Source organism: Flavobacterium sp. FG19 (assembly GCF_057809475.1).
Genome location: NZ_JBMDKA010000020.1, coordinates 1 through 115343 on the forward strand (window position 1 = coordinate 1; position 115343 = coordinate 115343).

Below are 115343 nucleotides of genomic sequence, written 5' to 3' on the forward strand. Positions count from 1 at the left end.
CTCATTATTATCAAATTTAATTATAAATTCGTCTAAACTTTTGGGTGCAGTCTATATGAATGATGCGTTTTTTGTACTAACTTAAACTCTTACTTAATTACTCTTTATCTAAATCTTTTGCCGTTTTAAATCCGGTCAAAAGTCCGATTCCTGCCATTATGAAAATAATTGAAGGATAAACCGCCCCGTCATTTAGAGAAGTGTAAGTCGTAATTAATAGCGCAAGAAAAATTCCAACACCGCTTCCTATTAATAAGAAAGCCAGATTTACTACAAAGATTTTCCAGGCCGGAACTCCGTTTCCTTTTCCCTGAATAAAAATACTGGCATCTACACCTTTTTCGATAAGAGCCAGACGCTCTCTGTTTCTCGTTGAATAAACTAAATAAACGATCCCGAAGATCATTAAGAAAAAGCTGATTGGAATTAAAATTTTGTCGTCCATGATATTTAACGTTTTTAATTGATTGATATACCCCATATGACGAGAGGTTTTTAAATCAGGTTACAAGTTTTTACAAAAAAAATTCAATTTTTATCCCGAAGCTTCGGGACCAAATTCCAAAACTAACTGATTATCAACTAATTTTAGCATTACAAAACTTTGAAAAAACTATACTATTATATATGTATAGTTCAAATTCCAATTTAAATAGGAATTTGGGGATTTATTTTTTTGGAATTTATTTTTCAAATTCTTGTAACCTAAAACAACAAACTGTCGTCCTATACAACATGAGCAAAATAAATGACCAGCATTATATCGATAAAGTTCTTCAGGGCGAGACGCATTCATTTGCCGTTCTGGTAGATCGTTATAAGGATATGGTTTTTACTCTGGCTCTTAAAATGGTAAAAAACCGAGAGGAAGCCGAAGAAGTTGCTCAGGACACGTTTATTAAGATTTACAATTCGCTGAATAAATTTAAAGGTGATTCCAAATTTTCGACCTGGATTTACAAAATTGCTTACAATACGTGTCTGGACCGCTTGAAGAAAAGCAAAAAAGACGATTTGAATATTTCCATAGATGATTTCTCATCGCATTTGATTAAAACAATGGACAATGCTTTGAGTGCCCTGGAAGATCAGGAACGAAAGCTGACCATTCAGAAATGCTTAAACTTATTGCCTGGTGATGAAAATTTCCTTCTGACTTTATTTTATTTTGAGGATCAGAATTTAGAAGAAATTGGAAAAATCATGAATATCTCGGCCAATAATGCCAAAGTAAAATTGTTTAGGAGCCGACAGAAATTAGCCGTAATTTTGAGACAGCAGTTAGAACCGGAAATAATAGAATGTTATGAAATCGGCAAGATTCCAAAACAAAAACAAAATGAAGAGTGCCGATAACCTATTCCGATAAAAAACAAATAGTATCTTCATATGAAAGAGAGCGATAAAAATATAGAACAACTTATTGAAAAAATGATGGCTGATGACAAACTACAGTCACCATCATTGGATTTTACTTCTAAAATAATGGCTGAAGTTCAGGTTTTAGAAGAGAAAAAACTCAAAGCTTACAAACCTTTAATTTCTAAACCTATCTGGATTTCGATGGGCTTGGCTGTGGCGGCATTAGTGATTTATGTTTCTCTATTCTCCGTTTCTGAAACTGATTTCAAAATTGATGAAGTTGGAAAATTGTACTCTGACAGAATGTTAACCGCATTTTCAGGAATTCATTTATCTAAAAATATCCTGTACGCCATCTTAATTGTTCCTTTTATGATTTTAGTTCAGGTTGGTGTTTTGAAAAATTATTTTGATAAAAAGTATCAATTATAGATCTAAAAATGAAACATACAACTGTAATTTTTAAACATTCCCTAATGGTCAAAAAAACATACACCTGTTTTATCTTGATGATGATGTTGTTTGTTACTAATAACGTATCAGCAATTTCATCAAACTTTACTACTAAGGAAATCAAATTTGACAGTGAGGGCGTTTCTCTTGCCGGAACTCTTTTTATACCTAATAAAACAGAAGCTGCCGTTGTGATTGTTCACGGATCCGGACAAGAAAAAAGAATGACAGACTTTGCTGCTACCCTGGCCAGCAATGGAATTGCCGTTTTAACATATGATAAACGCGGAGTAGGAACATCAGCTGGCGTGTATGCCGGGCCTGAGGTAGGAACGAACAATGTTGATTGCTCCAATTTAACTCTTTTGTCTTTAGACGCAAGTGCTGCCGTAAATACCTTATCTAAATCTTTATCCAACAATAAAATACCAATAGGTTTAATAGGCGGCAGTCAGGCCGGATGGATCATTCCGTTAGCAGCAGAAAAAAATAAAAAAGTTAAATTTATGACCATATTTAGCGGAGCTCTTATAACGGTTAAAGAACAATTGAGATTTCAATTTTACACTAATGGAAATCAAAATTTTTGGGATACACACTCCGAAGAAGAAGCAAGAAAACATGTATTCAATGATCCGGATAAATATGAGTTTGTGGATACAAATCCTAACGATGCGCTTTCTAAATTATCGATTCCGGGATTCTGGATTTTTGGAGGCAGAGACATACAAGTTCCTGTAAAATTATCAATCGAATATCTTGATGCATTAAAATCTAAAGGAAAACACTATAATTATAAGTTATTTCCAGCTTTGGGACATAATACCGCTTTTTCAAATTCTGAAGAACCTATGATGGATGCGATAAACTGGATTAAAAATATAGACAGACTAAACAATCATTGATAAAAAATATCCACTTACTGTTCTTGATCTTTTAAAAAAGGAGAAAGAAAACCATTTTGTATACCTTTTTTAATTGTTCTATCACGATCTTTGTTCAAGTTGAAATTTTGAAAAATTATTTTGACAAGAAGTATCAGTTCTAAGATTGTTAAAAAAACTCATATTGCTCTTGATGAACTTATTTATTGTATTTTTGTAAGGTTCATTAAATTACAAATACAATGATACACAAAACCATTACTCCTAAGGATAAAATTGTCAATCTTTCTTTTGAGATTCCAAAACATTATGTTGGAAAATCATTGAAAGTTTCGATTGATTTTGAAAATGAAGTTGATCAAATAAAAAGTGATTTATCCAAAGAAGACTTTGTAAAGTGGATCGAGAATGCTGAAAAATCCCAAACAATGTCCTTAGAAAAGTTTAATGAGAAATGGGAAGAAAAAAAGCTGAAGATCCAAAACAATATACGTTAGATATTTCTGAAAATTACTTTCAAACCTTAGAAAACATTGTTGATTATATTGCTTTCGAAAAACATCAACCTTTAAATGCAATTAAAGTTGGTAACGGAATAAACAAAACAATGAGTAAAATCATTGAAAATCCTTTAATTTATTCCGAGTGCGAAAATCTTCCAACAAAATCTAAAATTTACAGAGAAGCAACCTACAAAACTTGGCTAATTATATTTAAAGTTAGAAACTATCACGTTACAATTCTTGGAGTTTTAAGCGGAAAAAGAAAATCTTCTTCTTTTAAAAAACTCAGATAGAAGAATCACCTGTAAATTATTCGCAATTATTTTCAAAAACCTTGCATTTTAATTCCGGAAAAACTATTTTAAGCTTTCCTGAAAAATCATTTTTAACCCATTCATTTACAGGATTTTTACTTCGAAATCGTTCCCTTTTTTTTAAGAAAATTTTGAGAACCTAAACCGTTGCAAGATTGTAACTTATAAAGTATCTTTGCACCCTAATTCGAAATTCATAAAATGAATAAACTATTGATTGTTGGAACGGTTGCTTTCGACGCAATTGAAACTCCTTTCGGAAAAACAGATAAAATATTAGGTGGTGCTGCAACCTACATTGGATTATCAGCGTCATTCTTCAACCTGCAATCGGCCATTGTTTCTGTAGTTGGCGACGATTTCCCTCAAGAACATTTAGATCTTTTAACTTCAAAGAATATTGATATCTCCGGTATCGAAATTGTAAAAGGAGGAAAGACTTTTTTCTGGAGCGGTTTATACCACAACGATTTAAATTCCAGAGACACTCTTGTAACGGAGCTGAACGTTTTAGCTGATTTTCAGCCAAAAGTTCCTCAAAACTACAAAGATGCCGATGTTGTGATGTTAGGAAACTTACACCCATTAGTACAAAGCAGTGTTTTAGACCAGATGGAGAAAAAACCAAAATTAGTGGTTTTAGATACCATGAACTTCTGGATGGACTGCGCTCTTCCGGAATTACTGGACGTTATTAAACGTGTAGATGTTATTACCATTAATGACGAAGAAGCAAGACAACTTTCAGGTGAATATTCATTAGTAAAAGCAGCAGCTAAAATCCAGGAAATGGGACCTAAATACGTGGTGATCAAAAAAGGAGAACACGGTGCGCTTTTATTCCATAACAGAGAAGTATTCTTTGCTCCTGCCTTGCCATTAGAAGAAGTTTTCGATCCAACAGGAGCCGGAGACACTTTTGCCGGCGGTTTCTCAGGATTCATTGCACAAAGCGAGAATGTTTCGTTTAGTAATATGAAAAATGCTATCATTTATGGTTCAAATCTGGCTTCGTTCTGCGTAGAGAAATTCGGAACCCAGAGGATGGAAACTTTAAGCAAAGCCGAAGTAGCGATTCGATTACAGCAGTTTAAGTCGTTAACTCAGTTTGACATAGAAATATAATGCCCAAAAGCCTCGATAAAACGGGGCTTTTTTATTACGTTAATACACACAACTTACAACAACACAAAAAAATAAAAAAACAATGAGCGACGCTTTAAAACACGAATGTGGTATAGCCTTAGTCAGACTACTTAAACCGCTTGAATATTATAAAGAAAAATACGGAACTGCTTTTTACGGAATACAAAAAATGTATCTGATGATGGAAAAGCAGCACAACCGTGGTCAGGATGGTGCCGGATTTGCCAGCATTAAACTGGATGTCGATCCGGGACAACGTTACATCAGCAGGGTGCGTTCTAATCATTCGCAGCCTATACAGGACGTTTTTAAACAAATCAATGAGCGAATCAGTGAGGAGTTAAAAGAAAATCCGGGATTAGGCGATGACATGAAAGAGCTGAAAGCAAACATTCCATATGTTGGTGAATTGTTTTTAGGACACGTTCGTTACGGTACTTTTGGAAAAAACAGCATCGAAAGTGTACACCCTTTTTTACGTCAAAGTAACTGGATGCACCGTAACCTGATTTTGGCCGGAAACTTTAATATGACCAATGTTAAAGAACTTTTCCAGAATCTGGTAGAACTTGGGCAGCATCCAAAAGAAATGGCTGACACCGTTACCGTAATGGAAAAAATAGGTCATTTTCTTGACAAAGAAGTAATGCAGCTGTATCAGGACTGTAAAGCCGAAGGATATTCTAAAAAAGATGCTTCACCTGTAATTGCCGAGCGTCTGGATATTGCTAAAATATTAGCCAGATCGGCTAAAAATTTAGACGGTGGTTATGCAATGGCCGGTTTATTAGGTCATGGTGATGCTTTTGTATTTAGGGATCCTGCCGGAATTCGTCCCGCTTATTTTTATCAGGATGACGAAGTAGTTGTTGTTGCTTCTGAAAGACCTGTAATCCAGACGGTGTTTAATGTTCCTTTCGAAAGTGTTCAGGAAATCAATCCCGGAAATGCACTGATCATTAAGAAAAACGGAAAAGTTACCATGAATCAAATCCTGGAACCAACCGTTAAAAAAGCTTGCTCTTTTGAAAGAATCTATTTTTCCAGAGGAAGTGATGCTGAGATTTATCAGGAACGCAAGGACTTAGGAAAATTAATTCTGCCTGCTGTACTTAAAGCAATTGACAGCGATACCGATAATACTGTTTTCTCTTATATTCCAAATACAGCTGAAACTTCATTTTATGGTTTAGTAGAAGCTGCACAGGATTTCTTAAACCAAAGAAAAAACAATTATATTCTGGAAAACAGAAATACACTAACAGCTGACACTCTTCAGGAACTTTTAGCAGTTAAAATACGTACCGAGAAAGTGGCTATTAAAGACGCTAAACTCAGAACCTTTATTACAGAAGACAGCAGCCGTGACGATTTAGTAGCTCACGTTTACGATGTTACTTACGGCGTAATCAAACCAGAAGATAACCTGGTTATTATCGACGATAGTATTGTTCGTGGTACTACCTTAAAAATGAGCATCATCAAAATGATGGATCGTTTGAAACCAAAGCGTATTGTAATTGTTTCATCTGCACCGCAGATTCGTTATCCGGATTGTTACGGAATTGATATGGCAAAACTAGAAGGTTTAGTTGCTTTTAGAGCGGCACTTGCCCTGTTAAAAGAAAGAAACCTATACCATATTGTCGATGAAGTATATGCAAAATGTAAAGCACAGGAAAATTTCGCAGATAAAGATGTTGTAAATTATGTAACCGAAATTTACAGCCAGTTTACAGATGGGGAAATTTCAAATAAAATTGCAGAAATGCTAAGCTCTCCGGAAATCAATGCCGAAGTGAAAATTATTTTCCAGACTGTAGAAGACCTTCATAAAGCCTGTCCTAAGAATCTAGGCGACTGGTATTTCACCGGAGACTACCCAACCCCGGGTGGAAATCGTGTTGTAAACCGTGCTTTTATGAATTTTTACGAAGGAAAAGACGCCAGAGCTTATTAAAAAAGTATTAATAAAAGGTTAATTTGTGCATTTCATCGGTTTTTTTTGCCGTTCATCCTGTTTGTTTGGTAAAAATGAAAAGCTACAATACTTTTGAGATACCATAACATTAGTAGGTTAAGTTTATGGTAGATTTGGGGCAAAAAGGGTGGAAGCAATTCCACCTTTTTTATTGGAATAAACTCAACTATTTCGATTCTAAGTCATTAGACATTCACTTCGTCGGATTTTTTTACCTTTCATCCGAAAAATTTTCTTAATAAAAATAGCTTCTCTACATTTATAAAACCATAACATTAGTAGGTTAAATTTATGGTAGATTTGGGGCAAAAAAGGTGGTATAATTCCACCTTTTTTATTTTTACATTCTAATGTTCACTTACCCCAGCCTTTATACTGACTTTAGTCGGATATATTTACTTTTCATCCGGAAAATTTTCAACATACAAACAGCTAGTCTACCTTTACAAAACCATAACATTAGTAGGTAAAGTTTATGGTAGATTTGGGGCAAAAAAGGTGGAAGTGATTCCACCTTTTTTATTTCTTTTTTTTAAGAGGAAAGAAAATAGAATATAGATTACAGAGAAAAATGTTTAGATAAAAAAAAAACGAGTAGCCAAAAGGTACTCGTCTTTTTTCTATATTCTATGCTCTATTTTCTTATTTATCTAAAGCAAATCTTCTAGCCACCTCTGTCCAGTTAATTACACTGAAGAAAGCTTCGATATAATCTGGTCTTCTGTTTTGGTAGTTTAAGTAGTAAGCGTGCTCCCAAACGTCCATTCCTAAGATTGGAGTTCCACCGTTACCAGCAACTTCCGGCATTAACGGATTGTCCTGATTTGGAGTACCTACAACCTCTAATTTTCCTCCTTTTTGAACGGTTAACCAAGCCCATCCTGAACCGAATTGTGTAGCACCTGCTTTAGCAAATTTTGCTTTAAACTCTTCGAAAGTTCCAAAAGAAGCCTCAATAGCTGCTAATAAATCTCCTGTTGGCAATCCTCCTCCGTTTGGAGACATTACAGTCCAGAACAAATTGTGGTTGTAGAAACCTCCACCATTGTTACGAACCGCAGCGTTAGATTTATCTAAGTTAATTAAGATATTTTCGATTGTTTTTCCTTCTAAATCTGTTCCGGCAATAGCTGCGTTAAGATTTGTAGTATAGGCATTGTGATGCTTTGTATGATGGATTTCCATTGTACGTGCATCAATATGTGGTTCTAATGCATCGTATGCATAAGGTAATTGTGGTAATTCAAAAGCCATGATATTCTAATTTTTATGGTTTATAATAATTTATCCCAAATTTAGACATTTAACTTTGGAATTGAAAATACTATTTCGTTATAATTGAATTAAATTCACTGATAATTTACATTTTTACAATATAAATACCTGAAAATCTTTATTTTCCATTAAACGTTGTCATCGTATTTTCTAAACCGGCCGTTCCAAAAGTTCTGATAATTTCTGCCGAAACCTCTAAACGCTCCGTTAATTTTGCCTCTTCTTCGGCATTCCATTCTCCTAAAACATAATCTACCTGCTGCCCTTTTTTGAACTGATCACTGATACCAAATCTATAACGGGTATAGTTTTGCGTATTTAAAACTAAATTGATGTTCTTAAGTCCGTTGTGACCGCCATCACTCCCTTTGGGCTTGATTCTGACAGTTCCGAATGAGAGATTTAAATCGTCTGTAATGACCAAAATATTCTCTAACGGAATGTTTTCTTTATCCATCCAGTATTTTACGGCTTTACCACTTAAATTCATGTAAGTGTTGGGTTTTAAAAGAAAAAAGGTTCTTCCTTTAAATTTATATTCAGCCAAAGCACCCAATTTTACGGTTTCAAATGAAAGCCCTTCTTTTTTAGCTAAAAAGTCCAATACTTTAAATCCGATATTATGTCTGGTATTTACATACTCAGCTCCTATATTTCCTAATCCGACGATTAAATATTTCTTCATATTGTCTTCTGTGTTCTCTTCTTTTGGTGTTGATGAAAACAGTTTTGTTATCCATTTTATCATGTTGGCAAAAGTAAGATTAATTAAAGAATGTGGCAATTGGATAATTAGATAATTTGAAAATGTGCCAATTAGATAATTGTTTGCCGCTTGTTATTTAACCGCAAAGTTCGCAAAGGTTTTACGCTAAGAACGCTAAGAAATAGTTTCTATCGAGATACACAAAGAACACAAAGAGACGCCTCTCGCAGATTTGACGGATTTGGCAGATTTTTTCTCAGCAACTTAGAATCTTATAAAAAAGTTTTTTTTCTTGTTAGCCCTGACAGAAGCGGCATCCTTTTTATCCGCTTTCTAGCGGATGAAAAGATATAGCAGATGGCAGGAACATCACGTTTTTTGAAAACAGAATATTTCTGCTCCTAAAAACTTATAATTTGATAACTAGAAGATTTGACAACTAGATAATTAGATAATCGCTTAAAAAAATTTAGTGTCTCAGAACCTCAGCATCTCAGAACCTCAAAAAAAAAAGCCCCAATCTTTCGATTGAGGCTTTTTGTATTGAGTGAAAAAAAATTATTTTTTCTTTCCTTTTGCAGGAGCTTTTGCAGCTTTTGCAGCCTCCTGAGCAGCTTTCATAGCAGCACGAGAGATTCTTACCTGACAAACAACAGTGTTGTCCGGGTGCATAATTTTGTACTCTGGTTTACCCACTTTAGTAACGTATAATTTGTTACCCATTTCAAGTGGAGTGATGTCAGCCTCAACGAAATCAGGAAGATTTGCTGGTAAAGCTTTCACTTTTAATTTACGTTGGTTCAAACGTAAAACACCTCCCGCAAGAACACCTTTAGAGGTACCAACGATTTTCACAGGAACTTCCATTGTGATTTCTTTATCATCAAATAATTGGAAGAAGTCAATGTGTAAAATTTTGTCAGTTACAGGGTGAACCTGGATATCCTGCAAAATTGCATTGAATGATTTTCCTTTTCCAAGCTCAATCACAACTGTGTGTGCGTTTGGAGTGTAAACCAAGTTTTTGAACGCTGCAGCGTCTGCTGAGAAGTGTACTGCCTGATTTCCTCCGTATAACACGCAAGGAACCGCTCCAGCATTACGTAAGGCTTTAGTTGACACTTTGCCCACGCTTTCTCTTTCTGATCCTTTAATTGTAATCGATTTCATTGTAAAAAAATATAGTTATTAATAAAAAATATTCTGTTTTGCTGTAAGCTTTAAGCACCAGGCTTTAGGCTTTTTTTTTAATTTCTAAGAGCTTACGGCTTATTGCCTAAAGCTTATAGCTTTTACATTATAAATTTTCCACTAATGGAATTGTTGTGGTGTACCATGTGCATAACTTCTGCAAAAAGAGGTGCACAACTCACTACTCTAATTTTGTCTGAATGTTTCTTTAACGGAATAGAATCAGTTACAATTAACTCTGTTAGTTTTGAATTTTCAATTTTCTCATACGCACCACCAGATAATATAGCGTGTGTACAAATTGCTCTTACACTCAGTGCTCCTTTATCGATCATTAGGTCTGCCGCTTTCGCTAAAGTCCCTCCTGTATCGATCATGTCGTCTACTAAAATTACGTTACGTCCTTTTACTTCACCAATCAGTTCCATCGTATCGATAACGTTTGCCGCTTTTCTTTGTTTGTAACAGATTACTACATCTGATTCTAAAAACTTAGAATAAGCATACGCTCTTTTTGACCCTCCCATATCCGGAGATGCAATGGTTAAATTTTCTAAATTTAAACTCTGCACGTAAGGCAAAAAGATGGTAGATGCAAATAAATGATCTACTGGTTTTTCAAAGAATCCCTGAATCTGGTCTGCATGCAGATCCATTGTCATGATTCTTGTTGCTCCGGCTGCAGTTAATAAGTTAGCTACTAACTTAGCTCCAATCGGCACTCTTGGCTTGTCTTTTCTATCCTGTCTTGCCCAGCCAAAATAAGGCATAACAGCTGTAATATGTCTTGCTGATGCGCGTTTTGCCGCATCAATCATTAACAACAATTCCATCAGATTATCTGCACTTGGAAAAGTCGAACATACGATAAATACTCGTAAACCTCTGATTGATTCTTCGTAAGACGGCTGAAATTCTCCATCACTATACGTTGACATCGTTACTTTTCCTAACGGAATCCCGTAGTCTTTTGCAATTTTTTCTGCAAGATAAACACTTTGTGAACAAGCAAAAATTTTAGCTTCTGGTTCTAGGTGCGACATTATAATGTGTTGTTTTATTCCGCTGCATTTATCAATTAAGCCAGGATTTTATGCCTTATCTTAAAGAGGTATCTGCCTCGGATGTAGTTAGTTGTGTGTGCTTCGTTTTAACGAGCTGCAAATTTATAAAATTTATCGAACACTGAAAGGAAAAATTTAAGTATTTTTAGTAGTTGGTTTAATTTTATTTTTTACATTTGCACCGTGTTAAAGGGATGAGCACATTATTATGTTCATTCTATTGCGTTAAAATAATTGTTTTGATTATTTTTTCGTCTGCTAGGCCCGGATGGCGGAATTGGTAGACGCGCTGGTCTCAAACACCTGTGGGAAACCGTGCCGGTTCGACTCCGGCTCCGGGTACAAAAAACCTCTTCTTAACGGAAGAGGTTTTTTTATTACACAAAGTTTTTACATTCTAAATCAATCCTTTGGTTTATGAATATTAGGTTTTAATTTAGGATGTTTGGGCTGATTTGGAGGTGTGACCCTTTTTCTTTTATCTGGCGTTCCATCTGGTGTTTTAGGTTTTGGACCTGGTTTAATTGCCTAGATTTGTTCCATAATAAATGTTTTAAGTTAATAATCCGAACTTACCTCTATAAGTTCATTGTAATCAAAAAGCAAATAACCGCGAAAAAACTTTTTTCCTATTATGAAAATCCATAAACTAACTATAAAATTCATTTTAAAAACAACGAAATAATAAGTCAAGTTTATTATCTCTCATATCTAAAAAACTTTAGATCATTAAGAGACAATTATTTATGACTATTTCTTTTAATTTTTAAAGCATTATATCTTTTTAAAATCAAATCATAATTTTTATTAATATTAATTAATGGCATAGTTTTTCTGTTTCTAATTTCATCATAATCTGAATATTCTGGATTATATTTTAGAAGTTCTTCTACTTTATGTTCTCTTTCTTGAAGCATTTCACGATTAACTTTTACCCCAACAATTATACTATTCAAAGAATCAACTGATAAGCTATTTATCTTTGATTCATCTAAAACATTTATTAAACTGTCATAATCTCTATTTATTTTTTCAAAAATATCTAAATCATTCAATGCAATTGACACATTAGAAGGCAGTTCTTTTTTTGTGCATGAGACAAAAACAATAAATAGTAGTAGCAATGTTTTTTTCATTTTCTTCATCAATTTTTACAACTCAAATCTACTCTTTTAAATTTTACTTATTTACGATTATCCATAATGGAGATAATTACTATAAATCAATTATATATCTAAACATCACAACTCGCCTCATGCAATACAGGAAAATTGCAGGAATTGGCAATAAAACACAATTGATTGGCTTTAAAATGCAGCTCTAAAGCCAATTCTTTTTGGGCTGAGTTTACAATTGTAACTTTTGGATGTAATTTAACCTCAACAAAACGCCCGCTGCCATCTGGATTTACTTCTAAAGTTGCTTCGGCGTTGTCTGAATATTCCAGAACTTCTATACCATTTTGGGAACAGACATATAAATACGACATCATATGACAGGAAACCAAACTGCTTAACAATAAATCTTCGGGATTGTATAATAACGGATCTCCTTTAAAAGCTTTTGCTGCTGAAATGTCTAAAACCGGTTTTCCTTCAATTTTAATTTGATGGGTTTTGCTGTAAAGTTTCTGAGATGATTCTGCTGAATTTTGCTTTAAAGTCCAGTTTAATTGGGCTTTGAATAGATGTTTGAACGCCATTTTATTCCTTAATAATTTAAATCGATTTATTTGGTATAATTTTCTTTGGCAGCCATTTATCGCCATTCTTTGTTAAAATATATTTGATTTTAAAGTTTTCGAATACCACTTTATCAAAAATGCTTTCTTCACAATATTGACCGTCAAGTAGTAATGGTTTTTGGAAACGAGCTTCTTTATCACATTCATATTCATTTTTCATATGCAATGACTCTGCTTTAAAAATCATCTTATCCTCATTTTTTTCCAAATCAAGACTTATAGTTTCACCTTTGAAATCATATGAATAACCTATAAAATGTCCGCATTCCTGATGAATCATTAAACCAATATTCCTAAGGGTTACGAATTCATCATAATAACTTATTATTTTTAATGTATCAATTTCATGTTTCTGATTTTCCATAATAAAATCACCTTTAACATGAGCCGAATCAAAAACAGTTTTTGATATTCGTTCAACATCGCAAGGTCCTTTTCTGCATGAAATTAAGCCTGTTAAAAGAAGTAAAATATAATATCTCATCAAAAAATTGATATTGAGTCTGCCATAATTTTGTATTAAAATCTAATTCCTTCTCAAATGTAAAAGAAAAAAGCAAACAAAAAACCTCGAAAGCTTATCACTTTCGAGGTTTCTTAGAGAACTAAACTAATAAACAAATTCTAAAACTATTTCTTTACTGAGAATTTAAAGGTAGTTTTAGTTTTGTATTTTTCTCCCGGGTTTAAAACCGTTGTTGGGAAGTTTTTCTGGTTTGGAGAATCCGGATAATGTTCTGTTTCTAAACAAAGTCCGGTTCTGTGTGCAAATGTTCCGCCATTTGGCATTGGTAAAGTTCCGTCAAGGAAATTTCCTGAATAAAACTGGATTCCAGGCTCATCTGTTGTCATTTCCATCACTCTTCCGCTTGCGGCATGATATACTTTTGCAATAATGGTTTTTCCTTTCTCAGGATTGGTCAGTACCCAGCAGTGATCGTATCCTTTTCCTCTTTCTAACTGCTCATTTTTAGCATTGATCTCTTTTCCGATTAATTTTGGCGTTCTAAAATCAAAAGGGGTATTGGCAACATCGTCCAATTTTCCTGTTGGGATTAACGTTGCATCAACCGGAACTAATTTATCTGCATTTAAAGTCAATTCGTGATCTAAGATTGTTTTGGTAAAATCTCCTGATAAATTGAAATAGGAATGCTGTGTTAAATTTACAACTGTCTTTTTATCTGTCTCTGCTTCATACAAAACCTCTAACTGATTATCATTTGTTAAAGTATAGGTTACGAAAACTTTCAGGTTTCCAGGGTATCCTTCTTCCATATCTTTACTTAAATACGATAATTTTAAAGAAGCTGTTTCGCCAGATTTAACCTCATCTGCTTTCCAAACCACATTAAAATAACCCTGCGGACCGCCGTGTAAAGCATTTGGCGCATTGTTTATTGCCAGCTGATAGTCTTTTCCGTCTAACGTAAATTTCCCTTTAGCAATTCGGTTTCCGTATCTTCCGATTAAAGCTCCAAAAAACGGATTTTCTTTTTCGTATTGTGCTAAAGAGCTGAATCCAATTACCACATTTTCTGAAACACCTTCTTTATTCGGCACTTTCAAATCTGTAATTCTTCCTCCAAAAGTGATGATATCTACTTCCATCCCGTTTTGGTTTTTCAGTTTGTAACTGTCCACTTTTTCTCCTTTTGCAGTGGTTCCGTAATCCGATTTTTCAATTGTTACAGCCACTTTTTCAGCTGAAGAAACTGTGTTGTTATCCATTTTTTTATCGTTTTTGCATTGAATTGAAATGAAAGCCAGACTAAACAGGCCGATTCCAAAAAAACAACGTTTTAATACATTCATAAATGATAATTTTTGGTTTGTAAAAAGTTAAATGTTAGATGTAAAATGTCAGACGTGAAATTTAATCAATTTAAAAATGTAAAAATCACCTTTTAAAGTTTTTTCACATTTTATATCTTACAAATTACATTTTACTGCCTTACAGGCCGTGCTGAAACAAATGATAATAAGCTTCGTTGGCATTAATCTTATCTTTAAAGTCTCTTATGGTCGTTTTTTCATCAATAACCAATAATTCGATTCCGGCGATATCAGCAAAATCTTCCATATATTCTGTTGTAAGCGACTGACTGTAAACTGTATGGTGTGCTCCTCCCGCCAAAATCCAGGCTGTTGCTGCAACTTCTAAATTTGGTTTACAATCCCATAAAACTCTGGCTACTGGTAATTTTGGTAATTCAGCCATTGGCTTAACCGCTTCGACTTCGTTTACAATTAAACGGAAACGGGTTCCCATATCCACCAAAGAAACATTGATTGCATCTCCGGCAGGGGAATTGAATACCAAACGAGCCGGGTCTTCTTTCCCGCCAATTCCTAAAGGATGCACTTCACAGGAAGGTTTTCCGTCTGCAATAGATGGACAGATTTCCAACATGTGCGATCCTAAAACATACGATTTTTGAGGTGTAAAATGGTAGGTATAATCTTCCATGAAAGAAGTTCCGCCTTCCAGGCCAATATTCATCACTTTTAAAGCTCTAACCATTGCCGCTGTTTTCCAGTCTCCTTCGCCGCCAAAACCATAACCATCGGCCATTAATCTTTGTGTGGCAATTCCTGGTAATTGTTTCCAGACACCAAGGTTTTCAAATGTATCCGTGAAAGCACCGAAACCTCCCTCTTCAAGGAAAGCTCTTAATCCTAATTCGATTTTAGCTGCTTCGACTAAGGAACTTCTTTGTGAGCCGCCTTCTTTTAAAGAATCTGTTAAATTGTATGATTGCTCGTAAACGGCTAATAAATCGTTTAATTCTTTTTCTGTTACTTTTTCAATATGTTTGGTAACATCTGAAGAATCGTATCCGTTTACAGACATTCCAAAACGAATTTGTGCCTCAACTTTATCGCCTTCTGTTACGGCAACTTCACGCATATTGTCTCCAATACGGGCTACTTTCAGGTTTTGAAGTTCATCCCATCCTAAAACAACTCTTGACCAGATGCCTAATTTTTTCTGAACTCTTTGGTCTTCCCAATGCCCAACAACTACTTTACGTTTTTTACGCAATCTGGACATAATGAAACCAAATTCACGGTCTCCGTGAGCTGACTGATTCAGGTTCATGAAATCCATATCAATAGATCCCCATGGAATTTCGGCATTGTATTGTGTATGTAAATGACACAATGGTTTTTTAAGGATATTTAATCCGCCAATCCACATTTTTGCTGGTGAGAAAGTATGCATCCAGGCAATAATTCCGATACAGTTTTTCTCAGAATTCGCAGCTAAACACACATCTAAAATCTGTGAAGGTGATTTCACTACATCTTTATAAACCACTTTTACTGGTATTGAAGATGATGCGTCTAATCCTTTTGCAATAATCTGTGAATGTTCCGCTACTTTTCTAAGTGTTTCTTCACCGTATAATTCCTGGCTTCCTACTACAAACCAGATTTCTTTTTGAGATATATCTACCATTTTATTTAATCGTTTATTTGTTTAATCGTCAAATCGCTTTTCCTTGTCTAAAAGTTCACGACTCACGAAAATCTTTTCTCTATATTCTATTTTCTTTAATCTAAAATCTACACTCTAAAATCAATTACTGTCCGTAATACGAATCTTTTCCGTGTTTACGATTGTAATGTTTCTTTATTAAGGAGTCTTTTAATCTTGGCGCATTAGGATTAATTTGTAAAGTCAGATAGGCCATTTCGGCTACTACTTCCAAAACTTTACTGTTGTAAACTGCTTTTGCTGCATTTTTCCCCCACGCAAATGGCCCGTGATTTCCAATCAGGATCATTTCTACTTCTTCATAAGAAAGATTTTTTTCTTTGAAACAGTCCAAAATCTGAATTCCGGTATTGTGTTCATAGTTTCCTTCGATTAAAGAATCGGCCATCGGTGGCGCACACGGAATGTCTGCCGTTAAATGATCGGCATGCGTGGTTCCGAAAATCGGAATGTCAAGCTGTGACTGTGCCCATGCTACTGAATAGGTGGCGTGTGTATGTGCTACTCCGCCAATATTTGGCCAGTGTTTGTATAAATAAGCATGCGTTTTGGTATCAGATGACGGACGCATAGTTCCTTCTATAATGTTGTTATCAAAATCGACAATAACAATATCTTCCGGTTTTAAATCTTCGTAAGGAACACCGCTTGGTTTAATGGCAAAAACACCATTTTTCCTGTCCACGGCACTTACATTTCCAAAAGTGTATACCACAAGATTTAATGCATTTAACTGCATGTTGGCTTCGTAACACTCTTGTTTTAAATCTTTATAAAGAGAGCTCATGCTGCGATATTTTAAGGTTTGGATCTGCAAAAGCGCTTAACTGTTCATAAGCTAAAAGCAGTTTATGATAAGCGGCTACTTTGTCTAACTGAGGGAAATATTCTCCGTCGAAATCGCTTCCGATTTTTTGGCTTGCTTCGATTACATTTGGATAAATTCCTGCTGCAACGGCTGCGTAAATTGCTGCACCTAAGGCCGGAGTCTGATCTGAAGCGGCAATTTTAATCGGCTTGTTTAATACGTTAGCCAATGTCTGCATGATAAAAGGCGATTTACGGGCAACACCGCCAATTCCGATTACGCTGTCAATTTTTACACCTTCTTCTTCAAAACGGTCTACAATTTTCTTGGCTCCAAAACAGATAGCGTTTACTAAAGCTTTGAAAATATGAGGCGCTTTGGTTCCTAAAGAAAGGTTGGAAATTGCACTTTTTAATTCCTGATTAGCATCCGGAGTTCTTCTTCCGTTGATCCAGTCTAAAGCAATTGGAAGGCTTTCTGAAACCGGAATTTTCTCTGCTTCTTTTGTTAATTCGACAATTAATTTATCACTGAATTCTTCTCTTAACTGCTCTTTCTGAGCATCATTTAAAAGTGAAGAAGATCCTAATAAATGTTCGGTCGGCCACATCAATAATTCTTTGTACCAGGCTAATAAATCACCAAATGCTGATTGTCCTGCTTCAAGTCCGATAAAGCCCGGAATTACTGATCCGTCAACCTGCCCGCAGATGCCGCGAACGGTTTTGGTACCCACTTCATCATAAGAACCAACAAGAATATCACAAGTTGAAGTTCCCATAACACGTACTAAAGTATTTTCCTCAATTTTAGCTCCCACTGCTCCTGAGTGTGCATCGAAAGTTCCTACTGCAATAATGGTTTCTGTTGAAAGTCCTAAACGGTCTGCCCATTCTTTACTTAGTTTTCCGGCAGCTAAATCAGACGTATAGGTTTCATCATATAAATTCCCCCGAAGCTGCGCTAAGTAAGGATGTAATTTTTCTAAAAATTCAACCGGAGGAAGTCCGTTCCAGTCGGTATGCCACATAGCTTTGTGGCCTGCTGCACAACGGCTTCTTTTAAAGGTTTTCAGGTCTTTATCTTCAATTAACAAATACGTCATTAAATCGCAGTGTTCCATCCAGGTATGCGCCGCATTTCGAACCGCTTCATCTTGTCTCGCGATGTGAAGAATTTTTGCCCAGAACCATTCTGACGAATAAATACCGCCTACATATTTGGTAACGTCTTCTCCGCCCCAGCTTACAGCCAGTTCATTAATTTCATTTGCCTCGTTGATTGCAGTATGGTCTTTCCATAATACCATCATCGCATTTGGGTTTTCTTCAAAACCTTTTGTCAAAGCCAGCGGTGTTCCATCCTTTGTAACCGGAACCGGAGAAGATCCGGTTGTGTCAATACAAATTCCTTTTACTAAAGAAGGATCTACTTTACTTTCTTTGATAACCGTCTGGATAGTAATTTCCAAACCTTCAATATGATCTAAAGGATGCTGGCGAAACTGGTTTATCGATGCATCGCAGTACTGTTTGTTTTTCCATCTTTTGTAATGAGATACATTCGATGCCAGCTCCTGCCCATTTTCTGTGTCAATAAGCACCGCCCGAACAGAATCTGTTCCATAGTCCAATCCTATTACGTAATTTTTCATTCGAAATTTATTTTAAATAATGACAAATATAATTATAAATAATTCATAAGTGTATAAAAAACACTTAATAAAATTTAACTCTTGAATTTTTACAAATTATGCATCAAAACAATAGTTTACGGTCAAAACCAGAAATAAATGTCAGTGTTACATTTATTATACTGCGATTATTTCATCTTAATTTTCAAAACCGTAACAGAGTAGGCTGGAAAATCGTATTGAACTTTGTTTCCGGCAACTTTAAAAGAGCTTTCTTTCGGGCTGATTTTAGATGGATTTTCAAAAGAATTTTCATCATTTAAACCTTCTCCTTTTAAAACCACAGCAGTCCCTTTTGAATCTAATTTTGCTCCTTTTACATCTATTGAAACATTTTGAGCCGATGCTGACGTATTTACTATTTTCAGGATTACTTCTTTTGTACCAGCATCTTTTACTGCCGATGCAAACAAATCGTTCTGACCTGTAACGGCCTTTTCTTCTTTGGTAATACTGATTAAATCGGTTCCTTTGTTATTCGAAAACAGTTTCTGAACGTAGTAATTGGGTGTTCCGTACGACTGCAGGTTGTTAAACCAGATCATGTCCGGTGTCCACTGCCAGCCGTCAACATGAGCCAGTAAAGGAGCATAAGATGTTAAGTGAACTACCTCAGCATTACGTTCCATTCCGGTCATAAAAGCAGCTTCAGAGAAGGCACATTCCCAGTTGTTTTTGTTGTCCGGACTTGCAATGGCTACACTTTGAGCCGCATATTCTCCGGCAAAAATCTTTGGTCCTTTTCTGTCATAACTGTCATAACGGGTTGCATTTTTTCTAAACCATTCCGGGTTTTTATAATAATGTTCGTCTACAATTTCTGCATTCAGTTTTTTAAGTTCGGTCATGCCGTATTCAAAGAAATCACCATCAGGAAAAGGTCCCGTTCCGGAAACAATAGTGATGTTTGGGTATTTGGCTTTAATGGCTTTTTCGAACACTTTAAAACGTTCGATATAATCTGGTCCCCACTGCTCATTTCCAACTCCAATGAATTTTAAATTGAATGGTTTTGGATGTCCCATGTCGGCCCTTACTTTTCCCCAGGCGGTTTCTGTTCCGCCGTTTGCGAACTCAATTAAATCTAAAGCATCCTGCACATACGGATCGATCTGATCCATTGGCACTAATTCGCCTGTATTAAACTGACAGGCCATTCCACAGCTTAAAATAGGAAGCGGAGAAGCCCCGATATCTTCTGAAAGCTGGAAATATTCAAAGAATCCCAAACCAAAACTCTGGAAATAATCCGGTGCAGGTCTGTGTCCAAATTCCATATTCCAACGGTTAACCGCTGTTTCTCTGTCTTCTACTTTTCCTACTGATTTTTTCCACTGGTAACGCTCTGCCAGGGTTCTTCCTTCCACAATACAGCCTCCCGGAAAACGTAAAAATCCCGGTTTTAAATCGTATAATAACTGTACTAAATCTTTACGAAGACCATTTTTTCTTCCTGCCCAGGTATCTTCCGGAAATAAGGAAATATTATCTAAATCAATGACACCGTTTCCTTCAAAAGTGATCTTTAATTTGGCTTTGGCTTCGGTTGCTGTTGAAGTTAACTGAGCGGTATAATTCTGCCAGTCTTTTGATGTTGGGGTAACTGTTGTTTCTCCTAAAACTTTGTTGTCTTTGTCTATAAACTGGAATGTAATTTTAGAAACATTTCCGGATACTTTAGCGGCTTTTAAAGACAGGTTGTATTTGAGGTCTTTTTTAATTCCCATTCCTCTGAAACCTTCATTAATAAGCTGATATCCTGAGGCATCATTAAGGGTTACCCTGCAGTAATTGTGATTGGTTCCTTTTTGCGAATACTGGATCACATTGGCGATTCCCGACTGCTGGTTTAGCTTATGACGGTCGCTGTTAGGCTCGTTCCATCCCATCATTGGAAACAGAAACTCGAATGACCTGTTTTTGATCATTTCAGCATACAATCCTCCATCGGCGGCAAAGTTGATGTCTTCAAAAAACACTCCGTACATCGTTGGCTGAATTTTGGTAATGGTTTTGGAAGCATCTACTTCAAGATTGTTTTTTTGTGCCGATGTGTACATGCTGGTCAGCAGTGCTCCGCAAAGGGTAATTTTTGTAATTAAATTGGACTTCATTTTTTATTTATTTAAATGTGTTTTTGGCACGCAGATGATACTGATTCACTATCATGAAACCGTGAATAAAAACGGATTTTTATTTTGTTTATCTTTATTTCATTACGTTAAACCGGATTGATCCCGAAGCCTCGGGACAGCCATGCAATATGAATCGTTCCTTCGGAACTTTTTAACCACGCATTATCTTGTTTCTTGCGTCTATTCTCTATGTTCTATAATCTATTCTCTATAATCCAGCCAGACCTTCATTTTTCCAACTCCGCGATTGGACCATGAATAATACGGAATGGCCCTGAATTTGGAATTTTCGATCACATTTACGCCTTGTAACAAACCGGCCTCTTTTCTCACTTTGAAAGTATCTGAAGCCGAAATATCAATTTTATCAAAATTGGTTTTATTGTCAATTTCTTCAACGGCATACACTAACGGACCATATTCTAAAGAGACTTTGTTTTTGTTGGTTTCTACTTTTGAATTTGTTTCTACTTCCTGAACTTCCATTGGGAAATTAAGCGCGATTTTGTCTCCTTTTTTCCAGTTTCTGTTTACATTGAAATAGCCATTTTCCGGCTGAATCGCCAATGTTTCTCCATTTATACTAATCGTTGGTTTCTGAACAGACGCTTTTTTATAGGTGTACAAATCGCCCGGCAAAACTTCATTTCTTGCCCAGCCCGGAACTCTGAGTTTGATAGTGAACTGGCTTTCCTTTTTCGGATTTACTGAAATGGCTACTTTTCCGTTCCATGGATAAGAAGTCTGCTGTGAAATCTGTAAATCCGTTTTTCCTACTGTAAAAGAGGCATCGTTTGAAGCATATAAATTGACATATAAATCATTCTTTGTTTTCGAATAAATCAGTCCGGGAATTGAAGGAATAAAACGAATTAAATTAGTCGGACAGCAGGAACAGTCAAACCAGGCCTGACGAGTGCAGGAACCTCTGTTTGATTTGTAAACACCATCGGACTCCAGTGCATTTGGATAGAAAAATTGTTTTCCGTCAAGCGAAATACCCGAAATTAATCCGTTGTACATCGTTCTTTCGATCACGTCAAAATATTGTGATTTTCCATATAAACTATGCAGTCTGTGGTTCCAGTACACATCACCGATAGCGGCGCAGGTTTCATTATAAGCAGTCAGATTTGGTAATTCATAATTAACCCCAAAAGCTTCTCCGTCATGTCTGGAGCCTATTCCGCCTGTGATGTACATTTTTTTGTTGACCATATTGTCCCATAGGGCATTTACGGCATTTTCATAGGCTTTGTCTTTGGTTAAAGCCACAATATCGGTCATTCCGGCATACATATACACGGCTCTTACCGCATGTCCTACGGCTTCTTTCTGCTGTGTTACGCGAATATGATCCTGTGCATATTCGCCATATAATTTATGGTTGTCCGGATTGCCGCGGTTGTCCAGATAATATTTGGCCAGTTTTAAATAATCCTGATTTCCGGTAATCTGATATAATTTCAATAATCCGGTTTCGACAATCTGATGCCCCGGAACTCCTTTTACCTGACCCGGATTATCGCCAAAAGTCCTTACAAGCATATCGGCTGCTTTTATGGCAATTTCCAGGAAATTGGTTTTTCCTGTTGCTTCGTAATGCACAATTGCTGCTTCGATCAAATGTCCCGGATTGTACAATTCGTGGCTGATCTGCAGAGATTCCCAACGCTTTCCTTCGATTACAGGAACCCATGGCGCAGGCGGTTTTGCCGGATTGATGGTTCGCCAGGTGGTAATATATCCGTCTTTTTCCTGTCCAATTTTTATAATGGCAATCATCGAATCTAAAACTCTTTCCAGTTTTGGATTTGGAGCACTGATTAAGGTGTTCGAAGCGCCTTCGATGATTTTATATACATCAGTATCATCAAAAGGCATCTGCCCTCTCACTTCTCCGGTTTTTTGCTTTCCGGCAATTAAGAAATTTTCGAAACGGCCCTCTTCATCACATTTCTGTATAGCGTATGCAATCGTAATTTCCTGTACTCTTTTGATAATAGGAAGCCAGAATGAATCGGATAATTTTACATTTTGAATGTTCACAGGTTCTATTTCGTAACCTGCTTTTAAAGCGGATGTTTTAGCCGATTGTACTGCTCCGTTTTTGGTTTCTTTACAGGAAATCAAAACGAGAAAGGTTATCAAAAGGGGCAGTAAGGTACAAGTGTATTTTTTCATTATATTCTATTTTAAAGTGGGCCATAAATTGGCGTCCCACTGTATTTCTTTTACTACTAATCTCGGAACTCCGTTGGATTTTTTTTCATAAGCATGATAAAACAGGTAGTCTTTTCCGTCAAAGGTATAAGCGCTGTTATGTCCTGCTCCAAAATAATCGGCATCGCCCTGAACAACTAAGCTCCCTCCTCCTTCATTTAATGGTTTTCCATCCTTGTCGACATAAGGACCTGTTACGGTTTTAGCTCTTCCTACTACTACTTTATAAGTGCTTTTTTCGCCACGGCAGCATAAATCCCAGGAAAGGAACTGATAATAATAGCCATTCTTTTTAAAAATAAAAGGAGCTTCCAGTGCACCATCTCCGGGATCTGAATCTACCAGTTCAAAGCTTCTTTTTCGTTTGGAAATGGTATGCCATTCCTGGGGTTCTGCTATGGATTTTAAATCAGGATTTAATTTTACCATTTTTAATCCTTCCCAAAAAGAGCCAAAAGCCAGCCAGGGTGTATTGTTTTCATCAATAATTAAATTTGGATCAATGGCATTCCACATATCCCGGTTGGGGTGGGACTGGATCACGATTCCCTGATCGACCCATTTGTAGTTTTTATCTTTAGGGTCTAAGGTGGTATTAATCGCGACTCCGATTGCCGAAGTGTTTTTGGCAAAAGCCGAAACGGAATAATAAAGATAATAAGTATTATTGTGAAATGAAACATCCGGTGCCCAGATATGGTTTTTAAAATCGGCCGCAACACCGTCTGCCCAAACCGGTTTGTCTTTGAAAACCTGTGGTTCTTTGTTCCATTTTTTTAAATCTCTGGAACTGAAAACACTGATTCCGTTACCTGTACAATACAAATAGTATGTGTCTTTTTGTTTGATAACCACCGGATCATGGGCTACAATATCCTGCGCCATGACCACGGAAGCGGTCATCATCAAAAAAACTGAAATTGTATGTTTTATGTTTTTGTAAACCATATACGTTATTTAAGAAATTTAAATCCTATTAGTGCTGTAAGTAAGTTTAAGTCTGACTGCTGAAAACTTTATTGAGCCTTATCAGTACCGTGACTGAAAACTGCGACTGAAAACTATTTACTGAATCCCTTCAGAGGTCATCAAGACCCGTTTCATTGTTCCGTCTTTGTTATAAAATAATTTATCAACACAGACTGATCTTCTAAAACTTCCGCCATCTGGTTTTGATGCTCCGTTGTGATAAATGAAATAAGATTGTCCTTTAAAATCAATTATCGATTGATGGTTAGTGTTGCTATTTCCTGCTAATTCATTTAAGATTCCTTTAAACTCCCATGGCCCTGTAATTGATTTGCTCATGGCATAAGCAATTTTTTCAGGGAATTCGTAGGCATAAGACAAATAATACCAGTTTTTATGTTTGTGAATCCAGGGTGCCTCTGTAAAATTTGGCAGTTTTACGTGATGAATTTCACCTTCTATTTCGGTCATATTCTCTTTTAACTTTGCATAATGACAGGCTGTATTTCCCCAAAACAAATAAGCCTGTCCGTCGTCATCAATATAAACCGTAGGATCAATATCGTCCCAGCTTATAGTGGTAAATTTGGTCATATCATTTGTAACGAGGGCTTTCCCTAAGGCATCTTTAAAAGGGCCTGTCGGACTGTCTGAAACTGCCACTCCAATTGATTTTCCGGGTACAGAACTGTGTTCAACCGTAACGTACCAGTAAAATTTTCCGTTTCTTTCAATTACCTGCGAAGCCCAGGCATCACTTTTGGCCCATTTAAAGTCGGTTACTTTTAAAGGTACCGGATGTGATTCCCATTTTTTCATATCTGATGAAGAATATACTACCCATTCGTTCATTTTATAAAAATGAAAATCATCAGGTGCTTCGTCATGACCTGCATACAAATAGACCTTATCCTTATAGACTAATGCCGCTGGGTCGCCAGTGTACTGATCCTTTATAGCGGGATTATTAAACTTCGACGGATCGACCTGAGCGGTCGTTTTAAACGAAACGATTAAAAACAAAACAGACAGGCTTTTAAGTACATTTTTCATTGTGATATAGTTCTTTTATTTTTTGCCGCAACTGGCACCCATTTTCCCAAATTATAATTTCTGATTCGGGCAGATTTTTTAATCTTACTGCTCTTTATACTGTGCTATTATTTAATACCTGGAATTTGGAATTTTTTAATTGATTTTTTTACCCCATACCGGCAGTCCTGCAGCCGTTAAACCGGAATAACTTAGGGTAACTTTTCGGGCAGCCGATTCCCAGTCCCAGGCATCGCTTACATTGCATTTTACACCATTTACGGTTAAGATTTTTTTGGCACTGTCATACGACCAGGTTCCGGCAGCGTCACCGCTTACTTTTTTATCTGCTGTAAGGTAAAGTGTCACTGATTTCTGCATGGTCTTGTATTGATAATTCATGGTAATCTGTTCCCAGGTACCCACAAAACTTGCTTCTGTAATCGTGGTGGCAGGAACTCCGGCATAACGCTCTGCTTCAACCACAGGCCAGCCGTCTTCTGTCCATTGAATGGCTCTTACATGACCCATCATGACCGCATTTGAAACATTGATTCCGGCCACGCCTTCAGGCAGACGTGCCTGTGAAGCATAAAACCATTGTTTGGTTGCCGGGTTTTGAAAAACAGCGCAATGTGAAAACCCAACCCAGCCGGTGTGATTTTTAAACTGATACGGATGTGTGATCATTGGGTAGCATTCGGCTCCGCTGGTAATACTGATTCCGGTATTGGTTACATAAGGACCCAGTATGTTTTTGGAACGGGCTACACGGGTGTTATACGCTACAGAAAGTTCATCATAAGCCAGGAATAAATAATAATATTGTGTTTCCGGATTATAGATAATTTCGGGACCTTCAAGAGCCTGCCAGCGGTTGGTATTAACATTTCCACGCCCGGCAATTCGAACTCCGTAATCCTCAATGGTTTTTAATTTGTCCGGTTTTCCGGTGGCAGGATTTAGTTTTAAAGCGGCAATTCCGGAATGCCAGGAACCGTAAATTAAATATTGTTCGCCTTCGGGTGTTTCGATGAAACTCGGGTCAATGGCATTAAATTTAAAATAAGCATCCCAGTCGTTTCCTCCGTTTCGGACATAACTTTTTACACCGTCCGGTTCTGAGCAGACTACCATCCCTTTGTCGACCCAATTGTTGGATGCCAAATCTGTAGTTTCGGCCAGACCAATAAAAGCACGTTCTGTCCAGGAAGTATTGGTATCTGTTCCGGTTATTGGATTGGTGACTACAATGCTGTAATACATTCTGAAAATATTCCCTACTTTTCGAACGCAGGGTGCCCAATAGCCGTAATTTGGGTTTTCTATTGGCGGAAGCGCCGGATTCATTCTGGCTCTTTTATTGTTTAAAGAGTCTTTTACCCAGGCTGGAGCCTGTGTCATCGAAGATCCCATAAATTCCCAGTTGATCAAATCTTTTGACCTTCTGTAGAAAAAATGTCCATTGCCGTCATGGGCATTTCCATAAGAAGCATCAGTTTGGTACATATAGTAGTAATCTCCTGATTTTTCTACTGACGGATCGTGTACGTTGGCTAAATTCCACTGCGATCTGCTTCCCCAGGCGGCAATAGAAGTATAGTTATCCGCATAAGCCGGCCCGGGAAATGCCGGGGTTACCACTGGCGGTGTCACCGGATCCGGGTCCGGTTCTTCTAACGCCGGATCGTCTTTGGAACAGCTGCTTACTAAAACCGCTGCTGCCAAGAATCCAATGAAAGCGAGTTTCTTTAAAATCGAATCTGAGTTTTTCATTTTATATTTTTTTATTTTCCTTCCAATACTACTACTGAGAATGGCGGAATTGTGATTTCAAGTTTTCCTTTTTTGTTTTCGAAACCTTTAAAAACGGCTGGTGCAATTTTGTTTGGTGCATCGAATGAATTATAGTCCTGCAGTTTTGCCGATGTTATTACTGTTCCTGTAAAGTTTTTAACGTTCAGGTCCTTGGTGTCGATTTCAATTTTATTTTTGTTTTTAGCATCTACATTAACCAGTGAAATGTGTACGGCTCCGCTTTTGTCTTTTGACGCTGATACGGATACAGCCGGAAGTGCTTCTCCATTAAAAGTGTATAAAGGCGACTGGAAATTTACAGGCAGTAATTTAGCGTCCTGATGCACACTGTACATTTTCATTACATGATAGGTTGGTGTTGTAATCATTCTGGCCTTATCTGTAAGGATTACAGCCTGCAGAACATTTACACACTGTGCTAAATTGGCCATACGAACACGATCAGCATGGTTATTGAAAATGTTTAAAGTAGCTCCGGCCAAAACCGCATCACGCATAGTGTTCTGCTGGTATAAAAAGCCCGGATTGGTTCCTTTTTCTACTTCGTACCATCCGCCCCATTCGTCAACAATCATGGCTACTTTTTTCTCCGGATCATATTTGTCCATAATGGCTGAATGTCTGGTAACCAGTTCTTCCATTTTTAAAGCTGACTGCATGGTTTTGAAATATCCTTCTTCGGTAAAATTTCGATCGTCTCCTTTTTTGCCCCAGTCGATTACAGCATAATGATGAACCCCAACTCCGCCTAACATATTCAACGGAATACCTTTCATTAAAACTTCTGTCCAGTTGTAATCGGCACTATTAGATCCTGATGCTATACGGGTAATGCCTCCTGTGTTTTCCCAGTCTGACATAAAAGTGGCATATTTACGATACTCTCCTGCATAATATTCTGCAGTCATATTTCCTCCGCATCCCCAGGCTTCATTTCCAATTCCCCAGTATTTTACTTTCCATGGCTCTTTTCTTCCGTTTTTTTGACGTAAATCACTCATCGGACTCTTACCGCTGAAATTGGTGTACTGAACCCAGTCGGCCAATTCCTGAACCGTTCCACTCCCCACGTTTCCAGATAAATACGGTTCTGCTCCTAAAAGCTCACACATATTCAGGAAATCGTGTGTTCCAAAACTATTGTCTTCGGTTACGCCGCCCCACCACTTATTTACTATGGTTGGTCTTTGTTCTTTTGGGCCAATTCCGTCTTTCCAGTGATAAGTATCTGCAAAACAGCCTCCCGGCCATCTTAAATTGGGAATTTTTAAGTCTTTTAAAGCGGCAATAATGTCATTTCTAACCCCTTTTGTATTAGGTATTTTTGAAGTATCCCCTACAAAAAAACCACCGTAAATGCAGCGTCCCAAATGTTCTGCAAAATGTCCGTAGATGTTTTTGTCGATCGTTGGTGTATCGCTGCTGTTTTTTATTGTTACTACTGTCGTGTTCTGAGAGAAGACTGCCTGATTACAAACAGCAATCAGAAATGAGATTAATAGTGCTTTTTTCATAATGTTTTTAATAAGTTAAACAGAGGAAAGTTTTTCAGGTCTTTCCTCTGAATAGTATTTTTTAATAAGAAAGTGTCGGCCATCCTGATGACCATGTAAAATATACAATTTCCAGTTTCGGATTTCCGTTATCGGCTCCGTCATAATAATGAACGGCTCCTTTTTGGGTTCCGGTGATTCTTGATAAATGTCCAGGCCCTATATAATTGCCTTGTGTGGCTAATACAGTAGTTCCGCCGCCGCTTTTTAAAGATACTCCGTTTTTATCTGTAAAAGGACCAAACGGACTTGTTGAACGGCCTACTACAATATAATAGGTGCTGTTTACGCCATTGCAGCAGGTACCTCTGTTTACAAACAAATAATAATAACTGCCTTCTTTAATTAAACAAGGAGCTTCCCAGGAAGCACTGCTTCCTCCGGCCACAATCGTTTTGCTTCCGGTTGTTTTTCCTGTCGACGGGTTAATCTGGATGACTCCAATTCCGGCATGCCAGGAACCATATGCCATATAAACATTACTTCCGTCAACCAGAATAGACGGATCAATAGCATTTACATCAGATGCTGAAGAGGAGGAAACCACCACTCCACGGTCTGTCCAGGTGGTTCCTGCACTTTGAGAAATGGCCGGTGCCGTAACCAAACCAATTGCAGAAGTGGCCGATCCAAACGTCGAACAGGAATAATACATATTCCAGCGATTGTTAAACCATGCCACATCAGGAGCCCAAAAGGTTTTGGTAAAACCCGGCACATATCCTGTAATCCAGCCCGGAGTTGAGGAAAACACCGAGGTTCCCCAGGTCCAGCTGGTTAAGTTTGTTGAATAAGTCATAGGGATATTGTCTCCCGTTGTAAAAACATAATAATTAACACCGCTTTTTACTATTGTACTAGGGTCGTGTGACGGAACATTCCCGCTCACCGTTTTAGCAGTCAGATTATTTGTTACCTGAGAATTTTGAGATTCTGCCGCTGCTGCCGCACTCTCATTCGAAGGGATTATAACATCTTCATTTTGACAACTTCCTAATAATATTGCGAATAAAACCAAACTTGTAATTGTTTTCATTTTTTCTAAATTTTTAAGTTACTGTTTCAATAATTAATCTTGTAATCGCATTCTTTTAAATAATACCATATGGCAGACTCTTCATCTGCCATGTGGTATTAAGTACTCTAACTAACTCAAAATAATATATTTATTAATAACTGTCGTTTTGAACGGTTCCCGGATTATTGTCCATTTCTAATTGTGGAATCGGATAATATTCTCTTCCTTTTGTATAGGAATTAAACTCGGCATCTCTTGCTTTTAACCAGGCTAATTTTGCCGCATTATCCAGCCAGCCCCAGCGGCGGATGTCATCAAAACGGTGTCCTTCAAGCGGGAACTCTAAAAATCTTTCGTGACCAATCTGTTCTCTCATCTGTTCCTGTGACATTCCCGGTTTGGTTACTGATAAATCCGGCAGGTTTACCCTGTTTCTCACCATTTGGATATACGTATAAGCTCCCGGAGTATCTCCCGTTTCATTCAGACATTCGGCATACATTAAAAGAATATCGGCATAACGCAGCAAACGCTCATTGATTCCGGAACGCCAGTCGTATTCGTCTGCGAACTGTCCGTCAGAGTTTTGGTATTTTCTACAAAACAAATCGTTTAAATCTCCCGGACTTGCGGCATAAAAAGCAGCAAAATCCCTTCCGTACAACTGCATTCCTCCTGGTTTGTTATAAAAAATAGTAGCATCTAAACGAGGATCCACTTCTCCGGTTTTTGTTTTTTCTTCCTGAAATTCATTAAACAAAGCCCAGGTTGGCTGTACGTCTGTCCATCCAAAAGCTCTTGGTGCGTAAGTGATCGCACGGGCCGATGTTTTCCCCCAGCCGGATGCAGGAGCACCACCCCAGCCTAAATCAACACCACCGGCGTCTCTGCTGAACTGTACTTCAAATAAGGATTCTGAATTGTTTTCGTTTGCTGTCGTAAAATTATCTCGGTAATTCGCCACCAGAGAATACACTCCTAAATCGATAACTTGTTTAAAAGTAATTCTGGCATTGCTGAAATCTTTAATAAATAAATACGTTTTTCCTAAATAACCCAGTGCCGCTCCTTTTGTAGCACGTCCTTTTTGCCCGCTGTCCAGACCGGAAATTCCGTCATAAGTATTTGGCAGTAAATCGGCAGCCGCTTTAAAGTCCGCAATAACCTGTGCCCAGCCTTCCTCTTGTGTTTTCTGTGGATAATACACAGCCAAATCTGTTGGAAGCGGTACATTTTTAAACATGTTTACCGCATGGAATAAATACAAGCCTCTTAAAAAATAAGCCTGTCCCAGAATCCTGTTTTTAAGAGCCTGATCTTCAAATTCAATTTCAGGCACATTCGCCAGTACCTGATTGGCACGATATACTCCCTGATAATAGGTTTCGTAAGCCCAGCCATAAATTGAAGCATCGGCTACATTGGAGTTAAAATGTCCTGCATTGTACATGGATCCCCAAGGACTATTCGTACGGGCATCATCTGCTCTGGCATCCAGAAGTAAAGGTGTACTTCTCATATACGTTCCGTCTGTTAATAAACTTCCGTAAGCGGCATTTACTCCTTCAAGTGCATCCTGATCTGTTTTCCAAAATGAGTCAACAGCATCGTTATTTGGATCAAGTTGTATCAAATCTTCGTCATCAACACAACTGGTCGTTGTAACAGCTAATGAAAAGAAAAGAACTATATAGTTAAATATTTTATATTTCATTGTAATACGTTTTAAATTGGTTATACCCTTCTTAGAAATTTACCTCAACACCCAGAGAAATTGTTCTTGGATTTGGGAAAGAACCCGCATCATATCCTCTTGAAAGAAGCCCGTCGCTATTAAAATCAGGATCATATCCTTTGTACTTGGTTATGGTTAACAGGTTTTGCCCGTTGATATAAACCTTAGCGCTTTGGATTAATTTGTCTTTTAAAGGAATATTGTATCCTAATTCCATCGTCTGCAGTCTTACATAATCCCCGCTTTCTATAAATCTGTTAGAATCTCTGGCATTTCCGTTAGGATCTCCAATAACCGGAGCCGGTACATTTGTATTCGTATTCGTTGGTGTCCAGTAATTCAGTTCGTCTGTATGATGATTGGTATACTGCCCTATCATCAAATTACGATACATGGCATTGAAAACTTTATTTCCGCCGCTGCCCTGCCAGAACATTGAGAAATCAAAATTGGCATAAGAAGCACTAAAATTCATTCCAAAACCATATTTAGGGATTGATACTCCCTGGAAAGTTCTGTCGGCATCTGTGATCATTCCGTCGCCGTTTACATCTTTAAATTTCACATCTCCGGGAGCTGCTCCTGTCTGAGTTGGCGAAGCCGCTACCTCAGCTGCATTCTGAAAAATTCCAATAGCTTCCCATGCAAAAAGTTCTCCTACAGATCTTCCTACTTCTGTTTTAGAAACCGCTCCGTAAAGAGGATTGGAGTTCACCCCAATTTTAGTCACTTCATTTTTCAACGTTCCAAAATTGGCCGAAATGTCGTATTTAAATTTATGATGGTGGTTGCTGTAAGAAGCTGTAAATTCCAGACCATTGTTTTTCATATCGCCCGCATTCGTAAAAATACTCGCCGGAAAAGCTCCTGTAGAATACGGCAGCGGTACTGTAACTAAAATATCCGTAACTTTTTTGGTAAAATATTCTGCTGAAAACTGCAGATCATTATTAAAAAAGCCTAATTCAAGCGCAATATTAGTACTTGCTGTTTTTTCCCATTTTACATTAGGATCCAGTGAACTAACTACCGTTGTACCCGGAGCCAGCTCGTTGTTAAAATCATAACCGGCAAAACTGTTTACTGTTGAAGCAAAGAAATATTGCGGAATCGTATTGTTACCCAACGTACCGTATCCTCCTCTAAGTTTGATATTACTTACCCATTCTGGCAGATGTATAAATTTCTCGTTGCTGATTTTCCATCCTCCCGAGAAAGAGTAAAAATCTGCCGCATTGTTAATTTCACTGAAAAGAGACGTTTTATCTCTTCTGTAATTGGCCTGAATTAAATAGCGGTCATCGTACGAATAATTTAACCTGCTTATATAGGAGATTCCCGTAATTGTAAATTTATATTCGGAGGCATTTCTGGAATCGGCATATTGAAGCATACTGATTTCTCCCGGTTTAAACCCAACTCCTCTTGTCGTAATACTGTGATTGTCACGTTTTTCCTGTATCCAACCTGCCAGTGCATCAATCTTATGTCTGCCAAGTGTAACTTCGTACGTTAATAAATTATTCAGGAAAGTTCTTAATTCATTACCTGTTGAAAGGTCTAAAGATGCCTCATCATTGGTTGTAATGTAATACCAGCCTAAATCACTTGGCGGAATAAATTTTCTGTTTTCCCAGTCTGTTCTGTCATAACTTACATCCAGTTTGTACTTAAGTCCTTTTACTATTTCAAGTTCTCCCCAGATATCGCCTATAAATCGGTTTCTTTTTCCGTTGTTTTCTATCAGGTTATTGTAACCAATAGGGTTCATCGAAATCGCTCTCTGTGTTAAATTATCAGTACCGCCATATCCGCCCAGTCTGTTTGCATCGTATACCGGCATGGTTGGAATAGCTCCTAATATATCGCTGATAACCGTTTGTCCGGCATTGTATTCATTAAAAATCTCTTTATCAGACTGCGTATAGGCAATTTTACCACCGTATTTAAACTTTCCTTTTTTACCCGTCAGGTTCAGATTAGTCGACAATCTCTCATAATCCTGAGGTGTCTTGATATAACTGGTGTTTTTAAAATAATCAACATTAAAACTGTATCCTAAACTTTCTGCTCCTCCTGTAAAAGTAAGCGCCTGATTTTGAACAACGCCAGTCTGCATTGCTTCTTTCTGCCAGTCTGTATTTACATTGTTGATATAAGAAGAACTGTTAGGATCATTTCCTGGCGCAATGTTTACCGCTACACCAGCTCTGATGTCACGGTTTCTTTCGGCTTCACTTGTAATTTTCTGATATCCCACACGATCCGTAACGTCCCATTTTTTAGCAACGTTCTGAAGACCTACGATCGATTTGAATTTCACATCCATTCTGCCTGCTTTTCCTTTTTTGGTAGTAATAATTACAACTCCGTTAGCACCGCGGACTCCATAAATAGCAGCCGAAGAAGCATCCTTTAATACCTGCATCGATTCAATTTCACCCGGAGCAAAATCATAGGGAGCATCTACCATAATACCGTCAATTACAAAAAGCGGATTATTATTGGTAAAAGAAGTAATTCCTCTGATTTTTACGTTTACAAATCCTCCCGGCTCTCCTGATGACTGAACGGTTACACCCGGAACCTGTCCCTGAAGCATTTTGGCCGCATCATAGGTCACGGTTTTTTTGGCCGACTCTAAGTTTACCACACTCACAGAACCTGTTAAGTCTGATTTTTTCTGGGTTCCGTACCCAATAACCACAACTTCGTTTAATTTATTAGTGTCTTCGCTTAAGCTTACATTGATTTTGGTCTGGCTTCCTACAGCCATTTCTTTATTCTGAAATCCAATAAAGGAATACACTAAAACATCCTTGGGTGATGCTTTTATTGAGTATTCTCCATCAAAGCCCGTTACAGCAACGGTCTTGGTTCCTTTTATCATAATGTTCACTCCCGGCAGCGGCAGGTTATCCTGTGCCGAGGTAACAGTTCCGCTAATCACTTTGTCCTGAGCCGACATTGGATTAACAGAGAATAACAGCAGTAATACTGCTAAAATCCATTCTTTTTTTGGCAATAGAAAATTGCAACAAAAAATTACTTTTTGTTTTGTTAACATAAGTGGTTTGTTTAAGGTTGGTTAGTAAGTAATTTTATAAGTGTTGATCTTACATTTGTAAATTTAACTAAAAAAAAAGCACCTAAACAAATTAATATCACAAAAAAACAAGCCAAAAAAAACACATATCGTAAATTAAGTGTTTAAATAACATTTAAAAATTGATGTTTTTTGCAAAAAAAAGACTGTTTTTTGCAAGTTAATTGTGTAAAAAATACACTTTTAATTAAAAAGCTCCCTTTTAAGCAAAAAAAGCCAAATCAAAAAAAATTGATAAATAAGCTGTTATTTAACTGTTTGAATTCAAAAAATAATTACTTTTGAAAGTAAAAACTTACTTAAATAATCACTTTTCTTCTTTAAGAGAACATGTTTTTTCAAAAAACCATCCTGCTGCAACCTGTTTTTGTCTTAAAAAAAACCCAAAAAAGAAAAATGAATGTTATTTTTTTGTAAAAAGTCATTTTTTTAACTCTATTTTTGAAGGGTTAATTATATAAGTGTATAATATACATTAATAAATTATTAAACAAACCAGAAAGTTTATATCTTTACCAATAAAATATTGAATATGCTAAACAGTTATAGCTCTGCCGATAAGGTCTTACTAGCGGTAGATTGTATTATTTTTGGATTCGACAATGAAGGCTTAAAAATACTTTTAATTCAGAGGGATTTTGAACCTGAAAAGGGAAAATGGTCCCTGATTGGAGGATTTTTAAAACGCGATGAAGTTTTAGACGATGCGGCTATCAGAATCCTGAATACGTATACTGGTCTTAACGATATATATATGGAGCAGTTATATGCTTACAGCGAAATTGACCGTGATCCGGTCGAAAGAACCATCTCGGTTTCTTATTTTGCTTTAATCAATATCGAAAACCACAATACAGAACTCATCAAAAATTACCATGCCGAATGGTTCCCTATTAACGATGCTCCCCATTTAATTTTTGACCACAACGAGATGGTTGAAAACGCTATTAAGAGACTTCGTTATAAAACATCGGTAAAACCAATTGGATTTGAACTGCTTCCTGAAAAATTTACCATGCGCCAGCTTTTGGAACTTTATGAAGCTATCTTAAGCAAGGAATTAGATAAGAGAAATTTTATCAGTAAAATTAATTCGCTTGAAATCCTGAACAAACTGGACGAAAAAGACATGCAGTCATCACGCAAAGGATCTTATTTGTATACTTTTAACAAAGAAAAATACGAAGAAAAGCTGCTAAACAACTTTTCATTAAACCTCTAGTTATCAAAACATAAAGCCAGATCATTTTAAATCTGACACGATGGTCCATTGTATAAAAAACAAAACCCTGAAATCCACAACTTTCAGGGTTTTTTCTTCAATAAAACTACTATTAAAAAAATAAACAAAATTTTTATCTTTTAACCTCTGCCTTAACGATCATTATGAACACTAGTCGTTAAAACATTAATAAGTGTAAAATTTACATTTGCAAATGTAAACAAAATAAACCGTTAAAAACAAAAAATTGCTTTTTTATTTTTTCTATTAATAAATAACCGATTTATTAAACAATTTGGATCTTACTTGTTATATAATCAGTCCGGATCTTAAAAAACACAAAACAAAGCGTTATAATGAGTTTCGTGGTATAAGCGACGATTTATTCTCGATTTGTTCCTTTTTTCCTTTTAAAACCATTTCAGCCAGAATTTTCCCCATAGCTTCAAAATGGGTCGAAATCGTCGTGATTCCGCTGGCTACGATTTTTTTAAGCGGCGTTTCATTGTAAGAAATAATACCAAAATCAATTCCCAGTTTTAAACTCTGGTCACGGGCTTTTTCGATTACCCGGACAAGATCACGATCATTAGGTATGATATAGAGATCGCCCAATGTAATTTCTCTGTTGGTAAACTCTGTTATAATCTCATATTGAAAATTATATTCTGTACAAAAATCTTCAAAACCTAATTTCATCCCAAGCGGTTCCCTGAAACCAGGAAAAATTAAAATCAGTTTGGTGTACTTGTTCAGTCTGTCTTTTCCCTTTTTCAGGCCTTCAAAAATATCTTTCTGGTGATTTTGATAAATTGCCGGATAAGATTTCAAATCCGGATTGGTCTGATCCAGTATAATAACATCCCCTACTGGTAGGGTTTTTATCGAAGCCGTTATATCCTGCAGATTTGTGGGCATCAAAATATATTTGGTATAATTACCATTACTGTCGTCTATCAGCTTTTGAAAAACGCGGCTGTTGAAATGATGAAAAAAAATATCAACCTGAACGTTTTTACCAATACTGTTTAAAAAGGAATTATAAATGTCTTCCTTAAAAATATTCAATTCGTCAAAAAGCAGGAATATCTTTTGTTTTATAGTGATTTCAACGCTTTTAACGTAATATCCCTTTCCGGGCATGGCATAAATAATACCTCGTTTTTTAAGCTCATCGTAAGCCAGCAGCACCGTATCACGTGATAACGAAAAAGCCAGACAGACTTTATTTACAGACGGAAGCCGATCGCCTTTTACTAATTTTTCTTCTTCAATTGCCTTTTCTATTGAGAGAATAATCTGCTTATATTTTGGCAGGCCAATGTTGTTCTGGATCGAAATAATATTCATAAAACGGACATTTTTTCTTAAATTAAATAAAAACTGGTAGGTACTGGTATGCAAAGATAGATAATGTTTTTATTTTTGAATTTCATTTTTGGCAAAAATTATATGGAAATAAAACATAAATCGCATTTTAAGGAAACTTCAAATTCTAAATCTTTTGGTTTCATGCCAAATAACGATGAAATTCTGTCTTTTGAATTGTCTAACAAAAACGGAATGAAGGTTCAGATTATCAATTATGGCGCGACTGTAACTTCTCTGCAAATTCCAACTGCGGCAGGAGAACTGGTTGATGTGGTACTCGGTTTTGATACACTTGAATCTTATTTAGAATCTTATAACCTGCCAAGCGCTCCGTATTTTGGAACCACTGTAGGCCGTTATGCCGGACGAATTCACAAAGGGGCTTTTTCATTGAACGGAAAAACCTATGAACTGGCCCAAAACAATAATGGCAATGCATTACATGGCGGAAATAACGGTTTTGGAAAAAAAATCTGGAATGTTACCCATCAAACCTCAGGAGAAAATCCTTCTGTAACCTTTTCTCTTACCAGCGAAAACGGAGATGAAAACTATCCGGGAGAATTACAGGTCGATTTGACCTATACTTTAACTGAAGCAAACGAATTAAAATTAGATTATAAAGCCGTTTCTACAGAAGATACCGTTATCAATTTAACCCATCACAGTTATTTTAATCTGGATGGCCACGACACAAGCGTGCTCGATCAGAAGGTATTTATTAATGCCGGAGAAATGCTGGAAACTAATGCGGAAAATATTCCAACCGGACAATTTACGGATCTTAACGGTCATGCATTTGATTTCAGAACCGCTAAAAACTGTCCGTCATCTATAGACAATTCTTTTGTAATTGCTCCTTCAGACACTGCTGCTGCGATTTTGTTAAGTTCTAAAAACAACTTAAAAATGAGTGTTTATACAGACCAGCCGAGTGTACATATCTATGTAGGCGGAAATTGCTTCGGCCTTCTGAAAGGAAAAAACAAAGCGGTTTACCATACCACCAGCGGAATTTGTTTTGAAACTCAAAATTTTCCTGATGCCCCAAACCAGAAGCATTTTCCAAATTCAGTTTTGAAAAAAGAAGAAGAATACCGTCAGAATACGCTCTACAAATTTGAAAATATAAACTAGAAACAACTACCAATTACACAATATAATGAACGACGTTTTAATACAAAATACAACTGCTTTTTTTGAGAAGTCTTTCGGTTCTAAGCCGGAAAAAGTGGTGCTTTCTCCGGGAAGAATTAATATTATAGGAGAACATATTGATTACAATGACGGTTATGTTTTACCGGCTGCCATAGATAAAGTGATTTGTTTTGCTTTTGAGAAAAACAATTCCAAAACCTCCAAAGTCATTGCCATTGACTTAAATGAAGAATTTGAAATTGATCTGACCCAGGAAGTACAGTTAAACGATGTGGTCTGGACCAATTACATTCGCGGTGTAATCAAACAGCTTCAGGACAACGGTTATTCTTTTGACGGTTTTAACTGTGTTTTCAGCAGTAATATTCCGGTTGGTTCCGGATTATCGTCATCGGCTGCTTTAGAATGCGGTGTGATTTTCGGTATCAAACAGCTTTTTGACCTTCAGATTGAAAAAGTTGATATAGCATTATTAGGACAAAAAGCAGAACACTGGGTAGGAATCAACTGTGGTATTATGGATCAGTTTTCCAGCGTTCACGGTCTTGACAATAAAGTAATTAAACTGGATTGTAATACGCTGGACTTTGAATATCACAATGCCGATTTTAAAGATTACTCACTGATTTTGATGGACAGTAATGTAAAACATTCTCTTTTTACTTCTGAATACAATACCAGAAGAATTGAGTGTGAACAAGGTTTAGCGATTATAAAAACGCATTTCCCTGAAGTAAAAAGTTTTAGAGACTGCACAGAAGAACAGCTTTTGAGCATTCAGGATAAAATGACCGAAACGGTTTTTAAAAGAGTACATTTTGTTGTAAAAGAAATAAACCGTGTTATTAAAGCCTGCGAAGCTCTAGACAACGGAAACATAGAACTATTAGGACAATTGCTTTTCGAGACCCATTACGGATTGTCTCAGGAATATGAAGTAAGCTGTGCTGAACTGGATATGCTGGTGGATACAGCAAAAGCAGACGATGCGATCATTGGTTCCCGCCTGATGGGAGGCGGTTTTGGAGGCTGCACAATTAATTTAATTAAAAAAGGACACGAAAATACGGTTAAAAGTAAGTTTTCAAATCTTTATTTAGATACATTTGGAATTGATTTAAAATTCTATGATGTAAAAATCTCGAATGGAACTACATTACTTTAAAACCAAAACACACAATGAAAAATTTTGACATTAACGAAGATCCTCACAGACGTTTTAATCCCCTGATTAATGAATGGGTATTAGTTTCACCTCATCGTGCAAAACGTCCATGGCAGGGACAAAATGAAGCCATTTCAACGGAATCACTTCCAAAATATGACCCTACCTGTTATTTATGTCCGGGAAACACCCGCGCCAACGGTGTAGATAATCCTGCCTACAAAAACAGTTTTGTATTCGATAATGATTTTGCCGCCCTGAAACAGGACGAAATCATTTTTGAGGAAGATATTAAATACACTTTCTTTAAGGCAAAACCGGAACAGGGAATTTCGAGAGTAGTCTGTTTTTCGCCAAGACATGATCTGACGCTTCCTGAAATGGAAGTTTCGGATATTGAAAATATTGTAAAAACCTGGCAGAAGGAATACACTGACTTAGGAAACATCAAATATATTAATCACGTACAGATTTTTGAAAACAAAGGAAGTGTTATGGGATGCAGCAACCCGCATCCGCACGGACAAATCTGGGCGCAGTCATCACTGCCAACTCAGGTCGAAAAAACACATAATAGTTTAAAGTCTTACTATGACAAAAACAAGAGAACGCTTCTGGAAGACTACGTTCAGGCCGAGTTAAAAGCAGATACCCGTATTGTAATCGAAAACGATCATTTTGTAGCACTGGTTCCGTTCTGGGCGATCTGGCCGTACGAAACAATGATTGTAAGCAAAAAAGCCATCAGCAAAATAACTGATTTTACGGCTGAAGAAGTGACGGCTTTCTCCCGAATTTTAAAACAGCTTACTATTAAATACGACAATCTCTTCAGTACTTCTTTCCCTTATTCATCCGGAATTCATCAGGCGCCAACAGATGGTTTTGATCATCCGGAATGGCATTTCCATATGCATTTTTATCCGCCATTGCTTCGTTCGGCAACAGTTAAAAAGTTCATGGTAGGTTACGAAATGATGGGAGAGTCTCAACGTGATATTACACCGGAAAAAAGTGCCGAAATTTTAAGACAGCAGTCTGAAATACATTATAAACTTGATGTAAATATCCGATAATGACCTAAACAGAAGAAGCTTCATTTAAAATTTAACAGAATTATCTTCTTATAAATGTAAATAACACATTTAAAATAGTTGTTTTTTAAGTTTTTATTTTAAATTTGGCTTTCGTTCCTGTTTTCATAAAAAAACAACAGTATAAAAACACATATTACATTTTTTAACCTCATAAACAATTAAAATCAAACTTAAACAAACAATCACCTTATACTAATTATCTAAAATACTATTAACAATGAACCAAAACCTCGCTTTCGCAGATTATGCGGTTTTTATTATTTATTTTATCGTAGTCTCTGTCTACGGTTACACGGTTTATCGCAAACGTAAACAAGACGAACAAGATGCTAAAGCTTACTTTTTGGCTGAAGGAAATTTAACATGGTGGGCAATTGGAGCTTCTCTTATTGCTTCTAATATCTCTGCAGAGCAGTTCATCGGAATGAGTGGTGAAGGTTTCTTCTTAGGAATCGCTGTTGCTGCTTACGAATGGCTTGCTGCCATTGCACTTATTATTGTGGCCGTATGGTTTATACCTGTATATCTTAAAAACAAGATTTACACGATGCCGCAATTCTTAAAAACTCGTTACAACGAATCTACTGCTTTGATTATGGCGGTTTTCTGGTTGTTTTTGTATGTTTTTGTAAACTTAACTTCTATCCTGTATTTAGGAGCGGTTGCTATTAACGGTCTCGCCGGAGGAGAATATCTTCACGCCATCATGATCGGTCTTGCTGTTTTTGCTTTATTTATTTCTCTTGGAGGAATGAAAGTAGTAGCGTATACAGACGTTATTCAGGTTGCCGTATTAATCATTGGAGGTTTAGTAACTTCTTATATTGCCCTGATAACTGTTGGAGAAAAATTAGGAATAAGCAGCAGTGCAATTGAAGGTTTCAAAGTATTAATGGCACAAGCTCCTGAACACTTTAAAATGATCATTCCAAAACCAACTGCGGCTTCTACACAGCTTGAAATCGACAAATATTTAACTTTCCCTGGATTGTTATCTTATGCTGCCGGTATCTGGATCATCAACTTAAACTACTGGGGATGTAACCAATACATTACACAAAGAGCACTTGGTGCTGACTTACAAACGGCCCGTACAGGAATTTTATTCGCTGGTATGTTAAAATTATTAATGCCGCTTATCGTAATGCTTCCAGGAATCGCTGCTTACGTTTTATACACAAATGGTCACTTACCACAATTAGTGGGAGGAAAAGACGGAGCTTACTCTGCTGTATTAACATTCCTTCCAACTGGATTAAAAGGACTTTCTGTTGCTGCTTTAACGGCTGCAATCGTAGCTTCTTTAGCCGGAAAAGTAAACAGTATCTCTACCATCTATACCTTAGATATTCATAAAAAATACATTCAAAAAGAAGCTGGCGAAAAACAACAGGTAAACATTGGTAGAATTGCCGTTTTTACTGCAATGCTTTTAGCCGTTTTATTTACATGGAATGATATTTTAGGAATTGGCGGTGTTGGTGGATTCACCTACATCCAAAAATACACCGGATTCATCAGCCCTGGAGTTTTTGCTATGTTCTTCTTAGGGATGTTCTGGAAAAGAACTACCGGAACAGCTGCAATCGTGGGTGTAATCTTAGGATTCTTATTATCTGTTTTATTCAACGAATACGCTCCGGCTTTATTTGGACACGATACACTTTTATACACAGCTTACCCTAACGGAAAAGGAGCTTTCGAAATTCCGTTCCACATCTGTATGGGATTATCATTCTTATTTACAATGCTGGCGATGATCCTGATCAGTTTCGCTGGACCAAAAGTAAACCCAAAAGCATTCGAGACAGAACCTGGAATGTTCAAAGTACAGCCGCAGACTACGGTTTTAATCGTAATTACATTACTGATTATTGTGGCTCTTTATGTTAAGTTCTGGTAATACATTATCAGTTCAATTCTCTACTTTTACAGCTGTTGTTTGTCATGAACAACAGCTGTAAATTTTTATAAACTACCTATTAAAACACTAACACATAGAAACATAGATTTAAATTTAAAAAAAGAGTTTTTAAACAAATCTAGATTTGAACACATAGACTATGTGAATTTAAAATAAATGAAATGCCTTTTTTGAGACAAAGAAAAAACTATGATTCTATGTGTTTAAAAAATATATTAGCAATAAATTATAATCAATAAATCATGCAGTTATCATTAACCCAAAAAATCATTATCGTTACAGGAGGTGCAAAAGGAATCGGATTAGGAATCGTTAAGGTTTTAGCCGAAGAAAACGCTATTCCGTTTATCGTTGGACGTAACGAAAATGACAACATCAAAGCCGTAGAAGAATTAAAAGCCATTGGAAAAGAAGCGCACCAAGTTGCTGCCGATTTAACAAAACCTGAAGACTGCAAAAAAGCCGTTGAAGCCGTAATCGCAAAATTCGGAAGAATTGACGGATTGGTAAACAATGCCGGCGTTAATGACGGTGTTGGATTAGAAAACGGAAATTATGAGGATTTCGCTGCTTCACTTCATAAAAATTTAGTGCACTATTATTTAATGGCACAGCACGCTCTTCCTTACCTTAAAGAATCTAAAGGAGCCATTGTAAACATTGGTTCTAAAACTGCCGAAACCGGACAAGGCGGAACCTCAGCTTATGCTGCTTCAAACGGAGGAAGAAATGCTTTAACGAGAGAATGGGCAGTTGAATTGCTGAAATACAGCATTCGTGTAAACGCCGTAATTGTAGCTGAATGTTACACGCCACTTTACGAAACCTGGATTAACACTTTTGAAAATAAAGAAGAAAAACTAGCCGCAATCACTAAAAATATTCCGTTAGAAAACAGAATGACAACCGCTGAAGAAATCGCGAATATGGTGGTTTTCCTTCTTTCAGAAAAATCAAGCCATACTACTGGACAGATTATTTATGTTGATGGAGGTTATACGCATTTAGACCGATCTATTTAATTTTTTTTTAGCCACGAATTCACGAATTATTTTTTGACAATCTTTGAAAATAAATTTATGAATTCGTGGCTTCATTTTTTATCTCACTTTGATTTCACAAATTTTTTAAATTATTTTAATTCGTGAATTTGTGGCTATCTCTTTTCAAACAGATTTAAATCCTTTTAATCCTTTAAATCTGTGGCAAAACTAACCTTCGCATTATTTTTAAAATCAGTCGGCGTAATTCCTTTTACTTTTTTGAAGAGTTTATTAAAATCCGATGCCGTTTTATAACCACATTCATAAGCAATCTCAGACATACTTTTATCCGTTTCCAACAACAATTTGCAGGCATTCGAAATTCGGATTTCGTGCAGATAATCCACAAAATTTTTCTTTGTTTTTACTTTGAACATTCTGCAAAAAGAAGTTCTTGTCATATTCGCTACAGCGGCAATTTCTTCTAAGGAAATATTCTTTTTATAATTTTTGTTGACATATTGAAAAACTTCGGAAAGACGATCTACTTTTGCATCCTTTTGCATCAAAGAATAAATTTCATCGTTAATGTAAATCGTATCCTGACTTTCAGAAAGAATAGACAAAATTTCAAAAAGTCCTACGATAACTTCGAAGTCTTTTTTGGAAACTAATTTATCTAGTTTTTTCGCAATCTGTTTATTGGTTTTTCCTATAATCGAAATTCCTTTTCCAGCCTGAAAAAAAAGCTCGTTGATTTTTTGGGTTTCTTTTAATTCGTAAAAAGTTGGACCAAAAATATCTTTATGAAAATATACAACAATCGAATTGGCTCTTAAATCTTCAATTCCCTGATAATATTTTTCATCATTCAGCCAAACGTGCGGAATGTCCGAACCTAAAAAGACCATATCGCCGGGCTCAAACGGCATTACCGAATTTCCAATAATCCGCTTGCCGTAACTCTCTTTCACATAAACCAATTCCAATTCCGGATGCGAATGAAACGGTGCCTGAAAAAAAGGTTCAATACGATTGAGCACCGAAACTTTGGTGTTGAGATAAGACGCTATTTTGGTTTGTTCCAATTTCATACTGCAAAGATAATAAAAGATTATATAAGGATAATATTAGACTAATTTTGAATGTCCAAAATGGCTACTTTTATTTTCGGCAAACTGTCTAATTTTTAGTGGGAATAAAGTCTTTAACTTCTTCTAAATTTAGAAAGCTGTCACACAAAAAAAGAAAAAAAACAACAACACAATGTCTGAGAATAACACAAAAAAACTGGTTGTAAAACTACATCCAGAGGATAATGTATTGGTAGCCCTAACCGATCTTCAAAAGGGAGAAACCATTCATTTTGAAAACGAAACTTATGTTTTACAAGACCTCATCAAAGCCAAACATAAATTCTACATGCAGGATATGAAGCAGGGAGAAGAAGTAAATATGTACGGTGTTTTGGTTGGAAAAGTACAAAACGATGTAGCAAAAGGAAGTTTAATGACGACCGAAAACCTGAAACACGCTGCAGATCCTTATGCCTACAGAAATGCTTCTTACGAATGGAATGCACCCGATGTTTCTAAATTTGAAAATAGAACTTTTAAAGGGTATAAAAGAAAAGACGGACGAGTTGGAACCGCCAATTACTGGCTTTTTATCCCAACTGTTTTTTGCGAAAACAGAAATTTGGACGTCATCAAAGAAGCCTTACACAAGCAATTGGGTTATGCTGTAACCGATAAATACAATCAATTTACGCACGAATTGCTTCAGGGTTATTTGAACGGAAATGACATTAACGATATCAATATTGAATTGAATCCGACTCCAAAAAACAATCGTGTTTTTGAAAATGTAGACGGAATTAAATTCTTAAATCACCAAGGTGGCTGTGGTGGAACGCGTCAGGATGCTTCTACTTTGAGTGCTTTATTGGCTTCTTATGCCAATCATCCAAACGTGGGCGGAATTACGCTTTTGAGTTTAGGATGCCAGCATTTACAAGTTCAGGATTTTGTAAATGATGTAAAAAGACAAAACCCAGATTTCGATAAACCGTTGTTTATTTTCGAACAGCAGCAGACAGAAAGCGAAGAAGTTTTAATTACAAATGCCATCAAAAAAACTTTTGAAGGTTTGATTGAAATCAACCAATACGAAAGAACCGAAGCACCTTTAAGCGATTTATGCATTGGTGTAAAATGTGGCGGAAGCGATGGTTTCAGCGGTGTTTCTGCAAATCCTGCTGTGGGTTATACTTCTGATTTAGTCGTAGCTTTAGGCGGAAAAATTCTTTTGGCTGAATTCCCGGAATTATGCGGTGCCGAACAAAATTTAATTGACAGATGCGTTACCGAAGATAAAGCTAGAAAATTCATTGATTTAATGGAATCTTATGATGAACTGGCGCATAAAGTAGGTTCCGGTTTCCACATGAATCCTTCTCCGGGAAACATCAAAGACGGATTAATTACAGATGCAATCAAAAGTGCGGGAGCAGCCAAAAAAGGCGGTACTTCTCCTGTTGTTGATGTTTTAGATTATACAGAACTAGTTACAAAACCAGGTTTAAGTTTGGTTTGTACTCCAGGAAATGACGTGGAAGCAACAACTGGAAAAGCCGCTTCCGGAGCAACTTTAATTTTATTTACTACAGGTTTGGGAACTCCGACAGGAAACCCAGTTTGTCCGGTAATTAAAGTAGCTACAAACTCTGTTTTGGCAACCAGAATGAAAGATATTATCGATATTGACTGCGGACCAATCATTAGTGGTGAAAAATCTATTGAAGAAATGGGCGAGGAAATTTTAGAATACTGCATCAAAGCGGCGAGCGGCGAAATTATTCCAAAAGCAGTACAATTAAACCAAGACGATTTTATTCCTTGGAAACGCGGTGTATCTTTGTAAAAGACTCAATTAAAAAATAACTATAAAAAAATTATATCAAATGTTTTCATTACAAAATAAAAAAGCAATTATTACTGGAGGTGGAAGCGGAATCGGAAGAGCGATTTCGGTTTTATTTGCTAAACAAGGTGCAGAAGTTCACGTTTTAGAATTAACAGAAGAAAGCGCAAAAGAAACGGTTGAAGAAATTAAATCTGCCGGAGGAAGCGTTTTTGCTCACGCTTGCGATGTTTCAAATCACGAGCAGGTAAAAGCTACTTTTGAGAAAATCGGAAATATTCATATTCTGGTAAACAATGCTGGAATTGCTCACGTTGGAAAAGTAGACACAACTGCTGAAGCTGATTTTGACCGTATCATGAATGTAAATGTAAAAGGGGTTTACAACTGTCTTCACGCTTCGATTCCTTCACTTAGAAGTTCTGGTGGAGGTGTTATCCTAAACTTGGCTTCTATTGCAAGCTGGGTTGGTATTCCGGATCGTTTTGCTTATTCTACAGCAAAAGGTGCTGTAATGGCAATGACTTTATCGGTTGCAAAAGATTATTTACACGATAAAATCAGATGTAATTCTATTTCTCCTGCGAGAGTTCACACGCCTTTCGTAGACGGATTTATCGCTAAAAATTATCCAGGAAAAGAAGAAGAAATCTTCGAAAAATTATCTCAGTCACAGCCAATCGGGCGTATGGGAAAACCGGAAGAAATCGCCACTTTAGCTTTATTCTTATGCAGTGACGAATCGTCTTTCATCACCGGTTCTGACTACCCAATTGATGGTGGATTTATCAAATTGAATAACTAAAAAAAGGAAATAGCCACGAATTCACGAATTATTTTTTGACAATCTTTGAGAATAAATTAGTGAATTCGTGGCTAAAAAAAATTAAACACATAGAAACATAGATTTTTAAATCCATAAAAGAGCAGAAAACAAATCTAGATTTGAACACATAGAAACTATGTGAATTTAGACAAATGAAATGCCTTTTTAGACAACGCAAAACTATGATTCTATGTGTTTAAAAAAAATAAAGCCACGAATTACACCAATTTCCACAAATTTTAATTCGAGAAAATTAGTGCAGTTCGTGGCAAAAAAAAAAATTTAAACACAGTTTAAAAAAATCATTTTAATCCCTTAAATCTGTGGCAAAAAACAATACACATTACTAAAAAAAATAAAATATGAAACTTATTAGATTCGGAGAAGAAGGAAAGGAAAAACCAGGAGTTTTACTAAATGAAAAAAGATACGATGTTTCGTCTATTGTAACAGATTACAACGAAGCTTTTTTTGAAAATGACGGTTTAGCAAAATTAGAAGAAGCCTTAAAAAACAATCCTTCTTTACCACAAGTAAGCGATTCAGTACGTTTAGGTTCACCAGTGGCACGTCCTTCAAAAATTATCTGCATCGGATTAAACTATGTAGATCACTGTGAAGAAACTGGCGCTGCAATTCCGGAAGAACCAATTATTTTCTTCAAATCAACCACTTCTTTATGCGGACCAAATGACAATTTGATCATCCCAAAAAACAGTGAAAAAACAGACTGGGAAGTAGAATTGGCATTTGTTGTGGGCAAAAAAGCAAGCTATGTTTCTGAAGAAGATGCACCAAACTATATCGCTGGATACTGCCTTTTGAATGATTACAGCGAAAGAGCTTTCCAAATCGAGCGCGGCGGACAATGGGCAAAAGGAAAAGGTTCTGATACCTTCGCTCCTCTTGGACCAATTATGGCAACTCCAGACGAAGTTGGAGATGTAAACAACCTAAAAATGTGGTTGACTGTAAACGGAAAAACTTTCCAAAACAGTAATACTTCAAACTTGATTTTTAAAATTCCATTTTTAGTACATTATTTAAGTCAGTTTATGACCTTGCTTCCTGGCGATGTAATTAGTACTGGAACGCCTCCGGGAGTTGGATTAGGAATTAAACCAGATCCAATTTACATTAAAGCAGGTGATGTAATCGAATTAGGAATTGAAGGTTTAGGTACAAGCAAACAAACTGCTGTAGCTTACCAGGGATAAATTTCAGATTATGGCAACACAAAAATTCTATCTGGCTTTAGATCTTAAAGATGATGCAGATTTAATTGCAGAATACAAAGAACTGCATGAAAATGTATGGCCGGAAATTAAAAAAAGTATTCAGGATTCCGGAATTGAAGTTCTGGATATTTACTGCACTGGAAACCGATTGTTCATGATCATAGAAGCTGATGCCGATTTTACTTTCGAAAAGAAAGATCAGGCTGATGCTGCAAACGAAAAAGTTCAGGAATGGGAAACTTTAATGTGGAAATTCCAACAAGCTTTACCGTGGGCAAAACCAGGACAAAAATGGATTTTAATGGATAAGATTTTCGGATTGTAATATTCTATTCTTATTTCAAATGATAAAAAAGAGGATTCTAAGCTGGAATCCTCTTTTTGTTTTTTAAACAAAACGGCAATATTATTTTAACAGGAAAAAAACTTTTTATTGATAGTTTTAACTATTTTTAATCTGTAAAACAAACCGTAATTAAACCAATAAAAAAAATGAAAAAACTAGTTTTTGCCTTGTTCCTTGTTTCAGGAATGGCCTTTGCTCAGGACATGGATGTTGTTCAGGGAAAATTTGACTTCTTAAAAGACCAGAAAGAAGTAAATGTTGTTTTTGATTATAGTGACTTCACTATGATGAAAGAAAACAAATCAGAAGCTCAATACATTGAAGAACACAAAGCCGATTTGGACAAAAAAGCAAAAGGAAACGGAAATCTTTGGGAGAAAAAATGGATTGTAGCTAAAGACCAAATCTGGACTCCTAAATTTTTAGAAATTGCCAATATCGTTTTAACGAAAGAGAAAAAAGATTTAAACTTTCAGGAAGGTTTAAATACTCCTTATACTTTAATTGTAAAAGCAGTATGGATTTACCCAGGCTGGGATGCAGGAATTATGAAACAGCCTGCAAAAGTAACAACCAATTTAAAATTTGTTGAAACGGCAAATAAATCAAATGTATTATTGGAAATTACCAGTGAGGAAGCCCCAGGAGACCAATGGGGAAGCAACTTTAGCAACGAAACCAGAATTGGAGAAGGATTTGCTAAAACGGCAAAAACAATGTCCAAGCTGATTGCTAAAAAAACGAAATAAAAACATGTTTTTAATATTCCGCTAGGAATATCTGGTCGGTAGAAAAAAAATATTGCCGTTTTGTATTATGTCCTGTAGGGACATTTGATTTATGGAAATAAAATATTGATCAAACGTTCCTACGGAACGTAATATCGCAATTCAAATCTAATTCTACCAACGAAACATTCCTACGGAATGAATAATTGTTTATTATAAAAAAAGCCCTGAAGAATCAGGGCTTTTTTCTTTTTTGTATATTCAGTAAATTATTTTCCTTTCAATAATTTTTCTAAATATTCTATTTTTTCTTTTTCAGACTGAACTAAGCGCTCATATAATTCAACTACTTTATCAAGCGGGTTAAAAGTTGGCTGATACTGAATATTTGAATTCATAGAGGCATTATCATTATTATTGATCGTATTTCCAATAATATTAAATATCGCTTCTTCTGAGAAATTCTTAATTCCTTCAACAGATACTCCTAATATTTCGGCAATAGCCTTAAGTTTTTCCTCATCAACTGTTTCGCTGTTTTCAATAGCAGAAACTGTTTGCTGGCTAATGCCTAAAGCTTGTGCCAATGCTTCCTGTTTCATGTCTTTTAGTTCACGAATACGGCTTATTTTTCGCCCGATATGATTTGGTTTTGTTACTGTACTCATAGTTCAAAGATATTAATTAAGAATAAAAAACAGAATTAGTATCCTACATCAAAAGCACCGTAAAATACTTATTGAATAGGTTTCAGCAAAAATACAACTTTTCATACATAAAAAAAGCCCTGATTATTCAGGGCTTTGATCTTTTTGCATATTCAGTAAATACGCCATATTGGCAATTACATGATCGTGTTTTTTGACAAACGAATTTTCTTCGTTCCAGACATAACCTGCTAAAACAGCACATATTTTTTCTTTTACTTCAGGATTTTCCGGCTGGTGGAAAAACAACGTCTGTAAATTTCCAGTGTACCATTCTTGTACATAAGTGGTGAAAACGGCAATACCGCGTTTCATATATTGTGTAAACTCAACTTCCCAATCAACAGGAATTCCTTGTGATTCTTTCAAATATAATTTTGCTGCCAGCATTCCGGATTCGGTTGCGAAAGCTACACCTGAAGAGAAAACCGGATCTAAGAATTCTGAACTGTTTCCTGTTAACGCAAAACCGTCTCCATACATTCTTTTTACAGCTCTTGAATAATTTTCTAATTTAACCGGCTCAAATAAAAATTCTGTTCCGGCAAATCTTTTAATATAATAATCCGATTTCTGAATGGCATTTTTCAAAGCCTCGGCATTGTCTTTATTTTCAGAAAGAGAATTGATAAAGTCTGTTGGACCAACAACACCTAAACTGGTATTTCCGTTAGAAAACGGAATTACCCAAAGCCAAACTTCAGTTTCCAGAATATCAAAAGAAATCTGAGTTCCTTCTACTCCTTCTTCTCTATTAATATCTTTAACATGTGTAAAAATAGAAGAATGCGGATCTAATTTTGATGGCGTATCCAAATCTAAAAGTCTTGGTAAAACTCTTCCGTATCCGCTTGAATCGATTATAAAATTGGCGTGAATTTCTTTTAGATTCCCATCTTTATCTTTTACGATCGTTTTTGATTTTTTCCCTTCAAAAGAAACTTCCAGAACTTCGGTTTCAAATTCCAGATCCACTCCTTTGCGAACCACTTCCTGAGCCATTGTATTGTCAAAATCAGCTCTTGGAACCTGCCAGGTCCAGTCCCAGCCTTCGCCAAATTTTTTGCTGAAATCAAAAACACAAATCTCTTCACCTCTTATAAAACGGGCGCCCAGTTTTTTTTCAAAATTCATAGCGTCAAGAGCATCGAACAATTCTGCCTCCGCAAAATGGTCCATCACTCTCGGAATTAAGCTTTCGCCCACAACCAGTCTAGGGAACTTTTGTTTTTCTACAACTTTTACTTTAACATTGTTTTTATGAAGATATGATGCCGATACGCATCCGGACGGTCCGGCGCCTATTACTAAAACATCTACAAACTCCTTTGTCATAATAAGAATATTATCAATTATTAACCTACATTTGCCATCATCAAAATAACTACATTTATTTTGATAAATAAAATTAAATTAGCACAATCAAAACCGATTTAATGAATACAATTAATGAATATTTAAGTTTAGCAGAATTCGAAGACATAATCTTTGGAAATCAAAAAGTTACAATAAGCGATGTCGTTTTAAACCGGGTAAACGAAAGCTTTAATTTCTTAAAAGAGTTCTCCGGAAACAAAGTAATTTACGGTGTTAATACCGGCTTTGGACCAATGGCTCAATACAGAATCAAAGAGTCGGATCAAATTCAGCTTCAATATAATTTAATCCGAAGTCACTCTTCAGGAACAGGAAAACCTTTAAATCCGGCTTGTGCAAAAGCAGCCATCCTGGCAAGACTCAATACCCTTTCGTTAGGAAATTCAGGCGTTCATCCGTCAGTCATCCACCTAATGTCTGAACTTATAAACAGAGACATTACTCCTTTAATATTCGAACATGGCGGTGTAGGTGCCAGCGGCGACTTAGTACAGCTGTCTCATCTGGCTTTGGTACTTATTGGCGAAGGAGAAGTTTTTTATAAAGGAGACCGAAGACCAACTGCCGAAGTATTTGAAATTGAAGGCTTAAAACCAATTCAGGTAGAAATCAGAGAAGGTCTTGCCTTAATTAACGGAACTTCGGTAATGACCGGAATTGGGGTGGTGAATGTATATCATGCTAAAAAATTATTAGACTGGTCGTTAAAATCTTCCTGCGCCATCAACGAACTGGTTCAGGCTTATGATGATCATTTTTCGGCAGAATTAAACCAGACCAAACGTCATAAAGGACAGCAGGAAATTGCGGCAAAAATGCGTCAGAACCTTTCAGACAGTACTTTAATCCGTAAAAGAGAAGACCACTTATATTCAGGAGAAAATACAGAAGAAATTTTCAAAGAAAAAGTTCAGGAGTATTATTCTTTACGATGTGTTCCTCAAATTTTGGGACCGGTTTTAGAAACTATAAATAATGTAGCTTCTATTCTGGAAGACGAATTTAACTCGGCAAACGACAACCCGATTATCGACGTAAAAAACCAGCACGTTTACCACGGAGGAAATTTCCATGGAGATTATATTTCGCTTGAAATGGACAAACTGAAAATCGTTATTACCAAATTAACGATGCTGGCCGAGCGTCAATTGAATTATTTATTGAATTCAAAAATCAACGAACTGCTTCCTCCATTTGTAAACTTAGGAACACTGGGATTTAATTTCGGAATGCAGGGTGTTCAGTTCGTAGCAACTTCAACAACGGCAGAAAGCCAGACATTATCAAATCCAATGTATGTTCACAGTATTCCAAACAACAATGACAATCAGGACATTGTAAGTATGGGAACAAATGCTGCGGTGATGACAGCAAAAGTAATTGAAAACTCATTCGAAGTTTTAGCTATCGAAATGATCACCATTGTACAGGCAATTGATTATTTAGGACAAAAAGACAAAATTTCATCGGTTACTAAAAAATGGTACGATGATATTCGAAATATAATTCCAACTTTTAAAGAAGATCAGGTTATGTATCCTTTTGTTCAAAAAGTAAAAGACCATTTGATCAACAATTAAAAATTGATTTACAAATAAGCCCCAAAGAGTTTTTAGTTTTTTAATCATTAATCATTGAATTTTAAAATCATGAAAAAGACACTTATTTTTTTGCTGCTGGTAAGTATTCAATTTGTTAATAGTCAGGAACTGGCTTTAGTTAAAAAGAATTCCAAAATTGGATATATTTCCAAAGACGGATCTTTTAAAATCGAACCCCAATACAAATCGGCCAGAAGTTTTTCTGAGGGTTTGGCCGCTGTCGAAAACGGCGGAAAATGGGGATTTATCGATACTAAAGGAAGCTGGGTAATTCCGGCAGATTTTAAAGATGCCAAAGATTTTAACAACGGAATTGCTGTTGTACAAAAAGATAAGGAATGGGTTTATATTGATAAAAAAGGAGAAATTCAAAAAGCTCCTGCTACCGAAAAAGTTTTTGATTTTAATGATGGTGTTGCTTTTATCAGACAGAACAATAAAGTGGGACTGATCAACAACAAAATGACTGTTGTTCTGGAGCCAAAATACGATCAGATCAAACCTTTTGAAAATGGTTATGCCAGAGTTGAACTCAACAAAAACTGGGGAATCATCAATACCGAAGGAAAAGAACTGGTTGAACCTGCCTATGCCGAAATTGGAAATTATTTTAAAGGCACAACGTGGGCCAGAAAAGATAAAACTTTCGGACTGGTAAGCGGAGGAAAATTTACTCCGGTTGACGGAGCCGAAAAAATCTGGGATTTTGAAACTCAGGATTTAACTTTCGCCAAAAAGAATGGCAAAATTGGCTACATCGATTTAAAAGGAAACTGGACTATTCTTCCTATATATGATAAAGGAAAAGCTTTTTCAAAAAATCTGGCACCGGTTTTGGTTGGGAAAAAATGGGGATTCATTAATTTAAAAGGAGAATTTGTTATTGAACCTACTTACAGCGATGCCGAAGTTTTTAGTACAAATGGTCTGGCTCCGGTAAAAGAAAAAAATTGGGGATTTATTAATGAATCCGGAAAACTGGTAATCCCAACACAATACGGCATTACAACAAATGCCATAATCGCCATGTTTGTTCAGCAGGACAAAGGCTTTATTGATGGTGTGGCAAGAGTAAAAAATGAAGGAAAATGGGGATTTCTTAAACCTGACGGAACTGTAGTAGGCAATCAATGGTTTGAAAATGCCGAGTTATTTTCAAAAGGCGCAGAAAAATCACAGCCGGCTTCAGCTCCTGCTCCTGCACAGGCACCAAAACAAGAAACAAAAACAACAAAAGCAGCTGCTAAACCAGCAGCGAAAAAAAAGAAATAAATTTCACTTATGAAGTGTGTATTAGTAACAGGCGGTTCGAGAGGAATTGGAAGTGCTATTTGTAAAAAATTAGCCGTAGAATCCGATTATCATATTCTGATCAACTATCATTCGAATAAAACAGCTGCCGAAGAAACCTTACAGGAAATTCAAAAATTAGGTGCAACGGGAGAAATCCTTGGTTTTGATGTTGCCGATTTTGAACAAGTACAAAACGTTCTTAATCAATGGCAGGAAGAAAATCCTGAAAAACTAGTTGAAGCAATTGTAAATAATGCCGGAATTACAAAAGACGGTCTTTTTATGTGGATGACACCGCAGGACTGGAACAGCGTAATGAATACAAGTACGAACGGTTTCTTTAATGTAACGCAGTTTTTCATTCAAAAAATGCTTCGTAACAAATACGGCCGAATTGTCAATATTGTTTCGGTTTCCGGAGTAAAAGGAACTGCAGGGCAAACTAATTATTCGGCTGCAAAAGGTGCTATTGTTGCTGCTACAAAAGCACTGGCACAAGAAGTGGCAAAACGAAATATTACGGTAAATGCTGTTGCACCGGGCTTTATCAAAACAGATATGACAAGTGAACTGGACGAAAAAGAATTGCTAAAACTTATTCCGGTAAATCGTTTTGGAGAAGCCGAAGAAGTAGCCGATTTGGTAAGCTTTTTGATTTCCAGAAAAGCAGGTTATATTACAGGAGAAATTATCAATATTAACGGCGGAATATATTCTTAAAGAATACTATGTTTGCGAAGTTTGTTTTTAAGTTTTTTATTTAACAACAAAAATACCCGCAATCCAGATAGCTATCGGGAGCAGAGTCGCAAAGTTTTATTTAATAAAGATTTTAGAAAAAAACCTTTGCGACTTGGTCCCTTTGCGACAAGATTAAAAAAACTTTGTGCCTTTGTTTTAAAAATTACACTTTAAGGATTATAAAATTACTTTGAAAGACGATGAACAGAAGAGTTGTAATTACCGGAATGGGAATTTATTCTTGTATCGGAACTTCTTTAGATGAAGTAAAAGAATCATTATATAACGGAAAATCAGGAATTCAGTTTGATGCTGAACGTAAAGATTTTGGTTTTCAATCTGCTTTGACCGGAATGGTTCCCAAGGCCGATTTAAAAAATTTACTGACCCGCAGACAGCGTATGAGCATTGGTGAAGAAACCGAATATGCTTATATGGCTACTATCGAAGCTCTAAAAAATGCCAATATCGATGATGCTTTTTTTGATGATCATGAAGTAGGCATTATGTACGGAAACGACAGTGTTTCTAAAGCTATTATTGATGCTACCGATATTGTACGCGAGAAAAAAGACACCGCCTTAATTGGTTCCGGTGCCATTTTTAAATCGATGAATTCTACTGTTACCATGAATCTTTCCACGATTTTTAAACTTCGCGGTATCAATTTAACCGTTAGTGCGGCCTGTGCGAGCGGTTCTCATTCTATTGGACTGGCTTATTTTTTAATTAAAAGTGGTTTTCAGGATATTATTATTACCGGAGGAGCGCAGGAAATTAATAAATATGCTATGAGCAGTTTTGATGGCCTGGGTGTTTTTTCTAATAGAGAAAGTGATCCCGAAAAAGCTTCAAGACCTTTTGATGCTGACCGTGACGGACTGATTCCAAGCGGCGGGGGTGCCACTTTAATTCTGGAAAGCTACGAGTCGGCAATAGCACGCGGCGCTACTATTATTGCAGAAGTTTCCGGTTACGGATTCTCTTCAAACGGAGGCCATATTTCTACTCCAAATGTCGAAGGTCCTGCCACGGCTATGCAGAGAGCTCTTGACGATGCCGGCTTAAAAGCAGCCGATATCGAATATATAAATGCACACGCTACCTCAACTCCGGTAGGCGATGCAAACGAAGCCAAAGCTATTTTTGAAGTTTTTGGTGAGAAAAATCCGCATGTAAGTTCTACAAAATCAATGACAGGCCACGAATGCTGGATGGCCGGAGCAAGCGAAATTATCTACTCTATCATTATGATGCAGAACGATTTCATTGCGCCAAACATCAATTTGGAAAACCCTGATGAAGATGCTTCAAAATTAAATTTAGTTAAAACTACGTTAAACAAAAAATTTGACATATTTTTGTCCAATTCTTTCGGTTTCGGAGGAACCAACTCGGCGTTGGTGGTTAAAAAGTTTAAATTGAACAATGAATAAAGAAGAGATTATAGCAAAAATTAATGGTTTTTTGGTTGATGAATTTGAAGTAGACAATGACGACATTGAACCAAATGCTAATTTAAAAGATACACTGGGGTTAGACAGTCTGGATTATGTTGATCTGGTTGTTTCTATAGAAGCTAACTTTGGTGTAAAACTGGTTGAAGCAGATTTTGTTGGAATTTCTGACTTCCAGAGTTTCTATGACCTTATCGAAACCAAAATAAAAGCAAAAAAAGCTTAATGAGTCAATGGGACGGCAAATCAAAAGGAACTGTTTTAGGGTATAAAATATTCGTTTTTTTGATTAAAAAAGCGGGCGTAAAAGCCGCTTATACCTTACTTTACTTTGTGGCTTCTTATTACTTTTTGTTTTTAAGAAAAAGTAATCGTGCAATTTTCTATTATTTCAAAGAGAGGCTTCAGTATTCCTATTTCCAGTCAAAAAGAATGGTTTTCAAAAGTTACTATACTTTTGGACAGACTATCATTGATAAAATTTCCATTTCGGCAGGAATGCGCAATAAATTCACGTATGAATTTGACGGAATCGAAATCCTGAAAAACCTTCTGGCCGAAAAAAAAGGCGGTGTTTTAATTAGTGCCCATATGGGTAATTTTGAAATCGCCGAACATTTTCTGGGCGATATCGACCTTAATTTTCAAATCAATCTGGTCACGACAGACTTAGAACATTCGGCCATCAAGAATTACTTAGAAAGTGTTACGCAAAAACCAACCGTAAAGTTCATTATAATTAAAGAAGATTTGTCGCATATCTTTGAGATCAATGCGGCTCTGGCCAATAATGAACTGGTTTGTTTTACCGGCGACCGTTATTTTGAAGGCACCAAATCCCTTACTGAAAATCTCTTAGGCAAAGAAGCCCATTTCCCGGCAGGCCCCTTTTTAATTGCTTCAAGATTAAAAGTTCCTGTTGTATTTGTTTATGTAATGAAAGAACCCAATCTGCACTATCATTTATACGCCAGAGAAGCTGCCGTAAAACACCGTGACGAGAAAGGTCTTCTTAAAGAATATGTAACCAGCGTAGAGAGCATTGTAAAAAAATATCCGCTGCAATGGTTTAACTATTTCGATTTTTGGAATGATCTAAAAGCTTAAAAGTTTTAGCATCAGTTTTAATCCTTTACGAAACATACAGAATACCCAGTTCTTTTCTAACCCATTTACTGGTCTCTATTTTTTGCAATTCTCAGTTTTTTGTGTTAAAACATTCTTTTTTCTATACATTCGCTGAAATTTCTGCAATTTTTGGTAAAATCCTAAATACATTAAACAGGAAAATTCGTTTAAAATAAATTTACTTACTTTTGTCCGCAACCAAAGCAAGTAAACCTCAATGAAAAATGTTCTCGTTATTTATTATTCTCAGTCAGGACAGTTAGAAACGATTGCGCAGCATATTGCCAAACCGTTTTTAAAGGATGAGAATATAAATGTAACTTTTCACGAAATCCAGCTGGACAAACCTTTTCCTTTTCCGTGGAATAAGGACTCTTTTTTTGATGCTTTTCCGGAATCTTTTTTACAGATTCCAACGGCATTACAACCAGTTCCTGATGAAATCCTAAATACAAAATTCGACCTGGTGCTTTTCCACTATCAGGTTTGGTATTTATCACCTTCAATTCCGATTAACTCGTTTTTAAAAAGCGATGCTGCTAAAAAAATCCTGAACAATACGCCTGTTGTTACCATAAGCGGTTCAAGAAATATGTGGATAATGGCACAGGAAAAAATCAAGACCTTACTAAAAGAAGCTAATGCTCAGTTAGTAGGCAATGTAGCTCTGGTGGACCGTGTTGGAAACTTAATTAGTGTGATAACAATTGTAGAATGGATGTTCTCCGGAGTTAAGAAAAAATATTTAGGTATTTTTCCGCTTCCGGGAGTTTCAGAAAAAGATATTCAGGAATCCCCAAAATTTGGTGAAATAATGCTTTCAGAATTTAACGGGAATACGTTACAGCATTTACAGCCCAAACTGGCCGCAGCCGGTGCTGTAAAAATTAGTCCGTATTTAGTGACTGTTGACAAAACAGCCAATAAAATTTTCAATAAATGGTCAAACCTCATTTATAAAAATCAAAAAAAACGAAAACAGCTTCTAAAAGTATTTAATGTTTATTTATTCCTTGCAATTTGGTTAATTTCACCAATAGTGTATATATTGCACTTGATTTCCTACCCTTTTAAGTTAAAAACCATAAAAAGCCAAACTCAATATTATCAAGGAGTTTAGAAGACTATTTTTAGATTATGTTTGAAGTATATATCACAAAAGCTGCAAAATATTTGCCAAATGAAGCTGTTTCAAATGATGAAATGGAAGCCTACTTAGGCCTTATCAATGACACTGCTTCCAAAGCAAGACGTATTATTTTGCGCAACAACAAAATTACAAGCCGTTATTACGCTGTTGATAAAACAGGTAAAAGTACACACAGCAATGCCGAATTAACACGTAACGCTATCTTACCGTTATTCGACGAAAACTTTACGCCTCAGGATTTAGAAGTACTTTCATGCGGAACCTCAACTCCGGACATTTTTCTGCCTTCGCATGCTGCGATGGTACATGGTCTGCTAAAAAATAAATCGGTAGAACTAAACTCTTCAACAGGAGTATGCTGTGCCGGAATGAACTCCTTAAAATTTGGTTTTCTTTCTGTACGATCAGGAAATTCGAACAATGCTATCTGCACAGGTTCTGAAAAAGTTTCGACCTGGCTGAATGCTCAAAAGTACAATCACGAAGCCGAAAACTTAAAGAATCTTGAAGAACAGCCTATTATTGCTTTCAAAAAAGATTTCCTGAGATGGATGCTTTCAGACGGTGCCGGTGCCTTTTTATTAGAAAATAAACCACGCGGCCCAATCTCCCTGAAAATAGAATGGATGGAAGCTTTTTCGTATGCTTACGAATTAGAAACCTGCATGTATGCCGGAGGAGATAAATTAGAAAACGGAGAAATCAAAGGCTGGAGCGATTATGCCCCGGAACAATGGTTGAACGAATCTGTTTTCTCAATCAAACAAGATGTAAAATTACTGGATGAATTTATCCTTACGAAAGGTGCGGAAAGTATGAAAGACGCGATGGATAAAAACAACATCAAATCGGAAGATATTAATTATTTCATTCCTCACGTTTCTTCTAATTTCTTTGTGGAAGGATTAAAGAAAGGACTGCACGAAAAAGGAATTGGAATGAGTGACGAAAAATGGTTCATGAATCTTTCAAGAGTAGGTAACGTAGGTTCTGCCTCTATTTATCTGGCACTGGAAGAATTGATGAATTCAGGGAAACTGAAAAAAGGGGATCATATTCTTTTATCGGTTCCTGAAAGCGGAAGGTTTTCTTTTGCTTATGCTTATTTAACAGTCTACTAATGGAAACAATGGCTGCTTTAGAAAAAGAAATGGTCGAAAATTTACTGCCGCAAAAGTTCCCTTTTGTAATGGTCGATGCTATGTATTCTTATACTGAAACTTCTTTGGTTTCTGGTTTAAAAATTCAGCAGGATAATATTTTCGTAAACAATGAACTTTTTCTGGAAGCAGGTTTAATCGAACACATGGCACAGTCTGTAGCATTGCATACAGGTTATCAGTTTTTTTTAAAAAACGAAATTGCCCCAACTGGTTATATTGGTTCTATTAAAGAAATTGAAATAAAAAAACTGCCTCGATTAAACGACAATATTCAATCTGAAGTAACTATTTTACAGGAATTTGCCGGAATTACTTTAGTGAATATTGTGACAAAATTAAATAACGAAGAAATCGCAAACGGACAAATGAAAACCGTTTTGGCCAAATAATATAACGCTTTGAATACAGGAGTTGACATACAAAATTATTTACCGCACCGGGCGCCGATGCTTATGGTAGACTTAATTCTGGATATAAATGCCAACTTTGTAGAAACCACTTTTTTGATAAAAGAAGACAATGTTTTTATTCAGGACAACACTTTTATCGAAGCGGGTTTAATTGAAAATACGGCGCAGACCTGTTCGTCTATAGTGGGAAAAAAATATTTTTTTGAGGAAGACGGAACAGAAAATGAGAACGTAAATGTAATTGGATTTATCAGTGCCTTAAAAAATGTAAAAATTCATTCGCTGCCAAAAGTTGGCGATACCATAATTACTAAAGCAGATTTAGTTTCAAAATTTGCCGGCGACGATTACACTTTATGCACAATGAGCTGCAGCAGCTCAGTTGAAGACCAGATACTCTTAGAATGCGAAATTAATCTGTTCATTCAAAAAACAGTCCCGGTTGAATAATACAAAAAAGAGTATTTTACACCTCGTAATCCGAATGGGAATTCTGGTTCTTTTACTTGGGTTGGTTTTCTTATTTTGGCATTTCACTTACGACCCTCATAAATATTGCGACGAAACCGGACACAGACATGTCGACGGCGGTTTAGGATTTTTTATCATGCTCTTTTTAATAACCCAAATGTTTTATTTGGGATTACTAATAGAAATGATTTATTTATTTGTAAAGAAACAACGAAACTTAGCTTTCGCTAATCTTGGATTTTTAATAATTAGTTTATGTGTAGTTGCAATCTGTATGTTTCTAATCAATTAAATTAGCAAAATGGAAAAAGATAAAGTACCACAAGACACAAGTAACTTAACGAAAAACAACGTAAAAGAGCTTTTATATGCGACTGACGAAAATGGCGATTATACCACAACCTTAAGCACAGGCTGGGAACCAAAAACAATCGCACTTTCCAATTCGATTGATGAAATAAACGAACGCATTGCCGATGCCAAACAACAAGTTTTAAATGGCGAAGTAAGTCCGATTGTGTATTTTATGGAAGTCAATAAAATGGACCTTACTATTTTATCCAGTTATGTGGGATTTTGGAAATGGCGCGTAAAAAGACATTTTAAACCGAGTGTTTTTGCAAAACTAAACGATACGATTTTAAAGAAATATGCTGATACTTTTGAAGTATCAATTGAAGAATTAAAAAACAGCATTACCCAATAAATGGAATTAACTTTCACACATCATCAGTCTGCTCATTGCGAGAATGGAGTAGCGTCAAATCTGCTAAAAAACAGCGGACTAAACATCAGCGAACCGATGGTTTTTGGTATTGGCTCAGGATTGTTTTTTGTATACCTGCCATTTATCAAAGTGAATTATGCACCGGCTATAAGTTACAGAACTCTGCCTGGACAGATTTTTAATAAAGTCGCCACACGTTTAAATCTTAAAATAAAAAGACAAAAATTTTCATCGGTTTCAAATGCGAACAAAGCTTTAGATGAAAATCTAAAAAATAATATTCCAACAGGATTACAGGTTGGTGTTTACAATTTAAGTTATTTCCCAGACGAATATCGTTTTCATTTCAACGCACACAATTTAGTCGTTTATGGCAAAACCGATACAGATTATCTGGTAAGCGATCCTGTAATGGAAACCGTAACGACTTTAACGCATGAAGAACTGGATAAAGTCCGTTTTGCCAAAGGGGCTTTTGCACCACGCGGTCAAATGTATTATCCAATTCAGATTCCAAAAGATGTCGATTTAAAAAGCGCCATTATTAAAGGAATCAAAAACACGTGCAGAGATATGTTGGCGCCAATGCCAATTGTTGGCGTTCGTGGTATCAAATTTGTTTCGAAGCAAATTAGAAAATGGCCAATAAAACACGGAAACAAAAAAGCCAATCATTACTTGGCACAAATGGTTCGTATGCAGGAAGAAATTGGAACCGGAGGCGGTGGCTTTCGTTTTATTTATGCCGCATTTTTACAGGAAGCTTCGGTTATCTTAGGTAATGAAGAACTGAAAGAACTTTCTAAAGAAATGACAAAAATTGGCGATTCATGGCGTGATTTTGCTGTTGAAGCTTCCCGAATTTACAAAAACAGAAGTGCCAAAGAAGATGCCTACAATACCATTGCCGATGAACTTCTGGACATCGCGAACAGAGAAGAAATCTTTTTCAAAAAATTAAAAAAAGCGATCAGCTAAAACTATATTTTGCAGTCCATAATTAAAATAGAATCCCTGTCGAAAAAGTACAAAAATGCAGAAATGTATTCTTTGAACAATGTTTCGCTGGACATAAACGAAGGACAGATTTTTGGGCTGCTTGGTCCAAACGGTGCCGGAAAAACCACTTTAATCTCCATGCTCTGCGGATTGATAAAACCAACTTCGGGACATTTTTCCATTGATGGTTTGGATTATCAGCATCATGCTTCAAAAATTAAAAAAATTATAGGTGTTGTGCCTCAGGAATATGCCTTATATCCTACTCTTACAGCCAGAGAAAATCTGCTTTACTTTGGAAGCATGTACGGCTTAAAAGGAAATGATTTAAAAGACAAAGTAATCGAAGCTTTAGATCTTTTAGGACTTTTAAAATTTGCCGATAAACAAGTGCAGACTTTTTCGGGCGGAATGAAACGCCGTGTTAACCTGATTGCAGGAATCCTGCATAATCCAAAAGTTTTATTCTTAGACGAACCAACCGTTGGTGTTGACGTTCAGTCTAAAAATGCAATTATCGATTATCTAAAAATATTAAACCAAAACGGAACAACCATTATTTATACTTCTCATCATTTGGCTGAAGCCGAAGATTTCTGCAGCAATATTGCCATCATTGACCAAGGACAAATTTTTACTAAAGGAACGCCTTCCAGCTTAATTAATTCTGTTGAAGATGCCCGAAATCTTGAAGATGTTTTTATTTCATTAACCGGTAAAGCTTTAAGAGATGCTATATAAAATCTGGATGTCGGTTCTAAAAGAATTTTTACTGCTTAAACGTGATTTAGGCGGATTGATCATTCTGTTTCTAATGCCTTTGGTTTTGGTTATCACTGTGACTTTAATTCAGGACAGTACTTTTAAAACGGTAAGCGATTCTAAAATTCCAATCTTATTAGTAGACAATGACAAAGGTACTGTCTCAAAGACCGTTTTTGACAATTTGGAAAAAAGCAGTTTGTTCAGCGTTGTGACGCAAATCGATAATCAACCCATTACAGAAGATATTGCCAGAGAATATGTTTATAAAGGAAAGTATCAATTGGCAATTGTAATCCCAAAAAATCTAAGTACCGATCTACAGGCTAAAGTAGATCAGAATGTAGAAAAAATTGTCAGTAGTTTAGGTCTGACAGACAGTGTTGCTCAAAATGAAAAAAGAGTTATAAAAGAGAAGGAAGTAAAATTATACTTTGACCCGGCGGTGCAGATGAGTTTCAAAAATGCAGTCATGAATTCTATCGACAAAATGATTTCGCAAATTGAAACCAAATCTATTTACACTACTTTTCAAAATCAATTAGGCGAAGGAACTACTGATTTTGAACAGAAAAGTTTTATTACCTTTAAAGAGATCATTCCGAGAATTAACAATAAAGAGGTACTTCCAAACTCCGTACAGCACAATGTTCCGGCCTGGACACTCTTTGCGATATTTTTTATTGTGATCCCGTTGTCTATCAACATTGTAAAAGAAAAATCACAAGGAACTTTTGTCCGATTAAGAACCAATCCTGTTTCTAATTTAGTGGTGATAATCGGAAAAACCATTACCTACTCGATCATTTGTATGATTCAGTTTTATATGATGGTTGCCGTTGCCGTGTTTTTATTTCCGTCTATCGGACTGCCGTCTTTAAATATCGAAGGTCATTTATTTTTAATGAGTGTCGTTGCTTTATTTTCAGGTTTTGCCGCTATAGGATTCGGTATTCTATTAGGCACTGTTGCCAGCACTCAGGAACAGTCGGCTCCGTTTGGTGCTACCAGTGTTATTATTCTGGCAGCCATTGGAGGGGTCTGGGTTCCGGTTTTTGCCATGCCCAAAATCATGCAGTTTATTGCCAAATCATCACCCATGAACTGGGGATTAGAAGCCTTTTACGATGTTTTATTACGCAGTGTTTCTTTCCTGGAAATCATCCCAAAAATAAGTTTGTTATTTTTGTTTTTCATTATTACAACCTCCATCGCATTATTTTATGATAAAAAGAAAAGAGCAGTTTAACGAGGCTACAGACTTAACCGTTACACACGAAATCAGGATTCGCTTTAATGAAACAGATCCGCTCGGAATCGTCTGGCATGGCAACTATATCACTTATTTTGAAGATGGACGTGAGGCTTTTGGACGTGAACATGGTCTTACTTATCTGGATATTGCCAAAACGGGTTATACAACACCCATCGTAAAATCGACCTGTGAGCATAAATTGTCTTTGCGTTACGGCGATGTGGTAACGATTGAAACCACTGTTGTTGATACACCAGCGGCAAAAATGATTTATCGTTTTAAAATTATTGATGATAAAGGCGAAATTGCCTGTACAGGCGAAACAACCCAGGTTTTTTTAGATGCAGCAGGAAATTTAATGCTGACGAATCCTCCTTTTTATGAGGAATGGAAACGAAAAGTAGGATTGTTGAAATAGAACACGAATTTCACTAATTAACACGAATTAAAAAATAAAGCATACAGGATCTGTTTCCTGCAAGGTTTCCAAAACCTTGTAGGTATAAATAATAAATAATCTGTTCAAATCTGTAAAATCTGCGTGAAATCTTTTTTTCAGACAAAGCTTAAAACAAAACATACCTACAAGGTTTTAAAAACCTTGCAGGAGAAATCGAGAATCATAAAATGTTAAGAGAAATATACATTACAGAAACCAATTGCATCACACCTTTAGGTTTTGATGTTGAATCAAATGTGGAAGCGATTCTTCGCGGTGATCCCGGTATTCAGCTTCATGATGCTGTTTCTTTGATGCCCAATTCATTTTATGCTTCAATTATTCCTAATGAAAAACTCAACAGTGCTTTTACTAAAGTCAGCACTGAAACCAAATATTCCCGTTTAGAGAAAATGATGATTCTGGCTTTAGAACCTGTCATCAAAAAATCGGGTGTTGAATTAAATTCTAAAACCGCTTTTATACTTTCAACCACAAAAGGAAATATAACCGCTTTAGAAAATGATTCTGAAGAAAGTTTTAATAATGCACATTTAGATGTTTTAGCCCAAAACGTTGCCAATTTCTTCGAATTTCAAACACAGCCCATTGTAGTTTCAAATGCTTGTGTTTCTGGAATTTTAGCCGTTTCTGTTGCCAAAAGAATGATTCAATCCGAGCTTTATGATAACATATTTGTAGTTGCCGGAGACGAAGTTTCAGAATTTGTTTTGTCTGGTTTTAATGCATTCCAGGCCATGAGCGAACTGCCATGCAAACCCTATTCTAAAAACAGGACCGGAGTAAGTTTGGGCGAAGCAGCAGCCGCTGTTTTAGTTTCGGCGGAAGCCAAAAACGCCAAAATAAAAGTAATTGGCGACAGTTCGATAAACGATGCCAATCATATTTCAGGTCCGTCGAGAACGGGTGAAGGTTTGTTCAGAAGTATTCAGAATGCTTTAAAAGAAGCGCAGATTGAAGCCAATAAATTAGATTATATTTCAGCTCACGGAACGGCAACTCCTTATAACGACGAAATGGAAGCGATTGCCCTGAACCGTATAGGATTACAAAATGTTCCCGTAAATAGTTTAAAAGGTTTTTACGGTCATACCTTAGGTGCTTCAGGACTATTAGAAACGGTAATTGCGATAGAATCTGCTAATAAAAACACACTTTTTGAATCGAAAGGTTTTGATGAAATTGGGGTTAGTGAAGCTATTAATGTGATTGAGAAAAATCAAGAGGCAAATATTGAATGTTTTTTGAAAACAGCTTCCGGATTTGGGGGTTGTAATACGGCTGTGGTTTTTGAAAAGATGAAATGAGAGATGGAAAATCAAACTAATTGGACACCTTTTCCTGATGATAATTTGTTAGGCTTAACGGATAAAAATCAAATTAATGAATTTGAAGCAACTGGTATAGCCAAGGCCGAACTGTATACTTTTGAATTAGATATTGATGTTGATATATCTACAACACTTATTTTAGAAATCCATAAAATTGCTTTTGAACAACTTTATGATTGGGCTGGAAGATGGAGAACAACCGAAGTTTCGGTAGGGCAATTAATCCCACCAAAACCCACTTTTGTTTTACAAGCAATGTATCAGTTTTTGGACAATTTAAATTTTAAAATTTCCATTTCAAAAAATTTAGATGATCATATTGAGTGCTTAGTTTATGCTCATTATGAGTTTATAAAAATTCATCCTTTCAATAATGGAAATGGAAGAATGGGAAGGATTTTAATGAATCTTATTGCACTAAAATTTGGATACCAGCCTTTAGAATTATATCACAGGGAAGGTGAAAGCAGAAAATTTTATATTAGCGCAATGAAAGCTGCCGACAATGGTGATTATAAATTATTAACCGAATTAATTAGTGAAGAATTGATTTCCTTTTAATTCTTTTTCTTTTAAAATAGTATCAACAATTTTAATAACCTTGCTTTTAGAAACTTGCTGGTCTTCTAAAGACATTGTAGAAAATACAGTATCAGCCAGAACTTTAGACAAAAAGCTCTTGTTTTTTAATTGTGGATATTTTTCGTAGAATTTCATAACTTGGCAAAGTTACAAAAACAAATGACTCAAAACAAAACCTACATACAATCCTACATCACCATTCAAAACAACGAAATTGTTTTGAACGGAACTTCTGTATTCAAAACTGAACCAACCGATTTTGCTGATTTTTCTAAACAAGCCTATCGTAATTTTGAAATGCAGTATCCGAAGTTTTTCAAAATGGATGCTTTGAGCAAACTGGCTTTTTTAGGATCAGAATTACTTTTGAGTCCGATAACTTCTAAAGAAGAAGAAAATAATATCGCATTGGTTTCGGCTAATAAATCGTCGAGTTTAGATACCGATGTAAAATATCAGGAATCAATTTCAGATAAAGAAAACTATTTTCCGAGCCCGGCGGTTTTTGTTTATACGCTGCCAAATATCTGTCTGGGCGAAATAAGTATCCGTCATCAGCTGAAAAGTGAAAATTCTTTCTTTATATTTGACACCTTTAACACAGAATTTATGTCTAATTATTCCAATATTCTTTTGAATACGAATAAAGCAGATATGGTTTTGTGCGGCTGGACAGAGTTTTTTAAAGACGATTATAAAGCTTTTCTTTGCACCATCAGCAAGGAAGAAAATACCATATTTACAAACGAAACTATCAATACATTATACAATAAATAAGCATGGAAGCATTAAAAGAAGAATTGAAAAACAAAATTATCACGACTCTAAACCTTGAAGATATCGCAGTTGAAGACATTGCTGATAACGATCCTTTGTTTGGAGATGGTTTAGGTTTAGACTCAATTGATGCACTTGAACTAATCGTGATTTTAGATAAAGATTACGGAATTAAATTAGTAGACCCGAAAGAAGGAAAAACGATTTTCCAGTCTATTGAAACTATGGCAGCGTACATCAGCGCCAATAGAACGAAATAAATTGTAGATTTTAGACTTTAGATTTTAGATTTCCAACTGGAATCTAAAATTTAAACTGTTTTAAAATCCTTCAACTTTGTCAAAGTTTTAAACTTTGACAAAGTTCCGAGAATCTAAAATCATAAATCTAAAATGACAAAAGGTGTTGCAATAACGGGAATGGGAATTATTTCTGCGATTGGTAATTCGGTTGAGGAAAACTATATTTCTTTAATCGAAAACAAAATCGGGATTTCTCGTATTCAAAATATTTCAACTGTTCACGCAGATGTAATCAAAGTTGGTGAAATCAAAAAGACCAATGAAGATCTTATCGGTGAACTGAAATTAAACGACGATAATAATTTTTCGAGAACCGCGATGATTGGTACTTTGGCAGCAAAACAAGCTGTCGAAAATGCCGGCATTACCTCTATCAATGAATTTAGAACGGGACTTATTTCGGCTACAAGCGTGGGCGGAATGGACATGACAGAGAAACATTATTACGATTATTTCGAAAAACCAGAATTGGTAAAATATATTACCTGTCATGATGGTGGCGATGTTGCGGATAAAATTGCCGAAGAATTGGGTTTAAAAGGAATGGTTTCGACTATCAGTACAGCTTGTTCATCGGCAGCCAATTCTATTATGCTGGGTGCGAGATTAATCAAAACTGGAAAACTGGATCGTGTTATTGTAGGCGGAGCCGATGCTTTATCCAAATTCACTATCAACGGATTTAAAACTTTGATGATTTTATCTGACGATTATAACAAACCTTTTGACAATAACCGTAAAGGATTAAATCTTGGTGAAGCGGCAGCATTTTTAGTTTTAGAATCGGATGAGATTGTTGAAAAGCAAAACAAAAAAGTGCTGGCAAGAGTTTCTGGTTACGGAAATGCAAACGACGCTTATCACCAAACCGCTTCTTCAGAAAATGGAGATGGCGCTTATCTGGCAATGAAAAAAGCTTTTGAAGTTTCGGGTTTAAAACCTTCTCAAATTGATTATATCAACGTTCACGGAACTGCAACGCCAAATAACGATTTATCTGAAGGAAGAGCTTTACGCCGAATTTACGAAGATGAAAAAGTTCCTGATTTTAGTTCTACAAAACCTTTTACAGGCCACACTTTAGCAGCAGCAGCAGCAATTGAAGCCGTTTACAGTGTTCTGGCGATTCAGAATAATGTGGTATACCCAAATTTGAATTTTGAAACACAAATGGAAGAATTCGATTTGACACCGCAGACTACTTTAAAAAATGCAACCATCGAACACGTTTTATCGAACTCTTTCGGGTTTGGAGGAAACTGTTCAACCCTTATATTTTCAAAAAGCTAATGACAAAAAAAACATATGTAAATGGAGTAGGCTGTATTTCGACTCAAAAAACATTTGATACTGTTTTTTTGGAAGAAGCCAATGTAAATCACGATGAAAATGTGCTGGCAATTGTAACGCCGGCATACAAAGAATATATTTCTCCGGCCGCAAGCCGAAGAATGGCAAAAGGCGTTAAAAACGGAATTGTAGCTTCTGCCCTGGCCATGAAAGATGCCAATGTAGAAAATGTCGATTCCATTATCACCGGAACAGGTTTAGGATGTATCGAAGATTCTGAAAAATTCCTGAAAAGTATTTTAGATAATAAAGAAGAATTTTTAACACCGACTTCCTTCATTCAATCGACTCATAATACCGTTGGTGCTCAGATTGCACTTTTACAGCAATGTAAAGGTTATAATTTTACGTATGTAAATGGTGCCGTTTCTTTTGAATCGGCTTTGATTGATGCTAAAATGCAGATCGAAGAAGAGGAAGCCAATTCTATTTTAGTAGGCGGTGTTGACGAAAACGGTGATTACACCACTGCTCTTTTCAAATTAAACGGACGCATTAAAGCCGATAATACTGCACCTTACGATGTGCTGACTTCTAAAACAAACGGTGCCGTTTATGGTGAAGGTGCCAGTTTTTTTGTTTTAGAAAACGAAAGAAAAGACAATACGTACGCTGAACTTTTAGATGTCGCCATTATTAATACGCTGGAAGTTAATGAAGTTGAAACTGAAATAAAATCGTTTTTGAAATCGAATAACTTAGAAATTTCAGATATTGACGCTCTGGTTTTAGGTTTTGACGGAAACGTCAATTTTGAAAATTATTACAGAAATCTGGCTGAAAATGCTTTTACACAGACTCCTGTTTTATATTACAAACATTTGAGCGGCGAATATGATACCGCCTCGGCTTTTGCTTTCTGGATGGCTTGCAAAATTTTAAAAACGCAGGAAGTTCCTGAAATCGTAAAAGTAAATTCCGTTACAAAACCAGCTTATAAAACCATTTTATTGTACAATCAATTAAGCGGAAAAAATCATAGTTTTACATTGCTGTCTAAATGATAACGCATAAAAAAGTCACCATTTTTTTTATCTCCTTATTACTTTTTTTATTTTTATTAAAAGCTGATAAAGGAATTAATGAATTATGGTTTTTAGTGGTTGTTTTACCTTTTCTTGCAATTAATATTTATGGCACAGCAAGAATTTCATCTAATTACATTGTAAAAGCTTTCTGTAATAATCCGTTAGAAAAAGACAAAAAAATCGCTTTAACTTTTGATGACGGGCCAAGTATTTACACTTTGCAAGTTTTAGAACTTTTGAAAAAATACAATGCAAAAGCGACTTTTTTCTGCATTGGAAAAAACATTGAAACTCACCCGGAAATTCTTCAGAAAGTTATTGATGAAGGGCATTTAGTTGGAAATCATTCGTATTCTCATTCTAAGTTTTTTGACTTTTATACGACCCCAAACATAACCGAGGAAATTCAAAAAACAGATAAGCTTCTAGAGAAATTCACCTCAAAAAAAATCAATTTTTTTCGTCCACCTTATGGAGTTACAACGCCATCGATTGGAAGAGCTTTAAAAATAACTGGTCATAAAGTAATTGGCTGGAATATCCGTTCACTTGACGGAGGAACAAAAAATCAGGAATTGATTTTAAACCGAATTACAAAACGGGTTTCTCCCGGCGGAATTGTACTTTTGCATGATACAGGCCAGCACTCGGTTTCAGTACTGGAACAGTTTTTGCAATTTTTACAGCAAAATAATTATCAGGTCGTTTCGATCGAAGAACTTTTGAATCTTAAAGCTTATGAAAATTGAACGCAGATGAAACAGATTCGCTATCGCGAAGACGCGGATTTAAACGGATTTTTATTAAATAAAATAATCTGTGTGAATCTTTTTAATCAGTGGCAAAAAAACTTAAGCACAATTTTTGACAAAATATGAAAACTAAAATAGCGCTGCTAATTCTTTTTATTTCAGGTAGTTTGTTTGCCCAGGAGCAAAAAATGACAACTGCAGAAATTACCCAGTTTAAAGAAGACGTAAATGTTGTATCCAAAAAAATCAAAACCCTGAGTACTGATTTTGTTCAGTACAAACATTTGGATTTTCTTTCTAAAGATATCGAAACATCAGGCAAAATGGTTTTTAAAGAACCATCCCTTCTACAATGGCAGTACAAAAAACCATACAATTACAGTATTACTTTTAAAAACGGAAAAATCCTGATTAACGACGAAGGAAAGAAAAGCGCTGTGGATATCGGCGACAGCAAAATTTTTGCCCGAATCAATAAATTAATCGTTGGAAGTGTTAGTGGCAATATGTTTGATGATAAAGAATTTACGATTTCATATTTTAAACTAAAAGGACAGAATCTGGCGAAATTTATTCCGAAAGATGCTACGCTGAAAAAATACATTAAACAAATTGAACTGACTTTTGACAAAGAAGAAGCAACTGTCGTTCAGGTAAAACTTTTAGAATCTTCTGAAGATTATACCCGAATTGTACTTAAAAATAAAGTGATCAATGCAAAAATCGACGATTCAGTTTTTACTAATTAACTGCCTTCTGGCAATTGTTTTAATTTCTTGCGGCTCAGTCACAAAAAATTATACACCCAAAAAATTAGATAAAACATCTTATGAAGTTCCTTATTTTGCTGATTCAAAAACTGACTACGTTTATAAAACCAACATCAGTGTTTACGGAAATGAATTATCAGGAATTTTTATTGCAAAAAAAATAAACGACACTACGCACAGAGTCGTTTTTACCACAGAATTTGGAAATAAATTAATGGATTTTGAAATCTCCGAAACTGATTTTAAAGTCAATTCGATTGTATCAGAATTAGATCGAAAAATATTGATTAATACTTTAAAAGAAGATTTTCGTCTGCTTTTAAAGAAGGAATATACAATTCAGGAACAGTTTGAAAACGAATCAGCTGAAATTTATAAATCGGAAGGCGGCAAACGCGATCACTATCTTTTCATCTCTAAAAAAGATCAAAAATTAGAAAAGATCGTCAGTGCATCTAAAACAAAAGAAAAATTTACGCTCTTTTTCAATTCAGAAAATAATATTTTTGCTGAGAAAATTCAGATTATCCATCAAAATATCAAGCTCAAAATCGAGCTGAACTATTTTAAATCGGAATAGAAAATTAAAGTAACCATAAAATTAAACTAATCAAAAGATGAAAAAAATAACCTTAATTGTATTCGTTTTATTTATCGGTCTTGTAAAATTGCAGGCACAGGTAAAAGTCAGCCCCGGACTAAGAGGCGGTTTAAATTTATCAACTTTAACCAATATTGATGATAATAGAAGTAAAACTGATTTTTATGTTGGAGGGTTAGTCAATATTAAATTTAACCGATATTTTTCGTTACAGCCTGAGATAACATATTCCAGACAAGGTGACGAAGGGAGATATTTCGAAAACGGCCGTTATTATTCTGAAAAGTATGAGTTAAATTACCTGACACTGGGTGCCGTTGCAAAATATCATTTTGGAGGTAAAGGTTTTCATATTTTAGCAGGTCCGTCTTTGGATATAAAAGTCAGTGACAATTATATCAACAGCAATCCTGAAGGTTTTGACTTTGCTCTTGTCGCAGGAGTTGGTTATACACTGCCAAACGGATTAACATTTGAAGCCAGAATCAAACAGGGATTCGTAGACATTTACGGATATGATGGTGTTGACGATGATTATTACTATGATGATGTAATCTTAAATCAGGTTTTTCAAATTGGGATTAGTTACACTTTTAAAACAAAATAATGTATAAAAAGAAAGCAGTTATTGCCGTATTCCTTTTTTTTGCCTTCCTAAACATACAGGCACAGGTCTTGTTTAAACCCGGATTAAGAGCAGGTTTAAGCCTTTCGACCATTTCAGAAATGCATGCCGATTACAGACCTGATTTTTATTTTGGAGGTTTTGGCGAAATAAACTTAACCAAAAAATATGCGCTTCAGCCCGAAATAAGCTATATCAAACAAGGATCCAACAACGTGGCCCGAAATTATTTTGACCCTGTTACCCAAACTGACGGAGTGGTATATCAGGATTTAAGACTGGATTATTTATCTTTTTCCATGATCAACAAATTCACATTCGGGCAGGGTTTTCAGGTTTTGTTTGGTCCGTCATTAGATGTCCGTTTAAATGACAATTTAGTACGAAGAAAGAATTATAATGACTTTGCCTTTAACTTAGGACTTGGATATCGTATGTCCTCTGGTCTTGCTTTTGATGTTCGCTTTAAAAAAGGTTTCCTGGATATTCTGGATAGTGATTACTATACCAACGATTCCAATAATCACTATTTATTTGGTGATTACAATACAAATGTCAATTTTCAAATAGGTGTTTCGTACTCTTTTGATACGAAATAAAAAAATAAAAATATGGTTTTAAAAGACTTTTACAAAGTACTTTCAGAAGAGAAAACAGGCGATACTAAATATAATATTCGTATATTAGTTAATGCCAATCATGAGGTTTTTAAAGGTCATTTTCCTGGAAACCCAATTATGCCGGGCGTTTGCATGATTCAGATTATTAAAGAACTTTCAGAGTCTATTACTCAAAGTTCACTGATGATACAAACCCTTTCGAATGTAAAATTCATGGCATTGATTAATCCGGAAACTAATCCGGAACTGCGTTTAGAACTTGACATTACAACCACAGAAGATGATTTGGTAAAGGTGAAAAACACCGCATATTTTAACGACACCGTTGCGCTTAAATTAAGCAATACGTATAAAAAAATATAATTATGAAATTACTAGTATCACTACTTCTATGGATAAATTTTGCCAATACACCCGATTTGGCTTCTATCCGAAAAATCTACCCTGATGTTGCAAAATCAGAAGCAAATGCCAAAGAATTTACAGAAAAACTTTCTGGCGTTACCCACAACGATGAGAAAATTTTAGTAGCCTACAAAGCTGCTTCTATTCTGGTAGATTCTAAATTTGAAAGCATAATGGGAAGTAAAATTTCCCGCTTTAAAGAAGGTGCGAAACTTCTCGAAGCAACGATCAAAAGCGATCCCAGTAATATTGAAATGCGAATGATCAGACTGAGTATTCAGGAAGATGTTCTGGCAATTACAGGATATAAAAAAAATATTAAAGAAGATAAAAAATTCATCACTACTTATTATGCAGCGCAGAGCGGTGCTTTAAAAGAATATCTAAAAGACTTTGTTTTACAGTCTAAAAGTTTCTCCGAAAAAGAGAAACAGTTTGTAAAATAAGCTCATGAAAAATTCTCAATGAAACCCATTTTATCACAGCAGGAACTGCTCGATTCAACTTCTTTCTGCGTTATTGTTCCCACTTACAATAATCAGAAAACATTAAAAAGAGTGCTGGATTCTATTTTAGATTTCACTTCAGATATTATCATTGTCAACGACGGTTCTACTGATGAAACAGCAGAAATTTTAAAACAATATTCGCAGCTGACTCAAATTCACCACCCAAAAAATCTGGGAAAAGGAAGAGCGCTGCGAAATGGTTTTAGAAAAGCTGCTGAGCTAAATTTTGAATACGCCATAACGATTGACTCTGACGGCCAGCATTTTGCTTCTGATATCCTTAATTTCATTGAAGAAATTCAAAAAGAGCCTAACGCTCTTTTAATCGGCAGCCGAAACATGACACAGGAAAATATTCCTAAAAAAAGTAGTTTCGGAAATAAATTCTCCAATTTCTGGTTCAAATTTGAAACCGGAATTAAACTCGATGATACACAATCCGGTTTCAGACTGTATCCGCTTCGACTGCTTCCAAAACGATTTTACACCAATAAATTTGAGTTTGAAATCGAAGTAATCGTCCGGTCGGCATGGAAAGGAATTACCGTTAAAAATATCCCGATTCAGATTTTGTATGACCCGGCAGAACGTGTATCCCATTTTCGTCCTTTCAGAGATTTTACCCGAATCAGTATTTTAAATACCGTCTTGGTTACCAATGCCCTGCTGTATATCAAACCTCGCGATTTCTTTCGACGGGCAAAAAAAAAAGGGTTTAAAAAATTCTTTCTCGAAGATATTTTAGAAAGCAATGACTCGAATTTTATAAAATCGGCCTCGATTGCTTTAGGAATTTTTATCGGAATTTCTCCTTTCTGGGGATTTCAGACCATACTTCTTTTTACTTTCGCAGCTCTGTTCAGGCTCAATAAAGTAATTGCTTTTTTGTCTTCCAATGTGAGTTTTCCTCCGTTTATTCCGCTTGTAATCTATGGTTCACTAAAAACGGGAAGTTTGTTTATTTCAAGTGATGCACCGCTGATTTTGGACAGTTCCGCCACACTTGACGATATTCAAAAAAACGCTGCACAATATATCGTTGGAAGTCTTATTTTAGCAACCGTTTTAGCACTATCAGCAGGATTAATAAGTTATTTGCTTTTAACGGCTTTTAGTTCTAAAAATAAAACGAATATTTAAGTTAAGTTTGCCACAGATTAAAAGGATTTAAATGATTTTCAATCTATGTCAATAGCCGCAAATTCACGAATCATTATAAATTTTAATTAAAGTAATTCGTGAATTCGCAGCGAAAAAAAATAAAATTACCATGCATCAATACTTTTACGCCATTCACTTATTTGTAAATCGAAAAAAATCTCTTTCGGTTTTTCTGGCTGTTTTGATGCTTTTTATTTTTGGCTTTTTTGCTTCTCAGATTAAATTTGAAGAAGACATCACCAAACTTATTCCGGCCAATGACAAAGCGGATGCCACGGCAAAAGTTTTAAAACAATTAAACTTTGCCGATAAAACCACCGTAATTTTTAAACTCGAAAAAAACGGTACTGCCGACGATTTAAAAGAAATGGCACAGGTCTTTTCAGACAGTGTTTCCAAATCCTGCCAACCTTACATCAGCGGCATCCAGGGCAAAATTGACGAAGAAAACATTCAGGAAACCATCGATTTTGTTTACAACAATCTGCCTCTTTTTCTGGACGATAAAGATTATGTTTCCATACAGCAAAAACTGCAAAAAGACAGTATTGCGGCAACCGTTCAGGGAAATTACAAATCGATTATTTCTCCTTCCGGTTTTATCACCAAAGATTTTATTCTGCAGGATCCGTTCGGCATTTCTTTTATTGCTTTAAAAAAACTACAGCAGTTAAATATTGGCGACGACTTTACGCTTGACAATGGTTTTGTAATGACCAAAGACAAAAAGAAATTACTGCTTTTTATAACTTCCGATATTTCGTCAAGCGAAACCGAAAAAAACAGCATTTTTGCTGAGAAACTAAAATCGATTCAGGAAAATTTAAATACACAGTTTAAAGGAAAAACAGCAGTCAGCTATTTTGGTTCGGCTCTGATTGCAGCGGCCAATGCCAAACAAATCAAAAGCGATATTGTTCTGACCACTTCTATCGCCATGTTTACCCTGATGCTGATCCTCATTCTATTTTACAGAAAAATATTTATTCCGTTAATTATATTTCTTCCAACCGTTTTCGGGGCTTTATTTGCTGTTGCTTTTTTATATTTTGTAAAAGAGCAGATTTCCGCAATCTCACTCGGGATTGGTTCCATTTTATTAGGAATCACGATCGATTATTCGCTGCATATCCTGACGCATTACAAACATAACAGCGATATCAAAACCTTGTATAAAGACATTACGATGCCCGTTATTATGAGCAGTTCTACTACTGCCGTGGCCTTTTTATGTCTGCTTTTTGTAAAATCTGATGCGTTGAACGATCTCGGAATTTTTGCAGCTGTTATCGTGATGGCTTCCGCCATTTTCTCTCTTTTGATTGTGCCTCACCTCTACAAACCAAAAGAAAACAATTTTGAACACAAGAAAAATGTGATTGATAAACTCGCTCATTTTTCATTTCACAATAACAAATTCTTAATCGGCTTTTGCGTTATCATTACCATTGTCTGCTGTTTTACTTATAATGATGTGGGCTTCAACAACGATTTATCACAGTTAAATTTTGTTCCAAAAGACATTAAAGCCGCCGAAAAAGAACTCGAAGAAAGTACGAGTCTTACTTCTAAAACCATCTATGCAGCCGCTTACGGAACAAGCATGGAAAATGTACTTCAAAACAACTCTCAGCTTTTTGCCGATTTATCAAAAGAAAAACAACAAAACCAAATTTTGAATTTTAGTTCCGTTGGCGGAATTGTGCTTTCAAAAAAAGAACAAGAACAAAAAATCAAGAAATGGAATTCGTTTTGGAGTTCCGATAAAAAACAGATTTTAAAAAACGGATTAATTGCCGAAGGATCAAAACTGGGTTTTAAACCTACCGCCTATTCCTTATTTTTTGATCATTTAGACTTTGATTTCAAAACTATTTCGACAGAAGATTATTTAAAAATTCAGGCTTTACAGCTAAAAGAATTCATAACCGAAAAAAAGGGCTTTTATACCATTTCTACTTTGGTAAAAGTTACTCCGGAACAACGCGATCATTTTGTAAAATCAACATCGGCCAGAAACAATATTATAGCGATTGACCGCCAGCAGATGAACGAAACTTTTTTCAGTACTTTAAAAACCGATTTTAACTCCCTTGTCAATTATTCTTTTATTGCCGTAATACTGATTTTGTTTTTCTTTTTCAGAAGGATCGAACTGGTCATCATCAGCTGTATACCAATTGCCTTAACCGGAATTGTAACAGCAGGAATTATGGAGATTTTTGATATACAGATGAACATCTTCAGTATGATTGTCTGCACCCTTATTTTTGGTCACGGAGTCGATTTCAGCATCTTTATGACCAGCGCTCTGCAAAAAGAATATACCAACGGAAAAAATGAAATTGCCATATACAGAACCTCTATAATTCTGGCAGTAATCACTACTATTCTGGGAATTGGTGCGATGATTTTTGCCAGACATCCGGCATTGAGATCTATTTCTTCAGTCTCTTTAATCGGGGTTTTTGCCGCACTGATTATCACCTTTATTTTTTACCCGATTCTGTTTAAAGTCTTTTTATCAAATCGTCCCAAAAAAGGAAATCCTCCCTTTAAACTCCGTACTTTTATTCACGGTGTAATTTCGTTTACCTATTATGGCCTGGGCGGTTTTATTATGTCGGTTTTCAGTTTTACGCTCATGCCGATTATTCCGCTGAGCGCCAAAACAAAAATGAAAGGATTTAGATATGTGGTTTCAAAATTGATGAAATCAGTATTATATTCCAACCCGTTTATTCGCAAAAAAGTCATTAATAATTTTAATGAAACATTCGAAAAACCAGCAGTCATTATTGCCAATCATTCTTCTTTTGTTGATATTTTAGCAATGGGAATGCTGAGTCCAAAAATTATCTTTTTGGTAAGCGACTGGGTTTATAACTCTCCTATTTTTGGCGGTATTGTTCGAAAAGCCGGATTTTATCCCGTTTCTGAAGGTATTGAAGGCGGTGTCGAACATTTACGAAAAAAAGTAGAGGAAGGATATTCTTTAATGGTTTTCCCGGAAGGAACACGTTCAGAGAATAACGTCATTAAAAGATTTCATAAAGGGGCTTTCTTTTTAGCCGAAGAATTCAATTTAGATATCATCCCGGTTGTTATTCACGGTGCTTCAGAAGCCATTCCAAAAGGCGATTTTGTAATTCATAAAAGTGCCCTTACCATTTCGATTTTAGAAAGAATTACACCCGATAATCTTTCATTTGGAAATAATTATACCGAAAGAACAAAACAAATCAGTACATTTTTTAAAGCGGAATACCGCAGAATAAGACAGGAACTTGAAGGACCGGATTATTTCAAAAAAATGCTGATTAACAGTTACGATTACAAAGAAATTGAAATTGGAGACAGCGTAAAAAAGGACCTGAAAAAAAATCTGGAAGTCTATTACAACTTAAACCAGCATATTCCTCCAAAAGCTAAAATTTTACACCTTGCTGATGATTACGGACAACTCGATGTTTTACTGGCGCTTAAGGAGCCACAGCGAAAAATAGTTTCATTTATTGCAGATGAAGAAAAATCGGCTGTAGCCAAAACCAATTATATTGCAGGCAAAAGAAAAATAGTGTATACTGATACTTTAGAAGCTGTTATTGAAAACCAATTTGATATTCTTTTAATTTCAGATGAAAGCTATACTGTTGAAACTGAAAAAGTCATTTCAAAAGTTTCCTCAGTAATTTTAGTCAATTGTACAGCTTTAAAAAATCAAATCGTTACGTTTGGTTTTGAAATTATTTCTGAGGAAAACACCCTTATTATTTTAAACAAAAAATAAATGAAAGAGCAATACGATGTAGTCATTGCAGGCAGCGGTTTAGGCGGATTGGTTTCGGCTGTTATTCTGGCTAAAGAAGGCTACAGCGTTTGTATACTCGAAAAAAACAATCAATACGGAGGAAACCTGCAGACTTTTGTTCGCGATAAAACCATTTTTGATACCGGAATTCACTATATCGGAGGTTTGGAAAAAGGACAGAACCTGTATCAATATTTCAAATATCTGGGTATCATCGATCAGCTGAATTTAAAGAAATTAGACGACAATCAATTTGATGTTATTTCTTTTGATGATGATCCAAACAAATATCCGCATGCGCAGGGATATGAAAATTTCGTAAAACAGCTTACCGCCTTTTTTCCTGAAGAAAAAGAAAATCTTTCCCGTTACTGCGAAAAACTAAAAACGGTCTGTAATTCTTTTCCGCTTTATAATGTAAACTGGGAAGGAAAATACGAAAGCGAAATTCTGGAACTGAATGCAAAAGATACGATTGACTCCTTTACCAAAAATGAAAAGTTACAAGCGGTACTGGCCGGATCTAATTTTTTATACGCCGGAATTCCGGATAAATCGCCTTTTTATGTTCACGCACTTTCTGTAAACTCCTATATTCAAAGTTCATGGCGCTGTATTAACGGCGGAAGCCAGATTACCAAACAGCTTTTAAAACAGCTCAAAAAATACGGCGGGGAATTCTATAAATACAAAGAAGTTATCCGTTTTAATGTGCAGGAAAACAAAGTAATCTCTACTGATTTAAAAGACGGAACCCGGGTTTCAGCTGCACTGTTCATTTCGAATATTGAACCTAAAACAACTTTGAAAATGGCAGGGGAAGAAAACTTCAGAAAAGCTTTTATTAACCGAATTCAAAATCTTGACGATGTTATTTCGGCCTTCAGTCTTTATATTGTTTTTAAACCGGAGACTTTTAAATACTGCAATCATAATTTCTATCATTTTAAGAAAAGCAGCGAGGTCTGGACCACACAGAATTACGACGAAGATTCCTGGCCCAAATCGTATATGGCTTCTATGAATGTCTCTAAAAAAGAAGAAATATGGGCAGAAGGCATGACTTTTTTAACCTACATGAAATATGAAGATGTCGCACAATGGGCAGACACTTTTAATACAACTGCCGAAGAAAGCGACCGGGGAGAAAGTTACGAGGAATTTAAAAACCGAAAAGCATCTAAATTCCTGGACGAAATCGAACTCAAATTTCCCGGAATTAAAGACTGTATCAAATCCATACACACTTCTACGCCCCTTTCCTACCGCGATTATATTGGCGGACATAACGGAAATATGTACGGATATGTTAAAGATTCAAATAATCCAATGAAAACCATGATTCCTTCAAAAACAAAGCTGGATAATTTATATCTTACAGGACAAAGCAGTAATATGCACGGTGTTTTGGGTGTAACCATTGGAGCCGTTGGCACTTGTTCTGAAATTGTAGGTAAAGAGTATCTGCTTACCAAAATTAATCGTGAATCTGAATAAAAAATGATGAAAAACCGAGTTTTCTTTTTTATATGTATCGGTTTTTCGCAACTGTTCATGTCGTGCGGAACATCCAAATCCATGCGTCATAAACCCGATCTTTCTCATTATAATGCAACAAAACCAACGGTTGAGAAAAAATCGGATTCGGTTTTTATTTCGGGAAACAACACGCTTTTAAAAAATAAACAGGGTCTTTGGGAATTATATGCCGAAGGCGATCCGCTGGAAATTGGTCTGAATACCGGAGCTTTAACCGATTCTCTTTTAAAAAAACAGCAGCGGATTTTCTTTTCCAAAATCAACGATTTCATTCCGTCTAATTTTCAGCAGAAACTGCTGCGCCAATTCCTCAAATGGTACAATCGCAAATTGTACCTGAATGTTCCCGAAGAGTATCAAACCGAAATTTACGGCGTTTCAGAATATACTTCAGACGAGTTTAACAATATTGCCCCAAAATACCAGAGAGGTTTGTACCTGCATGGTGCTCATGATATCGGACATGCTTTGCAGGATCTGGCTTTGGTAGGCTGTTCTTCTTTTGCGGTCTGGAATGAAAAATCAGAAGACGGGAATTTAATTATGGGACGAAATTTTGATTTTTATGTCAATGATGCTTTCGCCGAAAATAAAATTGCTGCCTTCATAAAACCAAAAGAAGGTCATCCGTTTATGATGGTAACCTGGCCCGGAATGATTGGCGCTGTTTCAGGAATGAACCTGGAAGGATTAACCGTAACGATTAATGCTTCGAAATCTAAAATTCCGTTAATTGCCAAAACCCCGATTTCGATATTGACCCGCGAAATTTTACAACACGCTGCAACTATTGATGAAGCTGTTGCTATTGCAAAAAAACGGAATGTTTTTGTGTCCGAATCTATAATGGTAGGAAGTGCGAATGACAACAGAGCCGTTTTGATTGAGGTTTCTCCCAAAAAAATGGACGTTTATGAGGTGCCAAACAGCAGCCAGTTAATTTGTTCGAATCATTTTCAGGGCGATACATTTAAAAATGACAAACGAAATCAGGAACAAATTGTAAACAGCCATTCTGAATACCGTTTTGAAAGAATGCAGGAACTTTTGTCTGAAAACCCGAAAGTGAATCCGCAAACTGCATCCGAAATACTGAGAAATAAAGAAGGATTAAGAAACCTACCTTTAGGATTGGGTAATGAAAAAGCCTTAAATCAATTGATGGCCCATCACGGAATTATCTTTAAACCCAAAGAAAAATTAGTCTGGGTTTCTGCCAATCCCTATCAGTTAGGCGAATTTGTATGTTATGATTTAAAAGCTGTTTTTGACGAAAGGAAAAAAGATTCTTTAGTTTCTCTTCAAAAAGAAAATCTGAACATTGCCAAAGATCCGTTTCTGGAAACCGCTGCTTTTCAGAATTATAAAAAATTTAAAACCGAAGATCATCAAATCGATTCGCTTTTAGAAAAGAAAGAAACCATTTCTGAAGCATTTCTGCGGCATTATCAATCCTTAAACCCTGATTATTGGGTTGTGTATTATAAAGCAGGATTGTATTTTTACCAAATAAAAGATTTTCAGCAGGCAAAGTTTCATTTTGAAAAAGCTTTGACTAAAGAAATCACTACAGCACCTGAGAAAGAAAAGATTGAAAAATATTTAAAAAAAATCAAAAGAAAGTTACAATGATTCCAGCAATAGAAAAAGATTCTTTAGAAGACATTAAAATTTTTCAGGAAAAAAAATTAGGAGAGCTTTTAACCTATATCAGTCAGAATTCGCCTTTTTACAAAAGACTTTTTGCCGGACAGAATATTGATATTTCAAAAATCAAAACGCTGGAAGATCTGCAGCATCTGCCTGTGACGACAAAAGAAGATTTACAGCAGTACAATGATGATTTTGTATGTGTTCCGCAGAATAAAATTATCGACTATGCTTCTACTTCAGGAACTTTGGGCGATCCGGTAACTTTTGGTTTAACCGATTCTGATCTGGACCGGCTGGCTTATAATGAGGCCATTTCGTTTGCCTGTGCCGGAATTACCGAAGGCGACGTGGTTCAGTTAATGACCACTATTGATCGAAAATTTATGGCCGGTCTGGCTTATTTTCTGGGACTCCGAAAACTAAAAGCGGGGGTTATTCGTGTAGGTGCCGGAATTCCGGAAATGCAGTGGGACTCTATTTTAAAATATAATCCAACATATTTAATCACAGTTCCATCGTTTTTATTAAAATTGATCGAATATGCCGAAATGCACGGAATCGATTATAATAATTCGAGTATAAAAGGAGCCGTTTGCATTGGCGAGTCTCTGCGTGAACAGGATTTTGCCATGAACATTTTATCTAAAAAAATCACAGATAAATGGAATATTAAGTTGTTTTCAACTTATGCTTCTACCGAAATGAGTACCGCTTTTACAGAATGTGAACATGGAAAAGGCGGTCATCACCATCCGGAATTAATCATTGTAGAAGTTCTGGACGAAAATAATCTACCGGTTAAAAACGGAGAAACAGGTGAACTGACTTTTACCACTTTAGGAATTGAAGCCATGCCTTTGCTGCGTTTTAAAACCGGTGATATTGTACAGCTGCATGACGAACCCTGCTCCTGCGGAAGAAATACATTTCGTGTAGGACCTGTTGTGGGACGTAAAAAGCAGATGATCAAATACAAAGGGACAACACTTTATCCGCCGGCAATGAATGATGTTTTAAGCGGATTTGACAATATCGAAAATCATATTATTGAAATTTCAACTAATGATCTGGGCACTGATGAAATCCTGATAAAAATTGCAGTTAAACATCAGACTCCTGAATTTTTGCAGGAAATAAAAGACCACTTCAGAGCCAAACTAAGAGTAACTCCAAAAATAGAGTTTGCTTCCAGAGAGGTTTTAAATCCACTGGTTTTTAACCCGATGAGCCGAAAACCAATTCGTTTTTTTGACTACCGGACTTAATATTTAGGGACAAAGAAGCAAAGGTTCAAAGGAACAAAAAGCTGCCAATTATTTGATAAAAAAGCCTTTGAACCTTTGTTACTCTGCACCTTTGAACCTTAAATCGCGTCAATTCGAAGAAATGTTGTAATTTTGCAAAAAATTATGAAGATGGTCAAGATTGGCAACATAGAATTACCTGAATTTCCTTTATTACTGGCTCCAATGGAAGATGTGAGCGATCCGCCGTTTCGCAGATTATGCAAAACGCATGGCGCTGACATGATGTATTCTGAATTTATTTCATCAGAAGGATTAATTCGTGACGCTATAAAAAGCCGCATGAAGCTGGATATTTTTGATTACGAACGTCCTGTTGGAATTCAGATTTTTGGAGGTGATGAAGAAGCAATGGAAATGTCGTCTAAAATCGTTTCTACTGTAAAACCAGATTTAGTGGACATCAATTTTGGATGTCCGGTAAAAAAAGTAGTCTGCAGAGGGGCTGGTGCCGGAGTGTTAAAAGATGTCGATTTAATGGTTCGTTTAACCAAAGCGGTTATCAAAGGAACTGATTTACCTGTTACGGTAAAAACACGTTTAGGCTGGGACGAAAATTCTATTAACATTGATGAAGTTGCCGAAAGACTTCAGGATATTGGTGTGCAGGCTTTAACCATTCATGCCAGAACCCGTGCGCAAATGTACAAAGGCCATTCTGACTGGTCGCATATTGCCCGTGTCAAAAATAATCCAAGAATTACCATGCCTATTTTCGGAAATGGAGATATCGACAGCCCGGAAAAAGCATTACATTATAAAAACGAATACGGAATTGACGGAATCATGATTGGTCGTGCTGCGATTGGTTATCCGTGGATTTTTAATGAAATAAAACACTATTTCAAAACGGGTGAACACTTACCTGCTCCAACCGTAATTGATCGTGTTGAAGCGGCCAGAAATCATTTAAAATGGTCAATGGAGTGGAAAGGCGAGCGTTTGGGAATTGTAGAAATGCGCCGTCATTATACGAACTATTTCAAAGGAATTCACTCTTTTAAAGAATTCAAACAAAAACTGGTTACAACTGATGCTCCTGAAGATTTATTCGCGATTATGAAAGAAATCGAAGAAGTTTATGCCGGATATGAGTTTGTTTAAATTCAAATAATCTTTGATAGATATCCATAAAAAAGACCTTCAATATTTTTGAAGGTCTTTCTTTTTATTACTATATTTTTTAATCAAAATTATTCTAACTATTTCTCTTAGCTAAATCAATAGCTGATTTTAGCTCAGAAAAAAATAATTCTGCTTCTTTAACATTTCGAATTGATCTGGTTAAATTATCACTATTATTTGATTCTGGAATATCTGTTAGATCTGGACTATTTTTCTTTGATGCAGAAGCTAAAGCAATTTCCTGAATTTTATTAATCTTATTTTGAATAGAATCTTTCATAAAGCAAATTTAAATATTAATGATTTAAATTAAACATATAATATCGATAAAGATCATTTGTTTTTCTTTGAAAATCAAAAGGTTCGGGTTTTGGCTTAAAAAAGGCTAATCCATTATTATCTAACTCAATTGTCCCGTTTCGTAGTAATCTCACATACCAATCTACTCCAATAATCACTAGAAAATCTTTTAAATTTTTATAATTATATCTAAACATTCTATGATATAGGTTGGCCCTTAAATCATCTGAACCATCAATACCAATTGAGGTATGAGGATTATTTTTTAAAAAAGTTATCGAAAACAAAATAATTGTAGAAAAAACTTTATTACTGTCCTTGTGCTTAAGATTTATAGAATCATTTATCTTTCCATTTTCATCAATTGGCCCAAAAGCTAAATTGTAAACATCAGGCAGTAAAGATTCGTCAATATTTGTAAACTTAACTTTAAGCTGAATTATTGTATCATCCTTCAAGGCTGATTCAAAAATATATTGGTCAAAATTGAGACTTACATATGTCGCTTCAAAGGTATTCTCTAAATTAATTTTAATCATGAAAGGTATAAAATTTGATCCATTATAAAAATCAAACTTAATATAATTTTCTTACAAAATAAAATTTTTCATTTATGAAGAGTATTTAGTTTATTACACCTGAACCCTTTTCCACTTTCCTCTCTTATAAAAGAAAATTCCGGCTATAGTAATGGCCGTTTCTGCAACTGGAATGGCAATAAAAACGCCTGTGGGCCCCATGTTAAAATGTTTGGCTAAAACATAAGCCAGCGGAATTTGAAAGAGCCAGAACCCAAAGAAATTAATTCCGGTTGGTGTCCAGGTATCTCCTGCTCCATTAAATGTGTTAATCAGAACCATTCCGATTCCGTAAAAAATAAAACCGATGCTCATGATTTGCAGTGCTTCCACTGCAATGGTTTTTACGTTTCCATCATTCGTAAAAAACGAAATAATATATTGTCCAAAAACCAAAGTAATAATCATAATTGAAGCCATGAAAATTACATTATATCTTGCTGTGGTATAAACGGATTTTTCGGCACGTTCAATTTGTTTAGCCCCTAAATTCTGGCCAACCAAAGTGGCCGCAGCATTACTCAGTCCCCAGGCCGGAAGTATGAAAAACATCATAATCCTCAAAGCCGTCTGGTATCCGGCTGAACCATGATCACCTCCGGTTGTGGCTACCAATTGTGCCAGGAAAATCCAGCTGCAGGATGCAATAACGAATTGTAAAATTCCGGGAGCGGCGATTTTTATCAGAGCTTTTATCTGTGTAAAATCAGGAGCGAAATAAGGTATTTTAATTTTTAAAACACCATTTCCAAAAAACAAATGATATACCTGATATAAAACACCAACACTTCTGCCAAAAGTGGTCGCCAAAGCAGCACCCACCAATCCGAAAGCAGGAACTGGTCCAAAACCATTAATTAAAATCGGGCATAAAATAATATTACAAATATTGGCAATCCAAAGGCTTTTCATTGCAATGGCCGCATTTCCGGCTCCACGGAAAATTCCGTTTATTAGGAACAAAAGCATAATACACAAACTGGAACCAATCATGATCTGCGTAAATCGAAAACCATGTTCTGCTGATTCTACTGAAGAACCCATTACTATTAGAATATCTTTAGCATAAATAATTCCGAAAATGCTCAATACGCTATTTACCGCAAATGCAATAATAATCGCCTGCATTCCGGCTTTTGCCGCTGCAACGGGATCTTTTTCCCCAATACGCCTTGCCACAACTGCGGTTGCCGCCATACTCATTCCAATAGCAAGAGAATAAATAACCGTCAAAACCGACTCGGTTAGTCCAACAGTCTGAATAGCAAAACTGCTGTGTTTTAAGTGTCCTACAAAATACAAATCAACCAAAGCAAAAACCGATTCCATCATCATTTCCAAAACCATTGGAATTGCTAATAGAATTACAGCTTTTTTAATACTTCCGGAAGTATAATCAAAAGATTCGTCGCCTTTTAGAGCTTGTTTTGTTGTGGTAAAAATTTTGGAAATAAAACTTTCCTTTATAGATGTTTCTGTCATGATATTTTAGGATAAATGATAAAATTGGTCCAGATGTATTAATCTGAACTTCAAAAGTAAAAGCGTAAGTATCCTAATTATTCTAAAAAATAAAGTTAGGATTAGGCAGAAACAATCATATGCTGTAGATTTTCAAGGCGGTAAATATAAGTAATAATTTTTACGAAAATATTAATCCAGCAATTTTTTACTTACACGGCTGCTGGCAATTAAAGAAGCCGCAAATCCAAGCGATACTATTGTTCCCATTACAATAAGTACGTTCTCTACTGTAAAAACAACCGGATAGGCCAGTGTTGGTGTAATCATAATGAGTTCGTACCGCTGCTGCAGAATTACCAAAATAATACCTAAAGCCAATCCGATCAATCCGCCAAAAATACTTAAAAGTGTACCCTGAAGCAGGAATATTTTTCGCAGGCTGTTGATTTCAGTTCCCAGACTAAAAAGGGTTTTGAGGTTTCCTTTTTTATCTAAAATCATCATTATTAAAGCGCCAATCAAATTAAAAAGGGCCACAATAATCACAAGCGTAAAAATCAGATAAACGGCAATATTTTCTGTATTGAGCATTTTATACAGAGACTCATTGAGCTGTGCTCTGTTTTTTAAAGTTACTTTATTATTGAAGGTCTTTTTAAGCTGGGCAATTACGGCTTTTTCATCCGTATTTTCCTTAAGATGAAATTCAATTCCCGAAATCTGATTGGGTTTATACATCAGTAATTCCTGCGTAAGACCTAAATCAGCAAAGACGTATTTCGAATCCAAATCTTCACTAATCGAATAAATTCCAACCGGCAGTACGTCGGTTTTATTGAAAGCTTCTTCAGGATTTTCGATCGCGCCTTTCCCCGGTTTTGGAGCATAAATCTGTAAAGGATTTTCAAAATCCAGAATTCCTAATGAAAAATCCTGTGCAATTCCGTAGCCAATTACTACCTGATACGAATCCGGTTTTAACCACTGTCCATTGAAAAGTTTTCTTTTGATATCGTTAACTACAGGATAAACGCTGTCGACTCCTTTTAGATAAGTAACACGTTGTTTGTCCTTAAACATAAACAAAACGCGCTCTTCAATAATTTTGGTGTAAGAAACAACGCCATTTATTTTTTTTATCTGCTGTTCCTGCTCCGGAGAAATAAAAAACGATTTTCCTAATGTACTGGTCATTTTTAAATCAGGATCGATTTCATTTGTAAAGGACAAACTGAAAACTTTAAGTCCGCTGAAAACAGACAGAACCACAAACAAAGCCATTGTGCCCACAATGATTCCCATGCTGGCAATGTAATTGATAATATTGATAGCGTTGTTTTTACTTCGGCTAAAAATATAACGTCTGGCTATGTAAAATGGGAAATTCAAATTAAGATTTTCTTCTCTTTTCTAAAAGGTCACGGTTTTCTATTGGGTTTTCTTTACCTGCTAAAGCATTGTCTATTTTTTCGATATAATCAAGCGAATCATCAATAAAGAAAACTAAATTAGGCACACGGCGTAACTGCAGGCGCACACGCTGAGACAAATCATGTTTAATTAAATTTGTATTTGATTTTATGCCTTCTAAAGTTTCTTTTGCCTTTTCCTGAGGGAAAATACTTAAATATACTGTCGCCACAGAAAGATCTGTAGTCACACTCACTTTGGACACCGAAATTACCAGGTTACTAACTCCGTTTTTTCTCACTTCACCCTGCAGAATATCAACCAAATCTTTTTGGATAACGCTGCCTATTTTTTTCTGTCTGTTTGTTTCCATAGTGCAAAAGTACTATTTTTAATTTCAATCGCCGCAATTTCAAATAAACTAAAGGATTATTCTCGATATTCTGTTTGAAATTGTCTTCCTGTATGCTCAAAATTCTTTTCTGATGTGGGTATTTTTATTCAATAAAAGAATGATAAAGGTCATGTAATTTATAAGTATTATTTTACATATTTGATGTAAATATAAACAGATCTATTATGAAAAAAAGAGAACCAATTAGTCACATCATGACTAAAAGCGTGGTGACTGTAAATCAAAATGACGATTTAAGAAAAGTAGTAGAAAAACTAAAATCCAATGCTATTCGACATCTTCCGGTAGTAAATGGTAAAGAGGTTGTGGGAATTATAAGCCGAACCGATATTAACCGTCTGACTTTCGGTGCTTTGTTTGACGGGCAGGACGGAGTTGACGAAGCGATCCTTGATATGCTGACCATTCCTCAGGTTATGACTTCAAAACCTAAAACCCTTCCTTCGGACACCATTATTAAAGAACTGGCATCGACCTTTGTTACTGAAGAATTTCATGCTCTGCCGGTTGTAGATAAAGGGGAACTAAAAGGAATTGTAACTACAACAGATGTTATTAAATATTTTTTAGAACAATACGATTAAACAAAAAAGGGAGCTGTGAGCTCCCTTTTTCATTATCTGTTTTGCAGCCAGTTTTCCGGATCGGTATTGGTTGTGTTTTGAAGAATCAAAAATTTGATAACCGTTTTTCCTGTATCACCACTGGTTCTTACTTTACCTATACTTTGTTTTATAGAAACTTTTTCCCCTTTGCTTACGTAGACTTTGCTTAAGTTCTGGTAAACACTAAAATAATCTCCGTGCTGAATCATAACTACTGTATTCACAGGAGATAAAACCATAACACTGAATACTTCTCCGGCAAATACTGCTCTGGCATTGGCTCCGTCTTCGGTTGTAATTTCAACTCCTGAATTATGAACAGAAATTGATGGATATAAAGGGTGCGGCTGATCTCCGTATCCTAAAGAGATAAATCCTTTTTCTACCGGCCATGGCAGTCTTCCTTTATTCGCTTTAAAATCGGCTGCCAACACTTTATCTTCCGGAGTCATGACAATTTTAGAAGAGGATACCGGAGCTTTTGGAGCAGTCGATCCCGGATTTTCTTTGGCTTTTTCAAGGGCTGCTTTTCTATTGGCTTCAGCAATAGCTTCACGAATCAAACGGTCAATCTGCCTGTCGATTCTTTTAGATTCACTTTGTTTCGCTCTAATATCGGCAGCAATTCTGTTTTTATCTTTTTTAATAGAATTAACCAGTTTTTGCTGTTCTTTTTTCTCGACTTCTAAACTTTGTTTTTCTTTCTGGTTTTCGGCTATAATTTTTTTCTTAACCTGTCTCTGACCGTCTAATTTTTGATTAAAATCAACTAATTGTGCTGTTTTAGACTGTATTTCCAGACCCTGATTTTTTCTGAAATTGGTATATTGTTTTAAGTATTGTGCTCTTTTATAAGCCTGCAAAAAACTTTCTGAAGACAAAATGAACATGGCTCGACTCTGCTCTGAACGGCTTTTATATGATTTTAAAATCATTTTGGCATAGTCTTCTTTTAAAACCGCCAGTTCTTTTTTTAGTTTATTAACCTGAACCTGATTAATATACATATCGTTGCTCAGGATTCTTTCCTGTTTTGCTGTTGTATTAATCAGCTTTTCTTTAAGCTTGATTTTATTTGCCTGGATTAAATATTCGTTTACCGCTGATTTTTCTTTTTTCCTTACAGACTGCAGCATTTTTTCATTGTCTTTTATTTCCTGAAGAATCTGCGCTTTGCGCTGTTCAAGTTTTTCTTGCTGCGAATCCTGTGCCCAGACAAAAGTCGTAGCACAAACAAAAATTAGGCTTAGGAGAAATTTTGGCATCTTTCTATTTATATTTTTGCAAATTTACTTAATTAAAACTTTTTTATACCCGCTTGGCACACTATAAGGGAAAGAAAGTTCTTCATTAAAGGAAATATTGTTGTAATTTAAGTTAATATTGGTTGTACCTTTTGGCTGCAGCGCATTAATTTCGATTGCTGTTGGTAAAGTTCCCTGACTGAAAGTTTTAATATCGGAATAATTGATTTCTAATTTTCTGTTTTCTGATGGCTGAGAGATTTCTTCTTTCTGCACTAAGTATTTTTCAGCATCCAGATAAAATGCTTTTTTAATGTTTTCGTCTTTTTCATCTTCCAGACGGAAAAGGTTTTCTACAATAGTCTGCGTATATTTTCCTTCTCTTAAATCATCAAAAGCTTCTCCTATTAATAAGTTCTGAACTTTTGTATAGTCTAACTCTGTTCCAAGCCATTTACTCAGACTGCTAAAATCTCCTTCATAATAAGTACCATTTATTTTTTCGTAATAGCTTACCGCTGCCGGAGTTATGAGAGCTTTGGCCATTGTAATTCCCAAAAATCTGACACTTATTAAAATCTGTTTGTCTTTTTCAATTCTTATTTCGGCTGTAACATTCTGAGTTTGTTTTTCATCTGCATATTTAGCACTGGCCTTAATGTATAAAGTCGAAAAGTCCAGTTTGTTTTCGTAATGTTTTTCGATTGCCTTATTGTCTTTTTTTGTAATCACTTCTGCTGCTGCAGGCGTATTTTGAACCGCTACCGCTTTTGACTTACATGAAATCACAAAAACCGACAGTAATAGTATTGCAATATATTTTTTCATCTTAATTTCTCCTTACTTCTTTTGTTTTAATAATTCATTTGCTTTCAAAAAGTATTCCTCTTTTTTCTTAGCATCCCCCAATCCATTATACGCCTCGCCTAACTGAATATTAAAATTCGCTTCCAGTTTTTTATCATCCACTACATAATCAAGTCCCATTTCTAAAACGGTTTTTGCATTCTTAAACTGCTGTAACTGATTGCTTCCCAGTCCTGCATAATAATAAAACTGAGGCTGGCTTGGATACACTTCGATCATAGTCATCGCTCTTTTTGTCATAGGCTCATACTTTTTTGCCTGACTGTACGCTTCAAGTAAAAGCAGATTGGTTTCACGATCTGTGTCTGAATTGGCCGTTAAATCTTTTTCATAATATTTAATAGCATTTTCAAACTGATTTTTACTGTGATAAAATTTTCCAATTTCTTTGGCTACATCCACCTCTTTGTCATTGTCAAAATAGGAAATGGCTTTTTCTAAATCGGCAGAATACTGAGGATTTTTATTCACATAAATCAAAAACTCGTTTAAGGTTCGATGCTTAATTTTGGAATCTATTTTGGGACTCGCCAAAATTACATTCATCGACTTAATAGCTTTATCAGCCTGATTGGCATCTAAATAGCTTTTAAACAAACTTACCTGCCCCCATTCAGAATCCGGAAGTTCTTTTGCTAACTGCCTGGCAACATCTAACGCTTTATCCGTTTCATTTGATTTTGAATACAAAAAAATCAGGTTCACATAATTGGATTCTTCTTTCGGGTTCTTCCTGATCTGCTCAGTCAGATTGGCAATTTCGGCATTCTGGTATTTCCCCTGTGACAAAATCTGCATTTTGTAATTATCACGATCTGCTGATTTTCCAAATTTATCATTCATTTCAGTAATCGCCGTCAATGCCTTATCGTATTGATTTGTCAGCATGTATAACGTAATCAGATCGTCTTTATACTCTTCATCAAAAACAATAATTTTTTGAATGGTTTCTATAGCAAGCGGATAATTTTTGGTTTCATAACTTACATCATAAATTCCCAGCCAGTACCATTTGTTTTTGGGATCTAACTGCACTGCTTTTTCAAATGCTTCCTGTGCATTTTGATACTCTTTTAAAAAGAGGTAGTTCTTTCCCATTTCAAAATGAGCAACAGCATCTGAAGGTTTTAATTTGATACATTTTTCTAAAGATACTATCGCTTTATCATAATTTTCGATCCCTTTTTGTTTCAGCGATTCGTAAAAAGCATCCTGATATTCATCGGGAGCCAAAGCAATATCTTCCGGTTCTGTCTGTGCCAAAACTGAAACTGAACTGCTAAACAGGGCAAAAAATAAAATGAGTACAATATTTTTTTTCATCTTTTTACGATTTCATTCTATCCAAAAACGAATCTGTTTTTGTTCTTTTTATTCTAAAACGGAATAATCTCCAATGCTGATACTGGTGAACTTACCATCATAACTTACATGATTTCCGATCATTGCATTATCTAAGTTAGCATTTTTTATTTGAGAATGGGTTTGTATTAAGCTATTTTTAATAGTACTATCGGTTACGCTGCAGCCTTTTCCTATTGAAACATTTGGACCTACTGTTGCATTTTTCAGTACTACATTTTCTCCTATATAACATGGCGGAATGATTGTGGCATTTTCTAATATTACATTATAATCTACTAAATGTTCCCCGTCATTATGTAAAAAACCGAGCATTCTGGTATTGGTTTCTACGGTAACATCTTTATTTCCGCAGTCCATCCATTCATCAACACTTCCGGTTTTGAAAACTTTGCCATTAGCCATCATGGCTTTTATTCCGTCATTGATCTGATACTCTCCTCCATTCTGAATATTATTATCTAAAACACCCTGAAGTTCTTTTTTCAGTTCACCAACTTCTTTGAAATAATAAATTCCAATAACGGCTAAATCACTTACAAATTCTTTTGGTTTTTCAACCAGTTCTGTAATTTCGTTGTTTGGGTTTAATTTTACTACTCCAAATGCTTCCGGCTGGTCCACCTGTTTTACCCAGATAACAGCATCCGCTGAAGGATCCAGCTCAAAATCGGCTCTGATTAAAGTATCGGCATAAGCAATAACAGCCGGTCCTGACAAAGAATCTTTGGCACACATAATAGCATGGCCGGTTCCTAAAGGCTGATCCTGACGGTATATAGATGCTTTTGCTCCTAATCCTTTTGCCAAATCTTCAAGACTCGCTACTACATCTGCTCCAAAAAATGCTTCATCGCCCAGAATAAAAGCAACTTCTTCTATAGGTTCTTTTAATATTTTAGCAATATCTTCAACTAAACGATGTACAATACTTTTTCCGGCTACAGGAATTAATGGTTTTGGAACTGTTAATGTATGAGGGCGCAGTCTCGATCCGCGGCCTGCCATTGGGACGATTATTTTCATATACTATTTTATATTAATGTGGGAAGATTAAAAATCTCCTGTTTGGTTAGTTCAAGTTTATAAATACAAATTCCGTAAACGTTTTTACGGAATTTAATTTGTTCTTTTTAAAGGCAATAAAAGCCGATTTCGTTAACTATCGGTTTATTTCACTCCGGTACTTCCAAAACCTCCTTCGCCTCTTGAAGTTTCTGAAAGTTCTTCAGCTTCAATCCATTCTGCTCTTTCGTGTCTGGCAATAACTAACTGTGCAATTCTTTCTCCGTTTTCAATTATGAAATCTTCATTTGATAAATTTACCAGAATTACGCCTATTTCACCTCTGTAATCAGCATCAACAGTTCCCGGAGAATTTAAAACGGTTACTCCTTTTTTAGCTGCCAGTCCGCTTCTTGGTCTTACCTGTGCTTCATAACCAATTGGTAATTCTATAAAAAGTCCGGTTTTTACAATAGTTCTTTCTAAAGGTTTTAACGTAATTGGCTCTGTAATATTGGCTCGCAAGTCCATTCCTGCAGAAGCAATTGTTTCATAATTAGGTAAATCGTGTTGTGATTTATTGATTATCTGAATTTTCATTTTGTATTTAAAAGATTAAAAAGCACTTTTACTTTCTGTTCATAATTCCTTTGATCGTGTCTTTTTCGTTATGATAAACAAAATACATAAAAGCTAATAATAACGGAATTCCAACGAAATAATTTTCTCTGAAGCCATAAAATGAAATAGCCGAAAATAAAATCGAAATTCCCAAATAAGCTCCTATTTTGTTCATATCATAAGGGATAGGATAATATTTATTCCCTAAAATATAAGATATTAACATCATACTTCCATAAGCCGAAATAGTGGCTATAGCAGAACCGTAATAACTGTATTCCGGGATTAAATAGTAATTTAAAATTAAGGTTATAATGGCACCTACTATCGAGATGTAAGCTCCCACCTTTGTTTTGTCTGTTAGTTTATACCAAACCGATAAATTATTGTAAATACCTAAAAAGAAATTGGCCAGAATAATTAATGGCACAACTTTCATAGCTTCCCAATATGATTTATTATCCAGCAGCAGGAATTTTAAAACATCTGCAAAAACGATGACTCCTAATAAAATCAGGGAACCAAAAATTACAAAGTATTTGGTAATGACGGCATAAGTCTGCGGCGCATTTTCATTTTTGGCATGGCTGAAGAAAAAAGGTTCAATTCCCAATCTGAAAGCTGTTGCAAAGAGAACCATAAACAATCCCAGTTTATAACAGGCTGAATAAGCTCCAACTTCTGATTTTGCAAGATTTTCAGGCAGTAAATAACCTAATAAGATTTTATCAAAATGTTCATTTACAGCAAAAGCCAGTCCGGCAACTAAAATGGGCAGGCCATACTGCATCATTTTTTTCCAGAGTTCATAATCAAACTTTCTTCCTAACGAAACATAATTTGGCGAAAGAACTATAAATGTTGCTAAACTTGCCAGCAGGTTGGCGATAAAAATATAAGCAATCTGGAAATTTTCTACATATAAATTGTCCCAGACTGAATTAGGATTTGCCTCTGCTAATTTGGGCAGATACATTAAAAAGAAAATGTTCAGTAGTAAATTAATGACTACGTTTCCAATTTTAATAGCCGCATACACCATTGGACGCTGATTGGCTCTTAATTTTGAAAATGGTACCAGAACCAAGGCATCTAAAACTAAAATCCAGACAGAGTACGTAATGTATTGTGCATCTACTTCGGCCCAGTTTGCGAGAGTATTTCTAAAAATTAATGCCGCAAATAAAAACCCTATTGAAGACCAAAATATAGATATTGTAGACGTTGCGATAACATTCTTTTTATCCTCTTCGGCACTATAGAATCTAAAAAAAGCCGTTTCCATTCCGTAAGAAAGGACTACGTTAAAGAAAACCATCCAGGATAAAACAATAGAAACTTCCCCGTACTCGGCAGTAGGTAAAATACCTGTATATAATCTGACCAATAAAAAACTGAGCATTCTCGGTAAAACGGTTGCCAGTCCATAAATCGCAGTTTGTTTAAATAGACTTTTATATAATCCCAAAATAATAGTAATAAAGTTCGCAAAACAAAAATAACCAATTCTTTGGTTTTATTGCTCTTTTTAAAGATTCAATAAAATGGTTCTTTCATATTTTATTGTGTGAGTCTGGTTTCGTCCAAAACTTTTACAAAATGAAACCCTTTTGGTCCGTACCCCTGATTATAATAAAATCGGTGCGCTCCAAAATTTCCGGTAAAAGCATCAAGTACAATACTGCTGCAGCCCAAATCCAAAGCTTTTTTTTCGATAAAATCAGTCAGCATTTTTCCAATCCCTTTTGAACGGTGTTCAGGATTAACCACAAAATTATCTATTTCAAGATATTTACCTGTCCATAATTTAGTTGCGGACCAGCAGCCGGTAATTCCAAGACAAATATTATTTTCAAAAACAGCTATTTGCGTATAATTATGAGGAAGCATTTCTAAAAGAAAACCCTGATACTTTTCTAAAGTCAGGTTAGGATAAAGAAATCTGATGGTGTCAATTTGAGCGAGCATCTCTTCAATAGTAGTAAGTTCGTGGAACTGTAATGTCATTCTAATAAGATATAGAAACCAAAAATACGTAAACTTTTTATGGTATGTTATATAATTAACATCTCAGCAACATGTGAAATATATAAAATATGACAGAAAATTATGTAACAAATTTTAGGAACTCTCTACTTAAATTTGTTGCATAGGGATTGAGAAAGCTAGATACAACCCTTATAAAAAAGGAAGCACTGGGACTAATAAAGCTTGTTTGTTCCCATAAAAGACAAAGCATAAGGGATTGATTCTGCTGTATTGTAACCCTAATAAAAACAGAGCACCGGGACTAATAAAGCTAGTTTGTTCCCATGAAAGACAAAGCACAGGGATTGATTCTGCTGAAATGTAACCCTAAAAAAAACAGAGCATTGGGATTGATAAAGCTAGTTTGTTCCCATGAAAGACAAAGCAACAGACATTATAAAATCTGTGTCAATAATTTTATAAAATGGTATTGATTCTCAATTTTCGGTAAATTGAGAATCACCATTTTATAAACATTATTTTTAAAAAAGAAAAAACTTCCAATAAAAAAAAGCCAGCAAATGCTGGCTTTTTTTTATTATGTTTAGAATTCAGAATTGTATTCAATCTCTTTTAATTCTGTAATATCATTGTCTATTAATGTTTTTAAGGTATCACTACTTAATTCTTTCAACGTTATAATTCTATTGGCCTGATTTTGCACACACTTTTCAAACAAATTTCTAACCAATCTTGCGTTTCCGAAACTTTCATTTTTACTTTCATATAGCAACTCAAAAGTATCTGTAAGTTTTTCTTTAACATCATCAGAAATAATAAAATCGGATTTTAAACAAAACAATTCGAAAATTTCATATAATTCATTAGGCGTAAAATCCTTAAAATAGAAATATCTATTAAAACGAGATCTTAATCCAGGATTCGATTCTATAAAAATCTTCATGGGTTCTGTGTATCCAGCTACGACCACAGCAAGATCTTCACGATAATCTTCCATTCTTTTTAGCAATGTGTTTACGGCTTCAGCACCATAATCATTTCCAAATGTGTTTTGAGTTAATGCATAAGCTTCATCAATAAACAAAACTCCACCAAGACTCGATTCTACAGCATTATTTACTTTTGTTGCTGTCTGTCCAACATAACCGGCTACCAAACCTTCTCGGTCTGTTTCAAACATTTGCCCTTTAGACAAAAAACCCAAATGTTTAAAAATTCTGCTTAGAAGTCTGGCAACAGAAGTTTTTCCGGTTCCCGGCGGGCCAAGAAAAACGGTATGCAGTGTGATGTCAACATTTTTCAAACCTTGTTCAGAACGCTTTTTCTGAATTTCTAATAAATTGACAAGTTCTGAAACATCTTTTTTTACTTCGGCCAAACCCACTAATTCATTTAATTCTTTAAGAACTTTTTCCAGTGTGTCTTCTTCAGGAAGATTACCCGGCTCTTTTTTATTCTTCTTTGAGTTGTTCAGATTTAAACCCAAATAGTCATTAAAAGCTTTCTCATTTTCAATTTTTTTATCGAATGAAAAGTATAGGAAGTTTTGATATCGAATTAAGATTTTTTCTAATTTATTATTCTTTTTTTCAGCTAAAATTTCCGGCAGCAAATACTGGTTTTCTATTGCATTTGAAGCTGGTATTTTATTCTCGATTTTTATTTTGCTGAGATGATTTTTAAAACCTTCCGTAAAAACCAACTGATTTAATTCGCTTACCGAATTTTCGTCAGCAAAATGTTTGTTGCGCAAAGCGTCATAATAATAGGCCAGAACAAACTCTTGTTTTTCATTTTTCTTTCCTTGTTCTTTTTCATAAAGATCGATAATGTCTGAAAGGAAAAAATGTTCTGCCTTAAACAATCCTTCTCTGGAAAAAGAAGGATTCACAATTTGATTGATCTTCTGAATAAAATCTGCATCCTGATTTAACTGAGAGCAAACTTCAAGAATCTTCTTCGTTTCCTTTTGTAAATCCATAATAAATGAAGCCGTAAAAACAGCTTCATTATTTGATAGGTTTGTTTTTAAATATTTTTTTAGAGACAAAAGTGAATCTCCTATTATTGTTATTGGATTATCTTTTTTTGACATATTCTAACTTAAGAAATCATCATTTGATGAATAATTTCTTTTGACAATTTTAAATGATCTTCACAGTAATCTTTCCAAGCCAATCCCATTTCTCTTAAATCATATTTTGCTACAATAGTCGCATAAGATTGTAGTTTATCATTAACTGTTGGGTATCCTATAACATAAATTACCTGCGCCAGTTCAAGTGCCAGTTCAATATCATGAGTCGAGAATATAATGGTATTAAACTCTGATGAGTTTCCTAACAATTCGAAAGCTTTTTTTACTTCTTGAATATTTCCAACATCAAGTCCAGAGAATGGCTCATCTAAAACAATAAATTGATCTGATGAAAATAATTGTTCAATAATGGCTGTTCTTTGTCTTTGTCCGCCAGAAAGTTCATTCGGATATTTGTCGGCACAATTCATTAAACCCCATTCTTCTAAATACTGATTTATTTTTTGTTCTTTTTCAGTATTCGAAAGTTTCGTTTTTCTTAAAGAAAATTTAAGTGCTTCACGAACTGTCTTATGTCTAAACAGAGTGTATTTTTGATCTACAAAACCAATATCTCCTTCATGTATTGTTTTTGCGGTATTGGGTGTAGAATTTTCAAAATCTTTAATTAAAATTTTTCCTGAACTTGCAGGAACTAATCCTGTTAGTGCTTTAAAAAAAGTTGATTTTCCACGGCCTGATCTTCCAACAAAAGCTAAAACTTGTCCGGTACAATTGCTTTCCTCTCGCACTACATCTTTTTCTAAAATATTTATATCCTTAATAATAATATTATCATCATACACAACGCTCAGATTTTCGACATATAAAAGCGTTTCTTTAAATTCATATTTCATACTTATATTTTTGAATATCTAAATATTGCTTTTCTTAAAAAATTGATTCCGGAATCTAATCCTAAACCGATTAATAAAATAATGATTTGCAGGGCAATTATGCGTCCGGTATTCATGAACTTATCTGAGTTTTTAATTAAAAAACCTAGACCTCCAGAAGCAACTACAATTGATTCAACTGTAACCAGCATCATCCAGGTTATCGCTAAATTTTGCCTGATTACATCAATTACATAATCTAATCTTCCTAAAATAATAACCTGCCAAAGCACTTCCCATCGTGTACATTTGAGCATTTTGGCATGATCAAATTCTTCTTGCGGAATGTCCTTAACTACTGCAATTAATGATGTTGTTAGAAATGTAGTCAAGAAAATAACCAATATCCAGACCTGCATCATTCTTGCTTCATGAATAATCATTGTAATGTAAAAGGAAAGACCTGTAAATGGCAAAAACCTAAATTTGGTTACAAATTCGGCTATTGGTTTTAACAAAGGTATTGGCCAGGCATAGGCAAACAACAATGAAATTATGGTTGCTAAAAAAATAGAAATGAAACAAAGTTTTAAAGAATTAAAAATATGCACTACCAAACCTTCATTATATAATTCTGTAAAACCTTTTAATACTTGACTTGGAGAAGGAAAAAGATGTTTCTCACCAGAGGTTCCTAAAAACCAAATTATTATCAAAAGAATCAACCACGTTATTACAATAAATGTTCTGTTTCGTGTTGATAATTTTTCAAAGGGTATAAAATATTTAATCATGATATTACAAAAGAAGGCTACCATAAGACAGCCTTCTGTATTTAATTTATTTTAAGAACGTAATTACAACTCTTCTGTTTAACGCTTTTCCTGATGCAGAATTATTATCAGCAACCGGATCACTTTGACCCTTTCCATCAACCAACTGAAAACGACTGGCTGGAATTCCTTTTTGTTTCAAATAATTCACAACAGCTTCAGCTCTGCTTTTTGATAATGCTAAATTGGCATCCGGATTTCCAACATTATCTGTATGTCCAACAACTGTAAGTTTCGTATTTTCTGCCTGAACCAAAAGATTATAAATTCTTTCAACTTCTTTACTTGATGAACTTGAAATTTCAGCACTTCCTGTATTAAAATTAATTTTCCATTCTCCAGATGCTACAACCTCAGTAGCTTTGTTACTATAATCTGCTTTGTCTGCAGATGTTGATTCAATATCATTAATGTTTTTCAGGAAAAATAAATTTACTGCTTCATCATAAGAAACAGGAGTTCCTACATTTTCATTAAAACCAAACGGGTTTAATTCTGTCAAATATCCTGAAACCTGATTGTAAACCGATTTATATCTGTTAACTCCATCCGATAAACCAAAATATTGCATCGCATCGGCATAATTAAATACTTTTGAACCTCCCATATTATAGGTCAATCCGTTTTTAGTTTCTTGCTGACCCTTAAACATTTTATACCAATAGTCAGGAGTTTCAATTTGGTACGTATCTGCAACAGCCTGTGAAGCTCTTACTTTCCAATCTTCATAATTTTTCATTTGATTTGAAGCCGTAAGCGCCGATTTTAAAATATTCGAAACAATTTCCGGATTTTTTTCAGCCCATTCTTTTACTCCAATAACTACGGTTGGCATTTGATTGTTAAACTCTTTTGTAGAAACTATATCTACAAAACCTGAAAGCCTGTCAAAAACAGTTTTATCGCCAGGTGTCCAGGTAGCGCAACCGTCAATTTTTCTATTTACAGATTTCCCTGTTAACTTACCATTTACAACTTCTTTCAATGTTACCGTCCACCCCGTAGTTTGCGATTTAATCAATTCTTCAGCAGATTTGATATAATCATCATTTTCAGATGGATAAATATTTACAGCTTCAGCATCATAAGTCGTTGGATCTGGATTTACTTTTAAACCATTTGCAAAACAATAATTAACTGTTGTTACCCAGTCACCATCCCCAAGAACAGCTGAAATCACAGAACCTTTCATAGATTTTGGATCCGATTTCCAATTTGGTGGTCCAATCAATTTATCCTCTCCATTACTCATTCCAACAACCCCCATAACTTGTACATGGTATTTGTCTTTTCCATATTTTTCATTAAGTGATTTTTGCATAGAACTAATGTAGAATGGTGCACCGTCTCCCATCATCATAATCGCAAAAGCACTTTTATTTGAAGATGGATACGCTTCTCCTTTATCAAATTCCTCAATAAATTTCATCTGCATATTACGCAATTCTGAAAGCCAATCCTGACGAAGAATTTCAAGATTAACTCCATTTTTTTCCATCAAAGATCCTTTTGTTGTTTTTGGTCCTCCATTAGAAACAATAATTCCAGATTGAGCATTCCATGCATACGCCGCAATTCTTACTAATGGTTTATTCGCAACTTCTGTAGAAACATCCTTAGATGGAAGTGCAATTTTTTCAGCGTTAGTAACATTATTAACATCCATTTGGTTAAGGTCAATACCACTTAATTGTTTTGACACAGCCGTTTTTAATCCCGGAGATAAATAATAAATTCCTCCTAAAACAACTCCAATTGCTACAATAACAATCAACAATTCTGAAAATGTGGTTAACTTTTGTGTTCTTAAAATTTTTCCCATTATATAATTGAATTTTATTTATTCTTTATTAAAAAATATCCCCAAAACCTCCGCTTGATAATTTGTCTTCCTTCGTCATTTTATAATTTGAACTCGAATATTTAGTAGAATCCGGAATTGTATTGTTTCCTGTTTTTATTTCATCTGCCAATGAATCTAATCTTGAATACAGTTCATCGTTATCAACTGAATATTTAGAAGTTAAGGTATCAATATCAATCAAGTTTTCAGAAGTCTTGGCGATATCCAGAGCAATTGTCGAAGTCACAACTTCCAAGGCATATTCCAGTTCCCAATCCTTGGTAAACATCATGGCACTTTTTGCACTTTCAGTTGCCTCCCTAGCATTCTTGGCAAATTCATATTCTTTTTGAAGCATTTTAACGGTAGCATCAAAATCGGCAATTTTAATATCAATTGCTGTTCCTGCCAAAGTCAGCTTTCTATCCATTTTTCCAAGAACATTTGCTCTTACTCCATATTTTTGAATAAAACTTTTGCTTTGTTCATATTGCGTTGAAATTCTTTGAGACTCGCTTAGTTTTTTAGCCAGCTCACTTTGCAAAGCCACATATTCATCTGTGTCTTTAGCTGATAGTCCATTTGTTTTTACCATCTCGTCCATTGCAGATTTTAATTTTTCTGACTGACGCTGTAAGCTCAAAACATCATCCTGAAACGATTTTGCTTCTTTTTCAGATTTATTGGCTTCAATCTCCATGTCATTTTTCAACCCTTTTAATTTGCCCTTAGTATTTTTAAAAACTTCACGGTTCTTAATCATTTTTTGCTTTTGTTCCTCAAGTTCTCCAAAAGGATTACTCTGAATCAAAGCCCTATGAATTTTTCTGGTCGCAAAGCGCAATGCTTTGTTGATAACAGGAGCCATCATGACTAAAAAAACCAAAAAAACACCGGTTGCCGATAAAGCAATAGCCTGCCCCAGCATGGTAAATAATGGAGGAATAATATAGGTCCATACCAAATAACCTCCCATACCCAGCAGACCAATTGCTAAAGCGAGGTATAAACCTTTTTCTCCTTTTTTAAGATCTTCTGTTTTTAGAGCAATTTCGCCCTTAGATTCGTCAAAATGTTTTAATATTGGTAATGATAAAAGTGTACTTTTTTCCTGTTCGTACTTATCCATGTCTTTATAAATATTGATTGATTCCTGTAACTACAGTATTTATTGATGATAAAATTTTCTGTCTCGCTAAATCATTAGCTTCAATTTTCAACTGAATTTCTGAAAGCTGTTTTTCATTGTCCGGATCCAGTTTTTGAAGTTCTGTTTTTTTTGATTCAAGCTCTTTCTGAAGTTCTACTATTTTAGTTTCTAATTCAGTAACACTTTTAGAAAGATTGTATTTCCCTTGTGTAATTGAATGATCTAATTCTTTCTTTTTTGCTAAACCTACAACATTATATTTTTCATAGACCTTCTCAATTTCACTCCTATAAAAATCTGCCTTTTCTAAAAGAAACTCTTTTGTCAAATCTGGATTTAAAGATTTTCCCATAGTGAAAGCCATTTGAAAACTTTGGGAATTTGAGCTTCCAACAACAAGAACGGATTTATACAACTCAAAAAAATCAAAACCGGGAGTATTCAAGCTGTCAAAACCTTTTTCATAAACATCAAGAACTTCATTCAAAAAAGGATTTGTCCCATTCAAATTATATTTCTCCTCGTTTTGAACCGGAAACTGATTGCTTGAATTTAATGAAGTGTTTTTTTCTCTTACAGATTCAGATTGCTCGCTGCTGTTCTCTTCGTCATTTATAAAGAGCTTTTTCCAATTAAAACTTTCGTTTGCCATTATTGCTTATTTGTCTTTCACGTTTACATTGAATGTTAACTGTGAAGTAGAATTAATAAAGACAAAAATATGCTTTTATATTAAAATATAAACTTTTTCTTTCAAAATGAAAAATATATTAAATTAAATACTACAAAAAATCTTTTTATAATAAAATAAGACAATATTTAAAAAGGAGATTTATATAATGTAAAAAAAGAAATATAAGGGATATATTTCCGAAGAAGTATTATTTGAGTCTATTTGCTGGCAATTATTTTTTAATTGGAAACAAAAAAACATAAAAAAAGCCAGCAAATGCTGGCTTTTTTATTATATATTCTGGAATAAATTATCCATTCAAAGCTTCTGCTCCACCTACGATCTCTAAGATTTCGTTTGTAATTGCAGCCTGACGCGCTTTGTTGTAAGTTAATTTCAATTGGTTTCTTAATTCTGTTGCGTTATCTGTCGCTTTGTGCATAGCTGTCATACGAGCTCCATGCTCAGAAGCAAATGAATCACGGATACCTTTGTACAATTGTGTTTTTAATGACTTAGGAATTAAAGTCAGCACAATTTCTTCTTTTGAAGGCTCATAAATGTAATCTCCAGTAGAAGCTGATACATCAGATTTAATAGGTGCTAACGGTAAAAATTGCTCTGTTTGAACGATTTGAGTCGCAGCATTTTTAAACTGATTGTAGATTAATTCGATTTTGTCATACTGTCCGGATACGAATTTTTCAGTCAGATTATCTGCAATTCCGGCCACATTCTCAAAAGTTAAATGGTCAAAAATTGCATTATGATGACCGTGAACTTTATGAGTTTTACTTAAAACATCATTTCCTTTTTTACCAATAGCAAAAACGTCTACTTGTTTTCCGGCATAAAAATCGGTACGGTTTTTAACTTCTTTAATAATATTGGAATTAAATGCACCGCACAAACCTCTGTTTGAAGTTATCGCAACAAGTAATACTTTTTTTACTTCACGCTGTTCTGTGTAAGCTCCTCCTACTTCACCTTCCAGTGTAGCCGAAAGATTTTGAAGCAGTTCAGTTAATTTCTCGGCATAAGGGCGCATTGCAGTGATTGCATCTTGTGCTTTCTTAAGCTTTGCAGCAGAAACCATTTTCATCGCAGATGTAATCTGCATCGTTGATGAAACGGAAGTAATTCTATTACGGATTTCCTTTAAATTTGCCATGTATATAGTTGTTGGTTGTTAGTTGTTGGTTGATAGTTATTTGGATAATTCCAACAACAATCAACCAACAACCATCAACTAAAATTAGTTATATTTTGCTGAAATTTCTTTTGCTGCTTTTTCGATAACATCAGTAATAGCGTCATCTAATTTTCCAGCTTTCAACGCGTTAAGCGTATCTTTATGTTTACTGTTTAAGTAAGCGATGAAATCAGCTTCGAATTCTTTTACTTTATTTACAGGAACGTTTCTTAATAAGTTTTTAGATCCGGCGTAAATAATCGCAACTTGGTTTTCAACTGGATAAGGATCGTTCAAACCTTGTTTTAAGATCTCAACGTTTCTTTTTCCTTTTTCAATTACGTTTAAAGTAACTGAATCTAAGTCAGAACCAAATTTAGCGAAAGCTTCTAATTCACGGAATTGAGCCTGGTCTAATTTTAAAGTTCCGGAAACTTTTTTCATAGATTTAATCTGAGCATTACCTCCAACACGAGATACAGAGATACCTACGTTGATCGCAGGACGAACCCCTGAGTTGAACAAATCTCCATCAAGGAAAATCTGACCATCTGTAATCGAGATTACGTTTGTTGGGATATATGCAGAAACGTCACCAGCCTGAGTTTCGATAATTGGTAAAGCAGTTAATGAACCTCCACCTTTTACGATAGACTTAATAGATTCTGGTAAATCGTTCATGTTCTTAGCAATTCCGTCATCAGCGATTACTTTACAAGCACGTTCTAATAAACGAGAGTGTAAGTAGAAAACGTCTCCAGGGTAAGCTTCACGTCCCGGTGGTCTTCTTAATAATAGAGAAACCTCACGGTAAGCAACAGCCTGTTTAGATAAATCATCATAAACGATAAGAGCCGGACGACCAGAATCTCTGAAATACTCTCCAATTGCAGCACCTGCGAATGGAGCGTAAACCTGCATTGGAGCAGGGTCAGAAGCATTAGCAGCAACAATAACAGTATAAGCCATTGCTCCTTTTTCTTCTAACATTTTTGCTATTCCTGCTACAGTTGAAGCTTTTTGTCCAATTGCAACATATATACAGAATACAGGTTTTCCTGCATCGTAAAATTCTTTTTGATTTAAGATGGTATCGATACAAACAGTTGATTTACCTGTCTGACGGTCACCAATTACAAGCTCACGCTGTCCACGACCAACCGGGATCATAGCATCAACTGCTTTTACTCCCGTTTGTAATGGCTCCGTTACCGGCTGACGAAATACAACACCTGGTGCTTTTCTTTCTAACGGCATTTCGTATAAATCACCACCAATTGGTCCTTTTCCGTCAATTGGAAAACCAAGAGTGTTTACTACACGTCCTACCATTTGTTCACCTACTTTAAGAGAAGCAATACGCTGAGTTCTTTTAGCAGTAGATCCTTCTTTGATTCCTGTTGAAGGTCCTAAAAGTACAACCCCAACATTATCCTCTTCAAGATTCAATACGATACCTTCCATACCGTTATCAAATTCTACTAACTCACCATATTGTACATTAGATAGCCCGTAAACACGAGCAATACCATCTCCAACCTGAAGTACTGTTCCTACTTCCTCTAGCGTAGCACCAGATTCAAAACCTTCTACTTGCTTTCTTAATATTGCTGAAATTTCAGCAGGTTTGATTTCCGCCATCTTAATTTATAATTTAGACACTTTTGTGTTATAAAAACTAATTACTTAACTCTCTTTTTAATACTTGTAATCTGTTTGCAACAGAAGCATTGTATTGCTTGTCACCTATTCTTAAAATAAATCCACCGATAATCGCCGGATCTACTATATTTTCAATTGTTATTTTTTTATCGGATAAAGTGGCAATTTTTGCCAAAACTTTAGCTTCTAAAGCTGCATCCATAGGAATTGCAGTTGTTACTTTCGCCACTTCAACACCATTGCTTTCATCATATACTTTACTATACTCTACAGCAATCGCATTTAAAATTTCAAATCTCTTGTTTTCGAATAATAATTGAAATAACCCTTTAGTTACACCATTTACATTTGCGAAAACTTCTAAAAGAGCACTTTGTTTAACTTCAACCGTTGTTGTTGGGTTTTCAATAAACGTACTCAATTCTTCATTAGTTTCAATTGCATCTGCAATTGATTTCATATCGTTATTTACAGCTTCGGCAACACCTTTAGAGTTTGCTAAGTCCAAAATTGCTTTTGCATAACGAATTGCTGCTCTTGTACTTGCCATAGTCTTAGTTTAACTTTACGTCACCTAACATTTTCTCTACTAATTTAGTTTGAGATTCTTTGTTAGATAATTCTTCTTTCAATAATTTTTCAGCAATGCTTAATGATAAAGTTGAAACCTGAGATTTCAATTCAGCCATAGCAGCATTTTTTTCACTTTCAATAGCCGCTTTAGCCTGCTCGATCATTTTTTGACCTTGTGCTTGTGCTTCGTTTTTAGAATCAGTGATCATTTTCTCTTTCATCTCACGGGCTTCTTTCAACATTGCATCGCGTTCTGCACGAGCTTCATTTAAAATTCTCTGGTTATCTGCCTGAAGATTTTCCATTTCTTTTCTTGCATTTTCAGCAGAAAGTAATGCATCTTTAATTCCTTGCTCTCTGTCGTTTACTGCATCAAGAATTGGTTTCCATGCAAATTTTTTCAATAAGAAAATTAATCCAACAAATATTAATACTTGCCAAAAGAACAAACCGAACTCGAACTGATTTATTAACTTTTCCATTATATAGAATTATAAATTTTAAATTATATCTTTTTAAATTCTCGTAAAGAGCAATTTTATTTTTTAATGTTTTAATTTTTAAAACAATAGTTACAACCAACCGTTGCAACTATTGTTTTTTGTGTTTTAATTAAGCAGCGAATAACGCAGCGAAACCAATTCCTTCAATAAGGGCAGCAGCGATAAGCATAGCTGTTTGGATTTTTCCTGAAGCTTCTGGCTGACGAGCGATAGCGTCCATTGCTGAACCACCAATTCTACCAATACCTAATGCAGCTCCGATTACGATTAATCCAGCTCCTATGAAATTTAAACCGTTCATATATGTATATATTAAAAATTAAACATTCAATTTTGATTTTAGATTTTCGAATGTAGATTTTAGATTGAAATAAATCTGAAATCTAAACTCTGAAATCTAAATATTAATGGTGAGCGTCATCATGATGATGCTCCTCTACTGCTGAACCAAAATAAAGTGCAGACAACATTGTGAAAATATAAGCTTGTAAAAATGCTACTAAAATTTCCAGTATAGAAAGTGCAAATGATAATCCAAAAGACAGAGAGCTTCCAATCCAGCTTTTAAAGATAAACATTAAACCAATAATACTCATTAATACAATGTGACCAGCAAAGATGTTAGCATACAAACGAATCATTAATGAAAAGGGTTTGATAAAAACTCCTAACAATTCAATTGGTGCCAAAATAATTCTCATTGGTTTTGGAACTCCCGGCATCCAGAAAATGTGACCCCAGTAATTTTTATTTGCAGTAAGATTTGTAATTAAGAAAGTAAGGATTGCCAAAGAGAATGTAATTGTTAAATTACCAGTAGCATTAATTCCCAGTGGAGTTAATCCAAAAATATTTAAAAACAATACAAAGAAAAAGATAGTCAATAAATAACTCATATATCTTTTATAGTGTTTTTCACCAATATTAGGAATAGCAACTTCGTCACGGATAAAAACAACAAGCGGTTCAAAAAATCTTCCTGCTCCTGAAGCGATTCCTCCATTTTTAGCATACGATTTTGCTAAACTTGTAAACAACCAGAACATTAATAAAGCGGCAACCATAATAGAAAGTACCGTTTTTGTAATTGAAAAATCTATAGGACGTACATTTGCTGGATGTCCTGTTTTTTCATCTTCTTTAATATCTCCTGAAGCATCCGTTCTGTAAATTTTACCATCATGGTGATTGATCGCGTAATAGCTGCCATTTGATTCAGCTACTTCGTGTCCGTGGTGAAATTTAGAAGAAGAAAAAATGTGTAAACCATTATCCCAAAGAATTACCGGTAATGGAAAACCATAATATTTACCTGTCTCATCATCCTGTGTTAATGTAAAATCATGAGAGTCTAAAACGTGGTGGCCAATAAAGGCTTTAATCTTAGATTTTACATCTGTCGGTTCAGCATGATGACCTTCAGCAGCTGCTTCATGAGCTGTTTCAGTTTGAACATGCGCCGAGTCTTTTTCTGAATTAGAAAAACTCATTAGTGGAAGACAAGCTACTAAAGCTGCAAGAATAAATCTGAGTGGTTTGTTTGAAATCACCATATCTGTGGAAATTCTTATTTTTTACGTTTCTAAAATTTGGTGCAAAGGTACATTTTTTATTAATATTCAAAAGGATATGAAAAATTATTTTTGAACCTTGTTTTAAAGAATCCGCATTTTAACGCTTTTCATTTAATAATCGGACAGTTAAAACGGTCTGAAATAACAAAAACAGAATAAATGTTATAAAAAAGTTCATTTTTTCAACAGGAGTGTTATGCATCCTGTCGGATAAAACTGGTCTCAAAATAAAATAGTACACAAACATTTGAGCAAAAGTTCCCAGCATAAAAAACATTCCAATACTGTCGAATTTATCTTTTTTAAATCGCAGTGTCAGTATTAATAATAAGGTAGAAAAAAATAAAAAGATCAGATACAGTATTTCTATACTATAATAGAAGTTCTGATCATCGAGTGTGAAAACGCAAAAAACTCCCTTATGTACTATATAAGAAGTTAAAGCAAGAATATATAAATGAAGAATTAGTTTGTATTTTAAAAACATCCTGATATTTTTTTGCAAAGATGCAATATTTATTCAAGCCGTTTTTAAAACCCAGACTACTTTGTTTTATTGATTTCGTTTACCTGACGGATCACATTGTATAAGGCAATGGCAACACCCACCATAACCAATATTTTATTGTAGTATACTTTTTCACTTGGATGATGCTCATCGAGCCAGGTTCCTAAATAAGAAAATAAGAAAATGATAACACCCATTTGTATCGGAATATTAATGAGTGCTATCCATTTATTTCTTCCGTTATTATTCGGTTCCTTTTCCATCTTCTAACATAATTACTGTATTTGAATGGGAAAGCATCGTACAGGTCGCTGTAAAATCTGCACCCGGTTCTATAGAAAGTTTTCCAACGGCCACTTCGCCATGAATTTGTGCGGTCGATTTAATATTAAGGATTTCAAGTACTTTAATTTTTCCGTGAAATTCTCCTTCAATGTCGGCATTGTTACAAATGATTTCTCCTTTTACAACACCGGTAACGCCTATGACTAATTTTCCCTGAGAGGTGAAATTTCCAATTAATTCACCATCTAATCTAAAATCAGCTTTTGAGACTATGTCTCCTACAATAGAAGTACCTTCAACAATTCGGTTTGTTTTTCCTAAAAGTTCTGTTCCGTTTTTTTTTACTTTATCAAACATTATTATGGGGTTTTTGGGGCAAGGTAGGCATCAAGGTTCTTTTTAATCTGAACCACTTTATAATTATCAGCCGACATAATTATTGACGGATGTGCAATTTTATATTTTTTGTCATCCCTTAAAACTCCCGCAACATCTTTAGCATATGCTTCAGATTTCAAACCATGAATAGCTACAAAACTTTCTGTTCTGTTGTATTTGTCAAAAGAAGTTGTTAACCTTTCGTAATTTTCAACTAACAAAAATACTCTAATAGCTTCTTCAATTTGTTTTAGCGTTTTAGAATCGTTATTAGGAACTAAATATAAAATTTTCCAGTTTTTATTATCTACTGTTGTAAAGTTCAATCTTTCTAAGATGGGAACATCTTTTTCAAGAATTTCTCTGGCATTTTTACCTTCTTCACTGTTAGGGTAATTATCCGCTACATTTTCCAGACCTTTTTTATAAGCATCCAGTCCGTTTACTTTACCCAAAGTATTGGCCTTCAATAATTCAAATTTAGATACAATCTCTTCACCTGAATATTGATTTATGAGATTATCAATATTGTCTAAGACCACGTCAAATTTTTCTTCCTGAAAAAGTTTATACCATTTTTGATATTCTTTCTCAGGAGATGGAATATCATCGGTATTGGCATTATTTAAAATCTGGGCGTAGCGTGAATCTGGATAATTTACTGTTATATCCGATTTAACTTTTTCTGCTTTTGCCGGATTGGTTATCTGATATATTTTATACAAATTATATTTGGATGGTAATATCAGTTTTTCTTCAGGGTTATTTTTCAACAGCTGCTCCAGTTTATCACTTGCCAAAGCATACTCTTTGAATTTCTCCTTATATATAAGACCTAACTGGTAATAAGCAAAATTGCGTTCCTTACCAATACTGTCCATTGCTGCCTGGGTTTTCGGAAGCTGTTTTTGATAAAACTCTGTTGTATATTTTTCAATAACAATCGTATCCTTTTTACTGGCTGCGTCCTGATTTATAGTATCGTTCATGGCCGCATTATTTGCTGCAGTTATTACCGAAAGTCGCCAGTTTCCGCCAAGAGCACGATTACCCCACATTTTTTTAAACTGCAGTTTTCCGTAAGCAACCGTTGTGGGGTTATAAAAATAAAATGTACTGGCTGCATCACTTCCGGATGGAGGTCTCATTCCGCCATCGGGATCCGCTGGTTTTCCTAATAAACCCGGACTTAGCGCTGCCGGTGCACCGGACGCATTTGTATTTCTGTCAATATTAGCCAGTTTTTCTTTCTCCTTTTCTTCCTGAATTCGTTTGGCTTCGTCTTTCTTTTTAAGTTCAGCTATATAACTTTCAAAATAAATTTTTCTTTCGGCATCAGGCAGACCGTAGACCATTATAATACTGTCATTGCGCTTGGCAATAGCCTCATATTTAATTACGTTATCCAGATTTTTTCTGTTTTTTTCTATAAAAGCAAATTCCCTTGTTTTAGGATTTAATTTTGTCAGTGTACTGTCATAATATTTGGCTGCCATTGAATAATCTGTATTCTTAAAATACATGTTACCAATGTTTCTGTATGCAGATGCCATTAAATAAGGATCCTTAGATTTTCGCGCTAAGGATTTATTATAGAATTTCAATGCATTGTCTTTATCTTTTCTCTTATCATAAAAAATACCCATTTCATAAAAAAGCAGATCATAATACGGTCTGTTTTCACGGTCTGCAACTAACTTATTATAGGTTTTTAAAAAGATCGTATCATTGCCGGTTTCATAATCATACATCTGTGCTTTGTTTGCATATGCATGCATCATGTACTTACGATCGGCTTTACGGTTCATATGAATTACGCCGTCATAATAATAAGCAGCACTATCCTTAATTCCTGCTTCCTGATACATTTGCCCTAAAATAAATTTATATCGGGCACGATCTTCGTTTATTCTGGAGAACTCCTCTGCTACTCTGAGCCTGGCAACGGCGCTGTCCCTTTCTTCCATATTTAGGAAAGCCTCTGCCAGTAGTGCATTAGCATCTGAAAAAGTCTGTTTATTTAAATCTGTCTTTTTTAATAACAGCTTAATATTTTTAATTACAATGGCATCATTCCCTAAGCGCATATTGGTTTTTTCACGCCAGATTTTTGCCGTATAAATATTGCTGCTGTTAGGATATTTGTAAAGAATATAATTGAAAGCCTCTAAGGCCGGAATAAAACGCTGGTCATAATATCTGGCTTTTCCAAGCATCAGATACGCTTCGTCTATCTGGTAATTTCTTTCTCTTCCCCCAATATTCATGGAGTGTTTCTGAATAGCTTTTGTCGCTTTTTCTTCTGCTTTTTCAAAATCAGCATTTTTTGTTTTTTCTCCTTCGGAAAAATTTTCATCAAACTGCATTTTTTCAATAGGAAGAAGTTTCCAGAAATTATCCTGATTATTGGCCTGTATAGATTGCAGTCCTTTTTCCAGGCCGATTCCTCCATTGTATAAAATATTATATTTTGTACTTAAGGCATGGGAATTCCTGTTCACGAAAGTATTATTCTTGGTAGAACACGCTATCAAAAAGAATAAAAAGGTGAGAAAAAAACTATATATAAAAATATTCTTTTTCAATAGAACTGATTTTAAAGCATTAACTTCTAAAATGCATTTTTAGTATAATGACTTGTAAAAATACGCTTCTTTTTGAAATATAGAAACTTAAACCGCAAAAAACGATTCCAGTTCCTGAAGCGTCTCTTTTGAGCTTTGAATGTCTTTTACAATTTCACCTTTATTCAGGGCAACAATACGATCGCAAACTTCAACCGTATGCTGTAAATCGTGACTTGAAACCAAAACGGTAACATTTGGATCTTCAGCCAGTTCTTTTATAATTTTCTTTAAACGACTTACTGTTGTCGGATCTAAATTAGCAAAAGGTTCGTCTAAAATTATAACTTCCGGACTTCCGATTAAAGTGGCAATTATACCAACTTTTTTCTGGTTTCCTTTTGATAAATCACGAAGATATTTTTTGTTGTTTAATATTTCACCATTAAAAAATTCTTCATGTTTAGCCAGCAGGGCGTCAATATCTGCTTTATTCTGATGACGGAGATCCCCGATGAAATAAAAATATTCTTCGGGGGTTAAATATCCTATCAAAAAGCTTTCATCCAAAAAGGAACCCGTAAAAGATTTCCAGTCTTCGTTTGTATTTACCTGAATACCACTGCTTTTTATATATCCTGTTGAAGGCTGAATAAGATCTAAAAGCAAACTGAAAAAAGTCGTTTTTCCTGCTCCGTTATTGCCTACTAATCCTAAACTCTGTCCTTTTGGAATTTCAAGAGTATCAATGTTTAAAACTGTCGTTCCGTTATATTTCTTTGAAAGTTGATTTACTTGTATCATGGTAATTTTAGATTTCAGATTGTTGATTTTAGATTTTTAAGTAATGCCATTCTTTATTATCTGATTAACTCTTTTGTTTGTAAGCACTTATGGTACTGTATTTTTCGATTTTATATCTTTTTTCAATTAATGAAAAAACTTTGTCTTTGAAAATAAATCCTAAAACTCCGGCTCCCGCAACTAAGGCTAATCCCAGATTATTGTTATCAAAATAAAGACCTATGCCATACAGCAGTAAAGGCAGTAAAATTTTTGGAAGCGTGAGCAGCATGGCACTTACATTGAACGCTTTTTTATCTCCAAAAGCACCTCCGGCATAACTTAAATCAATTGGTGTTTTGGTAAATGCACCGCCCAAAAGAACCAAATGTGAATTGACTCCAATATTATAAACAGCCCCTGTCACAATGGTAAGGTATACTCCCCATCCAAAAAACAAATAAAAGGAAGCCAGAATTGTCGAAATTATAGTGGCAATAACTATAAGCCACCATTTTGCCATAATATAACCCCGGTACGGAATATTCTGTGTCATCATTAATTGATAGTAAGAGCTGTCCCAGCTTGGTACAAACTGCCCAAAAACAAATAAAAACCCTCCCGAAACAAAAATACCTGCAAAAAGATGCATGACCGGTTTGTCATAGGTTTCAATTCCTCCGGAGAAAAACAACAGACCATAAAACAAAAACAATACACTCATGAAAATTGTCGTTTTTGACCTTTTATTTCTTCTTATCAATTTAATGTCATTTTTAAGAAATGTACCTACTGTTCCAAACTGATTAAGCCAGGAAAGATTTTCAGTTGTTGCAACATCTTGTTTTACAGAAAGTCCTGCATCCAGATACAAATTCCTTTTAAAATATTTAAAAGTAGCAATATAC

Annotated in this window: 109 protein-coding genes and 1 tRNA gene (1 of these 110 running past the window's edge); 55 read left to right on the forward strand and 55 right to left on the reverse strand. The window is 35.4% G+C overall.

Annotation, left to right across the window (positions count from 1 at the left end; translation table 11 throughout):
• Positions 1-97: 97 nt before the first annotated feature.
• The gene (locus ACODST_RS18455) at positions 98-445 is read right to left on the reverse strand and encodes a DUF6249 domain-containing protein (protein WP_488933568.1); all 348 of its coding nucleotides are present in this window, start codon (positions 443-445) and stop codon (positions 98-100) included.
• Positions 446-735: 290 nt separating this feature from the next.
• On the opposite strand from ACODST_RS18455, the gene ACODST_RS18460 reads away from it, so the two are divergent.
• The 7 genes from ACODST_RS18460 to ACODST_RS18490 all read left to right on the forward strand — a co-directional run bounded on the left by ACODST_RS18460 (position 736) and on the right by ACODST_RS18490 (position 6622).
• Entirely contained in the window at positions 736-1356 is a 621-nt protein-coding gene (locus tag ACODST_RS18460; RefSeq protein WP_488933569.1) for an RNA polymerase sigma factor, read from the forward strand.
• Positions 1357-1389: 33 nt separating this feature from the next.
• A complete protein-coding gene (locus tag ACODST_RS18465; protein ID WP_488933570.1) occupies positions 1390-1794 on the forward strand; it encodes a hypothetical protein in 405 nt (134 codons plus the stop codon).
• Positions 1795-1802: 8 nt separating this feature from the next.
• Entirely contained in the window at positions 1803-2720 is a 918-nt protein-coding gene (locus ACODST_RS18470) for an alpha/beta hydrolase family protein (protein WP_488933571.1), read from the forward strand.
• A gap of 221 nt (positions 2721-2941) precedes the next feature.
• Positions 2942-3196 (forward strand): hypothetical protein, encoded by a 255-nt coding sequence (locus tag ACODST_RS18475; RefSeq protein ID WP_488933572.1) that lies wholly within the window; start codon positions 2942-2944, stop codon positions 3194-3196.
• Positions 3154-3495 carry a type II toxin-antitoxin system RelE/ParE family toxin gene (locus ACODST_RS18480; protein ID WP_488933573.1) on the forward strand — a complete coding sequence of 114 codons (342 nt, stop codon included), beginning with the start codon at positions 3154-3156 and terminating at the stop codon, positions 3493-3495. The genes ACODST_RS18475 and ACODST_RS18480 overlap by 43 nt, the downstream gene beginning before the upstream one ends.
• Positions 3496-3717: 222 nt before the next feature.
• Entirely contained in the window at positions 3718-4641 is a 924-nt protein-coding gene (locus ACODST_RS18485) for a PfkB family carbohydrate kinase (protein WP_488933574.1), read from the forward strand.
• Between the two features lie 82 nt (positions 4642-4723).
• On the forward strand, positions 4724-6622 hold the full coding sequence (locus tag ACODST_RS18490; protein WP_488933575.1) for an amidophosphoribosyltransferase: 1899 nt from the start codon (positions 4724-4726) through the stop codon (positions 6620-6622).
• Positions 6623-7285: 663 nt separating this feature from the next.
• Here ACODST_RS18490 and ACODST_RS18495 read toward each other — a convergent pair.
• From ACODST_RS18495 to ACODST_RS18510, 4 genes are all read right to left on the reverse strand, one after another.
• The gene (locus ACODST_RS18495; RefSeq protein ID WP_035646435.1) at positions 7286-7897 is read right to left on the reverse strand and encodes a superoxide dismutase; all 612 of its coding nucleotides are present in this window, start codon (positions 7895-7897) and stop codon (positions 7286-7288) included.
• A 139-nt stretch (positions 7898-8036) separates the two neighbouring features.
• Positions 8037-8666 carry an aminoacyl-tRNA hydrolase gene (gene pth / locus ACODST_RS18500; protein WP_488933576.1) on the reverse strand — a complete coding sequence of 210 codons (630 nt, stop codon included), beginning with the start codon at positions 8664-8666 and terminating at the stop codon, positions 8037-8039.
• A 516-nt stretch (positions 8667-9182) separates the two neighbouring features.
• Positions 9183-9794, reverse strand: a complete 612-nt coding sequence (locus ACODST_RS18505; protein WP_026727205.1) for a 50S ribosomal protein L25/general stress protein Ctc — start codon at positions 9792-9794, stop codon at positions 9183-9185.
• 122 nt (positions 9795-9916) lie between these two features.
• Entirely contained in the window at positions 9917-10858 is a 942-nt protein-coding gene (locus ACODST_RS18510; RefSeq protein WP_488933577.1) for a ribose-phosphate pyrophosphokinase, read from the reverse strand.
• 283 nt (positions 10859-11141) lie between these two features.
• On the opposite strand from ACODST_RS18510, the gene ACODST_RS18515 reads away from it, so the two are divergent.
• Positions 11142-11221 (forward strand) — tRNA-Leu (locus ACODST_RS18515).
• Positions 11222-11619: 398 nt separating this feature from the next.
• On the opposite strand, the gene ACODST_RS18520 is transcribed toward ACODST_RS18515, so the two are convergent.
• The 16 genes from ACODST_RS18520 to ACODST_RS18595 all read right to left on the reverse strand — a co-directional run bounded on the left by ACODST_RS18520 (position 11620) and on the right by ACODST_RS18595 (position 34176).
• On the reverse strand, positions 11620-12015 hold the full coding sequence (locus ACODST_RS18520; protein WP_488933578.1) for a hypothetical protein: 396 nt from the start codon (positions 12013-12015) through the stop codon (positions 11620-11622).
• A 98-nt stretch (positions 12016-12113) separates the two neighbouring features.
• Positions 12114-12581 carry an OsmC family protein gene (locus ACODST_RS18525; protein ID WP_488933579.1) on the reverse strand — a complete coding sequence of 156 codons (468 nt, stop codon included), beginning with the start codon at positions 12579-12581 and terminating at the stop codon, positions 12114-12116.
• Between the two features lie 16 nt (positions 12582-12597).
• On the reverse strand, positions 12598-13107 hold the full coding sequence (locus ACODST_RS18530; RefSeq protein ID WP_488933580.1) for a hypothetical protein: 510 nt from the start codon (positions 13105-13107) through the stop codon (positions 12598-12600).
• A gap of 146 nt (positions 13108-13253) precedes the next feature.
• Positions 13254-14438, reverse strand: a complete 1185-nt coding sequence (locus tag ACODST_RS18535; RefSeq protein ID WP_488933581.1) for an aldose epimerase family protein — start codon at positions 14436-14438, stop codon at positions 13254-13256.
• A gap of 139 nt (positions 14439-14577) precedes the next feature.
• Entirely contained in the window at positions 14578-16086 is a 1509-nt protein-coding gene (gene araA, locus ACODST_RS18540) for an L-arabinose isomerase (RefSeq protein WP_488933582.1), read from the reverse strand.
• A gap of 124 nt (positions 16087-16210) precedes the next feature.
• Positions 16211-16912, reverse strand: coding sequence for an L-ribulose-5-phosphate 4-epimerase (locus ACODST_RS18545; protein WP_488933583.1), 702 nt, complete (start codon positions 16910-16912; stop codon positions 16211-16213).
• Positions 16896-18587 carry a ribulokinase gene (locus tag ACODST_RS18550; RefSeq protein ID WP_488933584.1) on the reverse strand — a complete coding sequence of 564 codons (1692 nt, stop codon included), beginning with the start codon at positions 18585-18587 and terminating at the stop codon, positions 16896-16898. The genes ACODST_RS18545 and ACODST_RS18550 overlap by 17 nt, the downstream gene beginning before the upstream one ends.
• A 167-nt stretch (positions 18588-18754) precedes the next feature.
• Positions 18755-20740 (reverse strand): alpha-L-arabinofuranosidase C-terminal domain-containing protein, encoded by a 1986-nt coding sequence (locus ACODST_RS18555; RefSeq protein WP_488933585.1) that lies wholly within the window; start codon positions 20738-20740, stop codon positions 18755-18757.
• Positions 20741-20962: 222 nt separating this feature from the next.
• Positions 20963-22945 (reverse strand): glycoside hydrolase family 127 protein, encoded by a 1983-nt coding sequence (locus tag ACODST_RS18560; RefSeq protein ID WP_488933586.1) that lies wholly within the window; start codon positions 22943-22945, stop codon positions 20963-20965.
• A 6-nt stretch (positions 22946-22951) separates the two neighbouring features.
• On the reverse strand, positions 22952-23932 hold the full coding sequence (locus tag ACODST_RS18565) for an arabinan endo-1,5-alpha-L-arabinosidase (protein ID WP_488933587.1): 981 nt from the start codon (positions 23930-23932) through the stop codon (positions 22952-22954).
• Positions 23933-24049: 117 nt separating this feature from the next.
• Positions 24050-25006, reverse strand: coding sequence for a glycoside hydrolase family 43 protein (locus tag ACODST_RS18570; protein ID WP_488933588.1), 957 nt, complete (start codon positions 25004-25006; stop codon positions 24050-24052).
• Positions 25007-25141: 135 nt separating this feature from the next.
• On the reverse strand, positions 25142-26761 hold the full coding sequence (locus tag ACODST_RS18575) for an arabinan endo-1,5-alpha-L-arabinosidase (RefSeq protein ID WP_488933589.1): 1620 nt from the start codon (positions 26759-26761) through the stop codon (positions 25142-25144).
• A gap of 11 nt (positions 26762-26772) precedes the next feature.
• Positions 26773-28317, reverse strand: a complete 1545-nt coding sequence (locus tag ACODST_RS18580) for an alpha-N-arabinofuranosidase (protein ID WP_488933590.1) — start codon at positions 28315-28317, stop codon at positions 26773-26775.
• Positions 28318-28378: 61 nt separating this feature from the next.
• Positions 28379-29392, reverse strand: a complete 1014-nt coding sequence (locus tag ACODST_RS18585; protein WP_488933591.1) for an arabinan endo-1,5-alpha-L-arabinosidase — start codon at positions 29390-29392, stop codon at positions 28379-28381.
• Between the two features lie 133 nt (positions 29393-29525).
• Positions 29526-31088 (reverse strand): RagB/SusD family nutrient uptake outer membrane protein, encoded by a 1563-nt coding sequence (locus ACODST_RS18590; RefSeq protein WP_488933592.1) that lies wholly within the window; start codon positions 31086-31088, stop codon positions 29526-29528.
• A gap of 31 nt (positions 31089-31119) precedes the next feature.
• Entirely contained in the window at positions 31120-34176 is a 3057-nt protein-coding gene (locus tag ACODST_RS18595) for a SusC/RagA family TonB-linked outer membrane protein (RefSeq protein WP_488933593.1), read from the reverse strand.
• A 571-nt stretch (positions 34177-34747) separates the two neighbouring features.
• Here ACODST_RS18595 and ACODST_RS18600 point away from each other — a divergent pair.
• Positions 34748-35437, forward strand: a complete 690-nt coding sequence (locus ACODST_RS18600) for an NUDIX hydrolase (RefSeq protein ID WP_488933594.1) — start codon at positions 34748-34750, stop codon at positions 35435-35437.
• Positions 35438-35788: 351 nt separating this feature from the next.
• Here the strand turns inward: ACODST_RS18600 and ACODST_RS18605 are convergent, their stop codons facing one another.
• On the reverse strand, positions 35789-36787 hold the full coding sequence (locus tag ACODST_RS18605; protein WP_488933595.1) for a GntR family transcriptional regulator: 999 nt from the start codon (positions 36785-36787) through the stop codon (positions 35789-35791).
• Between the two features lie 102 nt (positions 36788-36889).
• Here ACODST_RS18605 and ACODST_RS18610 point away from each other — a divergent pair, with 102 nt between their 5' ends.
• From ACODST_RS18610 to ACODST_RS18630, 5 genes are all read left to right on the forward strand, one after another.
• Positions 36890-37945 (forward strand): aldose epimerase family protein, encoded by a 1056-nt coding sequence (locus ACODST_RS18610; protein WP_488933596.1) that lies wholly within the window; start codon positions 36890-36892, stop codon positions 37943-37945.
• Between the two features lie 25 nt (positions 37946-37970).
• Positions 37971-39131: a galactokinase gene (gene galK, locus ACODST_RS18615; protein WP_488933597.1), complete on the forward strand. Its 1161-nt coding sequence runs from the start codon at positions 37971-37973 to the stop codon at positions 39129-39131.
• 14 nt (positions 39132-39145) lie between these two features.
• A complete protein-coding gene (locus ACODST_RS18620) occupies positions 39146-40207 on the forward strand; it encodes a UDP-glucose--hexose-1-phosphate uridylyltransferase (protein ID WP_488933598.1) in 1062 nt (353 codons plus the stop codon).
• A 238-nt stretch (positions 40208-40445) separates the two neighbouring features.
• The gene (locus ACODST_RS18625; protein WP_488933599.1) at positions 40446-42131 is read left to right on the forward strand and encodes a sodium/sugar symporter; all 1686 of its coding nucleotides are present in this window, start codon (positions 40446-40448) and stop codon (positions 42129-42131) included.
• A 263-nt stretch (positions 42132-42394) separates the two neighbouring features.
• The gene (locus ACODST_RS18630; RefSeq protein WP_057115557.1) at positions 42395-43174 is read left to right on the forward strand and encodes an L-fucose dehydrogenase; all 780 of its coding nucleotides are present in this window, start codon (positions 42395-42397) and stop codon (positions 43172-43174) included.
• A gap of 164 nt (positions 43175-43338) precedes the next feature.
• On the opposite strand, the gene ACODST_RS18635 is transcribed toward ACODST_RS18630, so the two are convergent.
• Positions 43339-44229 (reverse strand): AraC family transcriptional regulator, encoded by an 891-nt coding sequence (locus ACODST_RS18635; protein WP_488933600.1) that lies wholly within the window; start codon positions 44227-44229, stop codon positions 43339-43341.
• A 172-nt stretch (positions 44230-44401) separates the two neighbouring features.
• On the opposite strand from ACODST_RS18635, the gene ACODST_RS18640 reads away from it, so the two are divergent.
• The 5 genes from ACODST_RS18640 to ACODST_RS18660 all read left to right on the forward strand — a co-directional run bounded on the left by ACODST_RS18640 (position 44402) and on the right by ACODST_RS18660 (position 49216).
• The gene (locus ACODST_RS18640) at positions 44402-46057 is read left to right on the forward strand and encodes a UxaA family hydrolase (RefSeq protein WP_488933601.1); all 1656 of its coding nucleotides are present in this window, start codon (positions 44402-44404) and stop codon (positions 46055-46057) included.
• A gap of 40 nt (positions 46058-46097) precedes the next feature.
• Entirely contained in the window at positions 46098-46862 is a 765-nt protein-coding gene (locus ACODST_RS18645; protein ID WP_488933602.1) for an SDR family NAD(P)-dependent oxidoreductase, read from the forward strand.
• Between the two features lie 383 nt (positions 46863-47245).
• The gene (locus tag ACODST_RS18650) at positions 47246-48100 is read left to right on the forward strand and encodes a fumarylacetoacetate hydrolase family protein (RefSeq protein WP_488933603.1); all 855 of its coding nucleotides are present in this window, start codon (positions 47246-47248) and stop codon (positions 48098-48100) included.
• Between the two features lie 10 nt (positions 48101-48110).
• Positions 48111-48446, forward strand: coding sequence for an L-rhamnose mutarotase (locus tag ACODST_RS18655; protein ID WP_263523805.1), 336 nt, complete (start codon positions 48111-48113; stop codon positions 48444-48446).
• Between the two features lie 167 nt (positions 48447-48613).
• A complete protein-coding gene (locus ACODST_RS18660) occupies positions 48614-49216 on the forward strand; it encodes a hypothetical protein (RefSeq protein ID WP_488933604.1) in 603 nt (200 codons plus the stop codon).
• 248 nt (positions 49217-49464) lie between these two features.
• Here the strand turns inward: ACODST_RS18660 and ACODST_RS18665 are convergent, their stop codons facing one another.
• Together ACODST_RS18665 and ACODST_RS18670 are read right to left on the reverse strand one after the other, a co-directional pair.
• Positions 49465-49863: a helix-turn-helix domain-containing protein gene (locus tag ACODST_RS18665; protein WP_488933605.1), complete on the reverse strand. Its 399-nt coding sequence runs from the start codon at positions 49861-49863 to the stop codon at positions 49465-49467.
• Between the two features lie 123 nt (positions 49864-49986).
• The gene (locus tag ACODST_RS18670) at positions 49987-51237 is read right to left on the reverse strand and encodes an NAD(P)/FAD-dependent oxidoreductase (protein WP_488933606.1); all 1251 of its coding nucleotides are present in this window, start codon (positions 51235-51237) and stop codon (positions 49987-49989) included.
• A 101-nt stretch (positions 51238-51338) separates the two neighbouring features.
• Between ACODST_RS18670 and flxA the strand changes: the two genes are divergently transcribed.
• From flxA to ACODST_RS18760, 18 genes are all read left to right on the forward strand, one after another.
• Complete coding sequence (flxA, locus tag ACODST_RS18675) at positions 51339-52859, forward strand: flexirubin biosynthesis tyrosine ammonia-lyase FlxA (protein WP_488933607.1); 1521 nt, start codon at positions 51339-51341, stop codon at positions 52857-52859.
• 69 nt (positions 52860-52928) lie between these two features.
• The gene (locus ACODST_RS18680) at positions 52929-54152 is read left to right on the forward strand and encodes a WG repeat-containing protein (RefSeq protein WP_488933608.1); all 1224 of its coding nucleotides are present in this window, start codon (positions 52929-52931) and stop codon (positions 54150-54152) included.
• 9 nt (positions 54153-54161) lie between these two features.
• Positions 54162-54893, forward strand: a complete 732-nt coding sequence (gene flxB, locus ACODST_RS18685; protein ID WP_488933609.1) for a flexirubin biosynthesis SDR family reductase FlxB — start codon at positions 54162-54164, stop codon at positions 54891-54893.
• Positions 54894-55114: 221 nt separating this feature from the next.
• Positions 55115-56350 (forward strand): beta-ketoacyl-[acyl-carrier-protein] synthase family protein, encoded by a 1236-nt coding sequence (locus tag ACODST_RS18690; protein WP_488933610.1) that lies wholly within the window; start codon positions 55115-55117, stop codon positions 56348-56350.
• Positions 56343-56597, forward strand: coding sequence for an acyl carrier protein (locus ACODST_RS18695; protein WP_488933611.1), 255 nt, complete (start codon positions 56343-56345; stop codon positions 56595-56597). Before ACODST_RS18690 ends, ACODST_RS18695 begins: the two co-directional genes overlap by 8 nt.
• Positions 56597-57478: a lysophospholipid acyltransferase family protein gene (locus tag ACODST_RS18700; protein WP_488933612.1), complete on the forward strand. Its 882-nt coding sequence runs from the start codon at positions 56597-56599 to the stop codon at positions 57476-57478. The genes ACODST_RS18695 and ACODST_RS18700 overlap by 1 nt, the downstream gene beginning before the upstream one ends.
• 238 nt (positions 57479-57716) lie before the next feature.
• A complete protein-coding gene (locus ACODST_RS18705) occupies positions 57717-58619 on the forward strand; it encodes an NADPH-dependent FMN reductase family protein (RefSeq protein WP_488933613.1) in 903 nt (300 codons plus the stop codon).
• A 17-nt stretch (positions 58620-58636) separates the two neighbouring features.
• Positions 58637-59770: a dialkylresorcinol biosynthesis protein DarB gene (darB, locus tag ACODST_RS18710; RefSeq protein ID WP_488933614.1), complete on the forward strand. Its 1134-nt coding sequence runs from the start codon at positions 58637-58639 to the stop codon at positions 59768-59770.
• Positions 59770-60201 carry a hotdog family protein gene (locus ACODST_RS18715; protein WP_488933615.1) on the forward strand — a complete coding sequence of 144 codons (432 nt, stop codon included), beginning with the start codon at positions 59770-59772 and terminating at the stop codon, positions 60199-60201. The genes darB and ACODST_RS18715 overlap by 1 nt, the downstream gene beginning before the upstream one ends.
• Before the next feature lie 9 nt (positions 60202-60210).
• The gene (locus tag ACODST_RS18720; RefSeq protein WP_488933616.1) at positions 60211-60672 is read left to right on the forward strand and encodes a hotdog family protein; all 462 of its coding nucleotides are present in this window, start codon (positions 60211-60213) and stop codon (positions 60670-60672) included.
• Entirely contained in the window at positions 60665-60985 is a 321-nt protein-coding gene (locus tag ACODST_RS18725) for a hypothetical protein (RefSeq protein WP_488933617.1), read from the forward strand. The genes ACODST_RS18720 and ACODST_RS18725 overlap by 8 nt, the downstream gene beginning before the upstream one ends.
• Before the next feature lie 9 nt (positions 60986-60994).
• A complete protein-coding gene (gene DarG, locus ACODST_RS18730) occupies positions 60995-61399 on the forward strand; it encodes a flexirubin biosynthesis protein DarG (protein WP_488933618.1) in 405 nt (134 codons plus the stop codon).
• The gene (gene darH, locus ACODST_RS18735) at positions 61400-62398 is read left to right on the forward strand and encodes a BtrH-related acyltransferase DarH (protein WP_488933619.1); all 999 of its coding nucleotides are present in this window, start codon (positions 61400-61402) and stop codon (positions 62396-62398) included. It abuts the gene before it with no gap.
• Between the two features lie 63 nt (positions 62399-62461).
• A complete protein-coding gene (locus tag ACODST_RS18740) occupies positions 62462-63160 on the forward strand; it encodes an ABC transporter ATP-binding protein (RefSeq protein WP_488933670.1) in 699 nt (232 codons plus the stop codon).
• Entirely contained in the window at positions 63150-64430 is a 1281-nt protein-coding gene (locus tag ACODST_RS18745; protein WP_488933620.1) for an ABC transporter permease, read from the forward strand. The genes ACODST_RS18740 and ACODST_RS18745 overlap by 11 nt, the downstream gene beginning before the upstream one ends.
• Positions 64405-64854: an acyl-CoA thioesterase gene (locus ACODST_RS18750; RefSeq protein ID WP_488933621.1), complete on the forward strand. Its 450-nt coding sequence runs from the start codon at positions 64405-64407 to the stop codon at positions 64852-64854. The genes ACODST_RS18745 and ACODST_RS18750 overlap by 26 nt, the downstream gene beginning before the upstream one ends.
• Positions 64855-65063: 209 nt before the next feature.
• Positions 65064-66203 (forward strand): beta-ketoacyl-[acyl-carrier-protein] synthase family protein, encoded by a 1140-nt coding sequence (locus ACODST_RS18755; RefSeq protein ID WP_488933622.1) that lies wholly within the window; start codon positions 65064-65066, stop codon positions 66201-66203.
• A gap of 3 nt (positions 66204-66206) precedes the next feature.
• Positions 66207-66788: a Fic/DOC family protein gene (locus ACODST_RS18760; protein ID WP_488933623.1), complete on the forward strand. Its 582-nt coding sequence runs from the start codon at positions 66207-66209 to the stop codon at positions 66786-66788.
• On the opposite strand, the gene ACODST_RS18765 is transcribed toward ACODST_RS18760, so the two are convergent.
• Positions 66759-66944: a hypothetical protein gene (locus ACODST_RS18765; protein WP_488933624.1), complete on the reverse strand. Its 186-nt coding sequence runs from the start codon at positions 66942-66944 to the stop codon at positions 66759-66761. The two genes, ACODST_RS18760 and ACODST_RS18765, sit on opposite strands and share 30 nt — an antisense overlap.
• Positions 66945-66968: 24 nt before the next feature.
• On the opposite strand from ACODST_RS18765, the gene ACODST_RS18770 reads away from it, so the two are divergent.
• From ACODST_RS18770 to dusB, 17 genes are all read left to right on the forward strand, one after another.
• Complete coding sequence (locus tag ACODST_RS18770; protein ID WP_488933625.1) at positions 66969-67586, forward strand: 3-oxoacyl-ACP synthase; 618 nt, start codon at positions 66969-66971, stop codon at positions 67584-67586.
• 2 nt (positions 67587-67588) lie between these two features.
• Positions 67589-67846: a phosphopantetheine-binding protein gene (locus ACODST_RS18775; RefSeq protein WP_068841663.1), complete on the forward strand. Its 258-nt coding sequence runs from the start codon at positions 67589-67591 to the stop codon at positions 67844-67846.
• A 132-nt stretch (positions 67847-67978) separates the two neighbouring features.
• Positions 67979-69178: a beta-ketoacyl-[acyl-carrier-protein] synthase family protein gene (locus ACODST_RS18780; protein ID WP_488933626.1), complete on the forward strand. Its 1200-nt coding sequence runs from the start codon at positions 67979-67981 to the stop codon at positions 69176-69178.
• A complete protein-coding gene (locus ACODST_RS18785) occupies positions 69178-70242 on the forward strand; it encodes a beta-ketoacyl synthase N-terminal-like domain-containing protein (RefSeq protein WP_488933627.1) in 1065 nt (354 codons plus the stop codon). The genes ACODST_RS18780 and ACODST_RS18785 overlap by 1 nt, the downstream gene beginning before the upstream one ends.
• Positions 70239-71015, forward strand: coding sequence for a polysaccharide deacetylase family protein (locus ACODST_RS18790; protein ID WP_488933628.1), 777 nt, complete (start codon positions 70239-70241; stop codon positions 71013-71015). Before ACODST_RS18785 ends, ACODST_RS18790 begins: the two co-directional genes overlap by 4 nt.
• A gap of 125 nt (positions 71016-71140) precedes the next feature.
• The gene (lolA2, locus tag ACODST_RS18795; RefSeq protein ID WP_488933629.1) at positions 71141-71767 is read left to right on the forward strand and encodes a flexirubin biosynthesis/transport protein LolA2; all 627 of its coding nucleotides are present in this window, start codon (positions 71141-71143) and stop codon (positions 71765-71767) included.
• Positions 71733-72368, forward strand: a complete 636-nt coding sequence (lolB2, locus tag ACODST_RS18800) for a flexirubin biosynthesis protein LolB2 (protein ID WP_488933630.1) — start codon at positions 71733-71735, stop codon at positions 72366-72368. Before lolA2 ends, lolB2 begins: the two co-directional genes overlap by 35 nt.
• 37 nt (positions 72369-72405) lie before the next feature.
• Complete coding sequence (locus ACODST_RS18805) at positions 72406-72996, forward strand: porin family protein (RefSeq protein WP_488933631.1); 591 nt, start codon at positions 72406-72408, stop codon at positions 72994-72996.
• Entirely contained in the window at positions 72996-73613 is a 618-nt protein-coding gene (locus ACODST_RS18810; RefSeq protein ID WP_488933632.1) for an outer membrane beta-barrel protein, read from the forward strand. Before ACODST_RS18805 ends, ACODST_RS18810 begins: the two co-directional genes overlap by 1 nt.
• A gap of 12 nt (positions 73614-73625) precedes the next feature.
• Positions 73626-73997 (forward strand): ApeI family dehydratase, encoded by a 372-nt coding sequence (locus ACODST_RS18815; protein WP_488933633.1) that lies wholly within the window; start codon positions 73626-73628, stop codon positions 73995-73997.
• A gap of 2 nt (positions 73998-73999) precedes the next feature.
• A complete protein-coding gene (locus ACODST_RS18820) occupies positions 74000-74485 on the forward strand; it encodes a hypothetical protein (protein WP_488933634.1) in 486 nt (161 codons plus the stop codon).
• Between the two features lie 18 nt (positions 74486-74503).
• Positions 74504-75688 carry a DUF2062 domain-containing protein gene (locus ACODST_RS18825; protein WP_488933635.1) on the forward strand — a complete coding sequence of 395 codons (1185 nt, stop codon included), beginning with the start codon at positions 74504-74506 and terminating at the stop codon, positions 75686-75688.
• 130 nt (positions 75689-75818) lie between these two features.
• Positions 75819-79499, forward strand: coding sequence for an MMPL family transporter (locus tag ACODST_RS18830; RefSeq protein WP_488933636.1), 3681 nt, complete (start codon positions 75819-75821; stop codon positions 79497-79499).
• Entirely contained in the window at positions 79500-81017 is a 1518-nt protein-coding gene (locus tag ACODST_RS18835) for a phytoene desaturase family protein (RefSeq protein WP_488933637.1), read from the forward strand.
• A gap of 6 nt (positions 81018-81023) precedes the next feature.
• Entirely contained in the window at positions 81024-82691 is a 1668-nt protein-coding gene (locus ACODST_RS18840) for a C45 family autoproteolytic acyltransferase/hydrolase (RefSeq protein WP_488933671.1), read from the forward strand.
• Positions 82688-83977 (forward strand): flexirubin biosynthesis putative acyl-CoA ligase FlxY, encoded by a 1290-nt coding sequence (gene flxY / locus ACODST_RS18845; RefSeq protein WP_488933638.1) that lies wholly within the window; start codon positions 82688-82690, stop codon positions 83975-83977. The genes ACODST_RS18840 and flxY overlap by 4 nt, the downstream gene beginning before the upstream one ends.
• A 150-nt stretch (positions 83978-84127) precedes the next feature.
• The gene (dusB, locus tag ACODST_RS18850; protein WP_250348636.1) at positions 84128-85120 is read left to right on the forward strand and encodes a tRNA dihydrouridine synthase DusB; all 993 of its coding nucleotides are present in this window, start codon (positions 84128-84130) and stop codon (positions 85118-85120) included.
• 94 nt (positions 85121-85214) lie between these two features.
• On the opposite strand, the gene ACODST_RS18855 is transcribed toward dusB, so the two are convergent.
• The 5 genes from ACODST_RS18855 to rbfA all read right to left on the reverse strand — a co-directional run bounded on the left by ACODST_RS18855 (position 85215) and on the right by rbfA (position 89266).
• On the reverse strand, positions 85215-85421 hold the full coding sequence (locus tag ACODST_RS18855; RefSeq protein ID WP_488933639.1) for a hypothetical protein: 207 nt from the start codon (positions 85419-85421) through the stop codon (positions 85215-85217).
• Positions 85422-85437: 16 nt separating this feature from the next.
• Complete coding sequence (locus ACODST_RS18860; RefSeq protein WP_488933640.1) at positions 85438-85980, reverse strand: DUF6934 family protein; 543 nt, start codon at positions 85978-85980, stop codon at positions 85438-85440.
• A 93-nt stretch (positions 85981-86073) separates the two neighbouring features.
• Positions 86074-87501, reverse strand: coding sequence for an MATE family efflux transporter (locus ACODST_RS18865; protein WP_488933641.1), 1428 nt, complete (start codon positions 87499-87501; stop codon positions 86074-86076).
• 171 nt (positions 87502-87672) lie between these two features.
• Complete coding sequence (locus ACODST_RS18870; protein WP_488933642.1) at positions 87673-88872, reverse strand: ABC transporter permease; 1200 nt, start codon at positions 88870-88872, stop codon at positions 87673-87675.
• Position 88873: 1 nt separating this feature from the next.
• The gene (rbfA, locus tag ACODST_RS18875) at positions 88874-89266 is read right to left on the reverse strand and encodes a 30S ribosome-binding factor RbfA (RefSeq protein ID WP_488933643.1); all 393 of its coding nucleotides are present in this window, start codon (positions 89264-89266) and stop codon (positions 88874-88876) included.
• Between the two features lie 206 nt (positions 89267-89472).
• Here rbfA and ACODST_RS18880 point away from each other — a divergent pair, with 206 nt between their 5' ends.
• Positions 89473-89892, forward strand: a complete 420-nt coding sequence (locus ACODST_RS18880; RefSeq protein WP_488933644.1) for a CBS domain-containing protein — start codon at positions 89473-89475, stop codon at positions 89890-89892.
• 32 nt (positions 89893-89924) lie between these two features.
• On the opposite strand, the gene ACODST_RS18885 is transcribed toward ACODST_RS18880, so the two are convergent.
• The 24 genes from ACODST_RS18885 to ACODST_RS19000 form a co-directional block, all read right to left on the reverse strand.
• The gene (locus tag ACODST_RS18885) at positions 89925-91178 is read right to left on the reverse strand and encodes a murein hydrolase activator EnvC family protein (protein ID WP_488933645.1); all 1254 of its coding nucleotides are present in this window, start codon (positions 91176-91178) and stop codon (positions 89925-89927) included.
• A gap of 24 nt (positions 91179-91202) precedes the next feature.
• A complete protein-coding gene (gene lolB1 / locus ACODST_RS18890) occupies positions 91203-91985 on the reverse strand; it encodes a lipoprotein insertase outer membrane protein LolB1 (RefSeq protein WP_488933646.1) in 783 nt (260 codons plus the stop codon).
• Positions 91986-91997: 12 nt separating this feature from the next.
• Positions 91998-93347 carry a tetratricopeptide repeat protein gene (locus ACODST_RS18895; protein ID WP_488933647.1) on the reverse strand — a complete coding sequence of 450 codons (1350 nt, stop codon included), beginning with the start codon at positions 93345-93347 and terminating at the stop codon, positions 91998-92000.
• Positions 93348-93395: 48 nt separating this feature from the next.
• Positions 93396-94412 (reverse strand): sugar phosphate nucleotidyltransferase, encoded by a 1017-nt coding sequence (locus ACODST_RS18900; RefSeq protein ID WP_488933648.1) that lies wholly within the window; start codon positions 94410-94412, stop codon positions 93396-93398.
• Between the two features lie 144 nt (positions 94413-94556).
• Positions 94557-94991: a dUTP diphosphatase gene (gene dut / locus ACODST_RS18905; RefSeq protein ID WP_488933649.1), complete on the reverse strand. Its 435-nt coding sequence runs from the start codon at positions 94989-94991 to the stop codon at positions 94557-94559.
• 28 nt (positions 94992-95019) lie between these two features.
• Positions 95020-96480, reverse strand: a complete 1461-nt coding sequence (locus tag ACODST_RS18910) for a lipopolysaccharide biosynthesis protein (RefSeq protein WP_488933650.1) — start codon at positions 96478-96480, stop codon at positions 95020-95022.
• Between the two features lie 92 nt (positions 96481-96572).
• Positions 96573-97019 carry a GNAT family N-acetyltransferase gene (locus ACODST_RS18915; RefSeq protein ID WP_488933651.1) on the reverse strand — a complete coding sequence of 149 codons (447 nt, stop codon included), beginning with the start codon at positions 97017-97019 and terminating at the stop codon, positions 96573-96575.
• Between the two features lie 565 nt (positions 97020-97584).
• The gene (locus tag ACODST_RS18920; protein WP_488933652.1) at positions 97585-99096 is read right to left on the reverse strand and encodes an AAA family ATPase; all 1512 of its coding nucleotides are present in this window, start codon (positions 99094-99096) and stop codon (positions 97585-97587) included.
• Positions 99097-99104: 8 nt separating this feature from the next.
• Positions 99105-99935: an ATP-binding cassette domain-containing protein gene (locus ACODST_RS18925; protein ID WP_488933653.1), complete on the reverse strand. Its 831-nt coding sequence runs from the start codon at positions 99933-99935 to the stop codon at positions 99105-99107.
• 2 nt (positions 99936-99937) lie between these two features.
• Positions 99938-100630, reverse strand: a complete 693-nt coding sequence (locus ACODST_RS18930) for an ABC transporter permease (protein WP_488933654.1) — start codon at positions 100628-100630, stop codon at positions 99938-99940.
• 124 nt (positions 100631-100754) lie between these two features.
• On the reverse strand, positions 100755-102569 hold the full coding sequence (locus ACODST_RS18935; RefSeq protein WP_488933655.1) for an OmpA family protein: 1815 nt from the start codon (positions 102567-102569) through the stop codon (positions 100755-100757).
• Between the two features lie 28 nt (positions 102570-102597).
• The gene (locus tag ACODST_RS18940) at positions 102598-103719 is read right to left on the reverse strand and encodes a hypothetical protein (RefSeq protein WP_488933656.1); all 1122 of its coding nucleotides are present in this window, start codon (positions 103717-103719) and stop codon (positions 102598-102600) included.
• Between the two features lie 4 nt (positions 103720-103723).
• The gene (locus ACODST_RS18945) at positions 103724-104227 is read right to left on the reverse strand and encodes a hypothetical protein (protein ID WP_488933657.1); all 504 of its coding nucleotides are present in this window, start codon (positions 104225-104227) and stop codon (positions 103724-103726) included.
• 496 nt (positions 104228-104723) lie between these two features.
• Positions 104724-105584 (reverse strand): ATP synthase F1 subunit gamma, encoded by an 861-nt coding sequence (gene atpG / locus ACODST_RS18950; RefSeq protein WP_488933658.1) that lies wholly within the window; start codon positions 105582-105584, stop codon positions 104724-104726.
• 84 nt (positions 105585-105668) lie between these two features.
• Positions 105669-107246, reverse strand: coding sequence for a F0F1 ATP synthase subunit alpha (gene atpA, locus ACODST_RS18955; protein WP_488933659.1), 1578 nt, complete (start codon positions 107244-107246; stop codon positions 105669-105671).
• Positions 107247-107283: 37 nt separating this feature from the next.
• Positions 107284-107817, reverse strand: a complete 534-nt coding sequence (gene atpH, locus ACODST_RS18960; RefSeq protein ID WP_488933660.1) for an ATP synthase F1 subunit delta — start codon at positions 107815-107817, stop codon at positions 107284-107286.
• 4 nt (positions 107818-107821) lie between these two features.
• Positions 107822-108322, reverse strand: a complete 501-nt coding sequence (locus ACODST_RS18965; protein ID WP_091490226.1) for a F0F1 ATP synthase subunit B — start codon at positions 108320-108322, stop codon at positions 107822-107824.
• A 130-nt stretch (positions 108323-108452) separates the two neighbouring features.
• A complete protein-coding gene (gene atpE / locus ACODST_RS18970; RefSeq protein WP_053472986.1) occupies positions 108453-108644 on the reverse strand; it encodes an ATP synthase F0 subunit C in 192 nt (63 codons plus the stop codon).
• A 103-nt stretch (positions 108645-108747) separates the two neighbouring features.
• Entirely contained in the window at positions 108748-109896 is a 1149-nt protein-coding gene (gene atpB, locus ACODST_RS18975) for a F0F1 ATP synthase subunit A (protein WP_488933661.1), read from the reverse strand.
• A 564-nt stretch (positions 109897-110460) separates the two neighbouring features.
• Positions 110461-110688: an AtpZ/AtpI family protein gene (locus ACODST_RS18980; RefSeq protein WP_488933662.1), complete on the reverse strand. Its 228-nt coding sequence runs from the start codon at positions 110686-110688 to the stop codon at positions 110461-110463.
• Positions 110669-111067, reverse strand: coding sequence for a bactofilin family protein (locus ACODST_RS18985; protein WP_488933663.1), 399 nt, complete (start codon positions 111065-111067; stop codon positions 110669-110671). Before ACODST_RS18985 ends, ACODST_RS18980 begins: the two co-directional genes overlap by 20 nt.
• Before the next feature lie 2 nt (positions 111068-111069).
• On the reverse strand, positions 111070-113673 hold the full coding sequence (gene porW / locus ACODST_RS18990) for a type IX secretion system periplasmic lipoprotein PorW/SprE (RefSeq protein ID WP_488933664.1): 2604 nt from the start codon (positions 113671-113673) through the stop codon (positions 111070-111072).
• Positions 113674-113760: 87 nt separating this feature from the next.
• Positions 113761-114456: an ABC transporter ATP-binding protein gene (locus ACODST_RS18995; protein ID WP_488933665.1), complete on the reverse strand. Its 696-nt coding sequence runs from the start codon at positions 114454-114456 to the stop codon at positions 113761-113763.
• Between the two features lie 64 nt (positions 114457-114520).
• On the reverse strand, positions 114521-115343 hold the 3' portion of the coding sequence (locus tag ACODST_RS19000) for a DUF5687 family protein (RefSeq protein ID WP_488933666.1). Its footprint extends 647 nt past the window's final position; the window shows 823 of its 1470 coding nt (coding positions 648-1470); the start codon falls outside the window, past its right edge; the stop codon is at positions 114521-114523.

What these genes read in the sequence shown, in the direction of transcription:
- ACODST_RS18510 (WP_488933577.1), bottom strand. Translation starts at nt 10,858, where the DNA reads ATGTCGCACCTAGAACCAGAAGCTAAAATTTTTGCTTGTTCACAAAGT.
- ACODST_RS18940 (WP_488933656.1), bottom strand. Translation starts at nt 103,719, where the DNA reads ATGGATAAGTACGAACAGGAAAAAAGTACACTTTTATCATTACCAATA.
- ACODST_RS18985 (WP_488933663.1), bottom strand. Translation starts at nt 111,067, where the DNA reads ATGTTTGATAAAGTAAAAAAAAACGGAACAGAACTTTTAGGAAAAACA.
- darB (WP_488933614.1), top strand. Translation starts at nt 58,637, where the DNA reads ATGTTTGAAGTATATATCACAAAAGCTGCAAAATATTTGCCAAATGAA.
- ACODST_RS18530 (WP_488933580.1), bottom strand. Translation starts at nt 13,107, where the DNA reads ATGAGATATTATATTTTACTTCTTTTAACAGGCTTAATTTCATGCAGA.
- ACODST_RS18865 (WP_488933641.1), bottom strand. Translation starts at nt 87,501, where the DNA reads ATGACAGAAACATCTATAAAGGAAAGTTTTATTTCCAAAATTTTTACC.
- ACODST_RS18825 (WP_488933635.1), top strand. Translation starts at nt 74,504, where the DNA reads ATGAAACCCATTTTATCACAGCAGGAACTGCTCGATTCAACTTCTTTC.
- ACODST_RS18805 (WP_488933631.1), top strand. Translation starts at nt 72,406, where the DNA reads ATGAAAAAAATAACCTTAATTGTATTCGTTTTATTTATCGGTCTTGTA.
- ACODST_RS18820 (WP_488933634.1), top strand. Translation starts at nt 74,000, where the DNA reads ATGAAATTACTAGTATCACTACTTCTATGGATAAATTTTGCCAATACA.
- ACODST_RS18765 (WP_488933624.1), bottom strand. Translation starts at nt 66,944, where the DNA reads ATGAAATTCTACGAAAAATATCCACAATTAAAAAACAAGAGCTTTTTG.
- ACODST_RS18585 (WP_488933591.1), bottom strand. Translation starts at nt 29,392, where the DNA reads ATGAAAACAATTACAAGTTTGGTTTTATTCGCAATATTATTAGGAAGT.
- ACODST_RS18690 (WP_488933610.1), top strand. Translation starts at nt 55,115, where the DNA reads ATGAACAGAAGAGTTGTAATTACCGGAATGGGAATTTATTCTTGTATC.
- ACODST_RS18580 (WP_488933590.1), bottom strand. Translation starts at nt 28,317, where the DNA reads ATGAAAAAAGCACTATTAATCTCATTTCTGATTGCTGTTTGTAATCAG.
- ACODST_RS18745 (WP_488933620.1), top strand. Translation starts at nt 63,150, where the DNA reads ATGCTATATAAAATCTGGATGTCGGTTCTAAAAGAATTTTTACTGCTT.
- ACODST_RS18520 (WP_488933578.1), bottom strand. Translation starts at nt 12,015, where the DNA reads ATGAAAAAAACATTGCTACTACTATTTATTGTTTTTGTCTCATGCACA.
- atpA (WP_488933659.1), bottom strand. Translation starts at nt 107,246, where the DNA reads ATGGCGGAAATCAAACCTGCTGAAATTTCAGCAATATTAAGAAAGCAA.
- ACODST_RS18525 (WP_488933579.1), bottom strand. Translation starts at nt 12,581, where the DNA reads ATGGCGTTCAAACATCTATTCAAAGCCCAATTAAACTGGACTTTAAAG.
- ACODST_RS18790 (WP_488933628.1), top strand. Translation starts at nt 70,239, where the DNA reads ATGATAACGCATAAAAAAGTCACCATTTTTTTTATCTCCTTATTACTT.
- ACODST_RS18835 (WP_488933637.1), top strand. Translation starts at nt 79,500, where the DNA reads ATGAAAGAGCAATACGATGTAGTCATTGCAGGCAGCGGTTTAGGCGGA.
- ACODST_RS18650 (WP_488933603.1), top strand. Translation starts at nt 47,246, where the DNA reads ATGAAACTTATTAGATTCGGAGAAGAAGGAAAGGAAAAACCAGGAGTT.
- rbfA (WP_488933643.1), bottom strand. Translation starts at nt 89,266, where the DNA reads ATGGAAACAAACAGACAGAAAAAAATAGGCAGCGTTATCCAAAAAGAT.
- ACODST_RS18900 (WP_488933648.1), bottom strand. Translation starts at nt 94,412, where the DNA reads ATGAAAATAATCGTCCCAATGGCAGGCCGCGGATCGAGACTGCGCCCT.
- ACODST_RS18620 (WP_488933598.1), top strand. Translation starts at nt 39,146, where the DNA reads ATGAAAAATTTTGACATTAACGAAGATCCTCACAGACGTTTTAATCCC.
- dusB (WP_250348636.1), top strand. Translation starts at nt 84,128, where the DNA reads ATGGTCAAGATTGGCAACATAGAATTACCTGAATTTCCTTTATTACTG.
- ACODST_RS18700 (WP_488933612.1), top strand. Translation starts at nt 56,597, where the DNA reads ATGAGTCAATGGGACGGCAAATCAAAAGGAACTGTTTTAGGGTATAAA.
- lolB2 (WP_488933630.1), top strand. Translation starts at nt 71,733, where the DNA reads ATGCAAAAATCGACGATTCAGTTTTTACTAATTAACTGCCTTCTGGCA.
- ACODST_RS18550 (WP_488933584.1), bottom strand. Translation starts at nt 18,587, where the DNA reads ATGAAAAATTACGTAATAGGATTGGACTATGGAACAGATTCTGTTCGG.
- pth (WP_488933576.1), bottom strand. Translation starts at nt 8,666, where the DNA reads ATGATAAAATGGATAACAAAACTGTTTTCATCAACACCAAAAGAAGAG.
- ACODST_RS18485 (WP_488933574.1), top strand. Translation starts at nt 3,718, where the DNA reads ATGAATAAACTATTGATTGTTGGAACGGTTGCTTTCGACGCAATTGAA.
- ACODST_RS18755 (WP_488933622.1), top strand. Translation starts at nt 65,064, where the DNA reads ATGTTAAGAGAAATATACATTACAGAAACCAATTGCATCACACCTTTA.
- ACODST_RS18925 (WP_488933653.1), bottom strand. Translation starts at nt 99,935, where the DNA reads ATGAAATATGAATTTAAAGAAACGCTTTTATATGTCGAAAATCTGAGC.
- flxB (WP_488933609.1), top strand. Translation starts at nt 54,162, where the DNA reads ATGAAGTGTGTATTAGTAACAGGCGGTTCGAGAGGAATTGGAAGTGCT.
- ACODST_RS18570 (WP_488933588.1), bottom strand. Translation starts at nt 25,006, where the DNA reads ATGAAAAATGTACTTAAAAGCCTGTCTGTTTTGTTTTTAATCGTTTCG.
- ACODST_RS18565 (WP_488933587.1), bottom strand. Translation starts at nt 23,932, where the DNA reads ATGGTTTACAAAAACATAAAACATACAATTTCAGTTTTTTTGATGATG.
- ACODST_RS18895 (WP_488933647.1), bottom strand. Translation starts at nt 93,347, where the DNA reads ATGAAAAAAAATATTGTACTCATTTTATTTTTTGCCCTGTTTAGCAGT.
- atpG (WP_488933658.1), bottom strand. Translation starts at nt 105,584, where the DNA reads ATGGCAAATTTAAAGGAAATCCGTAATAGAATTACTTCCGTTTCATCA.
- ACODST_RS18600 (WP_488933594.1), top strand. Translation starts at nt 34,748, where the DNA reads ATGCTAAACAGTTATAGCTCTGCCGATAAGGTCTTACTAGCGGTAGAT.
- ACODST_RS18495 (WP_035646435.1), bottom strand. Translation starts at nt 7,897, where the DNA reads ATGGCTTTTGAATTACCACAATTACCTTATGCATACGATGCATTAGAA.
- ACODST_RS18545 (WP_488933583.1), bottom strand. Translation starts at nt 16,912, where the DNA reads ATGAGCTCTCTTTATAAAGATTTAAAACAAGAGTGTTACGAAGCCAAC.
- dut (WP_488933649.1), bottom strand. Translation starts at nt 94,991, where the DNA reads ATGAAAATTCAGATAATCAATAAATCACAACACGATTTACCTAATTAT.
- ACODST_RS18640 (WP_488933601.1), top strand. Translation starts at nt 44,402, where the DNA reads ATGTCTGAGAATAACACAAAAAAACTGGTTGTAAAACTACATCCAGAG.
- araA (WP_488933582.1), bottom strand. Translation starts at nt 16,086, where the DNA reads ATGGTAGATATATCTCAAAAAGAAATCTGGTTTGTAGTAGGAAGCCAG.
- ACODST_RS18535 (WP_488933581.1), bottom strand. Translation starts at nt 14,438, where the DNA reads ATGAATGTATTAAAACGTTGTTTTTTTGGAATCGGCCTGTTTAGTCTG.
- ACODST_RS18635 (WP_488933600.1), bottom strand. Translation starts at nt 44,229, where the DNA reads ATGAAATTGGAACAAACCAAAATAGCGTCTTATCTCAACACCAAAGTT.
- ACODST_RS18660 (WP_488933604.1), top strand. Translation starts at nt 48,614, where the DNA reads ATGAAAAAACTAGTTTTTGCCTTGTTCCTTGTTTCAGGAATGGCCTTT.
- ACODST_RS18715 (WP_488933615.1), top strand. Translation starts at nt 59,770, where the DNA reads ATGGAAACAATGGCTGCTTTAGAAAAAGAAATGGTCGAAAATTTACTG.
- ACODST_RS18935 (WP_488933655.1), bottom strand. Translation starts at nt 102,569, where the DNA reads ATGGGAAAAATTTTAAGAACACAAAAGTTAACCACATTTTCAGAATTG.
- ACODST_RS18830 (WP_488933636.1), top strand. Translation starts at nt 75,819, where the DNA reads ATGCATCAATACTTTTACGCCATTCACTTATTTGTAAATCGAAAAAAA.
- flxA (WP_488933607.1), top strand. Translation starts at nt 51,339, where the DNA reads ATGAATACAATTAATGAATATTTAAGTTTAGCAGAATTCGAAGACATA.
- lolA2 (WP_488933629.1), top strand. Translation starts at nt 71,141, where the DNA reads ATGAAAACTAAAATAGCGCTGCTAATTCTTTTTATTTCAGGTAGTTTG.
- ACODST_RS18505 (WP_026727205.1), bottom strand. Translation starts at nt 9,794, where the DNA reads ATGAAATCGATTACAATTAAAGGATCAGAAAGAGAAAGCGTGGGCAAA.
- ACODST_RS18995 (WP_488933665.1), bottom strand. Translation starts at nt 114,456, where the DNA reads ATGATACAAGTAAATCAACTTTCAAAGAAATATAACGGAACGACAGTT.
- ACODST_RS18780 (WP_488933626.1), top strand. Translation starts at nt 67,979, where the DNA reads ATGACAAAAGGTGTTGCAATAACGGGAATGGGAATTATTTCTGCGATT.
- ACODST_RS18610 (WP_488933596.1), top strand. Translation starts at nt 36,890, where the DNA reads ATGGAAATAAAACATAAATCGCATTTTAAGGAAACTTCAAATTCTAAA.
- ACODST_RS18460 (WP_488933569.1), top strand. Translation starts at nt 736, where the DNA reads ATGAGCAAAATAAATGACCAGCATTATATCGATAAAGTTCTTCAGGGC.
- ACODST_RS18630 (WP_057115557.1), top strand. Translation starts at nt 42,395, where the DNA reads ATGCAGTTATCATTAACCCAAAAAATCATTATCGTTACAGGAGGTGCA.
- ACODST_RS18455 (WP_488933568.1), bottom strand. Translation starts at nt 445, where the DNA reads ATGGACGACAAAATTTTAATTCCAATCAGCTTTTTCTTAATGATCTTC.
- galK (WP_488933597.1), top strand. Translation starts at nt 37,971, where the DNA reads ATGAACGACGTTTTAATACAAAATACAACTGCTTTTTTTGAGAAGTCT.
- ACODST_RS18490 (WP_488933575.1), top strand. Translation starts at nt 4,724, where the DNA reads ATGAGCGACGCTTTAAAACACGAATGTGGTATAGCCTTAGTCAGACTA.
- ACODST_RS18920 (WP_488933652.1), bottom strand. Translation starts at nt 99,096, where the DNA reads ATGTCAAAAAAAGATAATCCAATAACAATAATAGGAGATTCACTTTTG.
- ACODST_RS18470 (WP_488933571.1), top strand. Translation starts at nt 1,803, where the DNA reads ATGAAACATACAACTGTAATTTTTAAACATTCCCTAATGGTCAAAAAA.
- ACODST_RS18740 (WP_488933670.1), top strand. Translation starts at nt 62,462, where the DNA reads ATGTATTCTTTGAACAATGTTTCGCTGGACATAAACGAAGGACAGATT.
- ACODST_RS18695 (WP_488933611.1), top strand. Translation starts at nt 56,343, where the DNA reads ATGAATAAAGAAGAGATTATAGCAAAAATTAATGGTTTTTTGGTTGAT.
- atpH (WP_488933660.1), bottom strand. Translation starts at nt 107,817, where the DNA reads ATGGCAAGTACAAGAGCAGCAATTCGTTATGCAAAAGCAATTTTGGAC.
- atpE (WP_053472986.1), bottom strand. Translation starts at nt 108,644, where the DNA reads ATGAACGGTTTAAATTTCATAGGAGCTGGATTAATCGTAATCGGAGCT.
- ACODST_RS18480 (WP_488933573.1), top strand. Translation starts at nt 3,154, where the DNA reads ATGGGAAGAAAAAAAGCTGAAGATCCAAAACAATATACGTTAGATATT.
- ACODST_RS18595 (WP_488933593.1), bottom strand. Translation starts at nt 34,176, where the DNA reads ATGTTAACAAAACAAAAAGTAATTTTTTGTTGCAATTTTCTATTGCCA.
- DarG (WP_488933618.1), top strand. Translation starts at nt 60,995, where the DNA reads ATGGAAAAAGATAAAGTACCACAAGACACAAGTAACTTAACGAAAAAC.
- ACODST_RS18555 (WP_488933585.1), bottom strand. Translation starts at nt 20,740, where the DNA reads ATGAAGTCCAATTTAATTACAAAAATTACCCTTTGCGGAGCACTGCTG.
- ACODST_RS18860 (WP_488933640.1), bottom strand. Translation starts at nt 85,980, where the DNA reads ATGATTAAAATTAATTTAGAGAATACCTTTGAAGCGACATATGTAAGT.
- ACODST_RS18815 (WP_488933633.1), top strand. Translation starts at nt 73,626, where the DNA reads ATGGTTTTAAAAGACTTTTACAAAGTACTTTCAGAAGAGAAAACAGGC.
- ACODST_RS18590 (WP_488933592.1), bottom strand. Translation starts at nt 31,088, where the DNA reads ATGAAATATAAAATATTTAACTATATAGTTCTTTTCTTTTCATTAGCT.
- ACODST_RS18880 (WP_488933644.1), top strand. Translation starts at nt 89,473, where the DNA reads ATGAAAAAAAGAGAACCAATTAGTCACATCATGACTAAAAGCGTGGTG.
- ACODST_RS18475 (WP_488933572.1), top strand. Translation starts at nt 2,942, where the DNA reads ATGATACACAAAACCATTACTCCTAAGGATAAAATTGTCAATCTTTCT.
- atpB (WP_488933661.1), bottom strand. Translation starts at nt 109,896, where the DNA reads ATGGTGATTTCAAACAAACCACTCAGATTTATTCTTGCAGCTTTAGTA.
- ACODST_RS18605 (WP_488933595.1), bottom strand. Translation starts at nt 36,787, where the DNA reads ATGAATATTATTTCGATCCAGAACAACATTGGCCTGCCAAAATATAAG.
- ACODST_RS18705 (WP_488933613.1), top strand. Translation starts at nt 57,717, where the DNA reads ATGAAAAATGTTCTCGTTATTTATTATTCTCAGTCAGGACAGTTAGAA.
- darH (WP_488933619.1), top strand. Translation starts at nt 61,400, where the DNA reads ATGGAATTAACTTTCACACATCATCAGTCTGCTCATTGCGAGAATGGA.
- ACODST_RS18770 (WP_488933625.1), top strand. Translation starts at nt 66,969, where the DNA reads ATGACTCAAAACAAAACCTACATACAATCCTACATCACCATTCAAAAC.
- ACODST_RS18655 (WP_263523805.1), top strand. Translation starts at nt 48,111, where the DNA reads ATGGCAACACAAAAATTCTATCTGGCTTTAGATCTTAAAGATGATGCA.
- ACODST_RS18965 (WP_091490226.1), bottom strand. Translation starts at nt 108,322, where the DNA reads ATGGAAAAGTTAATAAATCAGTTCGAGTTCGGTTTGTTCTTTTGGCAA.
- ACODST_RS18665 (WP_488933605.1), bottom strand. Translation starts at nt 49,863, where the DNA reads ATGAGTACAGTAACAAAACCAAATCATATCGGGCGAAAAATAAGCCGT.
- ACODST_RS18810 (WP_488933632.1), top strand. Translation starts at nt 72,996, where the DNA reads ATGTATAAAAAGAAAGCAGTTATTGCCGTATTCCTTTTTTTTGCCTTC.
- ACODST_RS18855 (WP_488933639.1), bottom strand. Translation starts at nt 85,421, where the DNA reads ATGAAAGATTCTATTCAAAATAAGATTAATAAAATTCAGGAAATTGCT.
- ACODST_RS18575 (WP_488933589.1), bottom strand. Translation starts at nt 26,761, where the DNA reads ATGAAAAACTCAGATTCGATTTTAAAGAAACTCGCTTTCATTGGATTC.
- ACODST_RS18885 (WP_488933645.1), bottom strand. Translation starts at nt 91,178, where the DNA reads ATGCCAAAATTTCTCCTAAGCCTAATTTTTGTTTGTGCTACGACTTTT.
- ACODST_RS18465 (WP_488933570.1), top strand. Translation starts at nt 1,390, where the DNA reads ATGAAAGAGAGCGATAAAAATATAGAACAACTTATTGAAAAAATGATG.
- ACODST_RS18915 (WP_488933651.1), bottom strand. Translation starts at nt 97,019, where the DNA reads ATGACATTACAGTTCCACGAACTTACTACTATTGAAGAGATGCTCGCT.
- ACODST_RS18750 (WP_488933621.1), top strand. Translation starts at nt 64,405, where the DNA reads ATGATAAAAAGAAAAGAGCAGTTTAACGAGGCTACAGACTTAACCGTT.
- ACODST_RS18840 (WP_488933671.1), top strand. Translation starts at nt 81,024, where the DNA reads ATGAAAAACCGAGTTTTCTTTTTTATATGTATCGGTTTTTCGCAACTG.
- ACODST_RS18560 (WP_488933586.1), bottom strand. Translation starts at nt 22,945, where the DNA reads ATGAAAAAATACACTTGTACCTTACTGCCCCTTTTGATAACCTTTCTC.
- ACODST_RS18670 (WP_488933606.1), bottom strand. Translation starts at nt 51,237, where the DNA reads ATGACAAAGGAGTTTGTAGATGTTTTAGTAATAGGCGCCGGACCGTCC.
- ACODST_RS18645 (WP_488933602.1), top strand. Translation starts at nt 46,098, where the DNA reads ATGTTTTCATTACAAAATAAAAAAGCAATTATTACTGGAGGTGGAAGC.
- flxY (WP_488933638.1), top strand. Translation starts at nt 82,688, where the DNA reads ATGATTCCAGCAATAGAAAAAGATTCTTTAGAAGACATTAAAATTTTT.
- ACODST_RS18760 (WP_488933623.1), top strand. Translation starts at nt 66,207, where the DNA reads ATGGAAAATCAAACTAATTGGACACCTTTTCCTGATGATAATTTGTTA.
- lolB1 (WP_488933646.1), bottom strand. Translation starts at nt 91,985, where the DNA reads ATGAAAAAATATATTGCAATACTATTACTGTCGGTTTTTGTGATTTCA.
- ACODST_RS18775 (WP_068841663.1), top strand. Translation starts at nt 67,589, where the DNA reads ATGGAAGCATTAAAAGAAGAATTGAAAAACAAAATTATCACGACTCTA.
- ACODST_RS18980 (WP_488933662.1), bottom strand. Translation starts at nt 110,688, where the DNA reads ATGGAAAAGGAACCGAATAATAACGGAAGAAATAAATGGATAGCACTC.
- ACODST_RS18625 (WP_488933599.1), top strand. Translation starts at nt 40,446, where the DNA reads ATGAACCAAAACCTCGCTTTCGCAGATTATGCGGTTTTTATTATTTAT.
- ACODST_RS18785 (WP_488933627.1), top strand. Translation starts at nt 69,178, where the DNA reads ATGACAAAAAAAACATATGTAAATGGAGTAGGCTGTATTTCGACTCAA.
- ACODST_RS18680 (WP_488933608.1), top strand. Translation starts at nt 52,929, where the DNA reads ATGAAAAAGACACTTATTTTTTTGCTGCTGGTAAGTATTCAATTTGTT.